The 112840-nt window shown below is 67.4% G+C and carries 109 protein-coding genes and 2 riboswitches (1 of these 111 cut by a window edge); of the genes, 48 read left to right on the top strand and 61 right to left on the bottom strand.

Features of this window, described 5'->3' with window-relative positions; genetic code table 11:
* On the bottom strand, positions 1-311 hold the 5' portion of the coding sequence (gene dtd, locus N5D20_RS09355) for a D-aminoacyl-tRNA deacylase (protein ID WP_049401012.1). 130 nt of this gene lie to the left of the window's left edge; 311 of the gene's 441 nt are visible here — the first part of the coding sequence; the start codon lies at positions 309-311; its stop codon lies beyond the left edge, outside the window.
* A gap of 61 nt (positions 312-372) precedes the next feature.
* Between dtd and N5D20_RS09350 the strand changes: the two genes are divergently transcribed.
* The 4 genes from N5D20_RS09350 (at position 373) to N5D20_RS09335 (ending at position 4626) form a co-directional block, all read left to right on the top strand.
* Entirely contained in the window at positions 373-1293 is a 921-nt protein-coding gene (locus N5D20_RS09350) for a lauroyl acyltransferase (RefSeq protein WP_053443572.1), read from the top strand.
* An 85-nt stretch (positions 1294-1378) separates the two neighbouring features.
* Positions 1379-2515 carry a GTP cyclohydrolase II RibA gene (gene ribA, locus N5D20_RS09345; protein ID WP_049436894.1) on the top strand — a complete coding sequence of 379 codons (1137 nt, stop codon included), beginning with the start codon at positions 1379-1381 and terminating at the stop codon, positions 2513-2515.
* Between the two features lie 75 nt (positions 2516-2590).
* The gene (locus N5D20_RS09340) at positions 2591-3091 is read left to right on the top strand and encodes a PH domain-containing protein (protein ID WP_043397520.1); all 501 of its coding nucleotides are present in this window, start codon (positions 2591-2593) and stop codon (positions 3089-3091) included.
* Positions 3088-4626: a PH domain-containing protein gene (locus N5D20_RS09335; protein WP_049436893.1), complete on the top strand. Its 1539-nt coding sequence runs from the start codon at positions 3088-3090 to the stop codon at positions 4624-4626. The genes N5D20_RS09340 and N5D20_RS09335 overlap by 4 nt, the downstream gene beginning before the upstream one ends.
* 116 nt (positions 4627-4742) lie before the next feature.
* Here the strand turns inward: N5D20_RS09335 and N5D20_RS09330 are convergent, their stop codons facing one another.
* Entirely contained in the window at positions 4743-5801 is a 1059-nt protein-coding gene (locus N5D20_RS09330; protein ID WP_054172581.1) for a CDP-glycerol glycerophosphotransferase family protein, read from the bottom strand.
* Here N5D20_RS09330 and N5D20_RS09325 point away from each other — a divergent pair.
* Complete coding sequence (locus tag N5D20_RS09325; protein WP_197578597.1) at positions 5800-6618, top strand: glycosyltransferase family 2 protein; 819 nt, start codon at positions 5800-5802, stop codon at positions 6616-6618. The genes N5D20_RS09330 and N5D20_RS09325 overlap by 2 nt on opposite strands.
* Positions 6619-6661: 43 nt before the next feature.
* Positions 6662-7783 (top strand): glycosyltransferase family 4 protein, encoded by a 1122-nt coding sequence (locus tag N5D20_RS09320; RefSeq protein WP_197578598.1) that lies wholly within the window; start codon positions 6662-6664, stop codon positions 7781-7783.
* An 18-nt stretch (positions 7784-7801) separates the two neighbouring features.
* On the opposite strand, the gene N5D20_RS09315 is transcribed toward N5D20_RS09320, so the two are convergent.
* The 4 genes from N5D20_RS09315 to def form a co-directional block, all read right to left on the bottom strand.
* Positions 7802-9523 carry a glycosyltransferase family 39 protein gene (locus N5D20_RS09315; RefSeq protein ID WP_197578599.1) on the bottom strand — a complete coding sequence of 574 codons (1722 nt, stop codon included), beginning with the start codon at positions 9521-9523 and terminating at the stop codon, positions 7802-7804.
* 23 nt (positions 9524-9546) lie between these two features.
* A complete protein-coding gene (gene rsmB, locus N5D20_RS09310) occupies positions 9547-10878 on the bottom strand; it encodes a 16S rRNA (cytosine(967)-C(5))-methyltransferase RsmB (protein ID WP_010481181.1) in 1332 nt (443 codons plus the stop codon).
* Positions 10879-10881: 3 nt separating this feature from the next.
* Complete coding sequence (fmt, locus tag N5D20_RS09305; RefSeq protein ID WP_010481179.1) at positions 10882-11805, bottom strand: methionyl-tRNA formyltransferase; 924 nt, start codon at positions 11803-11805, stop codon at positions 10882-10884.
* Positions 11806-11925: 120 nt separating this feature from the next.
* Positions 11926-12438, bottom strand: a complete 513-nt coding sequence (gene def, locus N5D20_RS09300; protein WP_010481177.1) for a peptide deformylase — start codon at positions 12436-12438, stop codon at positions 11926-11928.
* Between the two features lie 126 nt (positions 12439-12564).
* On the opposite strand from def, the gene N5D20_RS09295 reads away from it, so the two are divergent.
* The 9 genes from N5D20_RS09295 (at position 12565) to N5D20_RS09255 (ending at position 22124) form a co-directional block, all read left to right on the top strand.
* Positions 12565-13698: a LysM peptidoglycan-binding domain-containing protein gene (locus N5D20_RS09295; protein ID WP_054172585.1), complete on the top strand. Its 1134-nt coding sequence runs from the start codon at positions 12565-12567 to the stop codon at positions 13696-13698.
* Positions 13699-13828: 130 nt separating this feature from the next.
* The gene (dprA, locus tag N5D20_RS09290; protein WP_197578600.1) at positions 13829-14956 is read left to right on the top strand and encodes a DNA-processing protein DprA; all 1128 of its coding nucleotides are present in this window, start codon (positions 13829-13831) and stop codon (positions 14954-14956) included.
* A 43-nt stretch (positions 14957-14999) separates the two neighbouring features.
* On the top strand, positions 15000-15473 hold the full coding sequence (locus N5D20_RS09285) for a DUF494 family protein (RefSeq protein WP_005411195.1): 474 nt from the start codon (positions 15000-15002) through the stop codon (positions 15471-15473).
* A 39-nt stretch (positions 15474-15512) separates the two neighbouring features.
* Positions 15513-16271 carry a pilin gene (locus tag N5D20_RS09280; RefSeq protein WP_197578601.1) on the top strand — a complete coding sequence of 253 codons (759 nt, stop codon included), beginning with the start codon at positions 15513-15515 and terminating at the stop codon, positions 16269-16271.
* 49 nt (positions 16272-16320) lie between these two features.
* Positions 16321-17253 (top strand): RDD family protein, encoded by a 933-nt coding sequence (locus N5D20_RS09275; protein WP_019338923.1) that lies wholly within the window; start codon positions 16321-16323, stop codon positions 17251-17253.
* A gap of 193 nt (positions 17254-17446) precedes the next feature.
* Complete coding sequence (locus N5D20_RS09270) at positions 17447-19933, top strand: DNA topoisomerase I (RefSeq protein ID WP_197578602.1); 2487 nt, start codon at positions 17447-17449, stop codon at positions 19931-19933.
* A 97-nt stretch (positions 19934-20030) separates the two neighbouring features.
* Positions 20031-20621, top strand: a complete 591-nt coding sequence (locus N5D20_RS09265; protein ID WP_080354943.1) for a Sua5/YciO/YrdC/YwlC family protein — start codon at positions 20031-20033, stop codon at positions 20619-20621.
* Positions 20622-20664: 43 nt separating this feature from the next.
* Positions 20665-21342: a DUF4124 domain-containing protein gene (locus N5D20_RS09260; RefSeq protein ID WP_054172587.1), complete on the top strand. Its 678-nt coding sequence runs from the start codon at positions 20665-20667 to the stop codon at positions 21340-21342.
* A gap of 35 nt (positions 21343-21377) precedes the next feature.
* Positions 21378-22124, top strand: coding sequence for a hypothetical protein (locus N5D20_RS09255; protein WP_197578603.1), 747 nt, complete (start codon positions 21378-21380; stop codon positions 22122-22124).
* Positions 22125-22239: 115 nt separating this feature from the next.
* Here N5D20_RS09255 and N5D20_RS09250 read toward each other — a convergent pair whose 3' ends face one another.
* The gene (locus tag N5D20_RS09250; protein ID WP_010481164.1) at positions 22240-23016 is read right to left on the bottom strand and encodes an SDR family oxidoreductase; all 777 of its coding nucleotides are present in this window, start codon (positions 23014-23016) and stop codon (positions 22240-22242) included.
* Between the two features lie 111 nt (positions 23017-23127).
* Between N5D20_RS09250 and N5D20_RS09245 the strand changes: the two genes are divergently transcribed.
* Complete coding sequence (locus N5D20_RS09245; RefSeq protein WP_010481162.1) at positions 23128-23340, top strand: hypothetical protein; 213 nt, start codon at positions 23128-23130, stop codon at positions 23338-23340.
* Between the two features lie 73 nt (positions 23341-23413).
* Here the strand turns inward: N5D20_RS09245 and sppA are convergent, their stop codons facing one another.
* The 4 genes from sppA to N5D20_RS09225 all read right to left on the bottom strand — a co-directional run bounded on the left by sppA (position 23414) and on the right by N5D20_RS09225 (position 28635).
* Positions 23414-25336 carry a signal peptide peptidase SppA gene (sppA, locus tag N5D20_RS09240; RefSeq protein ID WP_054172589.1) on the bottom strand — a complete coding sequence of 641 codons (1923 nt, stop codon included), beginning with the start codon at positions 25334-25336 and terminating at the stop codon, positions 23414-23416.
* Between the two features lie 116 nt (positions 25337-25452).
* Positions 25453-26817, bottom strand: coding sequence for an MATE family efflux transporter (locus N5D20_RS09235; RefSeq protein WP_197578604.1), 1365 nt, complete (start codon positions 26815-26817; stop codon positions 25453-25455).
* 236 nt (positions 26818-27053) lie between these two features.
* Positions 27054-27638, bottom strand: coding sequence for a DUF3106 domain-containing protein (locus tag N5D20_RS09230; RefSeq protein ID WP_197578605.1), 585 nt, complete (start codon positions 27636-27638; stop codon positions 27054-27056).
* Positions 27631-28635: a hypothetical protein gene (locus N5D20_RS09225; protein WP_197578606.1), complete on the bottom strand. Its 1005-nt coding sequence runs from the start codon at positions 28633-28635 to the stop codon at positions 27631-27633. The genes N5D20_RS09230 and N5D20_RS09225 overlap by 8 nt, the downstream gene beginning before the upstream one ends.
* 412 nt (positions 28636-29047) lie before the next feature.
* On the opposite strand from N5D20_RS09225, the gene N5D20_RS09220 reads away from it, so the two are divergent.
* Positions 29048-31225: a primosomal protein N' gene (locus tag N5D20_RS09220; RefSeq protein ID WP_197578607.1), complete on the top strand. Its 2178-nt coding sequence runs from the start codon at positions 29048-29050 to the stop codon at positions 31223-31225.
* 91 nt (positions 31226-31316) lie between these two features.
* Here N5D20_RS09220 and N5D20_RS09215 read toward each other — a convergent pair whose 3' ends face one another.
* Both N5D20_RS09215 and N5D20_RS09210 read right to left on the bottom strand, forming a co-directional pair.
* Positions 31317-31937, bottom strand: coding sequence for a glutathione S-transferase (locus N5D20_RS09215; protein WP_010481150.1), 621 nt, complete (start codon positions 31935-31937; stop codon positions 31317-31319).
* Positions 31938-32051: 114 nt separating this feature from the next.
* Complete coding sequence (locus N5D20_RS09210; RefSeq protein ID WP_005411210.1) at positions 32052-32831, bottom strand: NYN domain-containing protein; 780 nt, start codon at positions 32829-32831, stop codon at positions 32052-32054.
* Between the two features lie 123 nt (positions 32832-32954).
* On the opposite strand from N5D20_RS09210, the gene N5D20_RS09205 reads away from it, so the two are divergent.
* Positions 32955-34235: an NAD(P)/FAD-dependent oxidoreductase gene (locus N5D20_RS09205; protein ID WP_197578608.1), complete on the top strand. Its 1281-nt coding sequence runs from the start codon at positions 32955-32957 to the stop codon at positions 34233-34235.
* An 82-nt stretch (positions 34236-34317) separates the two neighbouring features.
* On the opposite strand, the gene N5D20_RS09200 is transcribed toward N5D20_RS09205, so the two are convergent.
* Positions 34318-34749: a nuclear transport factor 2 family protein gene (locus N5D20_RS09200; RefSeq protein WP_197578609.1), complete on the bottom strand. Its 432-nt coding sequence runs from the start codon at positions 34747-34749 to the stop codon at positions 34318-34320.
* Positions 34750-34890: 141 nt separating this feature from the next.
* Complete coding sequence (locus N5D20_RS09195) at positions 34891-35166, bottom strand: GIY-YIG nuclease family protein (protein WP_057504203.1); 276 nt, start codon at positions 35164-35166, stop codon at positions 34891-34893.
* A 40-nt stretch (positions 35167-35206) separates the two neighbouring features.
* Positions 35207-35296, top strand: a riboswitch (glycine riboswitch).
* A gap of 13 nt (positions 35297-35309) precedes the next feature.
* Positions 35310-35413: riboswitch (glycine riboswitch) on the top strand.
* An 84-nt stretch (positions 35414-35497) separates the two neighbouring features.
* Here N5D20_RS09195 and N5D20_RS09190 point away from each other — a divergent pair.
* Positions 35498-36115, top strand: coding sequence for a trimeric intracellular cation channel family protein (locus N5D20_RS09190; RefSeq protein ID WP_005411215.1), 618 nt, complete (start codon positions 35498-35500; stop codon positions 36113-36115).
* A gap of 66 nt (positions 36116-36181) precedes the next feature.
* On the opposite strand, the gene N5D20_RS09185 is transcribed toward N5D20_RS09190, so the two are convergent.
* From N5D20_RS09185 to N5D20_RS09150, 8 genes are all read right to left on the bottom strand, one after another.
* A complete protein-coding gene (locus tag N5D20_RS09185) occupies positions 36182-37030 on the bottom strand; it encodes a hypothetical protein (RefSeq protein ID WP_197578610.1) in 849 nt (282 codons plus the stop codon).
* Between the two features lie 274 nt (positions 37031-37304).
* Complete coding sequence (locus tag N5D20_RS09180; protein ID WP_049436870.1) at positions 37305-38378, bottom strand: 3-deoxy-7-phosphoheptulonate synthase; 1074 nt, start codon at positions 38376-38378, stop codon at positions 37305-37307.
* Between the two features lie 295 nt (positions 38379-38673).
* Positions 38674-38931 (bottom strand): hypothetical protein, encoded by a 258-nt coding sequence (locus N5D20_RS09175; protein WP_197578611.1) that lies wholly within the window; start codon positions 38929-38931, stop codon positions 38674-38676.
* A gap of 112 nt (positions 38932-39043) precedes the next feature.
* Positions 39044-39382 (bottom strand): DUF6616 family protein, encoded by a 339-nt coding sequence (locus N5D20_RS09170; RefSeq protein WP_010481139.1) that lies wholly within the window; start codon positions 39380-39382, stop codon positions 39044-39046.
* A 55-nt stretch (positions 39383-39437) separates the two neighbouring features.
* Entirely contained in the window at positions 39438-40178 is a 741-nt protein-coding gene (locus N5D20_RS09165; RefSeq protein WP_049413050.1) for a DNA alkylation repair protein, read from the bottom strand.
* Positions 40175-40675, bottom strand: coding sequence for a MarR family transcriptional regulator (locus tag N5D20_RS09160; protein ID WP_049413049.1), 501 nt, complete (start codon positions 40673-40675; stop codon positions 40175-40177). Before N5D20_RS09160 ends, N5D20_RS09165 begins: the two co-directional genes overlap by 4 nt.
* Positions 40676-40748: 73 nt before the next feature.
* On the bottom strand, positions 40749-42047 hold the full coding sequence (locus tag N5D20_RS09155; RefSeq protein ID WP_049413048.1) for an ATP-binding protein: 1299 nt from the start codon (positions 42045-42047) through the stop codon (positions 40749-40751).
* A gap of 32 nt (positions 42048-42079) precedes the next feature.
* Positions 42080-42787, bottom strand: coding sequence for a response regulator transcription factor (locus tag N5D20_RS09150; RefSeq protein WP_049413046.1), 708 nt, complete (start codon positions 42785-42787; stop codon positions 42080-42082).
* 105 nt (positions 42788-42892) lie between these two features.
* Here N5D20_RS09150 and N5D20_RS09145 point away from each other — a divergent pair, with 105 nt between their 5' ends.
* The 3 genes from N5D20_RS09145 to N5D20_RS09135 all read left to right on the top strand — a co-directional run bounded on the left by N5D20_RS09145 (position 42893) and on the right by N5D20_RS09135 (position 45394).
* A complete protein-coding gene (locus tag N5D20_RS09145) occupies positions 42893-43822 on the top strand; it encodes an aspartyl protease family protein (protein ID WP_049413044.1) in 930 nt (309 codons plus the stop codon).
* A gap of 68 nt (positions 43823-43890) precedes the next feature.
* Positions 43891-45054, top strand: coding sequence for a serine hydrolase domain-containing protein (locus tag N5D20_RS09140; RefSeq protein ID WP_049413043.1), 1164 nt, complete (start codon positions 43891-43893; stop codon positions 45052-45054).
* Between the two features lie 73 nt (positions 45055-45127).
* A complete protein-coding gene (locus N5D20_RS09135; protein WP_279914305.1) occupies positions 45128-45394 on the top strand; it encodes a hypothetical protein in 267 nt (88 codons plus the stop codon).
* A 116-nt stretch (positions 45395-45510) separates the two neighbouring features.
* Here the strand turns inward: N5D20_RS09135 and groL are convergent, their stop codons facing one another.
* Positions 45511-47160: a chaperonin GroEL gene (groL, locus tag N5D20_RS09130; RefSeq protein WP_005411226.1), complete on the bottom strand. Its 1650-nt coding sequence runs from the start codon at positions 47158-47160 to the stop codon at positions 45511-45513.
* An 81-nt stretch (positions 47161-47241) separates the two neighbouring features.
* Positions 47242-47529 carry a co-chaperone GroES gene (locus N5D20_RS09125; RefSeq protein WP_019338944.1) on the bottom strand — a complete coding sequence of 96 codons (288 nt, stop codon included), beginning with the start codon at positions 47527-47529 and terminating at the stop codon, positions 47242-47244.
* 351 nt (positions 47530-47880) lie between these two features.
* On the opposite strand from N5D20_RS09125, the gene N5D20_RS09120 reads away from it, so the two are divergent.
* The 5 genes from N5D20_RS09120 to N5D20_RS09100 all read left to right on the top strand — a co-directional run bounded on the left by N5D20_RS09120 (position 47881) and on the right by N5D20_RS09100 (position 56244).
* A complete protein-coding gene (locus N5D20_RS09120) occupies positions 47881-49671 on the top strand; it encodes an endonuclease (protein WP_010481121.1) in 1791 nt (596 codons plus the stop codon).
* A 68-nt stretch (positions 49672-49739) separates the two neighbouring features.
* Complete coding sequence (gene cutA / locus N5D20_RS09115) at positions 49740-50078, top strand: divalent-cation tolerance protein CutA (protein ID WP_010481118.1); 339 nt, start codon at positions 49740-49742, stop codon at positions 50076-50078.
* Positions 50075-52456 (top strand): protein-disulfide reductase DsbD domain-containing protein, encoded by a 2382-nt coding sequence (locus N5D20_RS09110; protein ID WP_197579641.1) that lies wholly within the window; start codon positions 50075-50077, stop codon positions 52454-52456. Before cutA ends, N5D20_RS09110 begins: the two co-directional genes overlap by 4 nt.
* A complete protein-coding gene (locus tag N5D20_RS09105; protein WP_197579643.1) occupies positions 52453-53013 on the top strand; it encodes a TlpA disulfide reductase family protein in 561 nt (186 codons plus the stop codon). Before N5D20_RS09110 ends, N5D20_RS09105 begins: the two co-directional genes overlap by 4 nt.
* A gap of 708 nt (positions 53014-53721) precedes the next feature.
* Complete coding sequence (locus N5D20_RS09100; protein WP_197579645.1) at positions 53722-56244, top strand: sulfite reductase flavoprotein subunit alpha; 2523 nt, start codon at positions 53722-53724, stop codon at positions 56242-56244.
* Positions 56245-56365: 121 nt separating this feature from the next.
* Here N5D20_RS09100 and N5D20_RS09095 read toward each other — a convergent pair whose 3' ends face one another.
* Complete coding sequence (locus tag N5D20_RS09095; protein WP_197579647.1) at positions 56366-58906, bottom strand: methyl-accepting chemotaxis protein; 2541 nt, start codon at positions 58904-58906, stop codon at positions 56366-56368.
* A 203-nt stretch (positions 58907-59109) separates the two neighbouring features.
* Between N5D20_RS09095 and N5D20_RS09090 the strand changes: the two genes are divergently transcribed.
* A complete protein-coding gene (locus N5D20_RS09090; protein ID WP_049436860.1) occupies positions 59110-59949 on the top strand; it encodes an arylamine N-acetyltransferase in 840 nt (279 codons plus the stop codon).
* Positions 59950-60014: 65 nt separating this feature from the next.
* Here N5D20_RS09090 and N5D20_RS09085 read toward each other — a convergent pair whose 3' ends face one another.
* The 3 genes from N5D20_RS09085 to N5D20_RS09075 are packed head-to-tail and all read right to left on the bottom strand — an operon-like array spanning position 60015 to position 62144.
* A complete protein-coding gene (locus N5D20_RS09085; RefSeq protein WP_197579649.1) occupies positions 60015-60386 on the bottom strand; it encodes a VOC family protein in 372 nt (123 codons plus the stop codon).
* Between the two features lie 22 nt (positions 60387-60408).
* Entirely contained in the window at positions 60409-61047 is a 639-nt protein-coding gene (locus N5D20_RS09080) for a response regulator transcription factor (RefSeq protein ID WP_197579651.1), read from the bottom strand.
* Positions 61044-62144, bottom strand: coding sequence for a histidine kinase (locus tag N5D20_RS09075; RefSeq protein WP_279914303.1), 1101 nt, complete (start codon positions 62142-62144; stop codon positions 61044-61046). The genes N5D20_RS09080 and N5D20_RS09075 overlap by 4 nt, the downstream gene beginning before the upstream one ends.
* Before the next feature lie 156 nt (positions 62145-62300).
* Between N5D20_RS09075 and N5D20_RS09070 the strand changes: the two genes are divergently transcribed.
* The 3 genes from N5D20_RS09070 to N5D20_RS09060 all read left to right on the top strand — a co-directional run bounded on the left by N5D20_RS09070 (position 62301) and on the right by N5D20_RS09060 (position 65051).
* Entirely contained in the window at positions 62301-62723 is a 423-nt protein-coding gene (locus tag N5D20_RS09070) for a DUF2141 domain-containing protein (RefSeq protein ID WP_197579655.1), read from the top strand.
* Positions 62724-62748: 25 nt separating this feature from the next.
* The gene (locus tag N5D20_RS09065) at positions 62749-64272 is read left to right on the top strand and encodes a carotenoid oxygenase family protein (RefSeq protein WP_197579657.1); all 1524 of its coding nucleotides are present in this window, start codon (positions 62749-62751) and stop codon (positions 64270-64272) included.
* A gap of 62 nt (positions 64273-64334) precedes the next feature.
* The gene (locus tag N5D20_RS09060) at positions 64335-65051 is read left to right on the top strand and encodes an ABC transporter substrate-binding protein (protein ID WP_197579659.1); all 717 of its coding nucleotides are present in this window, start codon (positions 64335-64337) and stop codon (positions 65049-65051) included.
* Positions 65052-65082: 31 nt separating this feature from the next.
* Here the strand turns inward: N5D20_RS09060 and N5D20_RS09055 are convergent, their stop codons facing one another.
* On the bottom strand, positions 65083-65982 hold the full coding sequence (locus tag N5D20_RS09055; RefSeq protein WP_043397447.1) for a LysR substrate-binding domain-containing protein: 900 nt from the start codon (positions 65980-65982) through the stop codon (positions 65083-65085).
* Positions 65983-66080: 98 nt separating this feature from the next.
* Here N5D20_RS09055 and N5D20_RS09050 point away from each other — a divergent pair, with 98 nt between their 5' ends.
* Positions 66081-66224 (top strand): hypothetical protein, encoded by a 144-nt coding sequence (locus tag N5D20_RS09050; protein ID WP_197579661.1) that lies wholly within the window; start codon positions 66081-66083, stop codon positions 66222-66224.
* Positions 66225-66231: 7 nt separating this feature from the next.
* Here the strand turns inward: N5D20_RS09050 and N5D20_RS09045 are convergent, their stop codons facing one another.
* Together N5D20_RS09045 and N5D20_RS09040 are read right to left on the bottom strand one after the other, a co-directional pair.
* Positions 66232-66798 carry a GIY-YIG nuclease family protein gene (locus N5D20_RS09045; protein WP_126560184.1) on the bottom strand — a complete coding sequence of 189 codons (567 nt, stop codon included), beginning with the start codon at positions 66796-66798 and terminating at the stop codon, positions 66232-66234.
* A 42-nt stretch (positions 66799-66840) separates the two neighbouring features.
* The gene (locus N5D20_RS09040; RefSeq protein ID WP_197579663.1) at positions 66841-68394 is read right to left on the bottom strand and encodes an alkaline phosphatase; all 1554 of its coding nucleotides are present in this window, start codon (positions 68392-68394) and stop codon (positions 66841-66843) included.
* Positions 68395-68515: 121 nt separating this feature from the next.
* On the opposite strand from N5D20_RS09040, the gene N5D20_RS09035 reads away from it, so the two are divergent.
* Positions 68516-69310 carry a D-alanyl-D-alanine carboxypeptidase family protein gene (locus N5D20_RS09035; RefSeq protein ID WP_197579665.1) on the top strand — a complete coding sequence of 265 codons (795 nt, stop codon included), beginning with the start codon at positions 68516-68518 and terminating at the stop codon, positions 69308-69310.
* Positions 69311-69323: 13 nt separating this feature from the next.
* Here N5D20_RS09035 and N5D20_RS09030 read toward each other — a convergent pair whose 3' ends face one another.
* A complete protein-coding gene (locus N5D20_RS09030) occupies positions 69324-69917 on the bottom strand; it encodes a TetR/AcrR family transcriptional regulator (protein ID WP_029379726.1) in 594 nt (197 codons plus the stop codon).
* A gap of 16 nt (positions 69918-69933) precedes the next feature.
* Positions 69934-70527: an NAD(P)H-dependent oxidoreductase gene (locus tag N5D20_RS09025; protein WP_197579667.1), complete on the bottom strand. Its 594-nt coding sequence runs from the start codon at positions 70525-70527 to the stop codon at positions 69934-69936.
* A 127-nt stretch (positions 70528-70654) separates the two neighbouring features.
* Here N5D20_RS09025 and N5D20_RS09020 point away from each other — a divergent pair, with 127 nt between their 5' ends.
* Positions 70655-71188, top strand: coding sequence for a hypothetical protein (locus N5D20_RS09020; protein WP_197579669.1), 534 nt, complete (start codon positions 70655-70657; stop codon positions 71186-71188).
* Positions 71189-71257: 69 nt separating this feature from the next.
* Here N5D20_RS09020 and N5D20_RS09015 read toward each other — a convergent pair whose 3' ends face one another.
* Positions 71258-72085: an isocitrate lyase/phosphoenolpyruvate mutase family protein gene (locus N5D20_RS09015; RefSeq protein ID WP_197579671.1), complete on the bottom strand. Its 828-nt coding sequence runs from the start codon at positions 72083-72085 to the stop codon at positions 71258-71260.
* 165 nt (positions 72086-72250) lie between these two features.
* On the opposite strand from N5D20_RS09015, the gene N5D20_RS09010 reads away from it, so the two are divergent.
* From N5D20_RS09010 to accC, 5 genes are all read left to right on the top strand, one after another.
* The gene (locus N5D20_RS09010; RefSeq protein WP_197579673.1) at positions 72251-72979 is read left to right on the top strand and encodes a DOPA 4,5-dioxygenase family protein; all 729 of its coding nucleotides are present in this window, start codon (positions 72251-72253) and stop codon (positions 72977-72979) included.
* A gap of 318 nt (positions 72980-73297) precedes the next feature.
* A complete protein-coding gene (gene aroQ / locus N5D20_RS09005; RefSeq protein WP_197579675.1) occupies positions 73298-73747 on the top strand; it encodes a type II 3-dehydroquinate dehydratase in 450 nt (149 codons plus the stop codon).
* On the top strand, positions 73744-74169 hold the full coding sequence (locus N5D20_RS09000; RefSeq protein WP_197579677.1) for a lysozyme inhibitor LprI family protein: 426 nt from the start codon (positions 73744-73746) through the stop codon (positions 74167-74169). The genes aroQ and N5D20_RS09000 overlap by 4 nt, the downstream gene beginning before the upstream one ends.
* Positions 74170-74222: 53 nt before the next feature.
* On the top strand, positions 74223-74702 hold the full coding sequence (accB, locus tag N5D20_RS08995; RefSeq protein WP_005411252.1) for an acetyl-CoA carboxylase biotin carboxyl carrier protein: 480 nt from the start codon (positions 74223-74225) through the stop codon (positions 74700-74702).
* A 10-nt stretch (positions 74703-74712) separates the two neighbouring features.
* Positions 74713-76080, top strand: coding sequence for an acetyl-CoA carboxylase biotin carboxylase subunit (accC, locus tag N5D20_RS08990; RefSeq protein WP_032129559.1), 1368 nt, complete (start codon positions 74713-74715; stop codon positions 76078-76080).
* A 128-nt stretch (positions 76081-76208) separates the two neighbouring features.
* Here the strand turns inward: accC and N5D20_RS08985 are convergent, their stop codons facing one another.
* On the bottom strand, positions 76209-76583 hold the full coding sequence (locus tag N5D20_RS08985; RefSeq protein ID WP_010481078.1) for a hypothetical protein: 375 nt from the start codon (positions 76581-76583) through the stop codon (positions 76209-76211).
* Positions 76580-77545 carry a hypothetical protein gene (locus N5D20_RS08980; protein ID WP_010481077.1) on the bottom strand — a complete coding sequence of 322 codons (966 nt, stop codon included), beginning with the start codon at positions 77543-77545 and terminating at the stop codon, positions 76580-76582. Before N5D20_RS08980 ends, N5D20_RS08985 begins: the two co-directional genes overlap by 4 nt.
* Positions 77546-77708: 163 nt before the next feature.
* On the opposite strand from N5D20_RS08980, the gene prmA reads away from it, so the two are divergent.
* The 3 genes from prmA to fis all read left to right on the top strand — a co-directional run bounded on the left by prmA (position 77709) and on the right by fis (position 79832).
* Positions 77709-78629 carry a 50S ribosomal protein L11 methyltransferase gene (gene prmA / locus N5D20_RS08975; protein WP_049452982.1) on the top strand — a complete coding sequence of 307 codons (921 nt, stop codon included), beginning with the start codon at positions 77709-77711 and terminating at the stop codon, positions 78627-78629.
* Between the two features lie 42 nt (positions 78630-78671).
* Positions 78672-79442 carry a DUF3426 domain-containing protein gene (locus N5D20_RS08970; protein WP_197579486.1) on the top strand — a complete coding sequence of 257 codons (771 nt, stop codon included), beginning with the start codon at positions 78672-78674 and terminating at the stop codon, positions 79440-79442.
* Positions 79443-79556: 114 nt separating this feature from the next.
* Positions 79557-79832 carry a DNA-binding transcriptional regulator Fis gene (fis, locus tag N5D20_RS08965; protein WP_005419706.1) on the top strand — a complete coding sequence of 92 codons (276 nt, stop codon included), beginning with the start codon at positions 79557-79559 and terminating at the stop codon, positions 79830-79832.
* Between the two features lie 93 nt (positions 79833-79925).
* Here fis and N5D20_RS08960 read toward each other — a convergent pair whose 3' ends face one another.
* From N5D20_RS08960 to N5D20_RS08935, 6 genes are read right to left on the bottom strand one after another with little or no spacing between them, the layout of a single operon-like run.
* The gene (locus tag N5D20_RS08960; protein WP_049480684.1) at positions 79926-80921 is read right to left on the bottom strand and encodes a phosphatidate cytidylyltransferase; all 996 of its coding nucleotides are present in this window, start codon (positions 80919-80921) and stop codon (positions 79926-79928) included.
* Entirely contained in the window at positions 80918-81547 is a 630-nt protein-coding gene (locus tag N5D20_RS08955) for a lysophospholipid acyltransferase family protein (protein ID WP_005411260.1), read from the bottom strand. The genes N5D20_RS08960 and N5D20_RS08955 overlap by 4 nt, the downstream gene beginning before the upstream one ends.
* Before the next feature lie 13 nt (positions 81548-81560).
* Positions 81561-81998, bottom strand: a complete 438-nt coding sequence (locus N5D20_RS08950; protein WP_054172621.1) for a hypothetical protein — start codon at positions 81996-81998, stop codon at positions 81561-81563.
* A complete protein-coding gene (locus tag N5D20_RS08945; protein ID WP_197579498.1) occupies positions 81995-83299 on the bottom strand; it encodes a dual specificity protein phosphatase family protein in 1305 nt (434 codons plus the stop codon). Before N5D20_RS08945 ends, N5D20_RS08950 begins: the two co-directional genes overlap by 4 nt.
* A 23-nt stretch (positions 83300-83322) precedes the next feature.
* Positions 83323-85074: a bifunctional alpha/beta hydrolase/class I SAM-dependent methyltransferase gene (locus N5D20_RS08940; RefSeq protein WP_197579487.1), complete on the bottom strand. Its 1752-nt coding sequence runs from the start codon at positions 85072-85074 to the stop codon at positions 83323-83325.
* 34 nt (positions 85075-85108) lie between these two features.
* Positions 85109-85726, bottom strand: coding sequence for a CDP-alcohol phosphatidyltransferase family protein (locus N5D20_RS08935; protein WP_191863410.1), 618 nt, complete (start codon positions 85724-85726; stop codon positions 85109-85111).
* A 223-nt stretch (positions 85727-85949) separates the two neighbouring features.
* On the opposite strand from N5D20_RS08935, the gene purH reads away from it, so the two are divergent.
* From purH to purD, 3 genes are read left to right on the top strand one after another with little or no spacing between them, the layout of a single operon-like run.
* Positions 85950-87533 (top strand): bifunctional phosphoribosylaminoimidazolecarboxamide formyltransferase/IMP cyclohydrolase, encoded by a 1584-nt coding sequence (gene purH / locus N5D20_RS08930; protein WP_197579488.1) that lies wholly within the window; start codon positions 85950-85952, stop codon positions 87531-87533.
* 17 nt (positions 87534-87550) lie between these two features.
* Complete coding sequence (locus tag N5D20_RS08925) at positions 87551-87790, top strand: hypothetical protein (RefSeq protein ID WP_197579489.1); 240 nt, start codon at positions 87551-87553, stop codon at positions 87788-87790.
* Entirely contained in the window at positions 87787-89070 is a 1284-nt protein-coding gene (purD, locus tag N5D20_RS08920) for a phosphoribosylamine--glycine ligase (RefSeq protein WP_197579490.1), read from the top strand. Before N5D20_RS08925 ends, purD begins: the two co-directional genes overlap by 4 nt.
* Before the next feature lie 149 nt (positions 89071-89219).
* Here the strand turns inward: purD and N5D20_RS08915 are convergent, their stop codons facing one another.
* From N5D20_RS08915 to rhlB, 8 genes are all read right to left on the bottom strand, one after another.
* On the bottom strand, positions 89220-89651 hold the full coding sequence (locus N5D20_RS08915; RefSeq protein WP_158003716.1) for a DUF2247 family protein: 432 nt from the start codon (positions 89649-89651) through the stop codon (positions 89220-89222).
* 59 nt (positions 89652-89710) lie between these two features.
* Positions 89711-90682, bottom strand: a complete 972-nt coding sequence (locus tag N5D20_RS08910) for an RHS repeat-associated core domain-containing protein (RefSeq protein ID WP_239519187.1) — start codon at positions 90680-90682, stop codon at positions 89711-89713.
* Between the two features lie 348 nt (positions 90683-91030).
* Positions 91031-91906, bottom strand: a complete 876-nt coding sequence (rpoH, locus tag N5D20_RS08905) for an RNA polymerase sigma factor RpoH (RefSeq protein WP_049428989.1) — start codon at positions 91904-91906, stop codon at positions 91031-91033.
* A 278-nt stretch (positions 91907-92184) separates the two neighbouring features.
* The gene (gene ung / locus N5D20_RS08900; RefSeq protein WP_197579491.1) at positions 92185-92898 is read right to left on the bottom strand and encodes a uracil-DNA glycosylase; all 714 of its coding nucleotides are present in this window, start codon (positions 92896-92898) and stop codon (positions 92185-92187) included.
* Positions 92895-93737: a response regulator gene (locus N5D20_RS08895; protein WP_197579492.1), complete on the bottom strand. Its 843-nt coding sequence runs from the start codon at positions 93735-93737 to the stop codon at positions 92895-92897. The genes ung and N5D20_RS08895 overlap by 4 nt, the downstream gene beginning before the upstream one ends.
* Before the next feature lie 7 nt (positions 93738-93744).
* Positions 93745-94692, bottom strand: coding sequence for a permease-like cell division protein FtsX (gene ftsX / locus N5D20_RS08890; protein ID WP_049436839.1), 948 nt, complete (start codon positions 94690-94692; stop codon positions 93745-93747).
* 3 nt (positions 94693-94695) lie between these two features.
* Complete coding sequence (gene ftsE, locus N5D20_RS08885) at positions 94696-95382, bottom strand: cell division ATP-binding protein FtsE (RefSeq protein ID WP_005419728.1); 687 nt, start codon at positions 95380-95382, stop codon at positions 94696-94698.
* Between the two features lie 147 nt (positions 95383-95529).
* Positions 95530-97251 carry an ATP-dependent RNA helicase RhlB gene (gene rhlB, locus N5D20_RS08880; protein ID WP_197579493.1) on the bottom strand — a complete coding sequence of 574 codons (1722 nt, stop codon included), beginning with the start codon at positions 97249-97251 and terminating at the stop codon, positions 95530-95532.
* Positions 97252-97761: 510 nt separating this feature from the next.
* Between rhlB and trxA the strand changes: the two genes are divergently transcribed.
* From trxA to N5D20_RS08865, 3 genes are all read left to right on the top strand, one after another.
* The gene (gene trxA, locus N5D20_RS08875) at positions 97762-98091 is read left to right on the top strand and encodes a thioredoxin (protein WP_005411275.1); all 330 of its coding nucleotides are present in this window, start codon (positions 97762-97764) and stop codon (positions 98089-98091) included.
* Between the two features lie 228 nt (positions 98092-98319).
* Entirely contained in the window at positions 98320-100071 is a 1752-nt protein-coding gene (gene rho, locus N5D20_RS08870; protein WP_049436838.1) for a transcription termination factor Rho, read from the top strand.
* A 207-nt stretch (positions 100072-100278) separates the two neighbouring features.
* Positions 100279-101853, top strand: a complete 1575-nt coding sequence (locus tag N5D20_RS08865) for a sensor domain-containing diguanylate cyclase (protein ID WP_197579494.1) — start codon at positions 100279-100281, stop codon at positions 101851-101853.
* Positions 101854-101887: 34 nt separating this feature from the next.
* On the opposite strand, the gene N5D20_RS08860 is transcribed toward N5D20_RS08865, so the two are convergent.
* The 10 genes from N5D20_RS08860 to queF form a co-directional block, all read right to left on the bottom strand.
* The gene (locus N5D20_RS08860) at positions 101888-102778 is read right to left on the bottom strand and encodes an energy transducer TonB (RefSeq protein WP_197576936.1); all 891 of its coding nucleotides are present in this window, start codon (positions 102776-102778) and stop codon (positions 101888-101890) included.
* A gap of 61 nt (positions 102779-102839) precedes the next feature.
* A complete protein-coding gene (aceK, locus tag N5D20_RS08855; RefSeq protein ID WP_197579495.1) occupies positions 102840-104570 on the bottom strand; it encodes a bifunctional isocitrate dehydrogenase kinase/phosphatase in 1731 nt (576 codons plus the stop codon).
* A 164-nt stretch (positions 104571-104734) separates the two neighbouring features.
* Positions 104735-105094 carry a hypothetical protein gene (locus N5D20_RS08850; protein ID WP_005419760.1) on the bottom strand — a complete coding sequence of 120 codons (360 nt, stop codon included), beginning with the start codon at positions 105092-105094 and terminating at the stop codon, positions 104735-104737.
* A 53-nt stretch (positions 105095-105147) separates the two neighbouring features.
* The gene (locus tag N5D20_RS08845; RefSeq protein WP_019336717.1) at positions 105148-105564 is read right to left on the bottom strand and encodes a roadblock/LC7 domain-containing protein; all 417 of its coding nucleotides are present in this window, start codon (positions 105562-105564) and stop codon (positions 105148-105150) included.
* Positions 105557-106105, bottom strand: a complete 549-nt coding sequence (locus N5D20_RS08840) for an ATP/GTP-binding protein (protein ID WP_054172630.1) — start codon at positions 106103-106105, stop codon at positions 105557-105559. The genes N5D20_RS08845 and N5D20_RS08840 overlap by 8 nt, the downstream gene beginning before the upstream one ends.
* Positions 106098-107063 (bottom strand): hypothetical protein, encoded by a 966-nt coding sequence (locus N5D20_RS08835; RefSeq protein ID WP_197579496.1) that lies wholly within the window; start codon positions 107061-107063, stop codon positions 106098-106100. Before N5D20_RS08835 ends, N5D20_RS08840 begins: the two co-directional genes overlap by 8 nt.
* A 278-nt stretch (positions 107064-107341) precedes the next feature.
* A complete protein-coding gene (locus N5D20_RS08830; RefSeq protein WP_197579497.1) occupies positions 107342-109564 on the bottom strand; it encodes an NADP-dependent isocitrate dehydrogenase in 2223 nt (740 codons plus the stop codon).
* Positions 109565-110480: 916 nt separating this feature from the next.
* Positions 110481-110993, bottom strand: coding sequence for a hypothetical protein (locus tag N5D20_RS08825; protein ID WP_049436828.1), 513 nt, complete (start codon positions 110991-110993; stop codon positions 110481-110483).
* A 45-nt stretch (positions 110994-111038) separates the two neighbouring features.
* Positions 111039-111332: a LysM peptidoglycan-binding domain-containing protein gene (locus N5D20_RS08820; protein ID WP_005419771.1), complete on the bottom strand. Its 294-nt coding sequence runs from the start codon at positions 111330-111332 to the stop codon at positions 111039-111041.
* Positions 111333-111544: 212 nt separating this feature from the next.
* Positions 111545-112363, bottom strand: a complete 819-nt coding sequence (gene queF / locus N5D20_RS08815; RefSeq protein WP_054172636.1) for an NADPH-dependent 7-cyano-7-deazaguanine reductase QueF — start codon at positions 112361-112363, stop codon at positions 111545-111547.
* Positions 112364-112840 lie beyond the last annotated feature (477 nt).

Genomic DNA, 112840 nt, shown 5'->3' with positions numbered 1-112840 from the left:
CGTTCAGCCTCGTCCGGCGGCGCGGCGCTGGTGAAGCTGGGCCGCATGCCCGATCGGGTGTCGGCCGCCAGGGTGAACTGGCTGACCAGCAGCAGGCCGCCGCCGGTGTCGCGCAGCGACCGGTTCATCTTCCCGGCCTCGTCGGCGAACACCCGGTAGCCCAGCAGGCGCTCGGCCATGCGCCGCAGCTGGGCCTCGGTGTCGCCCGGTTCCATGCCCACCAGCGCCAGCAGGCCCGGGCCGATCTGGCCGACCGCTTCATCATCGACGTGGACGGCAGCCTGGCTGACACGCTGGATCAGGACGAGCATCGTGGGCTCCTAATGAACACGGCCGGCCACGATAGCAGCGCCCTTGGCTAAACTGGCGCCGATGAATCCGCAACGCAAAGCCCGGCTGGTCTACCGCGCCACCACCCTGTTCGCCCGCCTGCCCTGGCCACTGCTGCGGGGAATCGCCCGTGCCCTGTCCTGGACCTGGATCAGTCTCAACGCCCGTGAGAGCCGCGTCACCCGGCGCAACCTGGAGCTGGCCTACCCGGACCTGGAGGGCGCCGCGCGCGACCGCCTGCACCGGGAGCTGCTGCGCTCCACCGCCCTGCAGGCCATCGAAACCCTGCGCCTGTGGAGCCAGGCGCCGGCCGACAACCTGCGCCTGCACCTGAAGCAGCGCCACGGCGAGGCCCTGTACGACGCGGCGTTGGCCAGCGGCAAGGGCGTGATCGTGGCGGCGCCGCACTTCGGCAACTGGGAGCTGCTGAACCAGTGGCTGGCCTCGCGCGGGCAGATCGCCATCGTCTACAAGCCACCGGAGGACGAGGCCAGCGATGCCTTCCTGCAGCTGGTGCGGGGCGGCCAGAACGTACAGCAGGTGCGTGCCGAAGGCCCGGCCGTGCGCCAGCTGTTCAAGGTGCTCAAGGACGGCGGTGCCACCGGCATCCTGCCCGACCAGCAGCCCAAGGCCGGCGATGGGGTGTTCGTGCCGTTCTTCGGCGTGCAGGCGCTGACCATGACCCTGGTCAACCGGCTGGCCGAGCGTACCGGCGCCACCGTGCTGTATGGCTGGTGCGAGCGCATCGGGCCGGACATGGAGTTCGCCCTGCACATCGAACCGACCGACCCCGCCGTGGCCGACCCGGACCCGCAGGTGGCCGCCACCGCGCTCAATGCAGGCATCGAGCGCATCGCCCGCCGCGACCCTGCGCAGTACCAGTGGACCTACAAGCGCTATACGCTGCGGCCATCGGGCAGTGGCGAGGAAGACCCCTACGCGACCGAGGAACACCCGCATTGACGGCCGCTCCACTCAGGCCACCGGCCCCTGCGACCGGCGGCCGCACCACGTTGAATACGACGCCGGCGCCCCCATAGAGACTGCGATGTCCGCCTCCCCCGGTCCTGCCATGCCTGCTGCTTCTTCCCTGTTCGGCGATCCGGCCGCGATCCGCTGCGAGCGCGCGGTTTCCGAACTGCGTGCCGGTCGCCCGGTGCTGCTCCACGATGGCCAGGGCCAGCGCCTGGCGGTGATCGCGCTGGACAGCGCCACGGCCAGCAGCTTCGCTGCCTTCGCCAATGCCGCCCACGAGCGGCATTACCTGTTCCTGACCGCCACCCGCGCCCGCGTGCTTGGCGTGGAGGCCCCGCAGGGTGCGCGCCTGCCGCTGGCCGGTGTTGCCTTCGACGCCCTGCCCTCGCTGGGCTATCTGCGCGAACCGGGCCCGATGCCGGACGGCTGGAGTGCCGGTGACGCCTTCGACGCAGGCGCCGTGGAACTGGCCCGCCTTGGCCTGTTGCTGCCGGCCATGGTGGCGGTGCGCCTGGACGCCGAAGACCGCACCTTCGATGGCGCGGCCGAGGTGGCCCTGTGCGACCTCGCCGAAGGCGCAGCACATGCCGCGCATGATTACGAACTGGTGGCGCGTTCACCGGTGCCGTTGCGCGATGTCGGCATGACCACCTTCGCGGTGTTCCGTGGCGGCGTCGCCCAGCGTGACCAGGTCGCGATCATCGTCGGCGAACCGGACCTGTCGGCGGTGGTACCGGTGCGCGTGCACTCCTCGTGCCTGACCGGTGACCTGTTCGGCTCGCTCAAGTGCGACTGCGGCGACCAGCTGCGGCGCGGCCTGCGCAAGCTGAAGGAACTGGGCGGCGGCGTGCTGCTGTACCTGGACCAGGAAGGCCGCGGCACCGGCATCGCCGCCAAGATGCGCGCCTACGGCTACCAGCACGACGGCCTGGACACCATCGACGCCGACGCACAGCTCGGCTTCGGTGCCGACGAGCGCCGCTACGGCAGCGCGGTGGCCATGCTGCGTGGCCTGGGCATTTCGCGCGTGGCCCTGCTCAGCAACAACCCGACCAAGGCGCAGCGCCTGCGCAATGCCGGCATCGAAGTGCTGGACTGCATTCCGGTCACCGGCGAGATCACCGCCGAGAACGAACACTACCTGCGCACCAAGGCCGATCGTGCCGGCCACCTGCTGGATGTGGACGCGCTGATCCAGGCTGCCCAGTAACGCAGCCGACCTGCTACCGTCTGCGCGGTGCGGCCACGGCCGCCACCGCCCGCCCTGCCACCTGACGGAGCCCGCGTGACCGACGTTCCCCTTACTGCTCCGCCCACCGATGCCTGGCAGTCGCTGCCGCGCCGCGCCTCGCGGCTGGCCGCACTGGAAGGTGCCTTCGGTGGCCTGTTTGTGCCGGGCCTCCCACTGGCCGCTGCATGGTGGTTCTTCGATCTGCCCGGTGGCGTGTGGGTCGCAGCCCTTGGGCTGCTGGTGGGGGCTGCATGTGGTGCGTGGCTCGGCCACCGCCGCCTGGTCCGCACCCGTTGGCGGCTGGACGCACAGGGCCTGGGCCTGCGGCGAGACCTGATGTGGCAGCTGGAAACGCGCATTCCCCTGTCGCGCGTGCAGCACCTGGACCTGCGCCGCGGGCCACTGGAACGCCGCGCCGGGCTGGCCACGTTGATCGTGCACACGGCCGGCACCCGCATGAGCGCGGTGACCGTCAGCGGCCTGGACGAGGCGGATGCCGAGCGCCTGCGCGACACCCTGTCCCATCAGCTCGACCAGGACGCCGACGCCCTGTGAGCCTGCCACCACCTCTGCCTGCAGCGCTGCCCACCGGTGGCGAGGACCACCGCCTGCATCCGTGGTCATGGTTGTTCGTACTGTTGATGCAGCTGCGCCATTACTTCCTGCCGCTGGTCGCGCTGCTGGTGTTCGGCCAGCGGGGTGACCGCGACCCGATGTGGGCGCAGCTGATTCCGCTGACGGCAATTGCCGCACTGGTACTGGTGTCTGTGCTGCAGTACCTCAGCTACCGCTACCGTATTGGCAGTGATGCAATTACCGTGCGCAGCGGTCTGCTGGCGCGCAACCGCCGCGAGATCCCGTTCGCCCGCATCCACAACGTGGAAGTGCGGCAGAATCCGTTGCACCGGCTGTTCGGCGTGGCCGAGCTGCGCCTGGAATCGGCCGGCGGCGTGCGTCCGGAAGCCGAAATGCGGGTACTGAAGCTGGACCAGGCGCTGGCACTGGAACGACTGGTGCGCCAGCGTGGGCAGGCACCGCAGGCCGCCGACGTTGTCGCCGCCCCCTCGATCACCGAGGCCGACACCGAACAGGTACTGCTGCGCCTGTCGAGCTGGGACGTGGTGCGCATGGGCCTGCTCTCCAACCGTGGCTGGGCGCTGGCGATCGCCGCGTTCGGTGTTCTGTTCCAGACCGTGCCGCGGCCGGTGATGGACGATGCCCTCCAGCGCGGTGGCCGCGAGGCCTTCGGCTACGCCAGCCACCTGCACCCCGGCGTGGCCGGCGCGTTCCTGCTGCTGGCTGCGGCTCTGTTGCTGGGCTGGCTGGCGCTGCGCGTGTTGTCGGTGGTGCTGACGCTGCTGCGCTACCACGGCTTCACCCTCAGCGAGCAGGATCGCCGCCTGACCGTTTCGGCTGGCCTGCTCAGCCGCACCCGCAGCAGCGTGGCGCGCCGGCGCATCCAGGCCTGGACGCTGCGCGAAGGTACGGTGCAGCGCTGGTTCGGGCTGCGCCAGCTGCGCATCGACAGCGCCGCCGGTGGCCCTGCGCGCGATGAGGACCGCGCCCTGCGCGAACTTGCACCGCTGGCGTCAAGTACGCGTTGCGAGCAGCTGGTGCAGCACCTGCTGCCACAGTTGCAGTGGCCACCGGCGCAGTGGCAGTCCATTCCGCAGCGCGGCTGGTGGCGGCTGTGCCTGGGCGCGCTGCTGCTGGTGCCGCTGCTGGCTGCGGCCGCGTACTGGCGCTGGGGCCCATGGGGCCTGCTGGTGCTGGCGTGGCTGCCGGTGGCGCTGCTGGTCGCGCACCGGCAGATGGCGCGCATGGGCTGGTACCTGGACGAGCACTATGTGGCGGTGCGCGGCGGCTGGTGGAAGCGCTGGTGGCGCTGGGCCGAGCTGGACAAGGTGCAGGGCCTGCGCCTGCAGCGCTCGCCGCTGGACAGGCTGCTGGGCACCAGCAGCCTGCAGCTGGATACCGCCGGCGCGCATGGCGATGTGGCGCTGACCCTGCACCATCTGCCGCAGGCACAGGCGCAGCAGGTGATGGAGCAGCTGGCCGCAGCACTCGCGCGGCGCAAGCTGCGCTGGTGACGGCGGGGCCGGATCCCGGCCGCGCATCCACGCATGGCGTGGATCTACTGTAGAGCCGAGCCCACGCTCGGCTTGCCGCAGCCGAGCATGGGCCCGGCGCTACATCACCCCCCCGGTTACCGCTGCGAGGGGCCCCAATAGCCCAGGTCCTTGCGGATCTGCAGGTCGCGCATCCAGCTGCCGAACGGCTTGCGCCGCAGCGCGCCCATTTCGCCGGACAGGAAATCCTCGGTGGCCGCGATCACGCGCTCGCTGGACAGGCCATCGCGGTACGGGTGGATGGCATCGGCGTAGCGCACGATTTCCGCCTGCAGCGCCGCGTCCGGGTGCAGCGCGCGCTGCAGCATCGCCTGCAGCTGCGCAGGATCATCGAAGTCGATCATGTGCGGCTTGGGCACGCGGTTGCGGAAAGTCACCACTGGCTTGTGCTGGACAATGAACTCCGAAACGATCGACGAGGTATCCGATACCAGCACATCGGCGGCGCGCTGCGCGGCCATCACCTGCTCGGGCTCGATGAAGCGGGCATTGGCACCGGCCAGCGCGCGGTAGCGTTCGAACAGTTCCGGCGGGCACTTCGGGTGCAGGGTCAGCAGCCAGTAGTGATCACCAGCAGCGATATCGGCGGCGATCTGCGCGTGCAGGTGCGGGGCCGCGCTCAACCGTTCAGTGAAGGTCGAGCCGAACAGGATCACCGGGCGCTCGCCGGCCGGAGCACGCAACGCGGCGCTCTCGCCACCGTCATCGCGGAACAGCGGGTCCAGCTTCGGCCAGCCGGTCTCTGCCACCGCGAAATGGCCCTGCAGGGCAGCGATCTCGCGGAACGGCGCAGTGGTGGCCGGCCCCTGTGTGCAGTACAGGTCGAACATGCCGCGCACCCTGAAGTGGCCGCGGGCACTGTCACGCTTCTCCACGTTGAAGCCATGAAACAGCTGCACCTTGGCCCCGGAAAGGAAGGTCGGCACCCAGTTGGCGGCGCTGAACACCGCACGCGGGCGCATCGCCAGGGCCTGCTTCAGGCCCACGTTGGGCACCCCCGGCAGGCTGCTGCCGGCCGCTCCGCCCTCGAACCAGGCGGCCACCTCCTGCCCGGACGCGTGCAAGGCCTGCGCCAACGGGGCGAGAATAGGCAGCGCATAGCGCTCCGTCGCAAACAACAGGTACCCGGCCATCATGTCCTCCACGACCGCTCCCATCGAACGGCCTCGCATCTCGGCGTGCATTATCGCGTTCAACGAGGCCGGGCGCATCGGCGACTGCCTGGCCTCGCTGGCCTTCTGCGATGAGATCGTGGTGGTCGACTCGCAGTCCACCGATGCCACCGTGGCCATCGCCGAGGCTGCCGGTGCCCGCGTGCTGCAGCGCCGGTTCGAGGGTTTCCGCAGCCAGAAGGCGTTCTGCGTCGAGCAGGCCAGCCACGACTGGGTGCTGTGCCTGGACGCCGACGAACGCATCAGCCCCGAGTTGCGTACGGCCATCGAGCAGGCCCGCGACGGCGGTTTCAGCGGCCACGCCGGCTACCGTTTCGCCCGCCTCTCGGAATATTTCGGGAAGTTCCTGCGCCACGGCAATGCCTACCCGGACCGGGTGATGCGGCTGTTCGACCGCCGCCAGGGCGGCTGGCGCGGCAAGCGCGAGATCCATGAGGCGGCCAGCGTCGACGGCAGCGTCGGTACGCTGCGCGGCGACCTGATCCACTACCCGTACCGGTCATTGCAGCAACAGCTGGCCAAGACCGAGAAGTACGCACGGATGATGGCCGAGCACGAGTTCGCACGCGGCAAGCGGGCCACCCTGGGCAAGCTGGTACTGGCGCCGGCCTGGCGGTTCTGGCGCGGCTTCCTGTTCCGTGGCGGCTTCCGCGATGGCTGGCATGGCCTGGTGTATGCCTACGTACGCGCCAACTACGTGCGGCAGAAGACCATCATGCTGTGGATGCTGGGCAATGGACAGGCGGTGGCCGACCCGGCGCCTTCCGCGGACCGGCCGTGACCACGCTGTGTCACACTGCGCGGGCGTTGCCTGAAGACCCCCCATGAAAATCCTGTACACCAACTTCCACTACGGCGACGGTGGCGGCCACACCACGTACATCGTCTCGTTGGCGCGTGCGTTGCACGGCCAGCACACGCTCCATGTCGCCGCGCCGGCCGACAGCCGCCTGCTGCGGACCATGGCCGATGAGGGCATTGCCCGCACACTGCCGATTGCGTTCGGCAGCGGCCTGCCAACGCTGCCCCGGCAGCTGGCCGAACAGCGTGCGCTGCGCAGGCTGGTGCGCGATGAAGGCATCGACCTGATCCACGTCAACGGTGCGCGCGACCACCGCTTCGTGATGCAGGGGCTGCTTGGCATGCGCCGCCCGCCGATCGTGCTGACCAAGCACAACAGCAAACCCACCGACACCTTCGGCAATGCGCTGCGCGCACGCTGGGCCACCGATCGGCTGATCGCGGTCTCGGCCGACACCAAGCGCCTGCTGGAACAGGGCCCATACCGTCGCTGCCCGATCGACGTGGTCCGCAACGGCGTGGACCTGGAGCGCTACTCGCCACAGCCGGCCGGCACCGGCAGCGCGCTGCGCCAGCAATGGACGCGGGATCCACAGGCGCTGGTGCTGGTCAGCAATGCCGGCACCGACGATTACAAGGGCTGGATCGACCTGGCCCAGGCCATCGCGCGGCTGCCCGATGCGGTACGCCCGCACGTGCACATGGCCGTGGCCGGCCACCTGCCCACCGCGCAGCAGCGCGAACAGGTGCAGGCGCTGGGCGAGGTGGCCGCGCAGGTGCACTTCACCGGCCTGCTGGCCGATACCCGCGTACTGATCGCGGCCGGCGATGCTGGCTTCGTGCTGTCCCATGACGTCGAGACGATCTCCTTCGCCTGCCGCGAGATGATGGCCAGCGCCAAGCCGATGCTGGTCAGCGATTACGCGGGCCTGCCGGAAAACATCGAACAAGGTGTCGATGGCTGGGTCGTTGCCACCCGCGACATCGACGCCATCGCCGCACAGGTGCAGGCGCTGTACGCACAGCGCGATGCGCTGCCGGAACATGGCCGGGCAGCACGCCGCCATGCACAGCGGGAGTTCGGCCTGCAGACATTCGCCGACGCCACGCTGGCCAGCTACCACGCCGCCCTGGCCAGCCCCTGAGCCAGGTTGCCCGAACGCTCAATCGGTGATGCCGGGCCCCTGCAGGCGGCGCTCGTGCTCGAGTTCCGCCGCCGACGGCCGGCAGGTGCCGGCGACCGCGTCGGCAGGCACCAGCCACCAGCGGCGACGATTGGAAATGCCCGCCATTTCGGCCTGCGCACGATCAATGCAGGCCTGCATCGCATCTTCGTTCACCAGCAGCCAGCGGTGCTGCGGAACCAGCCGCTGCCAGCGCACGGCTGCCTGCAGCTGTTGATGCCAACGCGCTTCGAATCCAAAGGTGGCCGCAGGACGATCGGCCATCAGCAGGTTCTGCTCTTTCCATGCCACCAGTCCCAGCTCGGCCTGCGGGCCGATGCGTGCGCTGACCTCGCGCATCAGGCCACGGGCCGAGCTGGAATCGTTCAACACCGGATAACCGACCAGGCTGTACAGCACCCAGACCCCGGCCAGAGTAGCGACCAGGGCAACGTGCCGACGCCGGCGCCCGCACACCCACAGGCTCAAGGCCGACCAGACCGCCATCGCCAGCGCCGTCCAGGCCAGCGCATCGGTGGCACCGGGAAGCAACCCGCGGCCATGGGTAAGACGCACTTCGAAATCCGGATCACCCAGCAGCGCCAGCGCACCGACCAGGCCCAGCGCCAGTGCCAGCAACGCGGTGAATGCGCCCAGCACACGCTGCACATCGCACCGCCTCAGCAGCCCCGGCAGCAACGGCGCCAACGCCAGGCAGAACATCGGCAATGCCGGCAGGATGTAGACGTCGCGCTTGCCGTGCGGGATAGAGAAGAACAGCACGACCAGCAGCCACCAGGCCAACGGCAGCAGGTAGCGCGCATCGCGCCGGCGCAGCCGCCGGAACCAGGCCGGAAGCGCCCACGGCAGCAGCAGGAACGCGGGGATCCACATCGACGGCATGATCGCCAGGAAGTACCACCACGGCTGGTGATGGTCCCAGGACTGCGTATAGCGCCGTGCGGTCTGCCGGAACAGGATGTCGTCCATGTAGGCGCGGTACGGCTCCGAGCCGGTGGCCAGGCCGGCCAGCAGCATCGGCGCCAGCCACAACGACACCGCCAGCAGGAAGGCCAGCGGTGCCAGCCAGAAGCGCAGGTCACGCACGTGCAGGCTCACCCGCGGCCAATGCAGCATGGATGCGACTGCGGCCGGCACGATCATCATCAGCGCCAGCACGCCTACGCCCTTGGTGATCACCCCGATGCCGGCGAAGAACCAGCCCATCCACCACCATCGCCAGGCCGGGCCCAGCAGCAGATGGCGCAGCAGGCCGTAGTTGGCCAGGGTGATGAACAGCACCACCAGCGGATCGATCTGCGCCTTCTTCGCCTGGAAGGTGAAGTGCAGCGCGAACAGCAGTGCCCAACCCGCGTACAGCCCCACCTGCCGCGTCCACAGGCGGCGGCCGAGATCGACCACGCACCACAGCGTGCCCAGCGCGGCCAGCAGCGAGGGCAGCAGGAACGCCACCCGCCAGTGGCCGACCAGGCTGTACAGCGCGGCCTGCCACCACATCAGCATCGGCGGCTTGTCCGAATACAGTTCGGGGCCGCGATGCGGGAACAACCAGTAACCGCTGTCGACCATCTGCTTGGCCACCAGCGCGAAACGTGGCTCATCCGATGGCCACGGATCACGCAGGCCCAGGCCGGCCCCCAGCACCAGCAGGGCCATCACCACCAACAACCACGTCTGGCGCGACGCGTGGGTTTTCAGCATGGGACTCGAAACGGCAGCGGGGGTCAGGCTGCTTTTAACAGACGCGCGTAGAAGAAACCGTCAGCATCGTTTTCACCCGGCAGCCGCTGGCGTGCCACCCCTTCGCAATCGACGCCGAACGCGTCGCCCAATGGCTGCGCCACGGCATCCGGATGCCACTTCAGGAACGCGCGCACCTGATCGATGTTCTCGGCGCGCAGGATCGAACAGGTGGCATACAGCAGCACGCCGCCCGGGCGCAGCATCGACCAGCAGGCTTCCAGCAGGCGCGCCTGCACGCCGACCAGTGCATCGATGTCTTCAGCGCGACGGTGGAACATCACATCCGGCTGGCGGCGGATCACGCCAGTCGCCGAGCACGGCGCATCCAGCAGGATCGCGTCGAACGGCACGCCATCCCACCAGGCACCGGGATCACTGGCATCGGCAGCCAGGGTCTGCGCATGTTCGCCCACGCCGGTGCGGGTGTAGGTATCGCGTGCGCGGGCCAGACGGCGCGCGTCGATATCCAGCGCCAGCAGGCGCAGGCTGGGGTCGCGTTCCAGCAGGTGCGCCGACTTGCCGCCGGGTGCCGCGCAGGCGTCCAGCACGCGGGCACCGGCCACCGGGGCCAGCGCATCGGCCGCACACTGCGCCGACAGGTCCTGCACCGAGATCGCGCCCTCGGCGAAGCCGGGCAGCTGATTCACGGCAACCGGAGAGGCCAGCCGCAACGCGTCGGCGCTGAGCGGACTGGCTTCCGCGGCGATGCCGGCTTCGGCCAGCGCTGCCAGTGCCTTGTCACGGCCGCCCTGCTGGCGGTTGGCGCGCAACCACAGTGGCGCCGGTTGCAGGCTGGCGCTGAAGATCGCGTCGGCCTGCGCCGGCCAATCGCGTTCCACCGCATCGGCCAGCCATTCCGGGAAGGCATCGCGCGCGGGCTGTTCCGGGAAACCTTCGCGCTGCGCGCGGCGCAGGATCGCATTGACCAGGCCTGCCTGGCGCTCACGGCCCAGTGCACGCGCGGCATCGACCGTGGCCGACAGCGCCGCGTGCGCCGGCAGCTCGAGCACGTCCAGCTGGGCGAACCCGACCATCAGCAGCGTGCGCAGGTCGGCATCACGCGCCGACAGCGGCTTCTGCATCCAAGACTGCAGCGCCGCGTCATAGGTGCTGCGACGACGCAGGACGGCAAAACACAGGGCTTCCAGCAGCGCGCGGTCGCGGCTGTCGGCCAGCTTCGGCAGCGCCCAGGCCAGCTCGGCCTTCAGCGAACGGCCACGGGTGAACACCTGTGCCAGCACACGTGCGGCCAGCATGCGCGTGGCCGCGCCCGGCGCCGCCTTGGCGACGGAGAAATCGTTCTGCTTCGACACCGCTTATGCCCCCACGCGCAGATCGCGGCGGGCGTTGAGGTAGTCGGCCGCAGTAATCGCCTTGCCACCTTCCCGCTGCAGCACTCGCAGGCGCAGCGCGCCCTGGCCACAGGCGATGTCGATGCCATCGCGGCTGGCGGCCAGTACGGTGCCCGGTGCCTGGCCGTGGTCCGCCTCCAACGCCACCGCACCATGGATGCGCACGCGTTCACCGGCCAGCGTCGCCTCGGCGATCGGCCACGGATTGAACGCGCGCACGGTACGCGCCAGCGCGCCGGCGTCCTGCGCCCAATCCAGCTTCGCTTCGGCCTTGTCCAGCTTGTGCGCGTAGGTCACGCCCTGCTCCGGCTGCGGCCGCGCGATCGGCTTGATGCCGGCACGCAGCAGGCCCAGGCCATCGGACAGCACCTGTGCGCCCAGCTCGGCCAGCTTGTCATGCAGCTGGCCACCGGTATCGGTGGCCGCGATCGGCAGTTCCTGGTGCAGCAGCACCGGGCCGGTGTCCAGGCCGGCCTCCATCTGCATCAGGCAGACGCCGGTCTTGGCGTCGCCGGCCTGGATCGCGCGCTGGATCGGCGCGGCACCGCGCCAGCGCGGCAGCAGCGAGGCATGCACGTTCCAGCAGCCGTGGGTCGGAATGGCCAGCACCGCCTTGGGCAGGATCAGGCCATAGGCCACTACCACCATCAGATCCGGCTGCAGGTCGCGCAGCTGCTGCTGGGCGGCCGCGTCCTTCAGCGACTCCGGCTGGTAGACCGGAATGCCACGGGCCACGGCTTCCAGCTTGACCGGAGACGGCGCCAGGCCACGGCCACGGCCGGCCGGACGATCAGGCTGGGTGTAGACGGCCACGACCTCATGATGGCGCGCAGCCGCGCGCAGCGATGACACCGCGAATTCCGGCGTACCGGCAAAGACAATCCTCATGGCTACCCCACTTGCAGGATGGATTCGTGCAGGAAAGAAAACGGCGCCGTCGGCCGGCGCCGTACAGCCCGCGCGTGCCGCGCAGGCGCGGGCCACCCGAAGGGTGGCCCGGATTGGCGATCACGCCACGTGCTTGCGCTGCTTGGCCAGCTTCTTGCGCACCATCTCGCGCTTGAGCGGCGACAGATAGTCGATGAACAGCTTGCCGTCCAGGTGATCCATCTCATGCTGGATGCAGGTGGCCAGCACTTCGCCGGCTTCCATCTGCTGTTCCTGGCCGTTGCGGTCCAGGTACTTCACGGTGATGGTATCGGCACGGGTGACGTCAGCGAAGATGCCCGGAACCGACAGGCAGCCTTCCTGGTACACCCGGCCCCCGTCCTTGGCGACGATTTCCGGGTTGATGAACACATGCGGTTCATTCTTTTCTTCGCTGACGTCGATGACCATGAAGCGCTTGTGCACGTCCACCTGGGTGGCGGCCAGGCCGATGCCCGGGGCGTCGTACATGGTCAGGAACATGTTGTCGATCAGTTCCTGGAAGGCCGGCGTGGTGACTTCGGCGGCTTCGATCAACGCAGCCTTGGTACGCAGGCGCGGATCGGGGAACTCGAGAATGGGGAGAAGGGCCATGGCTGTTTCCGGATAGGGGGCCGGCACGCCGGCATACGTCGCAGATTCTAGCTCCAACGCTTGCCTTGCGCCCCGGTTTCTGGACTATAGTGCGCGAACCTGTTGGGGAATCAGGGCTTCACACCTATGTTGCTTCGTTTTCGTACGGTCGTCGCCGCGGCGATGCTGACCGTGGCTGCCTATGCTACCGCCGTGGAAGTGAATGGCGGGCACCCGGACACCTATGTGGTCCGAAAAGGGGATACGTTGTGGGATATCGCCGCACGTTTCCTGCAGAAGCCGTGGCTGTGGCCGGAGATCTGGCAGGCCAATCCGCAGATCGCCAATCCGCACCTGATCTATCCCGGTGACGTGCTCAGCCTGGCCTATCTGGACCGGGTGACCGTCGCTGCCAAGCCCGGCCCGCGCCAGGAAGCCCCGATCGATGCCATTCCGCTGGCCCAGGTCGAGCCGTTCCTGAAGCAGCTGAGCGTGGTCGACAGCATCGAGCAGCTACCCTACGTGGCCGGCCTGGAGGAAGAACGCCTGCGCGTCACCAGCGGCAGCGCGGTGTACGTGCGCCTGGCCGACGCCCAGCTGGGGCAGCGCTGGGCCGTGGTCCGCCCGACCGTGCGCTACGCCCAGCCCAAGCCGACCGAGGACCTGACCGCCAACGGCGACGTCACCCCGGGCAGCGGCAACCTGTGGCGGGCCTACAGCGCCCCCAACCACCGCCGCGGCGTGCTCGGCTATGAGCTGGCCCAGGTCGCCACCGGCACCATCACCCATGTCGCCGGCGGCAAGGTCGAGGCGTCCACCCTGGTGCTGGACAAGAACGAGGGCGGCCGCGAGGTGCGTGCCGGCGACCGCCTGGTCCCGGTCGAGGCCAAGCCGTACGACCTGCAGTTCATCCCCCATGTCCCGGCCGCCGGTGTGGAAGGCGTCGACGTGCGCGTGCTGGCCGTCACCGACATGTTCACCGCCGCCGGCCCGCGCGATGTGATCGCGATCTCGGCAGGCCGCGCGCAGGGCGTGGACAACGGCACCGTGTTCTCGCTGTGGCGCCCAGGCCGCCACGTGGCGCACCGCATGAAGTACCCGACATCGTCGCGCATGGACGATTCGCTCAGCACCGGCGCAGGCCGGGTCTCGCTGCCGGACGAATACGCCGCGCACGCCATGGTGTTCCGTACCTTCGACAACGTCAGCTACGCGCTGGTGATGCAGGGCGTGAAGCCGGTACGCGTGGGGTTCAACGCACTGCACCCGGACGCGAAGTAACCATCGCCAGGCGGCCCGGCCACTGCGTGTAGTGCCGGCCTCTGGCGGGCAGGCACCTCCGGCAAAGTCTGACAGCCACATGCGAAGGCGCCCTAGGGCGCCTTTGTTGTATGCGCTCGATAGTGGGGGGATGACCAACCCAACTGACGAGGCGCTGCTGCGCCTGTTGATGGCAGGCGGCGCGCTGGCACCACGGCGGGCCCTGCTGGAGGCCGCAGGCAATGCGGAAATCGCGATCGCGCAGGGCGCCGCGAACTGGCGCGCGCACGGCTGCACGCCAGAGCAGTGCGCCACACTGGAACGCCCGGACGCCCGGGCCTCGGCCGTGGCACGGCGCTGGCTGGAAGACGACAACCAGCACCTGCTGGCCTTCACCGATCCAGCATTCCCCCCGGCCCTGCTGGATGTCCCCAACCCACCCCTAGCGCTGTTCATCGCCGGTGACCCCAGCCTGGCCTGGCGCCCGTCGGTGGCGCTGGTCGGCAGCCGCTCGCCAACGCCGGGCGGACGCGCGCTGGCAGCCCGCTTTGCCGGCTGTTTCGTCGAAGCCGGACTGACGGTGACCAGCGGCCTGGCGGCGGGCATCGACGCCGCCGCCCACCAGGCGACACTCGACGCCGGTGGTTGCACCGTGGCGGTCATCGGCACCGGCCCGGACCGGGCCTACCCGGACAGCCACGCCCGCCTGCAGGCCCGGATCGCTACCGAAGGCGCGGTGCTCAGCGAGTACCTGCCGGGCACGCCGGCACGCCCCGGCCACTTTCCCGCCCGCAACCGGCTGGTGGCCGGGCTGGCACTGGCGACGGTGGTGGTCGAGGCCGCCCAGCGCTCCGGCGCCCTGATCACCGCACGCCTGGCTGCCGAGGCCGGCCGCGAGGTCTGCGCCCTGCCCGGCTCGGTGCTCAATCCACGCGCGGCGGGCTGCCATCGGCTGATCCGTGAGGGTGCTGCACTGGTCGAGTGCCCGGAGGAGGTCCTGGAACTGCTGGCCCCCGCCCTCCGCCAGCAGCTGCCGGGCTTGCAATCACGGTTGGCCACCCCCACTGAACAGGCACCGCCGGTACTCCTGCCGGCGCGCTGGGCCGACGACCCTGACTACCAGTGCTTGTGGCGGGCCCTGGACCACAACCCAAGCGGTATGGATTCACTGATCACGCGCTGTGGATTGACGGCGCCCCAGGTGTCCTCCATGCTGCTGGCCATGGAACTGGCGGGAATCGTGGTGTGCGTACACGGCCGCTACTGTCGAACTCCCTAGTTTCTTCACCTCCACAGCGTCGCGCGACGCAGGCCGAGGGGCAATGAAAGAGAGCATCCTGGACGTACTGCTGTACCTGTTTGAACACTATTTCAGCGAAGATGCGGACCTGATCCGTGACCGCGATTCGCTCCAGAACGGCCTGATCCAGGCCGGTTTCAGCCCAACCGAGATCAACAAGGCATTCGACTGGCTCGATGCCCTGGCCGCGCAGCGGCCGAGCGTGGCCCAGGCGCGGGTCGATGGCCCCGTGCGCGTCTACCACGGCCCCGAGCTGGACAAGCTGGACGTGGAATGCCGTGGTTTCCTGCTGTACCTGGAACAGCACGGCATCCTCGACGCCGACCAGCGCGAGCTGGTGCTGGACCGGGCGATGGCCCTGGACCAGGACGAACTGGACCTGGACGACCTGAAATGGGTCGTACTGATGGTGCTGTTCAACCAGCCCGGCTCCGAGGCGGCGTATGCCTGGATGGAGACGCAGATGTTCATGGACGAGCCAGAACCCCTGCACTGACCGTACACTTGGGGGCATAGCGCATTCAGGAGCGTCCCCGTGAGCGAGTGGTTCCATGCAGAAGGCAACCGGCAGCAGGGTCCGCTGCCGGCGGAACAGTTGGTCGAGTTGTTCCGCAACAACCAGATCTCCCTGGACACCCTGGTCTGGCGCGACGGCCTGCCGCAATGGCAGCCGTTGCGCACCGTGGTCGACGAACTCGGCCTGATCGTGCCGGCGCTGGACGCTGCCACGCCACCCGTGGAACCCGAGCCCGAACCGGAACCGGTGGCACCGCCTCCGCCGCAGCCGCCGGTACTGCCGCCGTCCACCCCCTACGCCACCAGTGCATCGGCCACCGCCCTGCCGGCGCCGAAGAAGAAGCTCTCCGGTTGCGCCCTGACCGCCATCATCGGCGGCGGCCTGCTGCTGGTGCTGGTACCGATCGTGGCCATCCTGGCCGCCATCGCGCTGCCTGCCTACAACGACTACACCGTGCGCGCCAAGGTCGCCGGCGCAGTGACCGCACTGCAGCCGTTGAAGGACAAGGTGCAGCATTTCGCCGATGACGAAGGCCGTTGCCCCGGTGCCAACGACGCCGGCTTCCCGGCCCCGGGTGACTTCGCCCATGCAGGGCTGTCGGCGGTGAACATCGGTCGCTTCAACAATGGCCACTGTGGCATCGAAGCCACCCTGGCGCTGCCCGGCAAGAGCCTCGATGGCGACCTGCTGTGGCTGGAATACGATCGCGACAGCGGCCGCTGGGAATGCAGTGGCGAAAGCAACGACAAGTACCTGCCGCCGTCGTGCCGCGGCTGAGCCACGCGCACGCCAGCACCTCCAAGGATGATTCAACAGGGAACATGCAATGACTGAGTGGTACTACGCCGAAGGACAGCAACGCCAGGGCCCGCTGCCGGTCCAGGAGATCCGCCAGCGCTTCCAGCGTGGCCAGCTCAACCTGGACACCCTGGTCTGGCGCGAGGGCATGGCCCAGTGGGCTGCACTGCGCCAGGTGGTCGACGAGCTCGGCCTGCAGACGCTGGCCGATGCCAGCACGGCCACCAGCAGCGGCGGCTTCGACCTGCGTGGTGACTATGCCGCCATCGACAACGGCAGCGCCCCGCTGCCCGGCACCGGCGCACTCAGCAGCTCGCCATACAGCGCTCCAGCCGCCGCCGGCGGCGGTGGCCACGCACAGCCGGTGGTTGGCGGTGAAGTGGTCTACGCGGGCTTCTGGAAGCGCGTGGCGGCCTACATGATCGACTACTTCGTGCTGGTCATCCCCGGCAGCATCATCGGTGCCATCCTCGGTGCGATCCTCGGCGCCAGCATGGGCGCGGTGGGCAGTGGCGAATCGGCCATCGAGATCGTGGCGCAGCTGGCCAGTGCCCTGATCAACCTCTGCATCGGCATGGCCTACTACACCTGGTTCCACGCCTCGCAGGGCGGCGCCACGCTGGGCAAGATGGCGGTCGGCATCAAGGTCGTGCGCGGCAACGGCGAGCGCCTGACCAAAGCGCGCGCATTTGGCCGCTACTGGGCCATGCTGCTGAGCAGCTTCACCCTCGGCATCGGTTTCCTGATGGCGGCCTTCACCGAGCGCAAGCAGGGCCTGCACGACATGATCTGCGACACCCTGGTGGTCGACCGCTGGGCCTACACCGACCAGCCGCAGCTGCAGCGCCGCGAGCTGGGCACGGTGACCGTGCTGGTGCTCGTGCTGACCGGCCTGCTGTCGCTGGCGGGCCTGGTCCTGCTGGTGTTCGCGGTCGGCTTCATCGCCAAGATGGCCTCATGAACGGCCATCCTCACGCCTGGCTGCTTGACATGGGCTGGCCGGGCGTGATTCCTCTAATAAGGTGAAACCTGAACGCCCGGCACATTACCGGGCGTTCAGTTTATGGATTTGCCCGTGGCCGCTTCACTAATGCGGCCGTTTGCTCCACCCTAGCGGCCCCTCTCCCCCGGTCCGCCCACAGACCTTTCCTGACATGCCCAAGCACCTGCTCATCGTCGAATCGCCGGCCAAGGCCAAGACGATCAACAAATACCTCGGCAAGGACTACACGGTCCTGGCCTCGTATGGGCACGTGCGCGACCTGATCCCGAAGGAAGGCGCGGTCGACCCGGACAATGGGTTCGCCATGCACTACGACGTGATCGACAAGAACGAAAAGCATGTCGATGCGATTGCCAAGGCCGCCAAGAGCGCCGACGACATCCTGCTGGCGACCGACCCGGATCGCGAGGGTGAGGCGATCAGCTGGCACATCGCCGAGATCCTGAAGGAACGCGGGCTGGTCAAGGACAAGCCGATGCAGCGCGTGGTGTTCACCGAGATCACCCCGCGCGCCATCAAGGAAGCGATCAGCCAGCCGCGCGCGATCGCCAGCGACCTGGTCGATGCCCAGCAGGCGCGCCGCGCGCTGGACTACCTGGTCGGCTTCAACCTGTCGCCGGTGCTGTGGCGCAAGGTCCAGCGCGGCCTGTCCGCCGGCCGCGTGCAGAGCCCGGCGCTGCGCATGATCGTCGAGCGCGAGGAAGAGATCGAAGCCTTCATCGCCCGCGAATACTGGTCGATCGCCGCCGAGTGCGCACACCCGTCGCAACACTTCAACGCCAAGCTGATCAAGCTGGACGGGCAGAAGTTCGAGCAGTTCACCATCACCGACGGCGACACCGCTGAAGCGGCGCGCATGCGCATCCAGCAGGCCGCGCAGGGCTCGCTGCATGTCACCGATGTGGCCAGCAAGGAGCGCAAGCGCCGCCCGGCGCCGCCGTTCACCACCTCCACCCTGCAGCAGGAAGCCTCGCGCAAGCTTGGTTTCACCACCCGCAAGACCATGCAGGTGGCGCAGAAGCTGTATGAAGGCGTGGCGATTGGCGACGAAGGCACCGTCGGCCTGATTTCTTACATGCGTACCGACTCGGTGAACCTGTCGCAGGACGCGCTGGCCGAAATCCGCGACGTGATCGCCCGCGACTACGGCATCGCCTCGCTGCCGGACCAGCCGAACACCTACCAGACCAAGTCCAAGAACGCCCAGGAGGCGCACGAAGCGGTGCGCCCGACCTCGGCCCTGCGCACTCCGTCCCAGGTGGCGCGCTTCCTGACCGACGACGAGCGCCGCCTGTACGAGCTGATCTGGAAGCGTGCGGTGGCCTGCCAGATGATCCCGGCCACGCTCAACACCGTCAGCGTCGACCTCTCTGCCGGCAGCGAGCACGTGTTCCGTGCCAGCGGCACCACCGTGGTGGTGCCCGGCTTCCTGGCCGTGTACGAAGAAGGCAAGGACAACAAGAGCGCCGAGGACGAGGACGAAGGCCGCAAGCTGCCGGCGATGAAGCCCGGCGACCGCGTGCCGCTGGAACGCATCCAGGCCGAACAGCATTTCACCCAGCCGCCGCCGCGCTACACCGAAGCGGCGCTGGTGAAGGCGCTGGAAGAGTACGGCATCGGCCGTCCCTCGACCTACGCTTCGATCATCCAGACCCTGCTGTTCCGCAAGTACGTGGAAATGGAAGGCCGCAGCTTCCGCCCGTCCGACGTCGGCCGTGCAGTGTCCAAGTTCCTGTCCAGCCACTTCACCCGGTACGTGGACTACGACTTCACCGCCAAGCTCGAAGATGAGCTCGATGCCGTCTCGCGTGGCGAAGAAGAGTGGATCCCGCTGATGGCCCGTTTCTGGGAGCCGTTCAAGGAGCTGGTGGAAGACAAGAAGGAATCGGTCGACCGTGCCGAGGCCAGTGGCGCGCGCGAGCTCGGCACCGACCCGAAGACCGGCAAGCCGGTCAGCGTGCGCCTGGGTCGCTTCGGGCCGTACGCCGCCATCGGCAGCACCGCCGAGGATGCCGAGGAGAAGCCCAAATTCGCCTCGCTGCGCCCCGGCCAGTCGATGCACACCATCTCCCTGGAAGACGCGCTGGAACTGTTCCTGATGCCGCGCGCGCTGGGTGAGGACAAGGGCGAGCCGGTCAGCGTCGGCATCGGCCGCTTCGGCCCGTTTGCCAAGCGCGGCAGCACCTATGCCTCGCTGAAGAAGGAAGACGACCCGTACACCATCGACCTGGCCCGCGCCGTGTTCCTGATCGAAGAGAAGGAAGAGATCGCGCGCAACCGGATCATCAAGGAATTCGAAGGCAGCGACATCCAGGTGCTGAACGGCCGCTTCGGCCCGTACATCAGCGACGGCAAGATGAACGGCAAGATCCCCAAGGACCGCGAGCCGGCATCGCTGACCCTGGCCGAAGTGCAGCAGCTGATGGAAGAAACCGGCAAGCCGGTGCGCAAGGGCTTTGGCGCCAAGAAGGCCACCGCGAAGAAGGCCCCGGCCAAGAAAGCAGCGGTGAAGAAGGAAGCCGCGCCGAAGAAGGCCGCTGCAAAGAAAGCGCCTGCCAAGAAGGCCCCGGCCAAGAAAGCAGTAAAGAAGGCCGCCGCCAAGAAGGCCCCGGCGAAGAAGGCCGCTGCAAAGAAGTAGATCCACGCCATGCGTGGATGAGGGCCAAGGTGTGCGGACCAACGGTCCGCACCTACCGTCCGCGCCGACCACCCCTTCTGCACGCAGCAGGGGGATAATGGAGGCCCACGCCGGGCCGGTCGCCGCCATGAAAGAACTCACCCTGGACTCTGCTGTCGCCACGCTCCGCGCGGGCGGCGTGATCGCCTACCCGACCGAAGCGGTCTGGGGCCTGGGCTGTGATCCCTCGCACGAAGCTGCGGTGCACATGGTGCTGCGGCTGAAGCAGCGCCCGATCGAGAAAGGCATGATCCTGGTCGCGGCCGAGCTGGCGCAGCTGGAAGGCTGGGTGCGCCTGCAGGCGCTGCCCGACGCCCGCCAGCGCGCGGTACTGGCCAGCTGGCCCGGCGCCAACACCTGGATCCTGCCCGCCGGCCCGCGCGCGCAGCCCTGGGTCACCGGCGAGCACAGCGGCATCGCGGTGCGCATCAGCGCGCACCCGCTGGTGGCCGAACTCTGCCGCGCCTGGGGCGGCCCGCTGGTCTCCACCAGCGCCAACCTGGCCGGCGAACCGCCGGCCCGCAGCCGCGAAGAACTGGACCCACGCCTGCTGCGCCTGCTCGACGGCATCCTCGATGGACAGACCGGCGGCCTGGCCCAGCCCACCCCGATCCGCGACGCGCTCAGCGGCAACGTACTGCGTTCCTGAGCCGGCGATTGCGCTGCTGCGGACAATCACGCACCCTGCCGCCATGACCCTGCTGCGCGCCACCCTCAGCCTGTGCCTGCTGCTGCCGTGGACGGCGCCCGCCGCCGACGACGTGCGGGTGTACCGCTGCGTTGCCAGCAACGGCGCCGTTGCCCTGCAGGACACGCCCTGCAACAGCGGCCGCCAGCAGGTTCGCGACCTGCAGCGCCCGCGCGATCCCGCTCCACGGGTGGTGCGCAGTGATGCCACGCCTCCGCCGCCCAGCGAAACCCCGGTCATCCGCGAGCGCGAAGTCCGCCACGTCTACATCCAGCCGCCGCAGCCGATGTACGAATGCGTGAGCGAGGATGGCCGCCGCTATACCAGCGACAACAACGAAGGCAATCCGCGCTGGGTGCCGCTGTGGACCAGTGTCTGGCTGCCACACGGGCATCGGGGCCCGGCCTACCCGGGTCCGCGCCCCGCCATCGGCACGCCGATCGGCGAAGGCGCGGGTTATCGCCCTCCCTCGATCGGCATGGGCGTGCAGGTTCCGGCCGGCAGCGTGCTGGTCCGCGACAGCTGCCATGCGTTGCCGCCGCAGGAAGTCTGCGCGCGACTGAGTGACCGCCGCTGGGAGCTGGATCGCCGTTACAACAGCGCGCTGCAGAGTGAACGCACCGCCATCAGCAACGAACAGCGCGGCATCGATGCGCGCCTGTCGCGCGATTGCGAACGCTGAGCGCAGCACGCCGTCGCAGCCTGTACGCTGTGCGCATGAACCGAGTGATCTGGCTGCTTCTGGTGCTGCTACCCGGAAGCGCGTTGGCCGAAGAGGGCGTGATCTACCGCTGTACCTCCAGCAGTAGTGACGTCCCTACCCTCCAGCGCACGCCGTGCCCCACCGGCAGCAAGCAGCAGGTGCTGCGCATACCCGACCCGGCCAACTCGCAGCCGGCCGCCGCTGCACCTGTGGCGGCCGAACCTGCACCCGCCCCCGTCGAAATTCCCGCGCCGGTGCCGGCCGGAGCGGCCGTTGCCCCTGCGGCCCCAGCGAAACCACGACGCGCGGATGAAGGACGCACGATCATGGAAGCAGGCATGGTCGAACACGAAGGAGACGACCAGATCCTCGACAGCGCGACGCTGCGCCGCGATGCCGAGGCCCGCGCCGCCGCAGGTGACGGTCCACCGAAGCCGCCGCTTCCTCCGATCTTCCGGTGCACCGACAGCCAGGGCGGCGGCTACCTGTACGAGTACGAGGCCGCGCCCGGCCGCTGCGAGCTGATGACGGTACAGGGCCTTGGCGGAGTGACGCCGGTGAATGCCGCCAGCTGTGAAGTGGTACGCGACCACTGCGAAGCGCTTCCCGAAGCGCAGCGCTGCGGTGGTTGGCAGCAGCGCTTCCGCGATGCCCGCGGCCGTGAGCGCTTCGCCGCGCCGGAGAACCGCGATACCGCGCGCGGAGAACGCGAGCGGCTGCAGGGCGTGCTGGAAGCCAGCAACTGCCCGGTACCGGGGTGACAGCGGCGGCATGGCCGCACCAGCCCAAGGGGTGGATCTGTTGTAGAGCCGAGCCATGCTCGGCTGCCGTTGGCGGAATGCAACCGAGCATGGGCTCGGCTCTACAGCAGAGCGATCAGAACCCGTAGCGCAGGAACCCACCATCCACCGCAATGCACTCGCCGGTGACATAGCTGGCCGCCGGCAGGCACAGGAAGCCCACGGCTGCAGCCACTTCCTCCGGCTCGCCGATGCGGCGCATGGGCGTGCGGTTGATCACTTCCTCGTAGTAGTCCGGGTCCGCCAACGGCCCTGACGTGCGCCGTGTGCGGATGTACCACGGTGCCACCGCGTTGACCCGGATGCCATCCTCGGCCCACTCGACGGCCAGGTTGCGGGTCATCTGGTGCATCGCCGCCTTGGTCATGCCGTAGACCACGCCGCTGCGCACATGGGTCAGGCCGGACACGCTGCCGACGTTGACGATGGACGACGACGCGTGGCGGGCCAGCAACGGATGCGCGTAGCGCGACAGCTCGAATGCCGAGAACAGGTTGGTCTCGAAGATCTTCCGCCATTCATCCTCGGAATACTCCGTGGCCGCCTTGGTGACGTTGCCGCCGGCGTTGTTGACCAGGATGTGCAGGCCATCGCTGTGGTCCTCCACCCAGTCCAGGATCTGGCGGCGGTCCTCGTCGTCGGAGACATCGGCAGCCAGTGCATGCACCTGCATCTGCGGATACACGTCCAGCAGTTCGTCGCGCGCGGTCTCCAGCATGTCGATATCACGGCCGACGATCATCAGATCGGCGCCGAAGCCGGCCAGTTCATGCGCGATGGCAAGGCCGATGCCGGCGCTGGCGCCGGTGATCAAGGCGGTCTGGCCGTCCAGGCGCCACCGTTGCTGGGTCATGTGCTCTCCGGGGCCGCGCCCGCTGTGTTTCGATGCGGCAAGGATACGCGCTCACGGCCGCCCCCTGCCGAGGATGCGACACTGCCCGCACGCCCATCACGGAGTGCCGCCATGCGCATCCTGATCCTGTCCACGTCCCTGCTGGCCACCGTGCTGCTGTCCGCCTGCCAGCGCCCGCCCACGCCGAATCCGGAGAAGCCGCCGGAACCGCAGGCCATGGCCCGTGCGATCCAGCAGCCACTGGACCGCGCCAAGCGCGTGCAGAAAACCGTCGATGACGCCGCTGCGAGCGAGCGCAAGGCCGAGGCTGACGCCACGCAGTAACCCCGCAAACGAAAACGCCCGGCCAAGGCCGGGCGTTTCCAGTAGATCCACGCCATGCGTGGATGGCTTCCGGTCAGAACCCGCAGAAGCAGTACGCCAGCGCCTTCACCGGCGTGCCGTTGCCCTTCTCGCGGGCCGCGTTCTCGACAAAGCGCAGCTGCGTATCCACTTCCGGCATCGTGCGCGCCAGCACCATCCGCGCCATGCCCGAGTCGGACAGCATCCAGGCACCGGCACGGCTGCCGGCGAAACCGCTGACGAACTGCGCGAACGGCGTTGCCGCCTTCTCGATGTAGCGCACGCGATAGGCATCGGCCTTGCCCAGCTTGGCGCGGCTGGCGGCATCGGCCACGGCATCCTTCAGGCCACCGAAGGCATCGACCAGACCACGTTCCTTTGCCTGCGCACCGCTCCACACGCGGCCACGCGCCACTTCGTCGACGGCCTCGACCGGCTTCTTGCGGGCGTCGGCGACGCGACCGGTGAAGTCGGCGTAACCCTTGTTGATCACCGACTGGATGACCTGGCCCACAGCCGGATCCATCGGGCGGGTGACATCGAACGCACCGGCGAAACGGGTGGTGCCGACACCATCGGTGTGCACGCCGATCTTGTCCAGCGCGCGGCTGAAGTTCGGCACCATGCCGAAGATGCCGATCGAACCGGTGATGGTCGACGGATCGGCATAGATGCGATCGGCGTTCATGCTGATCCAGTAGCCACCGGAGGCGGCCAGGTCGCCCATCGACACCACCACCGGCTTGCCGGCGGCCTGCAGGGCCACCACTTCACGGCGGATCTGCTCGGAGGCGAACACTTCACCACCCGGCGAATTGACACGCAGCACCACGGACTTCACGTTCTCATCGTCACGCGCGGCACGCAGCAGCGCCGAGGTCGATTCGCCACCGATGCGGCCGGCCGGGAGATCGCCGCCGCTGATTTCACCGGCGGCCACCACCACCGCCACCTGCGGACGGTTGTCGACCGGGTTGCGGCGCGCATCGAGCTGGCCCAGGTAGGTGCCGAAGTCGACGTTGCGGAAACCACCGTCGGCATCTTCGTCGGCCACGCCACGCTCGATCATCAGATCCTCGAATTCCTCGCGGGTCTTCAGTGAGGTCACCAGCTTCTGCTGCAGGGCGAACTTGGCCAGGTCACCACCGGCAGCGGCGATGCCTTCCGGCAGCGTGTCGATGCCGGCGGCCAGCTGTGCCGGGTCCAGGCGACGCGCCTTGGCGATGTCGCCCAGGTAGCGCTGCCACACGTCGTTCATCCAGAACAGGTCGGCTTCCTTGGAGGCCGGCGAGGCGGCGTCGAGCACGTACGGCTCGGCCGCGGACTTGTACTCGCCCACCTTGAACAGGTGCACGTCCACACCCAGCTTGTCCTGCAGGCCGGTGCGGAAATACTGGCGGTAGCGGCCCAGGCCCTCGAGCACCACCGACCCCATCGGGTCCAGGTAGACCTCGTCGGCCTGTGCGGCCAGCAGGTACTGCGACTGGCCCATGCTTTCGCTGTAAGCCACCAGCTGCTTACCGGAGGCGCGCAGGTCCTGCAGTGCGGCGGCGACTTCACGCAGCGAGGCGAAGCCCGACGGCTGCAGCTTGTCCAGCTCCAGCACCACGCGTTCGATCTTCTTGTCTTCCTTGGCCGACTCGATCACCCGCAGCAGGTCGCGCAGCTGGATCTCTTCGGCACCGTTGTCGCCCACCGCCTTGGCCAGCGCACGGCTGACCGGATCAGCGCTGAACTGCTCGACCAGGCGGCCTTCCGGCGCGATCACCAGGGTGGTGCGGTCCTGCAGCGATTTGCTGGCACCGGCGCCCATGCCGGCAGCGATGACGAACATCACCAGCAGCAGGAACAGCAGGCCGAAGAACACCAGGTTGAGGATCAACCGGCGGGTGAAGTTCATGACGTCCCACAGCCCGATGAAGAAACTGGCGACGGGGTTGCGACGCGCCGGGGGCAGCGGGGGCACGGGTTGATTCATGGAACGCTCCGGATGGCTTCTTGCCGTGGTGCCAGCATAGCCAGTGCCGCGTGATGCGGCATCGGACACAAGTCAGGGGATCGCCCGCCACGGGTCATCGCGGCGGGCGGGGCGGATCAGGACAGTACGGACTGGCCGATGCGCAGGCTGCTGCGGCGCAGGCGCCAGCCCATCAGGATGGCGGCGGCGGTCAGGCCGACGATCAGGCCGATCCACATGCCCTGCGGGCCCATGCCCAGCCCCAGGCCGAGCCCGGCGCCGAGCGGCATGCCCAGGCCCCAGTACGCGAACATGGCGATGAACATAGGCACGCGGGTGTCCTTCAGGCCGCGCAGCGCGCCAGCCGACAGTACCTGGATGCCATCCGGGAACTGGAAAGTGGCCGCGTACAGCAGCAGCGTCGAGGCCAGGCCGGCCACCGCCAGGTCGTTGGTGTAGACACCGACGATGGCATCGTGGCCGAACAGCAGCACCGCCGCCGACAGCGTCTGCGTGCCCATGATGATCGCGTAGCCGGCCCACGCCGCACGGCGCACGCCGAAACCATCGCCCCGGCCGACCGCATGGCCGACCCGCACGGTGGTGGCCTCGGCCACGCCCATCGGGATCATGAAGCACAGCTGGGCGACGTTGATCGCGATCTGGTGCGCGGCCGCTTCATTGGCACCGAGGCGGCCGATCAGCAGCGCGGTGACGATGAACAGGCCGCCTTCCATCAGCACGGTGATGCCGATCGGCAGGCCGGTGCGCAGCAGCTCCCAGATCGCCTTCCAGCGCGGCCCCTCGAAATGCGAGAACAGCTGCAGGTGGGCGAAGCGCTTGGTGAACCACAGGTAGGTGGCGAAGGCGATCGCCTGCAGCCACATCATCACCGCCGAGGCGATGCCCAGGCCCTCGGCCCCCATTTCCGGGAAGCCCAGCTTGCCGTTGGCCAGCACGTAGCCCATCGGCGCCAGCACCAGCAGGCCGCCGAAGCCGAGCAGCATGGTCGGCAACGTCCAGTGCATGCCCTCGCTCAGATAGCGCATGCAGAAATACAGGGTCAGCGCCGGGCCACCCCAGCGCACCGCATGCAGGAACGCGGTCGCCCCCGGCACGATGTCCGGTGCGATGCCGAAGGCCGGCAGCAGCGGCGGCACCACGGTGAGGAAGGTGAACATGATCAGGCCCAGGCCCAGCGCCAGCCACAATGCCTGGCGGAACAGCGGGCCGATCTCCCGCTCGCGGCCAGCGCCATGCAGCTGCGACACCGAGGCGGTGAGCGAGATCAGGGTGCCGATCGGGATCAGCATCGGCAGCCACAACAGCGCCGTGCCGATGGTCACCGCGGCCAGGGTCGCGGTGGCGTGGTGGCCGGCAATGACGTTGTCGACGAAGGAGATCAGACCGGTGGACACATGCCCGAGCACAAGCGGCAGGGCGAGCAGACCGGTGGCGCCGACTTCCTTGCTGAAGCGCGGCGTGGAGGTTGCAGTAGACATAAGGTGCTTGACGCGAACTACGGTTGCGCGCGAAGGGCACAGGCACCGGGTTGCGGCCGGTCATCTTACGCGCGCCGCGCGCGCATTCCCATGACATGGCGTGAATGCTGGGTTCCGGCAGGCCCCGGCATCGCGCGTTGCGATCGCGTTACGAACAGAAAAAGGGGACGGAGGGGATTAAGTCGTTTCAAGCCCGACTGTGCCGAATACGACTTAATCCCCTCCGTCCCCTTTGTTTACTGACCCGCCTGGCGCTTGAGCCAGGTGTCGCGCTCGGCGGCCGGCACCGCGAGGAACGCGCTGCGAACCGTGTCGCGCTCCTGCGGCGGCGTGCGCTGCGCGACCAGGGTGAGCTGGGCCAGCTGCGCCGGGCTGAGCTGGCGCAGCACGGCCAGCGCGGCCTCGCGCTGTTGCGGCGGCACAAACCCGAACAGGCCGTGCAGCTTGGGGAACTCCAGCCCCAGCTGCGGGCCCAACCGCCAGCCTTCGCGGAACGCCTGGTCCTGCGCCTGGAACTGCTGGCGCAGGCGCTGCTGCTGGTCGGCTGGCAGTGCATTGAATCGCGCAGCGGCCTGACGGATCCGCTCGCGCTCGCCCTCCGGCAGGGCGCGCCAGGCCGCGTAATCGGCGCGACGCTGGCGCTGCTGCGGGGCGTCAAGCTGGGCGAACGCGGCGGGTGTCGTGCTTGTGGTGGCCGGGGCCGTAGCCGCCGGTGAACTGCCCGGCACTGGCGGCGGCAGCGGCACGTTCAAGGTCTGCGGCGCGGCGGACAGCGACAACGGCAGGGCCAGCAGCAGGCTGGCGAGCAGGATCTTATTCATCGGCGGCAGCGGTTTCCAGCGTGGCACTGGCCGGCTCGGGCCGGCTCGGCTTGGATTGTGATTCGTCCACCGGCAGCGGGCCGCCAGCAGCGGTCCACGCATACAGATCAGCATCGGCCACCAGCGGATAGTCGCGGTCGGCCAGCATGGTGGCGTCGTCCGTAGCCTGCGCAGGGGTCGCCTCCGGCGTGGCGTTGACCTTGCTTGGCGGCAGTGCTTCCACCGTGACGGGGCCCGCCTCACCGACCACGCCTTCCGGCAGCGGTGCGTCGCTGCCAGACGAATGGCCCTGCCAATAGCGCCAGCCCAGCGCGGCTGCCAACAGCACAACCACGGTCACCAGCAGGATCAATGGACCGCGCCAGCGCGGCTTTGCGTTCGAACGGCGGCGCTTGCCATTGGCAGCCGTGCGATCTTCACGCTGCGGCGCACGCCAGCCGGAGGTCGGGGCTTCATTGTTGGCCGCCGGCGCGGCCGGCTGCTGCAGCTGCTGCAGGCGTTTGGCGGGCAGGTCGCGGATGCGCAACTGCACCTGTTCGGCCAGCTGGCGCCAGGCCGAGGCATCGGGCTGGCCGTGCGCGTCACGCGGGCAGGCCTCGGCCAGCAGGTGCTGGTAGCCGGCTTCATCCTGGTCAAGCACGCGCATGGCGATACCTTCATCCAGGCTGCCGCCCACCCGCAGCAACAGCGCCAGGCGCGGCAACGGTCCCATCTCGCCCAGCGCGGCCAGCGGCGGTTCCCACTGGCCGCCCACCGGCTCGCGCAGCGCCTGGCGCTGGCCCAGCAGGGTCCAGAAGCGGGTCGGCCACTGTGCCATCGGCAGGTCACTGGCGACAGCGGCAAAGGCGCGCATCACCGCCACCAGGGTCTGCTCGGCACGCGCGGCATCGCCGCACTGCAGCTCAGCCACCACCAGGGCGCGGCGCTCGACGCCACGCAGGAACGCCGACAGCGCGCCGGCCGCGGTCGAGGAAACAGGGGCGGGCACAGCCGTCATCGGTCACTCCAAAGGTCTGGGGGAATGATAGCGGCAGGCAATCGACGCCCGTAGGACTTGCGCCCACGGATACTTCGTGCTGCAGGTTGTGCACAGCACCACGCTCCCGGCGCGGGAAACTGTGCCATCCAGCTGAATTCACTCTGTTTCAGCATTGTTTCACACTTAAACCATTGATTTTTATTGGTTTTAAAGTATGGCGATTTTTTGACCAACCCGAGCGTGAGGCCGTCGCCATCGGCCTCCTGCGCGCCCGCCGACCGGTAACGCACAACGTTATCCACAGAACATGTGGATAAGACTGAATCTCCAATGGACACCGATATTTAGGTGACATTTATGATTCAAGGGGCGCCGCTCCGCCGCCTCCCACCCCGCCATTCGCGCGCGCATGGCCCGGTACACTGGCCCGATGCTTTCACCGATTCCGACCCTGCAGGTCGCCCTGCCCGTCCCCCTGCCCCGCCTGTTCGACTACCTGTCGCCGGAGGGCGATGGCCCCACGGTTGCGGTCGGCTGCCGCCTGAAGGTGCCGTTCGGCAACCGCGAGCTGGTCGGGGTGGTGGTGGGGCACGGCCAGACCGACGACGGCCAGGGACTGCGCCAGGCGTTGGCCTGGTGCGACCCGCAGCCGCTGCTGCAGGGGGAGCTGTGGCAGAGCCTGCAATGGCTGGCGCGCTACACCCATGCACCACTGGGCGAGGTGCTGAGCACCGCCCTGCCCGGCCCGCTGCGCCATGGCGACGCCCTGCCTGACACCCATCACTGGGGCTGGCAGCTGACCCCCGAAGGCCATGCCCAGCGCGGGAAGCTGCGCGCCGGCAGCCGCCCGCGACAGTTGGCTGAACTGCTGGCCGAGGCCGTGGTGGATGAGGATGTACTGGGCGAACGCATGGAGGACTGGCGGACCGCCGCGCGCAGCCTGGCCAAGCGTGCGCTGGCCGAGCGCGTGGCGATGACGGTGGCACCGCAGCATGCGCAGCCGCTGCCCGGCCCCACCCTCAACCCGGACCAGGCCGAAGCCGTGGCCGCGATCAACGCCGCCGAAGGCTTCCAGCCCTTCCTGCTGGATGGCGTGACCGGCAGCGGCAAGACCGAGGTTTACCTGCAGGCCATCATCCACTGCCTGGCGCAAGGCAGGCAGGCGCTGGTGCTGGTGCCGGAAATCGGCCTGACCCCGCAGACCCTGGCACGCTTCCGCGGCCGCCTCGGCATCGCCGTGCATGCACTGCATTCGGGGTTGAACGACAACGAGCGCGCGCGCGTCTGGGCTGCGGCTTCGCGTGGCGAGGCACGGGTCATCGTCGGCACCCGCTCGGCGGTGTTCACGCCATTGCCGCAGGCCGGGCTGCTGATCATCGACGAGGAACACGACGGCAGCTACAAGCAGCAGGACGGCATCCGCTATCACGCGCGCGATTTCGCTCTGGTGCGCGCCAAGGCACTGGGCATTCCGGTGCTGCTCGGCAGTGCCACCCCTTCGCTGGAAACCCTGCACAACGCCTATGCCGGGCGCTACACCCACCTGCGCCTGAAGCAGCGTGCCGGTGATGCGCGGCCACCGCGCGTGCGCATCCTCGATGTGCGCAAGCGGCCGCTGCACGATGGCCTCTCGGCTGATGTGCTGGCCGGCATCGGCGAGCACCTGCAGCGCGGCCAGCAGGTGCTGGTGTTCAAGAACCGCCGTGGCTACGCGCCGGTGCTGCTGTGCCACGACTGCGGCTGGACCGCACCGTGCAACCGCTGCGATGCGCCGATGACCGTGCATGGCGGCGGCCGTCGCCTGCAGTGCCATCACTGTGGCGCGCGGCAACCGGCACCGCTGGCATGCCCCGCGTGCGGCAGCCTGGCGCTGCAACCGCAGGGCATCGGTACCGAACGCCTGGAAGAGCATCTCACCGCGGCCTTCGCCGACGTCCCTGTGGTGCGCATCGACCGCGGCACCACCTCACGCCGCGATGCCCTGGAACAACAGCTGGCGAAACTGGGCGACCAGCCCGGCATCCTGGTCGGCACGCAGATCCTGGCCAAGGGCCACGACCTGCCCAAGCTGACCCTGGTGGTGGTGGTCGGCATCGACGAGGGCCTGTTCTCGGCCGATTTCCGCGCCAGCGAGAAGCTGGCGCAGCAGCTGATCCAGGTAGCCGGCCGCGCCGGACGTGCACGTGACCCCGGCGAAGTCTGGCTGCAGACCCATCACCCCGGGCACCCGTTGCTGGAAACCCTGGTGAGTGGTGGCTACCACCCGTTCGCGCAGGCCGAGTTGAACCAGCGACAGGCCGCCGGATTCCCGCCGTTCGCGCATCTGGCGCTGATGCGCGCCGAGGCGCAGCAGGTGGAGCATGCCAATGCATTCCTGCTGGCAGCGCGTCAGCTGCTGGGCGAGCAGAACGTGGTGGAGGCGTATGGGCCGATGCCGGCGCCGATGCCGCGGCGGGCCGGTTACCAGCGCACGCAACTGCTGCTGTCTGCCGTGCAGCGGCCGCCATTGCACGGTGTGCTCGGGCAACTGGTTCCGCAGCTGTATGCGCTGCCGGAAGCACGCAAAGTGCGCTGGTCGCTGGATGTGGATCCGACGGACCTGTATTGATCCGGTAGGTGCTGCCGGGCACGGCTCGGCACTACGGTAGAGCCGAGCCATGCTCGGCTGCTTCTCTTTCCAGGAAAAGACCCGGCCCCGCTTACGTCAGCGGCGACATCACGCCGCGCTGGTAGGCCGGCCGCTCGCGCAGGCGGGCATACCAGTCGGCCAGGTGCGGCAGTTCCGGGCGCTGGATCGGCAGTTCGAACCAGGCATAGATCAGCGAGCCCAGCGGGATGTCACCCATCGCGAATTTCTCACCCGACAGCCACGGCTGTTTGGCCAGCGTGGCATCGGCCATCGCCAGGTAGTCACCGGCACGCACGATGGCGGCATTGATGCGCGATTCGTCACGGTCGGCCGGGGCGGTGCGCATGATGCCCCAGATCAGATCGGTGTACAGCGGCGCCATCCGCGAGGTGCTCCAGTCCATCCACTTCTCGGCCTGGGCACGCTCCATCGGGTCTTCGGCGTACAGGGTGCCCAGCGCGTAGCGGGCGCTCAGGTAGCGCACGATGGCGTTCGATTCCCACAGCGGCAGGCCGTGGTCTTCGATCACCGGCACCAGGCTGTTGGGATTCATCGCCTGGTACTCCGGCGTCTGCGTGCCGCCGTGGCTGCCACCGACTTCGATGGATTCATACGGCAGGCCGATCTCCTCGGCGCACCACAGCACCTTGCGGACGTTACTGGAATTGCGGCGGCCCCAGATCTTCAACATGCGGGTTTTTTCCTTGCTGGCAATGCGAGCGGCAACGATACGCCTGATCGGGTGGGGTGTGTGCGCGCCGCATGCCGGATCTGGCATCCGGGCGTTGCCGGCCAGCGGCCGGCACTACCTGTTCTTCTTCGGCAACGCGCGCACGTAGGACGACTTGCCGTCCTTCTTCAGCTCGAACAACCCGATCGCTGCCAGCAGATCACTGAGCTTGCCGTAACCGTAGTTGCGCGGATCGAACGAAGCCTGGTTGCCGATCTGGCTGCCAACCGGGCCCAGGTGCGACCAGCCGTCCTCACCTTCGGCCGCCGAAACCGCGCGACGCAGCATCTTCACCAGCCGCGTATCGCTGCGCATTTCCGCACCGCTCTTGCGCGGGCGGGCATCGTCGTTGGCCACCGGCTCGTTCGAGGCCTGTTCGCTGGAGGCCTGTTCGGTATCCGGCACGCTGGCATGGGTCTGGCCCAGCGCTTCCAGATAGGTGAACTTCGAGCACGCGTTGACGAATGGCTCGGGCGTCTTCTTCTCGCCGAAGCCATACACCTTCACGCCGTCGGTCAGCAGGCGCATCACCATCGGAGTGAAATCGGCATCACTGGAGACGATGGCGAAACCATCCAGATTGCGCGCGTACAGCAGATCCATGGCGTCGATCACCATCGCCATGTCCGAGGCATTCTTGCCCTTGCTGTAGGCGAACTGCTGGATCGGACGGATCGCGTACTCGTGCAGCACCGCCTCCCAGCCCTTCAACCGCGGACTCTTCCAGTTGCCATAGGCGCGGCGTACGTTGGCCACACCGTAGCGGGCGACTTCGGCCAGGACCTCGTCGATCTTCGAGGCCGGCGCGTTGTCGGCGTCGATCAACAGGGCGATGCGCTTTTCCGGTTCGCTCATGGGCTCCTCACGGGCCGTTGCCTGAACCCGAGTATCGCCGATCCACGCGGGCGCTGACGTGACAGGGGGCCATCATGCGAAGATGCCAGGCGCTTCCCCCAATGCCCCCACTGGAGTGAGTCGATGAGTCGCGAGCGCGTTCCCCACCTGGTTGTTGTCGGCGGCGGTTTTGCCGGTCTCTGGGCCACCCGTGCCCTGGCCCGCGAGCGCATACGCATCACCCTGGTCGACCGCCGCAACCATCACCTCTTCCAGCCGCTGCTGTACCAAGTGGCAACCGCCGGCCTGTCCGCCCCGGATATCGCCGCACCGCTGCGCCACATCCTCGGACACCAGCGCAATGTGGAAGTCCGCCTCGGCGAAGTGGTGGCCATCGACAAGCAGGCCCGGCAGATCCGCATGGCCGATGGCAGCACGCTGGACTACGACAACCTGCTGCTGGCCACCGGCGCCACCCACGCCTACTTCGGCAACGACCAATGGGCCGATGATGCGCCCGGCCTGAAGACGCTGGACGATGCCATCGCGCTGCGCCGCAAGCTGCTGCTGGCCTTCGAGCGCGCCGAGGCAGAACCGGACCCGGCGAAGAAGGCCGCATGGTTGAGCTTCGCCGTGGTTGGCGGTGGACCTACCGGCGTCGAACTGGCCGGCACCCTGGCCGAGATCGCGCGCCATACCCTGCGCAACGAGTTCCGCCACATCGACCCGGCCAGCGCCAAGGTGCGGCTGGTCGAGGCCGGGCCGCGCGTACTGTCCTCGTTCCCGGAAGTGCTTTCGCTGAAGGCGCGCCGGCAGCTGGAAAAGCTGGGCGTGGAAGTGCTGACCGGCACCACGGTGAGCGACATCGACAGCCAGGGCTTCAAGCTCGGCGATCAGTTCGTGCCCGCGCGCACCGTGGTATGGGCCGCCGGTGTGGCCGCTTCACCACTGGCGCGCACGCTGGAGGTGCCGCTGGACCGCGCCGGGCGCGTGCAGGTGCAACCCGACCTCACCCTGCCTGGCCACCCGGAACTGTTCGTGGCTGGCGATCTGGCCGCATTGAACCAGGCCAACGGCAAGCCGGTGCCTGGCGTGGCGCCCGCCGCCAAGCAGATGGGCAAGTACGTGGCCGAGGTGATCCGCGAACGCCTGCACGGCAAGCCCGAACCCGGCCCGTTCAAGTACGCCGACTTCGGCAACCTGGCCACCATCGGCCGCATGGCCGCGATCGTGCACCTGGGCCGACTGCAGCTGTCGGGCATCCTGGCCTGGTGGTTCTGGCTGGCCGCGCACGTGTTCTTCCTGATCGGCTTCCGCAACCGCATCGTGGTGCTGCTGAACTGGGCCGTGGCGTACTGGAGCTACCAGCGCAGCGCGCGCATCATCTTCGGTGATGACCAGGACGACCGGCGACCGAAGCGCTAGGGCCGCACGCATGCTCCTGTAGCGCCGAGCCATGCTCGGCTGCACTTCGCGCGGATTGCAGAAGCCGAGCATGGGCTCGGCTCTACGGCGCCTTCGGCTTCGGGTACCACAGCGCATTGACGATGACCCAGCGCTGGTCGAAGCGGCCCATGTGGAAGTAGTCGACGAACCACGGCGTTTCCAGCCGTACCGAGGCCGCGTTGCCGATCACGTCCAGCACCGTGCAGCGGCGGTCCCACTGATCCTTCGGCGTTTTCAGCGCGCCCTGCTTCGTCAGCGCGACCAGTTCTTCCTTCGACATCCGGCGCAGGCCCAGCCGTTCGTCGGGTGTATCGCCGAGTACCGCGCGCTTGGCCAGGTCCGGGTGCAGGGAGCGGGCGACGCGCTGCGGGTCGGCCTCCAGCTGGCCATCGACGTAATCGTGGCAGGTGGCTTCGATGGCCGCGAGGGTGGCCGGATCGGCGGCGGGGCTCGTTGCTGCGGAGAGAGCGAACAGCAGGGCGATCGTGGACATCCGGGTCTCCAGCGCTGAGGGCTGGGCGATCATGGCATGTGCAAGCCGCATCCACGCATGGCGTGGATCTACTGTAGAGCCGGGCCCATGCTCGGCTTCACCATCAGGCAGCAGTAACAACAGCCGAGCGTGGGCTCGGCTCTACAGAAGCGCAGGATCCGGTGCCTGCAGCCAGGCCAGCTTGCGTTCGCGCGGCTGCTGCTTGAGCTGCCATTCGGCCCGTGACGCGGCGGCCCGGTCCGGGTACTTGCGCACGGCCAGCACGCGCAGCGGTGGCCGCGCCCGGGTGTAGCGCGCGCCCTTGCCGGCCTGGTGGGCGGCGAAACGCGCGTCAACGTCGGTGCTGATACCTGCGTAATAGCTGCCATCCCGGCATTCGAGCAGGTACAGGAACCACGGGCGGAGGGACGGGGCCATGCCTGGATTATGCCGTGCTGCACTGCAGCGGATATACTGGCGGCCGAATGCAGGAGAGAGGCGCCGCGCTGGCGCCCGCCGAAGGCGCAGGCTCCCATGATCGCTCAGGCCGGTGGGCTGGAATCCCACCAACCATGCATTCGACTCGCCGAGCTGGAGAGAGGTCACCGGGCACGCCCGGGACGATCCGCCGAAGGGGCACGCGGCCCATGCCGCTGAACTCTCAGGCAAAAGGACAGCGGGAGCGGCACCGGTCATCGTCATCCCGTCATTGCGCAGGCAGTGGCGGTATAGGCGCATGGCCGGCCCCACCGCGCCCGGAGCCTGTCCCATGCTGCTGTCCATCATCTACCTGATCGCCATTTCCGCCGAAGCCATGACCGGCGCGCTGTCCGCCGGCCGCCGCCGCATGGACCTGTTCGGCGTGGTCATGATCGCCTGCGTCACCGCACTCGGTGGCGGTTCGCTGCGCGACATCCTGCTCGGCCACTACCCGCTGGGCTGGGTGAAGCATCCCGAGTACCTGGGCTTCACCGTATGCGCGGCGCTGATCGCCACCTGGGTGGCGCGCTGGATGCACCACTTCCGTCGCACCTTCCTGGTACTCGATGGTCTGGGCCTGATCGCCTTCACCCTGATCGGCTGCTCGATCGCGCGCGAAGCCGGCCATGCGATGCCGATCGTGCTGATCGCCGGCATGCTGACCGGCGCGTTCGGCGGCGTGCTGCGCGACATCCTCTGCAACGAGGTGCCGCTGATCTTCCAGAAGGAGCTGTACGCGATCATCGCGCTGCTGACCGGCGCGGCCTACCTGTTGCTGCTGCACTGGGGCGTGGCCGACGCCACCGCGATCCTGTGCTGCCTCGGCGGCGGCTTCGCGCTGCGCCTGCTGGCGATCCACTACCGCTGGGAAATGCCGAAATTCGTCTATCACGACGAAGTGCATTGAACGATGGCGTGTTCGCCGGGCATGGCCCGGCGCTACAGAAGAGCGGTATCCACGCATGGCGTAGATCTAGAGCACGAACTTCATGGGGCTGCCCCCCGCGCGTATCCGCTCTGGATAGTCAGCCGACGGATACCGTTGGCGTCCGCATCCCCAATCGCCGTCGGAATCGTCGGCTTCCAGCAACACAGGATCGATCCATTCGCACAAGTAGTCGCTATCAGACCGTCTTTCGAAGCCTGGACAGTTCACTTTGCCCTCCACGTCAATGGAGTTGTGGGTGCTGCCGAGGTAGCTAGCGGTCAGGTGCCCCGCCACTTGTGTGTAGGTGCCGGTCTCGAGGAAGGTCTGAACAGTGATGTTGCCACCTACGGACAGAATCCCATCATTGAGTGAGCACGCGTACAGATGATCGCATTCCAGCTCATCACGCACGAACACCCAACCACCACAGTCGAGATTCCGGGCCCTGAGGCTCCCCAGTACGATCACGCAGAGCGTCTCGCTCAGATCGTTCAGTATCAGCGTGCCGTCTGCGATCAGATCACCATCGACAATCACGCAGTCGGTCTCGCAGTCGGATTTCCAGTCGCCACCTAGCGTTGTCGCAGGCACTACTTTGAATGAAGGCTCGTAGTCATCGGGCGCGGGCTCGGGAGATGCCGCGATCACCGCCCGGGCCTTCAGCGCAGGCCGCAGCAGCCCCTGGTCCCCTTCGCTGCTGTGGATCCTGATTCTTTCATCAAGATCCGCCAGTAGGCGCGCCTTCTCGAGGGACGGCTCAAACCAGTCTTCGATGACAGATACGGCATCTTCAGCGATTCGCCCGCCTTTCAAGCTCACGAGCGCCTTGGCAGCTTCACCGGAAATCGACCGACAAGCTGAATCCAGAAAGTTGTCATCCGGGAAAACACGCATCGGCGGGGTCCAGTCAGGCGAGGAACCCCATCTTCGGCCGAAATCGCAGGAGGACTCCATACAACTCTTCCGAAATCCTGCCGTGTGGCTCGCTGATATCCACGCATGGCGTGGATCTACGTCTCACACCACCCCGGCGATGTACCTGGCGCTGTCGCTCATGCGCAGCGCCAGGCGCATCGCCGGTGCAGATGGGCCGGTCTCCAACTCCGACCGGCCCTGATCGCGGCCGCACCCCCGCAGGCGCTGGCCACCATCCACACACGTGCCGCACTCAAGCGGCTTCGGACACCTTTACGTCGCGACGGGCACGCACGGCCGCGGCCAGTCGCTCCAGCACCGTCACGGTGGTGTCCCAGTCGATGCAGCCATCGGTGATGCTCTGCCCGTAGACCAGCGGCTGGCCTTCCACCAGTTCCTGGCGGCCACCGACCAGATGGCTCTCGATCATCACGCCAACGATGCGCTGTTCGCCGTCTTCCAGCTGAACGGCGATGTCGTCGATCACCTTCGGCTGGTTCTCCGGGTTCTTCAGGCTGTTGGCATGGCTGGCGTCGATCATCAGGCGCGCCGGCAGCTTGGCCTTGGCCAACACCTGGCAGGCCTCGGCAACACTGCCTGCGTCGTAGTTCGGCTGCTTGCCGCCGCGCAGGATCACATGGCAATCCGGGTTGCCGGTGGTCGACACGATGGCGGTGCCGCCCTGCTTGGTGACCGACAGGAAGTGATGCGGATTGGACGCCGCACCCACCGCGTCAGCGGCGATCTTCACGTTGCCATCGGTGCCGTTCTTGAAACCGACCGGGCACGACAGCCCCGAGGCCAGCTCGCGATGCACCTGGCTTTCAGTGGTGCGTGCGCCGATCGCGCCCCATGCCACCAGGTCGGCGATGTACTGCGGCGAAATCACGTCGAGGAACTCGACACCGGCCGGCAGGCCCAGCTTGTTGATGTCGCGCAGCAGGCCGCGTGCGATGCGCAGGCCCTTGTCGATCTTGAAGCTGCCATCCAGGTCCGGATCGTTGATCAGGCCTTTCCAGCCCACCGTGGTGCGCGGCTTCTCGAAGTACACGCGCATGACGATTTCCAGTTCGCCGGCCAGCGCGTCACGCAGCGGCTTCAGGCGCTGGGCGTATTCGATGGCGGCCTTCGGGTCGTGGATCGAGCACGGGCCGACCACCACTGCCAGGCGGTCGTCGCGGCCATGCAGGATCTGGTGCAGGGCCGCGCGCGAGGCGCTGACGGTGTCGGAGGCTTCATCGTCACAGGGCAGCATCGCCAGCAGCTGGGCAGGCGGTGTCAGCGGTTCGATGGTGCGGATACGCAGGTCGTCGGTGTGCGGGGGCATTGCGGGAGATCTCCGGAACGTTGGGGGTCCCCAGCGTGGCGGCATGAAAAAAGCCGCCAGGTTCGCTGGCGGCTTTCGGGAATGCGTCTGAAGCTTTCTTCAGGGTGAGCGCAGTCCTTCCTCCGCCAGTGGCTTCGGAAAGTAATACCAGTAAAAGCTGGTGGGGGCTGCGTTCATGGGATCTATTGATAGCACAGCTTTTGCGCAGTGCAAAATGTTTCATCCGCAACTGGGGACGCGGTTCAGCGAGGTGCGCGCCGGCCCGGCCTACGCGGCGGCAACCACGCAAAGTTGCTCATTTGCCATGCACTTCCACGTCCAGCAGCAGGCCTTCATGGATGTCGGCCCAGCGTTCCAGCACGCGATCCAGTTCCTGCCGGGCCTCGTCCAGCTGCTCGGGGTTGAGCAGGGAACGCGCGGCGTAGAGGTCGGAAACCAACCGCCGCAGGGCCGATTCCTGGATGGCCACCGACGGCCCCTCCAGCCCCGGCAACTGCAACGCCGGGCTGTCGCCAAGAGGGCCGAACAGCGTGACCTGGAGCGTGCTCTGCATGATCGACTTCCCTGCGGATGGACATGGGCAATGTCCTGTTTACCGCGTCCGGGTGACAGGCGCATGTGCCACCCATGCCGAGGGCCGGGATCTGCCGGCGTCTGCCGCCCCGCTACAAGGCGGCCAGGTCGGCCAGGTGCTGGGCCATGCTGTCCATCGCGCCTACCGCATGGGTGGTGGTGAAGTACTCATGCCAGCCGGTAGCGGCAATGCCAGCCACCAGCGCATCGACCTCCTCGCGGCTCGCGCAGCGCCAGACCGCATAGAACTGTTCATCGCTGCTGTGCGGTACGTCCCTGGCAATGCGGCCCATCGCCAGCGGCGTGATGCGGGCTGGATCGAACTGCTGCATGCCGGCGCCAATACGGGCGAAGAAGGCATTCCGCTGCTCGGGCGGCAGTGTGGTCCAGGCCGGCGTGGCGGTATAGAGCTCGATGAAGGTGTGCGACATGGTGGTTCTTCCTTGAGGTTGACGGGGTTGCGGGTTTGTCGGCCAGCATCCGGCACTACCGGAGCGAGCGCAGTGCGCGTTTGCGGATGTAGGCGTTGGCGTCGCTGTGGCGCTCGTGCTGCCAACGCGTGCACAGCACGCGCAGCCACTTCGGCTGAGTCTTGCCGGCATCATTGAGCCAGTTGCCGACCGAATCCTGCACGTAGCGTTCCGGGTCGTCAGCCAGTGCTTCCAGCATCGGCAATGCATGTTCAGGGTGCTGCTTGAACAGCGCGATATGTGTGGCCCAGACACCGCGCGGACGCAGTGCTTCGCAGGCGAAGCGGCGCAGGTACGGCGAAGTTTCCTGTGTCCACGGTTGCAGGTACTCAAGCGCCTGCATCGGCGCGGCAACGATGTCCGTGCGTAGCGCCAGCCACGCCCATTCGCGCACACCGAAGTGTGGATCGTCGGCCAGCGTGCGCATCTGCTGCAGCTTCTCTGCCAACGTCCCGCGGGCATCGCTGCCGATCAGGTAGCAGGCCCAGCCGCGCACGGTGTCGGACGCATGGTCCTGCCATTGCACGGGATCGCCCTGCCCCGCCTCACGCAGCAGTTGCGCAGCCAAGGCCATGCGCAGTGTGATGCCCTTGCCTGAGGCATCCTGCATGCGTTGCAGCGCTTCCGGTGCAAGCGCAGGCGCCACCACCTGCAGCAGCGCGGCGAAATCCACCGCCAGGCATTCGGCCAGATGGGTGGTGGGGGCATGGCCGGTGTTGAGTGCATGCAGCCGTTGCGCCGCGATCGCCGGGCTCATGCTGCACGTTCTCGTCCAGCATCGGTGTGCTGCCAGACCTTGTGCAGCAACTGCGACAGCTGTTGCTGTTCATCCGTATCCAACCCATTGAACAGGCCACCGATCCATTGCGTGTGCTGCTCGAACAACGTCCCAGCCAGGCGCGTTCCCTGCGCAGTCAACACGATCTGGAGGCGACGGCCATCTTCGGCATCGCTGCGCCGCTGCAGCAGGCCTTCGCGTTGCAGGCCATCGAGCAGGCCGCTGATGGTGGCGCGGGTCACGCCGGCGCGCTCGGCCAGTTCGTGCGGGGGCAACGTGCCGCCGGCGCCATGCAGCAGGAACAGCACGATGAAGCGGGCTTCACTGAGCCCGTGCGGTGCGAGACGGGTGGCGCAGTCGCGGTCGATGGCGGTGGACAGGGAAAGCAGCTGGAAGCACAGTCGCAGCTGCGCGATGTTGGCTTGCCCGCGTCGCTGCGCCTCATCCATCAGGGCATGGTGCTTGGGTTCGATCATCCTATGAAAGACGCATGATTAGTCGCCTAATCATAAATCGGGACATCTGATCCAGGCAAGCCGGGAAGGCGTTTCAGCAAGCGCTTCCCAGCAGCAGGCGCGCGATCAGTCCACCACCCTCCCGGTGCAGCAGCTGCAGTTCGCCCGCATGCCGCCGCGCCACGTTGGCGGCGACCGCCAGGCCCAGCCCGGCCCCACCCGTGGCGCGGCTGCGTGAGCTCTCGCTGCGCTGGAAGGGCTGCAGCAGGCGGGTGCGGTCGGCCTCATCGATGCCTGGACCGCGATCCATCACGTCAAGGTGCGCCACGTTGCCGCACACGGCTGCCCGCAGTTGTACCGCCCCCGCGTAGCGATCGGCGTTGTCGATGAGATTGTCGATCGCCCGTCGCAGCAGTAGCGCATCCCCCTGCCACCGCAACGTATCCGGCCCGTCGAAGGAGATGTCGATGCCCCGCAGCAGTGCGCTCTGCACGCACTCCTCCAGCAACACGGCCAGATCCAGCGGATGCATCTGCAAGGGCTGCAGCTCACCACGCGCGTAGTCGAGAACCTGCTCGATCATCGCGTCCATGCGCTCGATGTCGGCCACCATCCGCGCCGCCTGTTGCGGTGGCGCGAACTCCGCACGCAGGCGCAGGCCGGTCAACGGTGTGCGCAGATCATGCGCGACGGCGGCCAGCATGCGGGTCATCTCCTGCGCCTGTTCGTGCAGCCGCTCGCGCCCGGCACTGATCGCGCGGGCCAGAACCTGCACCTCGCACGGACCATCGTCCGGAAGCGGTGTACTGGCCTGCAGGTCCACGTTGGCGCTGGCCTCGGCCAGCCGCCGCAGGGGCCGGCCGAGGCGGATTGACGCCCATGCCGCCAGTGGTGCCAGCAGCACGGTTCCTGCCACCAGCGCCAGCACGACCTGCCGGCGCCATGCCGCCAGATCGCTGTGGTCGCTGCCCACCACCTGCCACCGACCATCTGCCTGGCGCACTGCCAGTTCGAACGGCGTCCACTGCATTGCGGTCAGCACCGCGACCTGTGCCTGCAACGCGTCCGCGCGCGCTTTGGCGTCAAGCACGGCCCCGCCTTCGATGACCTGCACCTCCGGCGCCTTGCTCCGCCTGCCCCAGACCAGCTTCACATGCTCCAGCGGCTGGCGCAGCTGCGCGGCAACCAGGTGGGTGAGCCAGTCATTGCTGGTGCCCTCCGGCGCAGACGCGCGGGTTTCGAGATGCAGGCCCAGCGCCGCGGCCGACCGTTCACCGCGCAATACCTGAATGGCTTGGTCCAGGCGCATCGGCGGCGGTGGCGGCCGCGGCATCCAGCCGACCACCGCCACACTGACCAAGGTGGCCAGCACCAGGCTTGCCAGCGCCAGCATCGCGATCCAGCGCGCGGTGGACCAGCGCGCCCTCACAGCACCTGCACCTCAGCGTCGAAGCGATAGCCTTCGCCGCGCAGCGTCTGTACCAGTGCCTCGGCACCCGGTGCGGCGTGGCCCAGCTTGCGTCGAAGGCGACTGATCGCCAGATCAACGGCGCGGTCGACGCTCTCGCTGTCCTCACCGCGGGTCAGGGACATCAGCTGCTCGCGCCCCAACACGCGCCCGGCGCGCTCGGCCAGCGCCAGCAGCAGAGCGAACTCGCCGCGGCTGAGCGCCAGTTCGCTGCCATCGGGTGCAAGCAGGCGGCGCTGATCGGGCAGCAATCGCCAGCCGGAAAAGCGCAGCTCGCTGGCCACCTGGGTACGCAGCTTGTCCTGGCGGCGTAGCAGGGCGCGGACCCGCGCCAGCAGTTCGCGTGGGTCGAAGGGCTTGGCCAGATAGTCATCGGCTCCCATTTCCAGACCGATCACCCGGTCCGGTGCTGTTCCCATCGCCGACAGCATCAGGATGGGGATGGCCCGCGCCTGTAGCCGGCGGCACACCGACAGGCCGTCCTCGCCGGGCATCATCCAGTCGAGCACGATCAGGTCCGGACGTTCGACTTGCAGCAGCACATCCAGCGCCGCCGCGTCGGCAGCCACTCGCACGTGGTAGCCATGCAGCAGCAGGCAGTCGGCAATGGCATCACGGATGCTGGCATCGTCATCGACAACGATGACCCGGGCGGGAGTGTTCATGCGGCCAGTATCGTGCAGGCGTGTATCAGGACGGTATCAACACCGATGTTCCGGTGATACGCCGCTGCGCGCCAATGGACCTCCGCATTCACTCTGGAGTTTCCTGTGCGCCTCACCTTGCTGCCCCTGTTTGCTGCCGCCTTCCCCACGCTGGCCGCCGACACCCCCGAACATGTGCTGCCGATGTGGATGCAGGGCGGCCACCCGACGGTAGCGCTCTCGCTGGATGGTCAAGCCGAGCCGCTGCGCTTCGTGGTCGACAGTGCAGCCGGGGCCACGCTCATCGATGGGCGTGTGGCACGCCGCTACGGCCTGGTCGATGGAAAGGCCGACGTTTCCACTGCCCAAGGCGCCAGTGCCTCGGGGGCACAGCTGAGGCGCACGCGCACTACCACCTGGCAGCTGGGTAGCTGGCAGCTGCGGGCCAGCGCACTGCAGGCTGATCTGGGGTCACTGTCCGGGGGCGACGACCCTGCCATCGACGGCCTCGTCGGCAACGACCTGACCGCGCGCTGGGACACCCGCTGGGACTTCGCTCGAGGTGAGCTATCGCTGTCGAGGACCGGCACTCTCCGCTTCGACGATGACAGCTGCCAGGCCAACGCGCTGCAGGACCGCACTGAAGGCCTGCGCGATTTTGGATTCATCACCCTCACCTTGGACGGAACGAACGTCGCCGCTGTTGCCGTGGTCGATACCGGCGCGGCGCAGACCGTACTCAACAATGCCGCCGCGCACGCGCTCGGGTTGCGTACTGATGGAAGCGATCCCCGCCTGCGCAAGCGAAGCAAGGGCACCGAAGGCCTCGGCGGCAAGCCGCACCCGACCTGGCTGTACACCCTGCCCGGCATGCGCAGCACCGCCTGGCAGCACCCGGCCATGGAGGTCAGGATCAGCGAGCTGCCCGTGTTCAAGGCCATTGGCCTGGACACCCGCCCGGCTCTGATCCTTGGCGCCGATGCCATGCGTGGCGGCCAGGTCGACATCAGCACAGGTGCCGCGCGGATCTGCCTGCGCCGCCAAGCGGCCACGTGACCCTGGGGCCATGACGTGTGCGGCGGGCCGGCGTAGCATCGCGCCACGTCCCACCAGGAGGTTCACGCATGCGCCGTGCTGCCCTGTTGTTGCTGACGCTGTTCCCGCTGGCCGTGCTGGCCGCGCCGCCCCCGTTACCCACCCCGGCCCACATCGACGCCGAAGCCCAGCGCTTGATGCATGCCGCCCACGCGCGCGGCATGGCGCTGGCGGTGATAGATGGCGGCAGGGTGGTGCATGTGGCCGCCTACGGCGAGCGAAATGCCGCAGGCGAACCGCTGCGCACCGATACCGTGATGTACGCCGCGTCGCTGACCAAGATGGCGTTCGGCCATCTGGTCGCACAGTTGGCGCAGGACCGGAGGATCGAGCTGGATGCCAGCATTGCTGCGGCGCTGGACACGCCCCTGCCGGACTATCCACCGGAACCGAAGAAGTACGCCGACTACAGCGTGCTGGCCGGCGATGCCCGCTGGCGCCAGCTCACCCCACGCCTGCTGCTCAACCATTCCAGTGGCTTTGCCAACTTCGGCTTCCTGGAGCCCGATGGGCGCCTGAAGTTCCACTTTGATCCGGGTAGTCGATATGGGTATTCCGGAGAGGGACTGATCCTGCTGCAGTTCGTGATCGAACGCGGGCGGCTGGGCGAGGATGTGGGCGCGTTGATGCAGCAGCGGGTGTTCGACCGCTTCGGCATGACCCGCACCAGCATGATGTGGCGCGAGGATTTCGCCGCCAACCTGGCCGATGGCTGGACGGCGGAAGGTGTGGCCGAACCGCATGATGAGCGCAGCCGCGTACGTGCGGCAGGGTCCATGGATACCACCATTGCCGACATGGCCCGCTTCGCCGCCGGTTACGTGCGTGGCGACGGGCTATCCGCACCGATGCGCAGGGAGCTGGTGCGGCCGCAGCTGCCCATCACCACGGCCAGCCAGTTCCCCACCCTGCAACCGGAGTTGCCGAAGGCGCAGCAACGCAAGGACCTGGCGGCAGGTCTGGGCGTGGTGACGTTTCTCGGCCCGCAGGGCGCAGGCTTCTACAAGGGCGGCCACGACGATGCAGTGGGCAACACGCTGGTATGCGTGGAGCAGCACCAGCGCTGCGTGGTGATTCTGGGCAACGATGTGCGGGCAGAGGCGGCCTTCCCGGCCCTGGTAGCGTTTGTGCTGGGCGACACCGGCGTGCCGTGGCAGTGGGAGTACGGCGCGGCGAAGGCGTTCGTCAGATGATCGAAGCGTTGCCGTTGCACACAGGTCCCGCAGTCGTGCAGCATGCAGACACGGACGCAATGCAGGAGACAGGATGAATCGCCCAGAGATCGATGCCATTGCCGAAGCGGTGTTGCAGCCGGATGCACGGCGCCTGCGCATCGCCGCACGCCATCGCCAGGCTGAACATCGGCAGCGGCGGCAGCGGGTGGGCGCCGGCGCCAGCCTGATCGGCATGGCGGCGGGCCTGCTGCTTGCGCCGATCACGGAGCTGCCGTGGGTACAGGGCATGATCGCGGGTGGCGCGCTGGCCCTGCTGGCGGCCCACCTGTGGCTGCAGCGGCGCGAGGGCCGCGCGTAGATACCCGCCTGGGAGCGGTATCCACGCATGGCGTGGATCTGATTCGATTCCGACCGGCCCCAAAAAAAAACCCCGCCTTCCGGCGGGGTTTTTCATTGCATCGGTAACGCGGGGACTTAGAAGTCCATGCCGCCCATGCCACCCATGCCGCCCATGCCACCGGCGCCGCCCATGGCCGGCTCGTCCTTCTTCGGAGCTTCGGCAACCATGGCTTCGGTCGTGATCATCAGGCCAGCGATCGAGGCTGCGTTCTGCAGCGCCGAACGGGTCACCTTGGTCGGGTCCAGGATGCCGAACTGCAGCATGTCGCCGAACTCGCCGGTGGCGGCGTTGTAGCCGAAGCTGCCGGTGCCTTCCTTGACCTTGTTGATGATGACCGACGGCTCGTCACCGGCGTTGGCAACGATCTCGCGCAGCGGGGCTTCCATCGCACGCAGGGCGATCTGGATGCCGTGGTTCTGGTCTTCGTTGGCGCCCTTCAGGCCGGCCAGCGCGGTGATCGCGCGGACCAGCGCAACGCCGCCGCCCGGAACCACGCCTTCTTCAACGGCCGCACGGGTAGCGTGCAGGGCGTCGTCGACGCGATCCTTCTTTTCCTTCATTTCGATTTCGGTCGAGGCGCCGACCTTGATCACGGCAACACCGCCGGCCAGCTTGGCCACGCGTTCCTGCAGCTTCTCGCGGTCGTAATCCGAGGAGGTGTCCTGGATCTGGGTCTTGATCTGCGCCACGCGTGCATCAACGTTGGCCTTGTCGCCGACGCCGTCGATGATGGTGGTGTTCTCCTTGGAGACCTGCACCTTCTTGGCGCGGCCCAGGTCCTTGATGGTGGCCTTCTCGAGCGACAGGCCGACTTCTTCGGAGATCACGGTGCCGCCGGTCAGCACGGCCATGTCTTCCAGCATCGCCTTGCGACGGTCGCCGAAGCCCGGCGCCTTGACGGCCACGACCTTGACGATGCCACGGATGGTGTTGACGACCAGGGTGGCCAGCGCTTCGCCTTCAACTTCCTCGGCCACGATCAGCAGCGGCTTGCCGGCCTTGGCGACGCCTTCCAGCACCGGCAGCAGGTCGCGGACGTTGGAGATCTTCTTGTCGTGCAGCAGGATGAACGGGTCATCCAGGTCAGCGGTCTGCGACTGCTGGTTGTTGATGAAGTAAGGCGACAGGTAGCCGCGGTCGAACTGCATGCCCTTGACCACGTCCAGCTCGTTGTCCAGGCCCGAGCCTTCTTCAACGGTGATGACGCCTTCCTTGCCGACTTCCTTCATCGCGTCAGCGATGATCTGGCCGATCGACTCGTCCGAGTTGGCCGAGATGGTACCGACCTGGGCGATCGCCTTGTCGTCGGCGGTCGGCTTGGAGATGTTCTTCAGCTCGGCCACGGCGGCCGAAACGGCCTTGTCGATACCGCGCTTGAGGTCCATCGGGTTCATGCCGGCGGCCACAGCCTTGGCGCCTTCGCGGATCAGGGCCTGGGCCAGCACGGTGGCGGTGGTGGTGCCGTCGCCCGCGTCGTCGTTGGTGCGGGAAGCAACTTCCTTCACCATCTGCGCGCCCATGTTCTCGAACTTGTCAGCCAGTTCGATTTCCTTGGCGACGGAGACGCCGTCCTTGGTGATGGTCGGCGCGCCGAAGCTCTTTTCCAGCACGACGTTGCGGCCCTTCGGGCCCAGGGTGGCCTTGACGGCATTGGCGAGAACGTTGACGCCGCGCACCATGCGCGAACGGGCGTCTTCACCGAAACGAATATCCTTGGCAGCCATTGCGATTACCTCGATGTTTGCGCCGGGCCGGGCCCGGCGACGAAAAGGGATGTCTTACAGAAAAGCAGGTCGCGCCGAGGCTCAGCCGATGATGGCGAGCACGTCGTCTTCGCGCAGGACCTTGTACTCGACGCCTTCGCTCTTGTACGAGCTGCCGGCATACTGGCCGTAGATGACCTTGTCGCCAACCTTCAGCGACGGCGCGCGCACGTTGCCGTTGTCCAGCGGCTTGCCCGGGCCGACGGCCACAACTTCACCCTTGGTGGACTTTTCCTTGGCCGAGTCGGGGATGACGATGCCACCGGCGGAGATTTCGTCGGCTTCGATCGGCTTGACCACAACGCGGTCGTGCAGCGGCTTGATGCTCATGAGAGACCTCTTAAGTTATTGATTGGTCTGAAAAAGTCCGGCGATGTTAGCAGTCACACCAGGCGAGTGCCAGCAACGCGCGTGAAAAAGCCCGACAAGTCGGGAGCACGACAGAGATGGAGACCTCCACAGGCCTTTCAAGGGCCGATCCCGAAATTTTTCTCGGGACCGGGAAACCTGCCTCCCTGCGTGGACGCCTGTATAGGGATGCAGTGCGGCAAGCCAAGGGGGCAAGGGGTGCTATTTAGTGATAGATGTCCCACTGTCAGATATCTGACGTTCATTTACGACAAAGTGTCACTGGATCGGCCTTAGGCTCGGCCGCGCATTCCCAATCACAAGGAGTAGTCGATGCGATTGCTGTCCCCGCTTGCCGCCGCCTGCCTGCTGGCGCTGGCCGCCGCGCCGGCCCAGGCCGAGGTCTTCATCAACGAACTGCATTACGACGACAGCACCGCCGCCGGTGACGTCGGCGAAGCCATCGAAGTGGTCGCTACCGCGGGCGAGGACCTGTCCGGCTACCGCCTCTACCTCTACAACGGCAGCAATCCTTCGGCGGCCACGGTCTACGCCAACAACCCGGTCCCGGCCGGCACCGCCGCTGGCTGCGGCAGCGCCAGAATCGCCGTGGTCAACTACCCGACCAACGGCCTCCAGAACGGCCCGAACGACGGCATCGCCCTGGTCGATGCCAGCGGCAAGGTGGTCCAGTTCCTCAGCTACGAGGGCGCCATCACCGCCTCCGGTGGCCCTGCCGCCGGCATGACCAGCCAGAACATTCCGGTGGCCGAGACCAACAGCACCGCGCCGGGCACCTCGCTGCAGCTGACCGGCAGCGGCAGCCAATACGCCCACTTCACCTGGGCCGAATCGGCCGGGCAGACGTTTGGCAGCTGCAACAACGGCCAGACCTTCAGCGGCGGCGGCACCCCGGGCCCGAACACGCCGCCGTCGGTGTCCACCACCACCCCGGCACAGGGCAGCAGCACCTTCCCGGCCGCGGCCGATCTCGAAGTGGTGTTCAGCGAAACCGTGAACCTGGCCAGTGGCGCATTCGCGCTGAGCTGCGGCACCTCCGGCAGCGTGCCGCTGACCTTCCCGGCCAGCGGCCGCAGCGTGAAACTGTCCACCAACACCGCGCTGGTGGCCGGTGAAGCCTGCCGCTTCGATATCCGCGCCGCGCGCATCACCGACCTGCAGGGCGCGCATCCGGCGGCCGACAGCCGCATCGCGTTCACCGTGGCCAGCACCGGCGGCAACCCCGACCCGGGCAATCCGGGTGTACCGGCCGGCTATTACTCAAAGGTCAACACCAGCAGCCCCAGCCAGCTGCGCTGCTCGCTGCACGCCACCATAAAGGGCCATACCGCCTATCCGTACAGCGGCTCGGGCACCAGCACCTGGACCATCCTGGAAATCGCCGACGAGGATCCGAACAATTCCGGCAGGATCCTGGATGCGTATCGCAACCGCAGCTACGCCAAGGTGACCGACCGCGCCGGCAGCGGCAGTGGCCTGAAGTACAACCGCGAGCACACCTGGCCGAACTCGCTGGGCTTTGCCAGCACCACCGGTGACAAGGGCCTGCCGTACGCGCCGTATACCGACACCCACATGCTGTACCTGACCGACGCGCAGTGGAACGCCGACCGTGGCAACAAGCCGTTCGGCAAGTGCGACGCCAACTGCGGCGAGCGGGCCACCGAGGCCAACAACGGCCAGGGCGGCGGCAGCGGCGGTTACCCGGGCAACTCCAACTGGGTACGCACGCCGGACGGCAACACCGGCACCTTCGAGGTGTGGGGCAAGCGCAAGGGCGACATGGCGCGTGCGGTGCTGTACATGGCCATCCGCTACGAGGGCGGCAAGGATGCGGCGACCGGCCAGTCCGAGCCGGACCTGGAGCTGACCGACGACCGCAGCAAGATCGTCAAGACCAGCAGTTCGCCGGCCTACATGGGCCTGCTGTCCACGCTGATCGACTGGCACCTGTCCGATCCGCCGGATGATGCCGAACGTGCGCGCAATGACGTGATCTACAGCTTCCAGGGCAACCGCAATCCGTTCATCGACCACCCCGAGTGGGCGACCCCGGGCCTGTTCACCTCGGCCAAGCCGGCTACCTGCCAGCTGGCCAACTGACCGCGCAACGCAGCGGTCCACTGCCGCCGCCGGGCCCTGACCCGGCGGCGGCCCTATACTCGACGGTCATGTCGACCGTCGATCCCGTCCTGCTGCTGTTGACCACCTGCCCGGACCGGGCCAGTGCCGAGCGCATCGCGCACGCGCTGGTCGGCGAGCGCCTGGCCGCGTGCGTGACCCGCCTCGATGGCGCTCAGTCGACCTACCGCTGGCAGGGCGAGGTGACCACCGACGCCGAGCTGCAACTGCTGGTGAAGACCACCGCAAGCCGCGTCGATGACGCGATTGCCCGGATCGTCGAACTGCATCCGTATGAACTCCCGGAGTGCATCGCGGTCGAAACCCGGGCCGGCCTGCCGGCGTATCTGGACTGGATCCGGGCACAGACCCGAGAGGACACTGATTGAAGACTCTGTTTGCGCGTGGCGCCGCCTTGTGCGCCCTGATGTGGCTCTCGCTGCCCGCCTTCGCCCTGGATGAGAAGGACCTGCTGCCGGTGGACCAGGCGTTCGCGCTGACCGCCACCGCCCCCGAACGCGGCCAGGTGCAACTGCAGTTCAAGATCGCACCCGGCTACTACCTGTATCGCCACCGCACCAGCGTCAAGGCTGATCCGGCGTTCAACGCCGGCGCGCTGCAGATGCCCAAGGGCGACAAGCACCACGACGATTTCTTCGGCGAAGTCGAAACCTATCGCGAACGCCTGCAGGCCACCCTGCCCGGCACGCCGACCGACGCCGCCGGCACCATCAGCCTGGAAGTGCGTTACCAGGGCTGCGCCGATGCCGGTGTCTGCTACCCGCCGCAGAAGCGCGTGGTGCAGGTCACCCTGCCCGGTAGCGGCGCACAGGCCGCGGCGCCGGCCACGCGTGCCGGCGCCACCAGCCCGTTCAACAACCCGCTGGCCGGTGCCGGCAACAGCGGTGGGCTGCGCCTGCCGGGTGCCGCCAGCAACAGCCAGGCGCTGCCGCTTCCTTCGGAGCAGGCCTTCGGCTTCGATGCCATCGCCAGTGACGGCAACACCCTGCTGCTGCGCTTCAGCCCGGCGCCGGGCTACTACCTGTATCGCGACCGCACTTCGGTGAAGCTGGACGGCAGCACCGGCGTGCTGGCCGACAAGCTGCGCTGGCCGGCCGCACAGTCGCATCGCGACGAGCATTTCGGCGATGTCTCGGTCTACTTCAACCAGGTGGAAGTGCCGCTGCCGCTGCGCCGCGCCGTCGCCGATGCGGTCGACAGCACCCTGGTGGTGACGTTCCAGGGCTGCCAGACCGATGGCATCTGCTACCCGCCGATGACCCGCCGGGTGAAGCTGTCGATCCCGGCCGGCAAGATCAACGCCAGCACCGATCAGTCGCCGCCGCGCAACGAGGTGATCAGTCCGCTGCCTACCGCCAGCGGCGCACCACGCGAAGCCGCCAACGGCGCCCCGTTGCGCCTGCTGCCGACGGTGCCCAATACGGATGCCAGCACCCCGGCCGTTGCAGGCGCCGAAAACGGCGATGAGTTCGCTGCCGATGCGCGCGGTGACAACGCCCTGCGCACGCGCCCACCGGCGACCACGCCGAATCCGGACCGTTCGTTCGTATGGGTGCTGCTGCTGGCCCTGGCCGGTGGCCTGGTACTGAACCTGATGCCGTGCGTGCTGCCGATCCTCTCGCTGAAGGTCCTGAGCCTGGCGCAGAGTGGCGAAAGCCCGCAGCGCGCGCGCAGCCACGCCCTCTGGTACACGTTGGGCGTACTGGTCGCGTTCGCGGTGATCGGTGCGCTGATGGTCGGCCTGCGCGCGATCGGCAACGCCGTCGGCATCGGCTTCCAGCTGCAGCATCCGGGCGTGGTCGCGGTGCTGGCCTACATCATGTTCGCGGTGGGCCTGAGCCTGTCCGGCGTGTTCACCCTGGGCGGCGGCATCGGCAACCTGGGCCAGTCGCTGGCCAGCCGCAGCGGCCCGGCCGGTGACTTCTTCACCGGCGCGCTGGCCTGCGTGGTCGGCAGTGCCTGCGTCGGCCCGTTCATGGGCGGCGCGATCGCCTACGCGTTCATTGCCCCGCCGCTGAAGGCGATGACCGTGTTCCTGTTCCTCGGCCTGGGCCTGGCGCTGCCGTTCCTGCTGATCGGCTTCGTGCCGGCGCTGGCGCGCCGCCTGCCCAAGCCGGGCCCATGGATGGAAACCCTCAAGCACGTGCTGGCCTTCCCGATGTATGCCACCGTGCTGTGGCTGCTGTGGGTGCTCGGCAAGCAGCGTGGCGTGGACGGCATGGCGCTGGTGCTGGGTGGCCTGCTGCTGCTGGCCTTCGGCCTGTGGCTGTTTGAACGCAACCGCTGGACCGGCTCGCGTGCAGTGACCCTGCTCGGCGTGCTGCTGGCGATCGGTGCATTGATACCGGCCTGGGGCGTGACCCAGCTGGCACCGCCGGCACGCGCCGCACAGGCCGCCAGCGACAACGTGGTCGAGTACTCGCCGCAGTTGCTCGACCGTCTGCGCGCCGACAACCGCGTGGTGTTCGTCAACATGACCGCCGACTGGTGCGTGAGCTGCAAGGCCAACGAACGCGCCGTGCTGTCGCGGCCAGAGTTCAAGGAACTGCTCAAGCGCACCAACGCGGTGTACATGCGCGGGGACTACACCAACGTCGATCCACAGATCACCACGTTCCTGGAAGAGCACAAGGCCGTGGGCGTGCCGCTGTACGTGGTGTACGGTCCGGGCGCACCGCCGACCGTGCTGCCGACCCTGCTGACCCAGGCGGTGGTCGAGGAAGCGCTGCTGCGCACCGCACGATGAAGTGGCAACGGCCAGCGCTGCTGTGGACAGCGGTGCTGGCCGCCGGCCTTGGACTGTGGGCCGGGCATCGATTGGCACCGGCGCCGGTGACGCCTGAGGCCGTGCCGGCGGAGCCTGCCGTTGCGGCCGCGGCGCCGGTCCTGCAGGTTGGCGACAGCCTGCCCGCATTGTCACTGCCCGATCTTGAAGGCCGGCCGCTGGACCTGCGCCAGCACGCTGCCGGTCGCCCGCTGCTGGTCAATGTCTGGGCCAGCTGGTGCGCGCCCTGCGTGGAAGAAATGCCCGAGCTGGCGCGCTTCGCCCATGCGCAGGGCGACAGCGGTGTGCAGGTGCTGGGCCTGGCACTGGATACCCCGGAAGACGTGCGCGGTTTCCTGCAGCGTGTCCCGGTGGATTATCCGATCGTGATCGAGACCCCGGGGCCACGCGATGCCAGCGTGCAGCTGGGCAATAGGGGCCTGCTGCCCTACAGCGTGCTGTTCGATGCGCAGGGGCGGATGGTGAAAGCGAAGCTGGGGCCGTTCGAGCACGGCGAGATCGACAGCTGGGTGAAGTGAGGGTGTTTTTTGCAGGGCTTGCAGCCCTGCACCCTGCTCAATGCAACGGCAACAGCCAAAGCCAAAGCGGGCATTCCGTGGGATGGAGGGGCACTGTGGGTGGTCAGGACACGCCGTAAACCCCCCTCCGGGGTCCGGCCCAGCCGCTGGCGGCTGTGCGTTCGGGCGCTTGCGAAGCAGTGCTTCGCAAGCAAAGCGCCCTCACCCATGGGGGCTCGATGGCGCCATCCATGGCGCCAACGGTCCTGACCACCCACACCGCCCCACCTCAGACAGATCTTCGCGGCTGTTGGTAGGTGTCGACCTTGGTCGACACATCTGTCAGATATCGATATTCAGAACGGAATCAGACCCCGTGCCGACCAACGGTCGGCACCCACCAAAGCAGAACGCCGTTCCGACAGATCGCGGAAAACTGTCGAAGGCGGGGTGGGTCCGGTTGAGGGGGCGTGAGCCGCATGGATGCGGCGACCGAGCTTACATGGACGTACTTGCAGCGTCCCCCTCAACCGGACCCACCCCGCCAACCCACGGAAAGCCAGCTTTTGACGTTGACGTTGCTCCGGCTTGTAGCGGGTGCAGGGCTGCAAAGCCCTGCAACAAAACCCTCCTTGACCGTAGCCCGTCCGCCACGGAGAATTCCGCGACTAATTCTCATTTGCTGTTGCGCAGGATGCGGGCGGCAGCCTTCCGGGCCCTCCTCCTTCGATGTTCAAGAACGTCCTGTTCCAACTGCACTGGCTGCTGGGCATCACCGCCGGTGCCGTACTGGCCGTAATGGGCCTCAGCGGCGCCGTACTGTCCTTCGAGGACGAGCTGTTGCGCGCCGCCAATCCCGGCTTCGCCGAGATTGCCGAGCACCATGCCGATGGCCAGCTTCCACTTGCACTGAGCGAACTGGTGCCGCTGCTGCAGGCCGGCAGTGAACGCCCGCTGCAGCGCCTGCGCGTGGATGCCACCGGGCAACGGCCCTCGGTGGCACGCTTCGTCGGCGGCAAGGAACACTGGGTCTACTTCGATCCGTACAGCGGCGAACGATTCAGCGCCCTGCGCGGGCAGGCGTTCTTCGATTTCGTCGAGGACCTGCATCGCCACCTCGCCGCCGGCGAGCGTGGCAAATGGATCACCGGCAGCTGCGCCATCGCGCTGCTGTTCTTCACCTTGTCCGGGCTCTATCTGCGCTGGCCGCGACGCTGGTGGCACTGGCGCAGCTGGCTGGCGGTGGAATGGAAACGCAGCGGCCGTGGCTTCCTGTGGAGCCTGCACTCGGTGGTCGGCACGTGGGTGCTGCTGATCTACCTGATGAGTGCGCTGACCGGCTTGTGGTGGTCCTTCGACTGGTATCGCAGTGCCGCCAACACCCTGTTGGGCGTCGCACCGGCCATCAAGCACAAGGTGGCCACCGGCGCCGCCCTGAACCTGGAGCGCATCGAAGCCACGCTGTATGCACTGCCCGGCGTGCGCACCGGCTACATCGACCTGCGCCTGCCGGAAAAGCCCGGGCAGGCACTGAATGTACGCGTGATGGCCGGTGATCCGTCGCAGCGCGGTGGCCAGCATGACCGCGCGCATGATCTGCTGCAGCTCGACCCGGGCACGGGTGCCACACTCGATGCCCGCCCCTATGCACGCCAGGGTGTCGGCGCGCAGCTGGCCACCAGCGTGTTCGCGCTGCACTCGGGCAGCTACTTCGGCGTGCCCGGGCGTGTCGTGGTGATGCTCAGCAGTTTGGGCATGAGCCTGTTCTTCATCACCGGCTGGATGCTCTACCTGGACCGCCGACGCAGCCAGCGCGCCGCGCGTGGCCTGCGCCAGTCGCTGCCGGCTGCCGCCGCCGATGATGGCCGCGCGCCTTGGCTGGTGGTGCATGCCAGCCAGAGCGGACTGGGCGAACAACTCGCATGGCGCGCAGCCGCGCAGCTGCAGGCGTCCGGTCATGCGGTGCAGGTGCTGCCGCTGGCCCGCATTGATGCCGTGCAGCTGGCCCGCACCGCGCAGGCGCTGTTGGTACTGAGCACCTTCGGCGATGGCGAACCACCGGATGCGGCGCGAGGTGCTGCACGACGGCTGATGGCACAGACACTCGACCTGTCAGGCCTGCAGTTTGGACTGCTGGCGCTGGGTGATCGACAGTACCCGCACTACTGCGGCTTCGGCCGCCAGGTTGATGGCTGGCTGCTCGGCAACGGCGCGCGCCCGTTGTTCGACCGCATCGAAGTCGATGCCGCCTCGGTCGCGGCCCTGCGCCAATGGCAGCTGCAGCTGGGCGCGCTGACCGGCATCGCCACCGATGACAGCGTGCTGCCGGCCGCCACGCAGATGCATGACTGGCGCCTGCTCGGCCGCGACCGCCTCAATCCAGGCAGCATCGGCGGTGCGATCTGGCGCATCCGTCTTGCGGCCCCGGCCGAGGTGCAGTGGCAGGCGGGCGACATCCTGCATATCGCGCCCCGTCACAACGCGCGGCATGCCGGCGCGGTGCTGAAGGCACAGGGGCTGGATCCCCTGCAGCCACTGCTGATCGAAGGCCAGCCGCGCACGCTGTTGGCGCTGGCCAGCGAACGCGAACTACCGGATGCCGATGCTGCGCTGGCGGTACAGGATCCGTGCCTGTGGCTGGCAGGGCTGCCGATGCTGCCCGGACGCGAATATTCCATCGCCTCGTGCACCGAGGATGGCGCGGTGGAACTGGTGGTACGACTGGTGCACGACGACACGGGCCGCGCCGGGCTCGGCTCGGGCTGGCTGTCGCTGCATGCACCGATCGGTGCCAGTCTCGTCGCCCGCGTGCACCGCAATCCCGGGTTCCACCGCGTCGCCGGTGCACCGATGGTGCTGATCGGCAATGGCACCGGCATCGCGGGCCTGCGCAGTCTGTTGCGCGAAGCCGCGCATGCAGGTGAGCACGGGCACTGGCTGCTGTTCGGCGAACGCCAGCGCGCGCATGACTTCCTGTTCGCCGATGAGATCGAAGCGTGGCAGGCCGATGGCCATCTCGCGCGGGTGGACCTGGCGTTCTCGCGCGATGGCGAAGGTGGTTACGTGCAGGATCACCTGCGTGCGGCGGCCGATGCCCTGCGCGACTGGATGCAGCGTGGTGCAGTCATCCACGTGTGCGGTTCGCTGCAGGGCATGGCCGAAGGCGTGGACCAGGTGCTGCGCGCTGCGCTGGGCGATGATGTTGTGGAAACGCTGCTGGAAACCGGGCGCTACCGTCGCGACGTGTATTGATTCCTGCCTCCGAACGCTGGCGTGAGCCGAGCATGGGCTCGGCTCTACAGTGTTCCTGCAGCTGATGTAGAGCCGAGCCTACGCTCGGCTGATTCCCCGCCAGCCGACAAGGAACCGCAGGCTAGGCCGCCGCAGCGCGCGCCTGTGGCATCGACTGCAGCCGGAACGCGCCAACGGCTTCCGCCAGCGCATGCACCTGCGCCTGCATCTGCGCCGTCGAGGCACCGGCCTCTTCCACCAGGCTGGCATTGCGCTGGGTACTGGCTTCCATCTGCACGATGGTCTGGTTCACCTGGGCGATGCCGGCATGCTGGTCCTGCGACGCGCTGCGGATACCGGCCAGCAGATCCGCCAGTTGCTGCACGCTGCCGACAATCTCGCCCATCGTGGTGCCGGCCTGTTCGGCCTGCTGGTTGCCCTGGCCCACACGCGCCACCGAATCCTCGATCAGACCCTTGATCTGCTTGGCCGCCTCCGCGCTGCGTTGTGCCAGCAGGCGCACTTCTGCGGCCACCACGGCAAAGCTGCGGCCCTGCTCGCCCGCGCGCGCGGCTTCCACCGCAGCATTCAGCGCGAGAATGTTGGTCTGGAAAGCGATGCCGTCGATCAGCTGGGTGATGTCGCCGATCCGTCGCGAGGCCTCGCTGATGCCCTGCATGGTCGCGACCACCTGGCCAACGGCCTCGCCACCGCGCTGGGCCACTGCCGCCGCGCCCTTGACCAGCACGTCGGCACGCCCCGCGGCATCGGCATTGCGGCCAACGGTGTCGGTCAGCTCGTGCATCGACGCTGCCGTCTCTTCCAGGTTGGCCGCCTGCTGTTCGGTGCGCTGCGACAGGTCATGGTGACCGGCGACGATTTCGCCAACGCCGGTATCGAGGCTGGACGTGGCCTGCTGGATGCGGGTAATCATACGGCCCAGTTGCGCGACGGTAGCGTTGGCATCATCGCGCATGCGTGCGAACACGCCTTGCAGCTCACCTTCCATGCGCACGCTGAGGTCGCCGCGGGCCAGCGCAGCCAGAAGCGCCTGCAGATCGCCGAGGTTGGTCTCGAAGGTGGCCAGCAAGCGGTTGATGCTGGTCGACAGTGTGCGCACGAAGCCCTGTTTTCCCTCCAGCGCGATGCGCCCATGCAGATCACCGTGCGCGGCGGCATCGACCAGTGCCGCAACCTCGGTTTCCAGCAGGGTTTCCAGCTCGCGACTGCGCCACTCCACTGCCACGCCGAGAAAGTGCCCTTCATCGACGATGGGATTGGCGATCAGCTGATAGCGCACACCGCCATGGCCGATTTCGCGCTCTTCGCGCTGTCGCACACCGGCCAGGGCGGCCAGGGCCGGATGCAGGCGCACCGCATCGCTGCCCACCAGGTCTTCAGCCCGCAGTTCCAGCTGCAGCAGCAGGGCTGGGTTGGCATACGCAACCAGACCTTCGGCATCGATCACCATCAGGCCAGTCTGCGCGCTGTCCAGGGCCTGGCGCACGCGGGTATTGCCGCGTGCCACGGCACGCTCGGTCTCGATGCGCGCGCGCAGGCGCTGCTGCATGTCGACCAGGCGCTGGGCCAGCTGGCCGATCTCATCATTGGCGTTGTAGACGCGCAGGGTGGTGTCGAGGCGGTCGTCAGCGATATCGCTGGCGAAACGCAGGGTGTCCTGGATCGGCTGGCGCACCGCACGCAGCACCAGCACCAGGCTGGTGATCAGCACGCCGGCCACCAGCAGCAGGGTCAGTGCGAACAGCACGCTCATCGTGCGCGCGCCGGCGTGCTGGCGCGCCTGCGCCCTGGCCAGCGCCGCCACCTGCGCCTGCTGGAAGGCGGCCAACGCCGGTGCTACGCCCGCGGCGGTATCCAGCAGCGACTGCGCCTCCACGTCCAGGCCGACGCGGGCGGCGGTGTAACCCAGCAGGGCGCCCTGATAGCCCTCCATCCCGCCGCGCAGGGCATCCTGCACATCGGTAGGCAGGCCGGCCAGCGCGAGATCGAACGGCAGCTTCTCCTCGCTGGCACGGTCGGCGTGGGTGGAATCACCGTCGAGCAGCAGCAGTGCCTCCTGCCTTCGCATCTTCTGCAGGGACAGCGCCAGCGGCGGCCGCTGCAGCGCGTCCACCTGTACCTGCAGGGTATCGGCGGCCTGCTGCAGCTGCGCGGCGAGGCCGGCATCACCGCGACCCATCTCGTCGACACGTTCGAACAGGGCAGCCACACCCTGCGAGAACGCGTCGGCGGCTTCGGTCAGCGCCTGCAGGGCCTTGCGCCGGCCAGCATCCATCGGCGTCGAGCGCAGCGCCTGCAGATCGGCCTGCAATGCCTTCTGCGTGGCCAACAGCTGCGCGCGGTCGGCATCATCGAAACTGCGTGCATACTGGGTCTGCAGGCGACGCGCTTCGGCCACCCGCGTGGACAGGCTGGCGGCCAGATCGCTGCCGCGCTGGTAGCTGGCCTGGCTGCGCGCAGCCAGTGCGTTGGCATGGCCAGTCCAGGCGTAGACAGCGGCGATCGCCACCAGGCCCAGGCCACAGACCCACAGGGTCGCCTTGAGCTTGTTGGCCACGCTGAGCCGATGCGGCTGCAGCCAGCGCAGCAGGCCGGGGGACGCCGAGTGCAACGCGGCAAGGCGCGTGCGCAGGGACCGGAGGTGGGGGACAACGGCCGACATGACAGACTCCAGGCGGAAAGACGCACCTGTATCGGCCGGATTCAGGGCAACTTTAGCGCCTTCTTCGTCCGGGTCCCCCCGTCGCGGGTGGACGCGGCCTTTGTACAGGGTGCAAGCGACGGGGGCATGACACGGGCGCCGCGCTTGACCTCAACCCCGGTTGGGGGAGCACAGTGGACGTCCCTCCCCCGCCCGGTGCCTCCATGACGACGCTCGATGTCCCCCGCTACCTGCAACGCCTGCAGCTGGATGCGCCGCCACCGCGGACGCTGGCCGGCCTGACCCTGCTGCAGCAGCGCCACAACGCACTGCTGCCCTTCGAGACCCTCAGCTGCCTGCTGCGCGACGCGGTGCCGATCGACCTGGACAGCGTGCAACGCAAGCTGCTTGACGACCGCCGCGGTGGTTACTGCTTCGAACTCAATGGCGGCCTGCTGGCGCTGCTGCAGGCATTGGGCTTTGATGCGCAGCCGCTGAGTGCGCGCGTGCTGCTGGCAGCCCAGGACGGCGAGCTGACCGCGCGTACCCATCTGCTGCTGCGCGTGCATGTGGATGGGGACGACTGGCTGGTGGATGCCGGATTCGGCAGCCTGACCCCGACCGTACCGCTGCGCCTGCATGATCCGCAGCCGCAGGCCACGCCACATGAACGCTATCTGCTGCAACGCCTGCCCGACGAGGGTGATTTCGTGCTGTCGGCCGAGTCCAACGATGGCTGGCGGGCGATGTATCGGTTCGACCTGCAGGCGCCGGCACCGATCGACAACGTGGTGGGCAACTGGTACGTGTGCACCCATCCCGATTCCAGTTTTCCCGGACAGCTGCGTGCATCACTGACCGGACCGGACTGGCGCCGTACCATCGGCAGCGGCAACTACACCGAGTACCGCCCCGGGCAGGCGCCGGACAAGCGCCCGCTGCATGATGTGGGTGATGTGCGTGACGTGCTGCAGCAGCGCTTCGGCATGCAGCTGCCGGACGACCCGCGACTGGACCCGGCCATCAATGATTGGCTGCAACGCTCGCGCGCCGCGCTCTTGTAGAGCCGAGCCCATGCTCGGCTGAGCTGGAGCGGCTGGGCCAACAGCAGCCGAGCATGGGCTCGGCTCTACAGAATCGCGCGCGCCTGCACCGCGATCCGGTTGCCTTCACTGTCGCGGATCTCGGCCACACGCCAGCCACCCGCATCAGCCGGGCCGAAGCGCAGCTCGGCCCCGGCCTGCAGCGCACGGTCGAGGCTCGCATCCAGGTCATCGACGCCGATGTAGATGCGCGCGCCCTGCTCGGAGGGCCGGTAGTCCGCGCCGTGCACCAGCGCAATGCTGGCACCGGCGGCCTCATCGGAAAACGGCAGATAGGCCATCCGGCAGTCGTGCAGCACGATAGGTTCGTCCACCGCAACCTGCAGCCACCGCTGGTAGAACGTGATGGCACGGTCCAGGTCACTGGCCGGGATTTCCACATGCAGGATCGGGTTCACTGGCACTCCTTGCTCGGTCCACTCAGATGATGCGCAGGGTAATCGCCTTCAGTACTGCACGGGTGCGATCGCGGGTACCCAGCTTGTCGAGTATGGCCGACACGTAGTTCTTCACCGTGCCTTCGGCCAGGAACAGGCTGCGCGCGATCTCCTTGTTGCTGTATCCCCCGGCCAGCAGGCGCAGGATCGCCACTTCGCGTTCCCCGAAGGTATCAGTGGGCGGTGCTTCGTCGTGGAAGCGGTAACGGGCGCGCACCGGCTCGGTGCTGACCGGCAGCAGCAGGGTTTCACCAGCGGCGACGCGCTCGATCGCTTCGCGCAGGTCTGCAGGTGCGGCGTCCTTGAGCAGGAAGCCCTGTGCGCCGGCCTCGCTGGCACGCAGCAGCAGATCACTTTCATCGAAGGTCGTCAGCAGCAGCCACGGCGTGGCATCACCGCGCGCGCGCAGCTGGCGCAATGCCTCGATGCCGTCCATCCCTGGCATGCGGATGTCACTGAGCACCACATCCACGCGCTGGGCGGCCAACGCGTCCAGCAGCGTCTGGCCCTCCTCGGCCTCCAGCACCACGTCCACGCCCAGGCCCTGCAACAGCGCGCGCAGGCCGGCGCGGACCAGCGCCTGGTCATCAGCCAGCGCCACCCGGATCATGGCGGCACTCATGCCGGCAACCATGCGGTCAGGTGCATGCCGCCCTGTGCGGTTCGCGCCAGCTCCAAACGCCCCTGTACGGCCGCCAGGCGCTCGCGCATGCCGGCGATGCCATTGCCCTCGCGGATGCGTTCGGCGCGCTGGCCGTCATCGCGGATATCGATACGCAACTGGGAATCCTCTGCACTGATCGTCAGCCAGACGGTGTCTGCATTGCCGTGGCGGGCGGCGTTGGTCAGGGCTTCCTGCACCAGCCGCAGCACGGTCTCGGCCATCAACGGGTCAGCCACGCGCACCCCGTCGCCGATCTGCAGCTGCAGCTTTGGTCGTGGGAAGGGTGCGGCCAGCGCATGCAGTGCGGTGGCCAGATCGAGGCCGCGATCATCGCGCATCGATTGCACCACCTGGCGGATGTCGGCCAGCAACTCGCCGGACAACCGTTCCACCAGCACCAGTCCCTCGCGGCCGGCCAGTGCTGGGTCAGCGGCCAGGGCGCGCAGGTTGAGCCGCATCGCGGTGAGCTTGTGCCCAGCCACATCGTGCAGTTCACGCGCCAGGCGCAGGCGCTCGGCATCGCGTGCGCTGTCGGCCAGCAGCGCGCGGGTAGCCAGCAGGTCGGCGTTGACCCGGGCCAGGTCATCGCGGGCCAGCGCCGTGCTGCGGGCATAGTGGGCGGTCAGTGCGGCGAAGGCCTGGAAGCCGCCATAGAGCAGCACCACCAGCAGCGGCTGGCTGAAGCCGCTGTGGCGCAGCGCGGCATACACCGCCAGGTTGGCCAGCAGCGCAACGCCCAGCACGAAGCGCGGCGGCCAGTGCTCGGCCAGCTGTGCGACCAGCACCACCAGCAGCACCGGAGCAGTACCAGTACGCGGCTGCAGCGCAACCAGCGCAACCGCCAGCAGCGCCTGCAACACCGCAGCGACGGCGCGCACGCGGGATGGCATCGACGCCCAGCCGTGCACCACGAACAGCAACAGGAACACGGCAAGCAGCAGCAGGCTCAGCCCGGCACCGTTGCGCTGTACAGCGAACGACAGGCCCACCGCCAGCACGGTAACCAGGCCGGCAAGGCTGAGAGGACGCAAGAGATGGCGGAACAGGCTGGGCATGGCCAGATGCTGACCGCCGCACACGCCGGCGGCAATGGGTCCGGCGCAGAAAGTGACTTCTGGCACGTCGAATCGATGACCACTGGCCCTGAACCCCGTGCACCGCCCCACGCAGACTGGCGCCACATCGCCACACACACTTCCGGAGCCACTGCCATGATCCGCACCGCCCTGCTCAGCACCGCCCTGACTGCACTGGCCCTGGCCGGCAGTGCCCACGCCGCCGACCTGGCCGTGACCGTGCACGACGTCCGCGTGCAGACCGGCACCCTGCGCGTTGCGCTGGTCGACAGCGCTGCCGCCTGGGACGGCAAGGCCAAGCCCGTGCAGGCCCAGCAGGCGGCGCCCAGCGGCGACAGCGCCCACTTCACGTTCAAGGGTATACCGGCCGGCAACTACGCCGTGCTGCTCACCCACGACGAGAACGACAACGGCAAGCTCGACACCAACCTGGTCGGCATGCCGGTGGAAGGCTACGGCTTCAGCAACAACCCGCAGGTGATGCGCAAGCCGACCTTCGACGAGGCGCGCGTCGACGTGCCGGCCGCTGGCACCGCCATCGACATCACCCTGCGCTGATTCCGCATCCAGACCCGAGGCCACCATGGACCGTCGCCGCTTCCTTCGTACCCTGCTCAGCAGCAGTGCCTGCCTGGCCCTGGGCGCCACTGCGCTGCGCAGCGCTCCCGCCTTCGCCGGCGACCCGGCGCGGTTCGCGCAGGGTATGCAGGAACACCCCTGGCTGCTCGGCTGGCGCAGCGTCGGCAGTGAAAGCCTCGGCCCGGCCACCGTGCAGCTGCACGGAAAGCTGCCGTCAAGCCTGGCCGGTACGTTGTACCGCAACGGCCCGGCGTGGACCGAGCGCGATGGCTTCCGCTACGACCACTGGTTCGACGGCGACGGCATGGTGCATGGCTGGCGCTTCAATGGTGATGGCAGCCTGACCCATCACGGGCGCATGGTCGCCACGCCGAAATTCACCCGTGAACAGAAGGTCGGCCGCTTCCAGTATCCGGCTGCCGGCACCAGCGTTCCCGGTGCGCTGACGGTACGCAACAACGATGATGCCAACGTGGCCAACACCTCGGTGACGTTGATCAATGGCCGCCTGTTCGCGCTGTGCGAATCCGGTTCTGCGTTCGAAGTGGACCCCGATTCGCTGCAGACACTTGGTCCTGTCACCTGGCGTCCGGACCTCGCCGCACTACCATTCTCGGCGCACCCGCTGACCGACCGCGACGGCAGCCTCTGGAACTTCGGCTCGATCAGCCTGATGGGGGGCCATGGCCTGCTGGTCTGGCACATCGGTGCGGACGGCCAGCTGCGCAGCGCCAATGTGATCGAAACACCCGAGCATGGCTACCTGCATGCCTTCGCAATGACCGACCAGCACCTGGTGTTCGTGATGATGCCGTTCGATTTCACCGGCGCAGGTGGCAGCTTCTTCGAGCGCATGCAGTTCGCACCGCAGCGTCCTGTGCGTATCGCGGTGGTCGCCAAGGATGCACCGGACAAGGCGCAATGGTTCGAGGCGCCGTTCGCGGCGATCTATCACTTCGGCGACGCGTTCACCCGCGATGGCGGCATCGTGCTGCGCGCAGTACGCCATGACGACATCAACGAGGCGCGCTCGCCGATGAAGGAAGCGATGGCCGGTGACGGTGCACACGCGGCCAACAGTGGCGCCAGCCTGGTCGAGCTGCATCTGGACCTGCGTCGTGGACAGACCCGCTGGGAGACGTTGGGCATCAGCGCGGTGGAGTTCCCATTGTTCGACCCGCGCTCGACGAACACACGTGGCGCGCGGCTGTATGCGCCGACCATCGACGGCCCGGCCAGCGCACCGTACTTCAACGCCGTGGCCGCGTTCGACATCGATCGCGGGCGCCGCCAGTTGTGGAACTACGGGCCGGATATCATGGCCGAAGAGCATGTGTTCGTACCGCGTCCGGGCAGCCGCGACGCTGACGATGGCTGGCTGATCGGCACCCTGCTCGATCCGGTGAACAAGCGCAGCGGCCTGGCGGTGCTGGATGCGCGCCATGTGGATGACGGCCCGCTGGCACAGGCCTGGCTGCCGTATGCGGTGCCACTGGGCTTCCACGGCACCTTCGCCGCGCACGGCTGAGTCCACGCCACGCGGACACCGTTGTTGGCATGCTGGTTCTCCCCTGCCCCGTGGAGTCCTGCATGTCCTTGGCCGACCATCGAAGTACGCTGGCACCGCACGGTTTCCTGCGCGTGGCGATCAACCTGGGCAACCCGGTGCTGGCACAGGGCGATGCGCGCTCACCGCGCGGCCCCTCGCTGGAACTGGCTACCGCATTGGCGCAACGGATGGGGGTGCAGGCACGCTTCACCTGCCACGATGCCGCAGCCTCCGTGGTCGCCGCAGCGGGCGAAGACGGCTGGGACCTGGCTTTCCTGGCCATCGATCCGGCACGCACCGACCGCATCGCCTTCAGTGCCCCGTACGTGGAGATCGAAGGCACCTATCTGGTTCGCGAGGACAGCCCTGCGCAGCAGGTGGCCGACCTCGACCGCGAAGGGATGCGCATCACGGTGGGGCGTGGCGCGGCCTATGACCTGTTCCTGAGCCGTGAACTGCGCAACGCCACGATCGAGCGGGCGGAGACCTCGGCGGCGGCCATCACCCTGTTCGATCAGCAGCGTCTGGATGCCGCCGCCGGCGTGCGCCAGCCGCTGGTGGCCTGGGCACAGGCGCATCCCGGCCATCGCGTGCTGGCCGACCGTTTCACCGCGATCCAGCAGGCGGTGGCGGCGCCGGCCTCACGCCCGGCCGGCGCGCTGCAGGCGTTGCTCGAGGCAGTGGAGGCGATCAAGGCAGGCCCGTTGCTGGAGGAAGCGTTCGCCCGTGCCGGGCAGGCGGTCACGCTGGTGCGGTGACTGTAGACGCGAGATCGAGCACCGCGCGACGCTACAGATGCGCGTCTGCCATGTGCCGCACGTGCTCGGCGGCCTGCGCATGCAGCCAGTCGCGGAAGGCGAGGAAGCCACGATGGCTAGCCGAGCGCTGCGGGTACACCAGCCAATGCGGCCAGTCGGTCTTCAGGCGCTGGCTGGACAGCGCGACCAACTGGCCCGAATCCAGCAGCAGCCGCGCCCGCGTCACCCGCCCGAGGGCCACGCCCACGCCATCCAGAGCGGCGCGATGGTGCGCCTCCGAATCATCCAGCACCGCCACGAAGCGCGACGGTGGCCTCTGCCCGCTCAACGCGAACCAGGCGCCCCATGCCCCGTCCGGATCACCCAGCAGCGGCCACTGGGTCAACGGCACGCGGTCGACGCCTCCCATGCGTTCGATCAGCGCCGGGCTGGCCATTGGCAGCAGCCACTCGTCGAACAGCGGCTCCACCACCAGGCCCGGCCACTGCCCGCTGCCCAGCCGCAGCGCGGCGTCGAACTGGCGCTGCCGCTCGAAATCAATCAGGCGTTCACTCGACTGCAGGTTGATCTCGATCTGCGGGTGCGCGGCGACGAAATGCCCCAACCGCGGCACTAACCAGGCCGAAGCCATCGACGGCACCGCGCTGATCGTCAGCACGTGCTCGGCGCGCGCGGCATAGGGTTGGAAGGCTTCGTTGATCGCATCCAGATGCGGACCCACCTGATCGAGCAGGCGCTGGCCCTCAAGGGTGAGGGTGACGCCACGCGGTTGGCGGATCAGCAACGGCTGCCCGAGCCGTTCTTCCAGCTGCCGCATCTGGTGGCTGAGCGCGCTGACGGTCAGGTTCATCGACGCCGCCGCGCGCGACAGGTTGCCGAGCCGGGCGGCGGCCACGAAGCCTTGCAGGGCATGGAGCGGTGGGCGGGACATCAGGCTTGAATTCCTCTCAAGACACGCTTGCGGAAATGTCGCTTTTTGCCCGTCCATGCTGCCCGTATCGTGCAATCTACTCAAGTGGAGGCACGCTCATGAACATCTTCGGCGGCTTGTTGTTCCTGCAGGGCCACGTGGCCAGCACCGAGCTGGCACGCCAGCTGGCCAGCCCTTCCACACCTGCCCCGCAGTGCGGGCAGCAACCGGCTGCGCCAGTTCAGCCGCCGAGAACCCGTTGAACGCTCCTCACCCTGCATACCAGCGTTGGACGTGTTCAGGCAGCCACGGGATCGGATCGATATCCAATGCCCGACAACCGTCGAGGGTGTCACGCAGCGCACGCTCGCCGGGGCCACTGGGCAGCCGCAGGCCTTCCTCCTCCGGAAGTTGCACCGCAGCCCAGTCGTGCAGCTGGTCCATGCGCAGGCACAGGGCGGCCCGCAGCCACGCCTTCAGTGGATAGCAGCGATAGCCTTGTTCGCCCAACGCGATAATTGCACGCGACAAGGCCTGGTTGGCACCACGTACCCATTCGGTGCGACCTCCAGCCTTGTCCTGGACCGTCATCGGCGCCGGCGCGCGGTGCGCCTTGAACGGCGAACGCAGCTGCAGCTCCAGATCTCGCGCATCGCGCTCGCTTTCCGCTTCCACCAGTGCACCGGCGTCGAGGTCGAAGAACTCGAACCAACGCCGGTGCAATGCGCTGATGCGTCCGAGCGGATCACGTGAGAAACCGATCTTCGCGTAGTCTTCCCACGCACAGGGGAAGACGTAGGCGAAGACACGACCGTCGATGCGGATATCCGACTGCATGTGCGCAGGCTGCCTCGACAACAGCCCGGGTGCAACCGGGCGTTACCGTGGACGCTGCAGCGCCTCCTGCACCGCCGCAGCCACGTCGGTGTTGTCGATGTAACTGCCGTCGTTCCAGTGCACGTGCTGACGGTAGCCGGCATCAACACCGCGCACGCGCTGGCCCAGCAGCTCCGACCCCGCACCCTTGGCCCACAACGGCACCAGTGCATTGGAATGGTTGCCGGTGGGACGGAAACTGATCCCGGGCATGCGGCCGCGGCCGTTGTTGCGCACCGGCGCGAAGGCAACGTTCTGCGCATCCGGGCCCATCGGCATGCTGTTGTCGTGGTCGGTGGTGACGATCAACAGGTTGCGCTTCCAGCCACCGTTACGCTCGATCCAGTCGACCACCGCCGTCACCGCGTCATTGAACTCCACGGTCTCTTCGATCAACCGGCCATACTGCGGCTGATCGCTGCACTGGCCGTAATGCCATTCGGTGCCGCAGGCGCTGGTATGCGCGGCCCAGTCGGTGGCGCCGCCTTCCACCATCAGGAACAGCCCCTTGGACGAGCGCTGCTGCAGGAACTGCAGCGCGCCGCGGGTCATGGTCGCAAGATCCGGCACGGTGTCGATCTTCCTCACACCGGAAGCCGTGGCCGCATCCTTGCCCAGCACCTGCAGTTGGCGCGCCTGCTGCAGTGTGTTGGCCACGCGCGGTACACCGATCAGCGGTCTGTCGGCCGGCAACCGTCCCTGCGCCAGTGCGGCGAACGCTTCCTTGCTGCGGATCAGGCGCCACGGTCCCGCCGGATTGCCGGCAATGGTGCTGCCCGCTTCCAGCTGCTGCCAATCCTGCTGCGACACCCACTCCCATGGATTCGCGCAGCCCTCTGCCTTTGCGGCGTCCGTGCCTTCGTTGCAGGCGCGGCCGTCGACGCTGTAGCCCGGGCCTCCGGTGCCCATGACCAGGTCCAGGTGGCCCTGCGCCAGCATCTGGTGCGCAATGGCGTGATAGCTGTTGCGCGATTCGTTCTGCGCCGCGAATGCTGCGGGTGTGGCGTGCGCGAACGGTACCGAAGTCACTACACCGGTCGCCATGCCCAGGCGCTTGGCGCGCAGCGTATTGAACTCGACCGGCTGGCCATCGTTGTTGTAGTTGATGGCGTTGTTGTAGGTCTTGATGCCCGAGGACAACGCGGTGCCCGCCGCCGCACTGTCGGTAGCCACCGCGGCCAGGTACTGGTAGCCGGCAAACGGCAGGTCCTGCGCAGGAACCGGCGTGTCATCCCAGGCCTTGCCCGGGTCGTAGCCAAGCGTCTGTGCGTTGTCGCGGGTCGGCTGGCTGCTGGCATTCAACGGGAAGGTGGTTACCGCCAGGCGCAGCGGGAAATCCGCATAGGGTGCGCCTTCGCGGCGGCCATACTGCCAGTAGGCCGCCGCGTCCCAGGTACCCCAGCCGGCACCGTCGTTGATCATCACGATCACATTGAGCGGACCGGCTTCGGCGGAGGAAACAGCCTCGGTGCGCAGATTGGACTGGCAGCCGCCAAGTGCGGCCAGCGCGAGCAGCAACGAAGAATGAAGCCAGCGGCGTGGAATGCGTGCAGTCATCGGATGTCCCGTCGGGCCATCGGCGGCCCACATTGACGATACGTTATATCGTTGCAATATTTCAGCTTCGTGCAGCCGCCGCACACTATCCTCCAGAGTCCCCACTGCCATCGTCGTTTCCATGCCGTCTCCTGCTCCTGCGCGTGCACCGCTGTCGTCCATCACCCTCGATGCGGCAACCTTCGCAGTGATTCACCAGCACAACGCGGACATCGCCAGGCAACCGGCCTCGCTGACCAAGCTGATGACCGCCTACGCGGCTTACGAATGTGTCGAGGAGCGCGGGCGCTCGTGGGGCGACGAAGTCACCATCGCCGCCGACGACGTGCATGCGGTCGCCGACGATGAAACGCGCATGGGCCTGGTACCCGGCGAAACGGTCACCCTCGCGCGCCTGCTGGAAGGCTTGATGATCGTCTCCGGCAATGACGCGGCGCTGGCGGTCGCGCGCCACCTGGACGGATCGCAGCCTGCGTTCCTGGAGCGCATGAACCGGCACGCACGCCAGCTCGGCCTGCGCAGCACCTGGTTCGCCAGCGTCTCCGGCATCACCACGCCGCACCATGCGTCCAGCGCGCGCGACATGGCGGTGCTGGCCGCGTGCCTGTTGAACGATCATCCGCAGATCCTGGCGGTCACCGCGCAGCGCGCGTTCGCGCACGGCAGCTTCAGCCGCAACAACCAGAACGCCCTGCTTGGCGATGACGGCGTGGATGGCTTGAAGACCGGCTACACCCAGGCCGCAGGCTTCTGCCTGGCCGCCACCGCATGCCGGGTGGTACACGGGCGGGACGAGCCGATACGCCTGATCACCGTGGTATTGGGTTCTGAGAACCGCGACGCGCGCGACGCATGGGTGCGCGATCAGCTGGCGGCAGGATTCGCCACGCTGGCCGGCAGTACCGCCGGGGCCTGACCTTCGAAGCGGCTCAGCGACGCTTGACCGTCGCCACGATCAGCCGCTGCAGCTCGGCCTCGGCGTCGGTCTTGTCCAGCGCGCCCGCGGCCACACCCTCGGACAGGGTTTCAGCCGCACCCAGGATCGCCCAGCGTCCCGCCAGCGGCACCGAGCCGTCGCTGGCGAACGGGCCCAGCCAGGCGTCGCAGTTGTCGATGAAGTCCTGCTGGTAACGCCGCCGCACCTCGTGCAGTTCCGGCGCACCCACCAGCGCGGCGAGGATGCCCTGCACTTCACTGCCCTGGCTGAGGATGCAGTCGATGTAGCCGGAGGCGATGGCTGCCGCACGGTCGGCCAGCTGCGCCCGGGCGCGGCCGATACGCTCGTGGAAGACCACCGTCTGCCGCCCGTCATAGTCATCGTAGAGCGCGGCCAGCAGGCCGTTGCGGGTCACGAAGTGATCGTAGGCCACCGGCTTGGTCACGCCCGCCGCCTCGGCCAGCCGTCCCAGCGTCAACGCGTCGGTGCCTTCTTCGCCAACCAGCGCCCAGGCCACATCCAGCAACTGGCGGGCGCGTTGCTCGCGGGTCAATCGGCGGCGCGTGGGAGCGGCGTTGGCAGGCATCGGCGGAACAGGGTGATCAACTCATCGGAGTACCGATTTTACGGCCGATTTCCACGGCGGTCTGCAGATGCGCCTGCGCGGCACCGCTGTCGGCGTCGAGCAGCAGTTCGGACGACAGCACGCGCGCGCCACAGTAGTCGAAGATGCCCATGTCGATCTGGGTCTTCATCGCCGTGCCATAGCCGCGCCGTTCAATCATTTCCGCGCCCGCACCGCCAACGCCGACCAGATGCACGCGCAGGCGCTGCAGCTTCTTCTGCACCTTGCCATCGGCGCCGTCCTGGTACGCCCAGCCCTGGGTGAACACGCGATCGATCCATCCCTTCAGCAAGGCAGGGAACGACCACCAGTACAGCGGGTAGACCAGCACCAGCGTATCGATGGCATCCAGCCGCGCATGCTCGGCCGCCACATCGGACGGAACCGGGCCGGTCCCGCGGAACAGGGCCTGGTCCTCGCGGTTGAAGCGCGGATCGAAGCCTTCGGCGACGAGGTCTGCGTGGGTTACGGTGTTGCCGGCGGTGGCCCTGATGGCGTCGCCGATGCGCTGGGCGATGGCATGGGTGAGCGATCCGGTTTCCGGGTGGGTGGTGACGATGAGACTGTGCATGGGTGAATCTCCAGGAATCATTAACTACCAATGGTAAGTAATGATTCCCGGATCACCAGCGCCACCGATGGGACGCTGTTTTTGCGTTCACCGTATAGTGCGCCGCATCCCGTGGAGGTCCCCGACGATGCACCGACGCCTGCTTGCTCCCCTGCTGTTCCTGCTGCTGGCCACGATGGCGCCGACGGCCGTGGCCGGCGAGCTCACCCCATCCGAATCGGCCGCCCTGCGCCAGGACGTGCAGGGGATGCTGGCCGCGTTCGCGCGCGGCGATGCCGAGCTGATCATCGCCCGCACGCATCCCAGCCTGAAACGCCTGGCCGGCGGTGATGAGGTCTACGCCCGATCGACCCGCGACACGGTCAAGGCGTTGCACGAGGCCGGCGTCACCATCATCAGCGACGAAGCTGGGGTACCGACCCGTACCTATGCCGCCGGCGACGAGGAGGTCTGCTTCGTCCCGCGCTACTCGTTGCTGCGCGTACGTGAATCCCCGATCCGCAGCACCTCGTTCATGGTCGCCGTGCGCCGCGTCGGCGGCGCGCAATGGAGCTATCTGGATGGCGCCGGGTTGCTCGACAACCCTGAGCTGCTCTGGCAGCTGCTGCCAGCGCTGGAGCCTGGCGTGACGCTGCCCAAGGGTGGAGTGGAAACGCTGTAGCGCGATTGCTGGGCGTCGGTACGCTCCGGCGCATCCATCTACGCATGGCATGGATCTACCGGCTGTCCGTTAGCGGAACAACGCGTTCAACGCGGCCCCGGAAGCCGCCTGCTGCAGCCCATCGAAACGCCCCTCCTGCACGATCGGCTGTGTGGCCTGTATCAGCCCACCCCATGCCGCACGCGCAAGCGCACCGCCCAGGCTGACCCGGCGAACACCAAGTGCTGCGATGTCCTGCAGGTTCAGCGGTGTCGGTCCACCAACCAGCAGGTTCACCGGTTTTGACCCTGCAGCGGCAACCACCGCGCTGATCTGCTCGCGCGTGCTGATGCCAGGCGCATACAGCACATCGGCACCGGCCTCGGCATAGGCCCGCAGGCGCTGCAGGGTGTCCTGCAGATCCGGCACGCCGACGAAGAAGTTCTCCGCACGCCCGACCAGCAGCACGTCACCGCCTGCGCGGTCGATGGCTGCACGGGCAGCGCGCAGGCGCTCGACCGCCTGGTCGATGGGTCTCAGCGGTGCGTCGGCCACGCCGCTGGCGTCCTCGATCGACAACGCCGCGATGCCCGTGTCGAGCGCCGCGGCCACCGCCTCCTCCACCGCCTGCGGCGTAGCGCCGAAGCCATCACCGAAGTCGGCATTCAGCGGTAACGGGGTCGCCGCCGCCATCAGGCGCAGATGCTCCAGCGTGGCCGGCAACGAAACCGCGCCATCCGGCCGCCCTTCGCTCCAGGCACAGCCGGCACTGGTCGTGGCCAGGGCCTGGAAGCCCTGCCGCTGCAGGTAGCGGGCACTGCCCACGTCCCACGGATTGGGCAACACGAAGCAACCCTGCGCATGTAGCTGGCGGAAGGCCGCGCGCTTGCGCGGGGTGTCTGCATCGAACGAAGTCATGGCGGGTTCCAGGGCGACAGATCTGCACCCTAGCCCGCCGTCCGGTCGCGCTCAAGGCGACGAAGGCGCCCCTGCATGAGGTGATGCCCCCTGCTTATTGGACGCCACCGGCATCCCTGTCCGAGCGTGCTTGCCTGCCCACTCAATGCCGCCACGGAGCCCCTCATGCACCCGGACCCGCAGCCCCTCACCGACACCGGCGACGATGACGCCCACTGGGCCGACCTGCTTTCGCCGGCACGGCGCCGCCTGATCGCTTCGGCGGGTCTGGCCGCCGGCGGCCTGGCCAGTGCGTCGACCGGCACCGCAGCACCGCGCGGCAACGACGCGGTGAACACCACCGAGCCTGGCCGCCCCGGCTTCCGCGCCATCGTGCCGCCAGCGCCGGAAGGGCGCAGCCCCTGGGGCCAGGCCACGGCCAGCGAACCGACCCCGCGCCCGGCCAGCGTGCGTCCCGGCGAGGCCACGCTACCCGCGACCCCACGCGCCTACACCGACATCAAGAGCTATCACGCGCATATCTACTTCGACGAGGACAGCTTCGAGAAGGCTGCGCTGCTGCGGCGTTGGGCGGCCGAGCGCTTCCCGGTGGAGCTGGGCAACTGGAACCTGGAGCCACGCGGACCACACGTCACCCCGTCGTTCTATTTCGGCTTCACCAACGACCTGCTGCCGGTACTGGTGCCCTGGCTGCAGCTCAACAGCCTGGGCCTGACCATCCTGATCCACCCCAATACCGGTGATGGCCGCGCCGACCACCTGTATTACGCGTTGTGGGTGAACCGCGCGCAGCCGGTGAACGCCTACAACTGGCCGGCGCCGAAGCCGGGGGAACGGGAGCCGCTGGAGGAGGTGTTCCCGAACGTGGTGCCGACGGTGCCGCTGGAGACCTGACCCGCCTTTCCGGTGGGTGCGTAGCTTGCTGTGCACCTTGAGCCCCCTCCGGTGGGTGCGTAGCTTGCTGCGCACCGAACTTCCTTCTTCCACGCGTGGCGCGGCTCCCCCGACAAGGCTCTTGCCGCCATCGTCGCCCTACGTGCACGCATCCCGCGCCCGCACGGCGTTCAGCGCGCCTTGATCCGCCGCCCCGCATAGGGCCGCAAGCGCTTCGGCAGATTTCAAACAATCGATTGAAACGCAGCAAACTTCGCCGAACTGGACAGCATCCGCCGGTTCCGCCAGACTGCCGCCCTTTCCCGTCTTCCGGATCCCATGGCGAAGCTGCTGGTCCTGCACGGCCCCAACCTCAACCTGCTCGGCACCCGCGAGCCGGAGGTCTACGGCCACACCACGCTGGCCGACATCGACCAGGCGCTGGCGGCCCAGGCCTCGGCCGCCGGGCACGCGGTGGAGAGCCTGCAGTCCAATGCCGAGCACGTACTGGTGGACCGCGTGCAGGCCGCGCGCGACGACGGAACCGCTTTCATCCTGATCAACCCCGCCGCCTTCACCCACACCTCGGTGGCCCTGCGCGATGCGCTGGCGGCGGTGGCGGTGCCGTTCATCGAGATCCACCTGTCCAATCCGCATACCCGCGAACCGTTCCGCCAGCACAGCTACTTCAGTGACAAGGCCGTGGGCGTGGTCTGCGGCTTCGGCGCCGACAGCTACCGCTACGCGATGGACGCAGCGCTGCTGCGCGTGCAGGCGGACCGCGCGTGAACGTGCTGCCGCGCGTGCTTGCCGGCGTTCTGGCGTGGGCTGGCCTCTGCGGCGTGGCCACGGCATTCGACCGCAAAGACGAAGGCATCGACTGCGCGCATCCGACCACCACGATGGAGAGCGACCTGTCCGCCTCGGACGTGGCCGCAGCCGCTGATGTCGAACTCAATGCGGTGTATGCACAAGCCCGGCGCCAGCTGCGCACACCCGCCAACGGCGGCGGCTGCAGCTATTGCGGCGATGCCGAGCAGCAGCTGGTCCTGGCGCAGCGTGCCTGGATGCAGCTGCGCGACCACGACTGCAACGCCGTCTATGCCCTCAATTCCGATGGCACGGCGCGCAACGGCGCACAGATGCGCTGCCTGATCACCCTCGCGCGCGACCGCACACGGCAGCTGCGCGAGTTCTACGAACTGCTTTGACCCGAGCGCGATGCGCTTCCCACCACACTGACATCAAGAGCAAAGAGGCCACCATGGATCTCCGCAAAATCAAGAAGCTGATCGACCTGCTGGAAGAGTCGAACCTGGCTGAAATCGAAATCAAGGAAGGCGAAGAGTCGGTGCGCCTGTCGCGCGCCCCGGTGGCCGGCTATGCCGCCCCGGTCGCCGCCCCGGTGTATGCCGCTCCGGCCGCCCCGGCGCCGCAGGCGATGCCGATGCAGTCGCCGACCGAAGCCTCCACCGGCGGCACCGCCAAGCCAGGCCCGGCACTGCCGGAAGGCCACGTGCTGCGCTCGCCGATGGTCGGCACCTTCTACGCCTCGTCCGCCCCGGACAAGCCGGCCTTCGTCACCGTGGGCCAGCAGGTCAAGGAAGGCGAGACTCTGGCCATCATCGAAGCGATGAAGATGTTCAACCCGATCGAAGCCGACACGTCCGGCACCATCGTCGCCATCCTCGGCGAGAACGGCCAGCCGGTGGAATTCGACCAGCCGCTGTTCGTGATCGGCTGAGGGGCACGCCATGCTCGACAAAGTCGTCATCGCCAACCGAGGGGAAATCGCGCTGCGCATCCTGCGCGCGTGCCACACCCTCGGCATCCGCACGGTGGCCGTGCACTCCACGGTCGACCGCAACCTCAAGCACGTGGCCATGGCCGACGAGTCGGTCTGCATCGGCCCGGCGCCGTCGCCGCAGAGCTACCTCAACATCCCGGCACTGATCGCCGCGGCGGAAGTCACCGACGCCCAGGCCATCCACCCAGGCTACGGCTTCCTGTCGGAGAACGCCGACTTCGCCGAGCGCGTGGAAGAGTCCGGCTTCATCTTCATCGGCCCCAAGGCCGACACCATCCGCATGATGGGTGACAAGGTCGAAGCCATCCGCGCGATGAAGTCCGCCGGCGTGCCGTGCGTACCCGGCTCGGGCGGCCCGCTGGGCGAGGACATCGTCGCCAACACCAAGATCGCCCGTGAGATCGGCTACCCGGTCATCATCAAGGCAGCCGGTGGCGGCGGTGGCCGCGGCATGCGCGTGGTGCACGCCGAAGCCTCGCTGAAGACCTCCATCGAAACCACCAAGAGCGAGGCCAAGGCCGCGTTCGGCAATGGCGAGGTCTACATGGAGAAGTTCCTGGAGAATCCGCGCCACGTGGAGATCCAGGTGCTGGCCGACGGCCAGGGCAACGCCATCCACCTGGGTGAGCGCGACTGCTCGATGCAGCGCCGCCACCAGAAGGTGGTGGAAGAAGCGCCGGCACCGGGCATCACCGCCGAGCAGCGCGAGCAGATCGGCAAGGTGTGCACCGAAGCCTGCGTGCGTATCGGCTACCGTGGCGCCGGCACGTTCGAGTTCCTGTACGAGGACGGCCGCTTCTACTTCATCGAAATGAACACCCGCATCCAGGTGGAGCATCCGGTCACCGAAATGGTCACCGGCATCGACCTGGTGGCCGAGCAGCTGAAGATCGCCGCCGGCCAGAAGCTGTCGATCAAGCAGAGTGACGTGGTGCTGACCGGCCATGCCATCGAATGCCGCATCAACGCCGAAGATGCAGAAACCTTCGTGCCGAGCCCGGGCACCATCACCGGCTTCCATCCGCCGGGCGGCCCCGGCGTGCGCGTGGACACCCACATCTACAGTGGCTACCGCGTGCCGTCGAACTACGACTCGATGATCGGCAAGCTGATCGTGCACGGCCCGGACCGCGAAACCGCCATTGCCCGCATGCGCGTGGCACTGAGCGAAATGGTGGTCGATGGCATCAAGACCAACGTCGCCCTGCAGCAGCGGATCATGCGCGACAAGGGGTTCCAGGCCGGTGGCCAGAACATCCACTACCTGGAAAAGCGATTGGCCGAACGCAAGAACAAGCCGATCGCGCTGACCTGATCGGCGCCCAGTGCTGGACATGAAAAGGGCGGGGATATCCCCGCCCTTTTCTGTTGCTGTAGAGCCGAGCCCACGCTCGGCTTGCTGGAAAAGCAGCCGAGCGTGGGCTCGGCTCTACAGCAGGCGCATCAGCGCTTGTCGGCTGCTTCGGCCGGAATCTGCGAGTTCGCCAGCGGACGCACGCCATTGGGCGAGGTCGGGTCGACGATCACCATGGTCTCGGTCGAACCATCCGGCCACACCACCTGGAAGGTGCTGCCCGCCGGCAGCGACGCGAACGGCATGCCGCTCTGCGCGCGATAGACCGCGGCCACCTGGCTGGCACCGGCACGGCGCACGTCTTCCTGCGCCTTTACCGTGGTCAGTTCCACCTTCGACAGATGCCGGTAGCGATCTTCATAGGTATCGATCATCAACAGGCCAACCGCGCCGGCCGAGTAGGCCACGAACAGGGCCACCCAGAACCAGAACTTGGCCCCGTGCAGGAATCGGCGGTAGTTCATTGCTCGTTCCTCTTTCCAACCAATCGCTTGATCCATTCCTTCATCTTCCCAGCGCCCTGCCGCGATACCGCAGCGTCATACACGAAATCCCGGAAATCCTGCGTACCATCCTGCGAACAGATCCCTCCGTTCGCACAAAAACTGTTGACCAGCACACTGTCTGCCCCACACGGTAGACCGAGTTCGCAGGCCGCAAGCCGCCATGCGAGTTCACTGAGCTGCTCGCCCGCCACCAGCCCGTTGAGCGCACGGTCACCCGAGGCGCGCACGCCCATGCCCGGTGCGATCGCCATGAAGGCCTCCGGGTCGCGCGAGGTGCGCACCCGTTCAACCAGGTCACGGCGGTACTCGGGGCTGTCCTGCAGCGGCTCTCCCTCGGCGAACAACGCAGCCTCTGCAGCCAGATTGCCTTGTGCGGCCGCCTTGCGACGTTCGGACAGCACCAGGGCCGTGCCCAGCTTGTCGCCCGGCACGAAACCACCACAACGCTGCGCGACTCGTTCGCGCGCCTGCACCATCGCCGGCGCGGCGGTCAGGCCCAGCCCGGCCAGCACGTTGTTGTCCAGGCGGTAGCCACCCGGATCGACCGCGTACTGCGCGCAATAGTCATAGACACGGCTGAGCATCCAGCGCGCCTCGTGGTTGCCTTCGTCCGCCTGCACACGCAACCGCTGTGCATAGGCATACAGGTCGGTGGCGTCTTCGATATCGGCGCGGAGATCCAGGGGCAGCCCGGACGGCAATGCATTGCCACGCTCGAAGGGTGCCAGGCGGCGCGCGAGCGCCTCCGGCATCACCGGCAGCGGCGCCGCACTGTCAGTGGCTGCCACCCCACCTGCCAGATCCGCCGACGCCAGCGAAGAGGTCGCGGCATGGCCGCTGGCCCGATAACCGGCCACGCCCAGCACGGCCACGGCCGGCAGTACGAGCAACCAGGTTTTCAGGGTCGGAGCGAAGGCCATCGGCGGCGGTGAGCGATGCGGCGGACAGGAAAGCACGAAGTTTAGCAAGGCCCGACGGGCCTGTCTGAACGGGCTTCGTTCATCTCGGAGCGGCATCTCAGGCGATACGGAGACGCCCCGATGGTCTAGCATGGCCCCCTTTCCCGCGATTGCCCCCACCGCCATGCCGTTTCTGGAACTGACCCTGCGTTGCACCGAAGCTACCCAGCCCCGCTATGAGAATGCGCTGGAGGACGTCGGCGCACTGGCCGTCACGCTGCTTGATGCCGAGGCCGATACCAGCAACGAACAGGCCATCCTCGAGCCGGGCGTGGGCGAGACCCCGCTGTGGGACACGCTGGTGCTGAGCGCGCTGTTCCCCGCCGACAGCAACGCGCTGTTGCTGCTGGCCGCACTGGAATCCTTCGATCCGGAACTGGACTGGAGCAGCGGCAGCTTCCGCGCGGTCGAGGATGAAGACTGGGAACGCGCCTGGATCGACCAGTTCCAGCCGATGGACTTCGGCAGCCGTACCTGGATCGTGCCGTGGAACCATGAACTGCCCGATGCCGCGCAGGCCGCCGATGCCGCCGTGGTGCGGCTGGACCCGGGCCTGGCGTTCGGTTCGGGCACCCACCCGACCACCGCACTGTGCCTGCGCTGGCTGGACCAGTTGGCAGGCGATGGCCTGCTGCAGGGCCAGCGCGTGCTCGACTTCGGTTGCGGCTCGGGCATCCTCGCACTGGCCGCGCTGAAGCTGGGCGCCGCTGAAGCCATCGGCGTGGACAACGATCCGCAGGCCCTGGTCGCCACCGCCGACAATGCCGAACGCAACGGCGAACAGGCCCGCATGCACGTGTACCTGCCGCAGGACGAACCGGTCGCGACCTATCCGATCGTGGTCGCCAACATCCTCGCCTCGGCGCTGGATGCGCTGGCCGAACTGCTGGCCGCGCGCGTCGCTGCCGGTGGCCGCATCGCCCTGTCCGGCATCCTGCATGGCCAGGAAGGTGAACTGCTGCAGCGCTATGCGGCCTGGTTCGACGATCTGCAGGCCACCCAGGATGGCGACTGGATGCGCATCACCGGCGTGCGCCGCGCCTGATCGTGGTTGAATGACCGCTGGATCCGAGCCCGCGCCCTGAGCATGTCCGAGCCGAACCCACCGCGCCGTCCCCTGGCCACCTTCCTGCGCACCGCGCCGGAAGGTGAGCCCGCGCCTGCGACCGATGCGCGCACGCACGACGAAGCCGGGCACACAGCACCTGTGGAGCAGATGCCCGTCGAGCCCATCGACCTGGCACCCCCCTCGGCGACAGGGATGCGACACGACGATGACGTTGTCATCGTTGATGAAGCAGCGGCCATCGAACCGGCGCCGCTCGCGGTGCAGGCAGCAGCGGCCGCCAGTGATGCCCCCAGCTTCCTGGGCAGCACGCGCGCACGCACGCTGCCAGCACCCCGTTGGCACTGGCTGCTGGTCGGAGGGCTGGCATTGCTGCTGCTACTGCAGAGCGTGCTGGCCGACCGCGCGCGGCTGGCCGCCGACGCCGGCAACCGCGCGTGGCTGGGCACGCTGTGCGGCGTACTGCACTGCAGCCTGCCGGCCTGGCACGAACCCACCGCCTTCACCATGACCAGCCGCGAGATCCGGCCGCTGCCCGGGCAGGCCGGCGTGCTGCAGGTGCAGGCCAGCATCCGTAACGACGCACGTTGGGCACAGGCGTGGCCAGACCTGCGCCTGTCACTGTCCGATGCCGATGGCCGGGTGATCGGCAGCGGCGTGTTCACGCCCACGCAGTACCTGGGTGAGAACCCCGGCACAGCCCTGCTGGAACCGGGCCAGAGCGCGCGCGTCGCGTTCCGGGTACAGGAGCCTGCTGCATCCACCGTCGCATTCACCTTCGACTTCCTCTGACCGGGGTGAGGCGACCAGCCGTGGCAGGCCGGGCACGCTCGCGCTAGACTGGCCGCCACCACCTCGTCCGGCCGCGCGCTCCGCGCGCACGGGCCAACCGAATCGGGAACCCCCTTGAACGCTGTCCTTTCTCGTCCTGACAACAGTCGTGGCGCTCCCCGGCCACCGCTGCGTGAACACGTCGCCCAGTCCGTGCGCCGCTACCTGCGTGACCTTGATGGCTGCGATGCGGACGATGTCTACGAGATCGTGCTGCGCGAGATGGAGATCCCGCTGTTCGTGGAAGTGCTCAACCACTGCGAAGGCAACCAGAGCCGCGCCGCGGCGATGCTGGGCATCCACCGTGCCACCCTGCGCAAGAAGCTGAAGGAATACGGCATCAGCGCGTAAGCGCAGCCCGCCGGGCATGGCCCGGCGCTACCGATGCCCGAACCACCCGGCTCCAGTAGATCCACGCCATGCGTGGATGGAGACCCGGCGGGATCAGCCGCCCCCGCCTGCCTTCCAGTAGTACCGCACCACATGGAAGAACACCGGCGCGGCGAAACACACCGAATCCAGCCGGTCGAGCATGCCGCCATGGCCCTCGATCATGTGGCCCCAATCCTTGATGCCACGGTCACGCTTGATCGCCGACATCACCAGGCCGCCCCAGAACCCCATCAGGTTGATCAGCAGCGACAGGCCGAACGCCTGCAGCGGCGTGAACGGGGTGATCCACCACAGCGCCGCACCCAGCGCGCTGGCACTCAGCACGCCGCCCACGAAGCCCTCCACTGTCTTCGACGGCGACAGCTTCGGTGCAATCAGATGCCTGCCCAGCAGCTTGCCCCAGATGTACTGCAGCACGTCCGAGGACTGCACCACGATCACCAGGAAGGCGAACAGCAGCACGTTGCGCGACGGATCATGGCCGGGCACGTGCAGGTTCAGCAGCAGCGGCACATGCGAGATGCAGAACACGCAGATCATCAGCCCCCATTGCACCTTCGCGGTCCGCTCCAGGTAGTGCGTGGTATCGCCACCGATGGTCGACAGGATCGGCAGGAACAGGAACGCATAGACCGGAATCAGCAGCGTGTACATGCCGTACCAGTCGATCCACACCAGGTAGTACTGCCACGGCAGGACGACGTAGAACGCGGCCAGCAGCGCGTAGTAGTCGCCCGAGCGGGTCGGCGCCAGGGTGATGAACTCGCGCAGCGCGAACAGCGAGATGATCGCGAACAGCACGATCACCCCGGCACGGCCGAAGAACAACGCCAGCCCGACCACGATGGCCATCACCCACCAGGCGCGGATGCGCGAGACCAGGTTGGCGATGACCGCACTGGGCTGTCCGCGCTGGCGCCAGCGCAGGGTCTCGGCCACCAGCGTGGCCAGCACCAGCACCGCGCCGACACCGGCGAACAGCAGGCCGGTCTGCTGGCCGACACTCTGCGTTGCCAGATCGCCAGATACATCCAACACGAAACTCATGCACGACCTCCATTCGGCGCCAAGTCCAGCAGCGCCTGCCGGCTGCGGGCCAGGAAGGCGGCCTTGTCCTCGTCGGCCTGCAGTCGCAGCGGCGTACCGAAGGTAGCCGTGCACAACAAGGGCAGCGGCAGGAACCGGCCCTTCGGCATCACCCGCTTCAGGTTGTCGATCCACACCGGCACGAATTCCAGCTCCGGCCGTTGCCGGGCCAGATGGTAGATGCCGCTCTTGAACGGCAGCAACGGCTCATCGCCCACGTTGCGCGTGCCTTCCGGAAACAGGATCAGCGAGCAGTCTTCGTCCACCGCGTCACGCAGGGCCTGCAGCGGATCCTGCTGGCGATGACCGGCCTCGCGCTCGACCAGCACGCCGTTGAACACCGCATCGATCAGGTAGCGACGCAGCCCATCGCGCTGCCAGTACTCGGCAGCAGCAACCGGGCGCACCTGCCGCCGCAATGCCGGTGGCATCGACGACCAGATCAGCACGAAGTCACCATGGCTGGCATGGTTGCCGTAATACACGCGTCGCTCGCTGGACGGCGCGCAACCGATCCACAGCGCGCGGGCGCCAGTCACCACATGGATCGCACCACTGCAGGCGCGGGCAATCAGTTCGGCGAACATTGGTCCCTCCCGTTCACGTCTGCGGCCACAACACGGCCAGCACCAGCAGTGCGAACTGCACCGCGGTCAGCAGGTACTGGCGCAACAGCAGGCGGCGCATGCCGGCCCAGCGCGCGTCCCAGCCGCGCAGGGGCGCATCGGGCGACGCGCGGCGCAGGCCGCTGTCCTGCAGCACCTGATCGGTGCGGCGCGCGGCGGCATCGCCGTCCAGGCCCTCATCGCGCAGCAGCTGCAGCAGGCTGGCGTCCAGCGCCACCCGCCACGCGTGGTACGTCTGAGCCACCCCCGCAAACATGCTGGCCAGCAGCAACCCTGCAGCGATCATCGCCAGGCCCGGCTCGGTGCCGAGCAGCAGCAATGCCACCAGCAGCAGCCCCAGCGACAGGCCTGCCGGCCAACGCCCCTGCCGCAACAGCAGCTGCATGGTCGCAATGTCAGGCGTCGTGCTCATGCAGGGTTTCCGGCGGCAACGGTGATCGCGCGCAGGTGCGCCTTGCCCAGCACGATGCTCGGACGCGTGGCACGCACGATCGCCACCGCCGCATCGGCATCCGCCGCACGACCGCTGCGCAGCAGCCAGGTCGCCACGCTGGCGGAACTGCGCGAATAGCCCAGTGCACAGCACACCAGCAACGGCCCCTGCGCACGCAGGCGCGCGATGGCCTCAGCTGCCTCGCGCAGCTGCTCCGGTTCCGGCACCACCAGGTCCAGCATCGGCACACCGGCGTACGCCGCACCCGGCGCGCGGCAGGACAGCTCGGCGCAGGCATCGACCACGCCCACCAAAGGTGTCGGCAATGCCGTGCAGGGAATCCGGCCCAGCCACACGCCGTCCAGCACCGGCACTGGCTGCGGCACACGCCGCGTCCACAGCCGCGAGTTGATCCAGGCGGCGCCCAGGTACGGCGCCAGCAGCCAGCGCGCCGCCATGGTCAGGCGACCATCGGCGCGCTTCTGGAACACCGCCGTACCCAGCCCGGCATACGCCAGCGCCACCAGCAGCAGCGACACCACCGGCCACAGCAGCCACAACGACGCGCCACGCAGCATTACCACCGGCACCAACAACAGCACTGCCCCCAGCAGGTACAACGCCGCCAATCGCCACCGTTTGGCATCACGCGCGGTGCGCCAGGCACGCAAGGGGGGCGTGCCCTGCTCCGGCCACAGCCACACGCACAGCCAGCCGGCCAGCAGCCCGGTCGGGATGTCGATGAAATGGTGCTGGAACGTGGTCAGCACCGAGACACCGATCAGCAGTGCCCACACATGCAGCACCCAACGCCACATGCCGTGCAGGTACTGCGCGAACTTCACCCACAGCACGATCAGCAGCACGATGTGCAGCGATGGCGCCTGGTTGAACGGCTTGTCGAAGCCCAGCAGCACATCGAACAGCCAACCGAACACGCCGCCGATCTCCGGCCGTTCGAAGCTGAAGCGCAGCGGCCACAGCAGAAAGCAGGTCACCGCGATCAGCTGTGCACTGAGCAGGCGCAGCGCATGCCGGTCCAGTTCGAGGCGCTGTCGGCACAGAAAGAACGAGACCGCATAGAACAGGTCGATCGACCAGTACGGCACGATCGTCCACGGCACGAACGGAATGTGCGCCTCCCACGCGAACGCCATCACCGGCAACGCGGCGTGGCGACCGGCCATCCAGTTGGCGAAGCCATAGCTGGCGAAGAAGAACGGGCCCAGCAGGGCCAGCCACAGCAGGGCGCGCCGCCAGGGGCGCCCTTCCGCGGCCAGCGGGGTGGCGGCGAGCGTCGCCATCACGCGGTCCGGCGCGCCAGCGACACGGTGAAGATGCCGAAGTCATCGATACGCTGCGCCACCTTCTCGAACCCAGCCAGGCGCACCAGCTCATCCATCTCCTGCTGGGTACGGCGGCGCATCACCCACGCGGCGCCGCCGCGGTGGCTGGTCAGCGCGCGGGCGATGAATTCCAGCTGCGGGTGCCAGGGCTGGCCGGTGTAGGCCAGATAGCCGCCCACCGGCACCGTTGCGGCAATACCCTTCAGCGAGCGCATCACGGCATCGTTGTCGGGGAACAGTTCGTACAGGCCCGATACCACCGCCAGCGTCGGCGCCGGGTCCACCGCCGCCAGCTGCGCCGGATCGAACGCATCGCCCTGCTCGAAGCGTGCGATGTCGGCCGCACCGAGGCGCTCGATCAAGGCCTGGCCCTGGATCACGTTCAGATCGCTGAAATCACGCAGCACGATGCGGTCGGCGCGCTGTTCGCCCTGGCCCAGCGCTTCCAGCACATAGCGGCCATGCCCGGCGGCCACGTCCAGCACGCGCACCGGTGTGCCCTGCCCGCGCAGGCGCTGGGCAGCATCGCGCAGCAGTTCCTGCAGGTGCTGGCCACGGATGCGGATTCCGCGCCAGCCGATTGCGTCCAGGTAATTGCGGTCGACCATGCGCCCCAGCGGGCCGTTGCCGCGCGCTTGGTCGCGATAGATGTAGTCCAGCGTGCTGCCGGAATCGAAACCGGTCTGCAGGCCCAGTGCGATGCCTTCGGACAACGTGCCGCCGAAACGCAGGCCGCCACGCACCACGCGCCAGCGCAGGTCGGCCAGGCTGTTACGTTCCGGTGGCCACGCCAGGATCTCCGATTCCTCGAAGGTCGGCCCATGCCGGTGTGCGTCACGACGCGACAACTCGCGCAGCGGTTCGGCGAAGCGCGCCTGGATGAAACTGCGGATGCGCGCCAGTGCCGGCGCGCGATCACGTTCGCCCAGGGTGTCGTGGAAGAAGCCCGGCAGGTGCACGCGCTCCTTGATCGGGCTGGACAGGCGCTCGTAGAAGCGGTCCTGTGGGCCACGATGCACGACGAAGTCGGAGCCGGACACCAGCAGCTGCACCGGCACGCTGATCGCCTGCGCATCGGCCACGATGCGGTCGGCGGCCTCGTACAGGCCCAGCAACACGCGCACCGAGATCGGGCGGGTGATCAGCGGATCGGTGCGGTAGCTTTCCACCCGTGCCGGGTCGTGGGTCAGCCACTGCGGCTTGACGTAGCTGTTGACGAAGAAATTGCCGCGCAGCTTCTGCATCAATGCCAGGCCCGGGCGTGCGAACGGCACGTACAGCTTCACCTTGAACGCCGGCGAAGCCATCACCAGCGCACGCAGGCGCGGCGCGTAATCGTGCACCCAGGTCGCGGCAACCACCGCCCCCACGCTCTGCGCGATCACCACGATGTCTTCCACCGCGATACCGTGCTCGGCGCCGATGTGGGCAATGAAGCTGTCCAGATCACGCACCAGCGCCGGGAAGCCCGGTGCATCGCCACGTGCACCCGGCGAGCGGCCATTGCCGCGCGCATCCCAGGCGAAGAAGGCGGTGTCGGGCAGGTCCAGCTCATCGACCAGGTGGGTGACCCGGCCGGAGTGCTCGTGGCCGCGGTGCAGCAGCACGATGGCCTTGGTGGCCGGGGTTGCGGTGGTGCCCGCCCAGTACCGGTAGAACAGCGGTACCTGGTCGAAGCTGTGGAATTCCCGTTCCTGCGCCTGACGCATGCAATCTCCTGATTGTCTTTTTGTATCTGCTTGATTAATTCGGCGAAACCGCCGCTTCCCGCAGTCCGCGACGGACGCGGTTGATCATCGTCAGCACGCACAACACTGCCATGGCTGCGGCCACGCCGCTGACCGTCAGTGCACCGCCCCAGCCGAAGGCCAGCAGCAAGCCCAGCGCACCGATCACGAAGGCGCGGTCGCTCTTGCCCATCGGGCCGTCATAGCGGCGGCTGGCACCGACCATCAGCCCCAGCACGCCGGCGTACTCGCTCAGCGCCGCCGTCCAGGCCAGCAGCCACAGCGCCTCCGGGCGCACGCCGGGTACGCTGAGCAGGCTCAGGTACAGCGCCGCATCGGCGATCACATCGCACACTTCGTTCAGATAGGCGCCCAGCCGCGATTGCTGGCCGAATTCGCGCGCCAGCATGCCGTCCACGGCGTTGAGCGCCATGCGCAGCAGCATCCACAACGGCAGCAGCAGGTACAGCAGAGGCTGGGTCGGCGCGCAGCACCACACGGCCGCGGCCACCAGCAGCGAGGCCACGGCGGCGGCCACGGTCACCGTATTGGCAGTGATCCCCATGCGGAACAGACCGCGTACGGCTGGACGCAACAGGTCCTGGAAACGTCCCTTCAATGCATAGATCGACATGATCCGTACCCGCTGATCCTTGGCAGTGCGGGCACAGCCTACCCCATCGTTGGCAGATTCCGACAACCCGGCTCTGGTCCGCAGCCCAGACTCCGGATCGGGCCGGATCGGTGTGCCCGACCCGGCCTTACACCGATTGCCACGGCAAATTACCCCTTCCAGCGCCCGCCACGGGCCCCCACCGCCTACAATATCGGCCCCGCTCCGCTGCCGATTCTGTCCCATGACTGCTGATCTGTTGCCCGTCCGCCGGGCCCTCCTCTCCGTTTCCGACAAGACCGGTCTGGTCGAGCTGGCCACTGCGCTGGCGGCACGCGGCGTGGAGCTGCTGTCCACCGGCGGCACCGCCAAGGCAATCCGCGATGCGGGCCTGGCCGTGAAGGACGTGGCCGACGTCACCGGTTTCCCGGAAATGATGGACGGCCGCGTCAAGACCCTGCACCCGATGGTGCACGGCGGCCTGCTGGGCCGTTCGGGCCTGGATGATGCGGTGATGGCCGAGCACGGCATCGGCGCCATCGACCTGCTGGTGCTGAACCTGTACCCGTTCGAATCGGTCACCGCCAAGGCCGACTGCACCCTGGCCGATGCGGTCGAGAACATCGACATCGGCGGCCCGGCCATGCTGCGTTCGGCGGCCAAGAACTTCGCCCGCGTGGCAGTGGCCACCGACCCGTCGCAGTACGCCGAACTGCTGGCCTCGCTGGACGCCCACGACGGCCAGCTGTCGGCCGCCACCCGCTTTGCGTTCTCGGTGGCCGCGTTCAACCGCGTCGCCCAGTACGACGCGGCGATCAGCAACTACCTGTCGGCGGTCACCGCCACCGACGCCGCCGTGCCGGCCCGTGCCGAGTACCCGGCGCAGATGAACTCCACCTTCGTGAAGGTGATGGACCTGCGCTACGGCGAGAACCCGCACCAGAGCGGCGCCTTCTACCGCGACCTGTACCCGGTGCCGGGCACGCTGGCCACGTTCCAGCAGCTGCAGGGCAAGGAACTGAGCTTCAACAACCTGGCCGACGCCGATGCGGCGTGGGAATGCGTGCGACAGTTCGAGGCGCCGGCCTGCGTGATCGTCAAGCACGCCAACCCGTGCGGCGTGGCCGTCGGTGCCGGCAACGGCGATGCCTACGAGCTGGCCTACGCCACCGACCCGACCAGCGCCTTCGGCGGCATCATCGCCTTCAACACGCCGCTGGACGCCGCCACCGCCAAGGTGATCCTCGACCGCCAGTTCGTCGAAGTGCTGATCGCCCCGGACTACGAGCCGGCCGCGCTGGAATACGCGCAGAAGAAGGCCAACGTGCGCGTGCTGCGCATCCCGCATGGCGATGGCCTGAACAACTTCGACAGCAAGCGCGTCGGCTCGGGCCTGTTGCTGCAGTCCTCGGACAACCGCGGCATGACCCGCGACGAGCTGAAGGTGGTCAGCAAGCTGGCGCCGACCGACAAGCAGTTCACCGACCTGCTGTTTGCCTGGAAGGTGGCCAAGTTCGTGAAGTCCAACGCGATCGTCTACGCCAAGGACAACCGCACCATCGGCGTCGGCGCTGGCCAGATGAGCCGCGTGTACTCGGCGCGCATCGCCGGCATCAAGGCCGCTGATGCAAACCTGGTGGTCGAGGGTTCGGTGATGGCCTCCGATGCGTTCTTCCCGTTCCGCGACGGCATCGATGCCGCCGCTGCCGCCGGCATCAAGGCGGTCATCCAGCCGGGCGGTTCGATGCGCGATGCCGAAGTGATCGCCGCCGCCGACGAACATGGCCTGGCCATGGTGTTCACCGGCGTGCGCCACTTCCGCCACTGATTGGGAGCTTCAAAGAAATGACCGCTGAATCACCAAGCCCCGCGCAGGAACTCATTACTCTGTTTTCCCACTACGTTGATCAGAGGCGACGTCCTACTCCGAAGGCCGGCGGCCACATCTGCGTTCACATCGATGATCTAAACGCAATCCTCCAGGAACTCAGGAATCTCTCTGAAAGAAATGAGGCCTTGGAGCAGCAGAGTAGGCTCAATGAAAGCTTGATGCCCGGCGTGCCCGGCAAGAAGGTAAGACTGTGAAGATTCTTGTCATCGGCTCTGGCGGCCGCGAACACGCCCTGGCATGGAAGCTGGCCCAGTCCTCCCGTGTCACCGAAGTGATCGTGGCGCCCGGCAACGCCGGCACCGCCAGCGAAGACAAGTGCCGCAACGTGGCGGTGAAAGTGACTGACATTGACGGCCTGCTGGCGCTGGCCCAGGCCGAAGGCGTGGCGCTGACCGTGGTTGGCCCGGAAGTACCGCTGGTGGCCGGCGTGGTTGACCGCTTCCGTGCCGCCGGCCTGCGCATCTTCGGGCCGACCGCCGCCGCCGCGCAGCTGGAAGGCAGCAAGGCCTACGCCAAGGACTTCCTGGCCCGCCATAACATCCCCACCGCGTTCTATGCCGTGCACACCGATGTGGACGCCGCCCTGGCCTACATCCGCGAGAAGGGCGCACCGATCGTGGTCAAGGCCGATGGTCTGGCCGCCGGCAAGGGCGTGATCGTGGCGATGACCCTGGCCGAAGCCGAGGACGCCGTGCGTGACATGCTCTCGGGCAACGCGTTCGGCGATGCCGGAGCCCGCGTGGTGATCGAAGAGTTCCTCGATGGCGAGGAAGCCAGCTTCATTTCCATGGTGGACGGCGTGCACGCGCTGCCGATGGCCACCTCGCAGGACCACAAGCGCGTCGGCGACGGCGACACCGGCCCGAACACCGGTGGCATGGGTGCCTATTCGCCGGCCCCGGTGGTCACCCCGGAGGTGCATGCCCGCGTGATGCGCGAAGTGGTGAACCCGACCGTGCAGGGCATGATCGCCGACGGGATTCCCTTCACCGGCTTCCTCTATGCTGGCCTGATGATCGACGCCAGCGGCGCGCCGAAGGTGATCGAGTTCAACGTGCGCTTCGGTGACCCGGAAACCCAGCCGGTGATGCTGCGCCTGCAGTCGGATCTGGTCGACCTGGTGGAGGCGGCCATCGACGGTCGCCTGGATCAGGTGGAGGCGCAGTGGGACCCGCGCCCGTCGCTGGGCGTGGTGCTGGCCGCCAAGCCGTACCCGGAATCGCCGATCACCGGTGATGTGATTTCCGGTCTGGCCGATGTGCCGGCCAGCGCCAAGGTGTTCCATGCCGGCACCGCGCTGGACGCGCAGGGCCAGGTGCTCAGTGCCGGCGGCCGCGTGCTGTGCGTGGCCGCGCTGGGCGACAGCGTGCGCGACGCACAGGCCAATGCCTATACCGGCGTGGCCAAGGTGACCTGGGCCAACGAGTTCCACCGCAACGACATCGGTTGGCGCGCGATCGCACGCGAGGGGTGAGACCTGGTAGATCCACTACACAGCTTCCTGCATGGAACCAGATCACGGATTCTGGGAGTCTTCACCGTCCTCGGCATGGAAGCCGGGACGGTGCGCTTCGGGAAGAAGCGACGCACGTCAAGCGAAGGAAATTACGCTGAGTGAATCTGCTACTTCGCCGAGTCAAGATAACGCTTCCAGTTCTCGAAGAGCCGCGCAACATTCTGCTCATGTGAGTGCGCAGCCGGATCATACCCATCAGAAGCTGGCATGTACCTGACAAAGCTCTCCAGAGACTCCGGGTAATCAAAATCAGCGTAGATCCTCTCAACCTCTCCGAGCGGATCAGCAATCTCATCGCGCTTAGCGTAAGCGTCCGCGAGAAATGCAACCAGCCATCTTCTGAAAATCTCATCCTCGTTTGAGTTCTTGTCGAATGCCGCCAACTGCGCAGCTACGCTATTACGCTCATCGGGAAAAGCCCCTTCAAGTCTTTCAATCAAGGAGTTCAGATTGAACTTCTCTTCCAGTCCCTTCTGCTCCGACGCGCAGTGCTTCGCAACCTCAAAGTCAATCAGATGGCGCCCCAGTGCCCACGCCACCTCGGTCTGACTCCAGGGCCCATAGGGTTGAATACAGTCATACGTTCTCATGTAGACACTCACTTCTTGTTTGGTATTCCGTTCATGCTGCCACCTTCCACAAATCTTTGATGGGTCAAGTCGCCAGCCTTGTCGACTATGTATTCAAACCGACCAGCCTTTCCATTGAGTTCACCGGGTAGCTGAGTCAGAGTGCGAACCACGCCGTCGCCTCCTGTCAATGGAGTATGAACACCTGCTTCTGCAGCGGTCTCTCGCATAAAGGTCGCTGAATTGTGCCCAGCGTCCGCTTTGAGTGCACTTCCAACAGGCCGGGAATTCAAAAGTGCCCGACCTTCTGCACTCAGAGCTTTGGATGCCGCAACACCTGCTCCACCGGCACCTGTAACTCCTGCGATATCAGCAGCGATACTGGTAGCTGCCGATACGACACTTGGATTGGCCATCGCAACCATGCCAGCTTCGATCAGCACTGGGGCAGCCATTGCCGCTGTAACGGCGATTGCGGCCGGTCTCATCGGCTCGTATACGGCGCCATTTCCGGCAGCAATATCTCTCCGATGCTGCTCAACGAATCGCTCTGCGGCCTGCCTTCCATCCGCATCGACGAACCTGTACGGATTCCCGTTCGCGTACCGATACCGATTGAACTGCTCAACTGGCATTTGGTGAGCGGTGACTGGGTCTACCGACAGAAACACGCCCAATTGTGGATCCATGTAGCGCTGTTGCATGTAGCTCAGCCCTGTAGCCGAGTCGCTCACATGTCCGGCGTACCCAGGTCCATCCGTGACCTGACCGCCTACCACGGCCCCGTAGGGCTCGTAGTCATATCGCTTGATGACGTTGCCGTTGGCATCGCTTTCCGCCACAACCGAGCCGAGGGCATCAGTGTGAATGTATGTGATCGTTGTCTGGGCGATTGCGGATGGTGACAGGCCAAGGCCCATTAGCAGCACGCAGCACAGCCAGACGCCTATGGCACCCAGCTTGCGAGTTCGATCTTCAAATCCCCCGAGGCGGGTCGACACACCGCCTGCAGTTCCCCCGAACCTGCGCATCATTCCAATCCATGAAAGAGCCTTGAAGCAAGGCTTGGCATTCATAGCACAGGAAGGCAGTCATCGGAGTCCAACTCCAGGACTGAGGCCAGAGGGACCATTCTGAATTGGACCAGGCCCTTGGCTATAAACCTCTCGAGGGATTGAACGGCTACCGGAAGCGCATGACTGCCCGCCATGGGCTGGTACTACTGAAGCAGCCGATCAGCGGCCCGCATTACCAACAGCCATGCCGGTCAAACGAAAAGCCCCGACCAACGCCGGGGCTTTTCATCAGAACGGGGGCCGGAAACAGGAACCGAACCAAAGATCTATGCCTTACGCGGTGAACAGCGCCTTCATCTTCTTCAGCGCGTTCGCTTCCACCTGGCGGATACGCTCGGCCGACACGCCGTACTCGTCGGCCAGCTCCTGCAGCGTCACCTTGCTGTCGGCATCCAGCCAGCGGCGGCGGATGATGTCGCGCGAACGGGCATCCAGCTCGGCCAGGCCTTCGCGCAGCAGCTGCATCTGGTTGTCTTCGCTGTCGGCACGCTCATAGGCCATCGACGGATCTTCGTCGTTGGCAACCAGGAACGCGGCCGGCGACGGCGGCGCATGTTCGTTGTCCTCGTCGGTGGGCGCATCGAAACCGATATCGCGACCGGACAGGCGCGATTCCATTTCCATGACCTCACGCTCGGACACGTTCAGGTCCTTGGCCACTGCGCTGACTTCAGCCGCGTTCATCCAGCCCAGGCGCGTCTTCGACTTGCGCAGGTTGAAGAACAGCTTGCGCTGCGCCTTGGTGGTAGCGACCTTGACGATGCGCCAGTTCTTCAGGATGAACTCGTGCATCTCGGCACGGATCCAGTGCACGGCGAAGGACACCAGGCGCACGCCCATTTCGGGGTCGAAGCGCTTGACCGCCTTCATCAGGCCGATGTTGCCTTCCTGGATCAGGTCGCCCAGCGCAAGGCCGTAGCCGTTGTAGCCGCGGGCCACGTGCACCACGAAGCGCAGGTGCGAATGCACCAGCTCGCGGGCGGCGTCCAGATCGTTGCCGTCGCGGAAGCGACGGGCCAGGTCCTGTTCGTCATCGACCGACAGCACCGGGATCTGGTGCACGGCACCGATGTAGGCGTCCAGCGAACCGAGCGCACTGGGAATCGGGAGATTGTTTGCCACAAGGGCAGTAGAGGTGTTCTGGCTCATAGGCACCCATCTTAGCAGTCCGGGATTTGGACTGCTAAAGGAGGAAAAAGTTCCAGCATCCTATTGATGCAACACTGGTCCCAAACAGAGCCCTACCGTAGCGCGATTTGATGACAGTGGCGAGCGCGCTTTTCGGGATTCACAATCCCTTGGAATTCAAGCAATTACCTGCCGGAAACCGGCCGATTCCGGTCAAGCGGAGCTGAACAGGCCGTCCCGGACGCCCATTCAGGGCCGGAAACGTTGCCCGGCGTTCAGCCCCGGACCGGCACCGCCGCTCAGAGCGCCGAACGCGGTGGCAGCGACCAGTCGATCGGAGCCTGGCCGCGGCGCTGCAGGTACTCGTTGGCCATCGAGAAATGGCGGCACCCCAGGAATCCACGGTGGGCCGACAACGGCGACGGGTGCGGCGACTTCAGCACGCGATGGCGACGGGTATCGATGACCTTGCCCTTCTTCTGCGCGTACGCGCCCCAGAGCATGAACACCAGACCGTCGCGTTCGCGGTTGAGCACATCCACCACGTGGTCGGTGAAGCCTTCCCAGCCTCGCCCCTGGTGCGCGCCGGCCTGGCCCTCTTCCACCGTCAACACGGCGTTGAGCAACAGCACGCCGCGCTGCGCCCACGGAATCAGGCAGCCGTGGTCCGGACGCGGGATACCCAGATCGCTCTCGATCTCCTTGTAGATGTTCAGCAGCGACGGCGGCACCGGCACACCGGGCGCCACCGAGAAACTCAAGCCATGCGCCTGGCCGCGGCCGTGGTACGGGTCCTGGCCGAGGATCACCACCTTCACCTGCTCGAACGGCGTGGCATCGAACGCGGCGAAGATCTGCGGACCGGGCGGGAACACCGCCGCACCACTGGCCTTGCGCTGGCGCAGGAAGGCGGACAGCTCGCGCATCTGCGGCTGCATCAGGTAATCGCCGACATGCTGCTTCCAGCTCGGTTCCAGCTGGATCGTCGGGGTATCGGCTACTTCATCCATCATCGAATCAGGGGTCCATCATTCAATCGGGCCAGGCGCAGTTGGAACAGCACCTTGGTGACCAGCAACCGCTCTTCGATCGGCTTGAGCACAAGGTCGTTGGCACCGGACTGCAGCAGCCCGGTCTGGTTGTGCGGGTTGCCGTCGCCGGTCATCACCAGCACCGGCAGGCGGCGCTTGCCGTAGCCGAAGTCCACGCGCACGCGCTGCACCACGTCGCGGCCGCTCAGTTCGCCCTTCAGGGTGACATCGGTCAGCACCAGGTCGATGCGGTGGCGGCTGCGGCCCAGCGACTCGGCGGTGAGCAGGGTGAACGCCTCTTCGGCGCTGACCACGTGCAGCACGTTCAACTGCTGGCGCTCGAGCATGCGCTTGGTGGCCTCGGCCACCACGCGGCTGTCCTCGATGTAGAGGATGGTGGCGCCGGGAATGGTCTGCGGCTGCACATAGCCGCGGATGAAGGTCGCCAGTGCCTCGTGGCCCAGCGATTTGTCGAAATAGTCGGTGACGTACTCGGTGAAGCGGCGCTGCTCCAGGTGCTGCTGGGCGTCGCCGGACACCACGATCACCGGCACATAGGCCTGGCCAGCGGCTTCGCGGACCATCCGCGCCAGCGCCAGGCCGTCGCCATCACGCAGGGTCAGCGAGGTGGTCACCAGGTCCACCGGGCCCTGCGCCAGCGCCTGCTGCGCGTCCTCGATGCTGTCGCAGCCGATCACGTCCACGCCGGGCAGGTCGCGCTTCAGCACGTCGGTGATCAGCTTTCGCACCAGCTTCGAGCCATCGACCACCATCACCCGCGTCGCGGGCCCTTCAAGGTGCTTCAACACTTGCGGTTGCATGCCGGTCTCAGGTGTCGGTCGGGCGGGTCTGGCGGAGGAAGTGGCCGGTCACCAGCCATGCGCCCAGCCAGCCCAGCAGCAGCGTGCCGAGCAGGACCAGGCCGCCATGCAGCAGATCCAGGCCATGCAGCACGAACGGGCTGCCGTAGCTGCGCGAGAGTTCGGCCAGCGGCACGCGCAGGGCGGCGCCGGCCGCAGCAATCAGGGCCAGCGCCACCGCGCCGGCACCCAGGCCATACCACGCGCCCAGATACAGGAACGGGCGGCGAATGAAGCCATCACTGGCGCCGAGCAGCTGCAGCACGCCGATCTCTTCGCGACGCGCCTGGATATCCAGGCGCACGGTGTTGCCGACCACCAGCGCGGCGCCCACGCCGAGCAGTACCGACAGCACCTGCACCAGCCGTGCGCCGAATGCCAGCCAGGCATCCAGACGCTGGCGCCACAGTGCGTCGTGCTGCACCAGGTCGGCCTCGGGCAGGCTTTCCAGCGCGCGCGCCAGGCGTGCGTCGTCCTTGCCCTGGCCCGGGGTGATCACCAGCAGCGAGGGCAATGGATTGTCGTTGAGTGCGTCGATCGCCTCACCGAGGCCGGCATCGCGCAGTTCCTGCAGGCCCTGCTCGGGCGTGCGCACGTTCACTTCGGCCACGTCGTCGCGGTCGCGCAGCTGGCCGGCCAGGCGCAGTGCGCCGGGACCATCGACGTTGCCCTTCAGGAACACGTTGATGTCGCGCGACTGCTGCACGCTGCCGGCGAACTGCTTGAGGTTGTCCAGCGCGATCGACAGGCCAAGCGGCAGGGCCAGTGCCAGCGCCATGACCATCACCGTCAGCAGGGTCGCCCACGGCTTGCGGCAGGCGCGGCCAAGGCTGAACACCACGCTGTGCACGTGGTGCTGGAACCAGACGCCCACGCGCGAGGGCGCGGCGGCTTCGCTGTTTTCGTTCTTCGCCATGCGTTACTCCGCCAGGTCCTGCGGCGAGATGTCATCCACCAGCCGGCCGTGGTCGAGGATCAGCACGCGCTTGCGCATGCGACGCAGCAGCGGCAGATCGTGGCTGACCACCAGCACGCTGGTGCCGCGCGAGGGCAGCTCGGCGAACAGGGCCATGATCTCCGCGGCCAGGGTCGGGTCGAGGTTGCCGGTCGGCTCATCGGCCACCAGCAGCTTGGGTTCGCCGACGATGGCGCGGGCGATGCCGACGCGCTGCTGCTCGCCGGCCGACAGCTGCGAGGGCAGCGCTTTCTCGCGATGGCCCAGGCCCATCCGCTCCAGCACCGAGCGCACGCGCTTGTTGATGTCGCCACGGCGGGTGCCGCGCAGGATCAGCGGCAACGCCACGTTCTCGGCGATCGAGCGGTCCATCAGCAGGCGATGGTCCTGGTAGACCGCACCCACCGCGCGACGGTGGCGGGGCACGTCGCCGCCACGCACCTTCAGCAGGTTGCGCTCGTCGAACACCACCGCACCGCGGCTGGGCCGCTCGTCCAGGTGGATCAACTTGAGCAGGGTGCTTTTGCCCGCACCGGAATGGCCGGTGACGAACAGCATCTCGCCCGGCGCGACCTCGAAGCTGACATCGGTCAGTGCCTCGTGGCCACCGGCGTACTGTTTGCTGACATTGTCGAAGCGCAGGACACTCATGCCCCGATTATGCAGGACCGGCGCGACGTCGTGGAGATGGTGGGTGCCACCGGTCCGGCCTGGTGGGTGCCGACCGTTGGTCGGCACACCCTTAAATAAAGCCACCCGACCAACGGTCGGGTGCTACCCGCTGATCGGCAGTAACGATCAGTTGCCCGACAGCATCCGGCGGATCTTGCGGCCGATGCGGGTCAGGAACGAATCGCCGGTATCAGCAGCCGTGCGCACCGGCTTGGCCACCACCTGTACCGGGGTGACCGGGCTGGCGCCATTGCCGGCGGCGCTCTGCACGCCCTCGGCACCTTCGACCGGACGGCCGTGGCGACGACGACGGCGCTTGCGCGGCTTGTGCTCGCCGTCCACCGCACCTTCCGGTGCGCCTTCGGCGCGCGGCGGGCGCGGCGGACGCGGGGCCTGGGCAACGGCGCCTTCGGCACCGGCGGCCGGGGCGGCAGCGCCCTGTTCGCCTTCGACGCGCGGCTTGCGCGGGCCACGCGAACGGCGCTCGCCGCTGCGCTCACCGTCGCGACCACCACGGCCACCACCGCCTGAACGACCGCCACTACGGCCACCGCCTCGACGCTCTTCCTCGGCGGCGCGGGCTTCGCGCGCTTCGCGGAAGATCTGGCCGACGCTTTCGTTGTCCTCGCCTTCCTCGCCCGCCACCGGGGCCGGGTGTTCCGGGCGCGGCAGCGGCGTCAGCAGTTCCTTGGTGACCGGCTCGGACGGAATCTTCTGCTCGATGTAGGCCTCGATGTCCGGCAGGCCCATGGCGTAGCGTTCGCAGGCGAAGCTGATCGCATCACCCTCTTCACCCAGGCGCGCGGTACGGCCGATGCGGTGCACGTAGTCTTCGGCGTCGAACGGCAGGTCGTAGTTGTAGACGTACTTGATGCCGTCGATGTGCAGGCCGCGCGCGGCCACGTCGGTGGCCACCAGGATTTCCAGCTGGCCCTTCTGGAAGCGGTTGAGCAGGCTCTCGCGCTTCTTCTGCGGCACGTCGCCGGACAGCACGCCGACCCGGTAGCCGGCCTTTTCCAGCGAACGGGCAACGCGTTCGACGAACACCTTGGTGTTGACGAAGACCATGGTGCGCGCGCCTTCGCTGCGCGACAGCAGGCCAAGCAGCAGCGGAATCTTCTCGTCGTCGGCCGGGAAATAGATGCGCTGGCGCACGCGCGCGGCAGTGATGGTCTCGGCTTCAACCACCAGCTTCTGCGGCTCGTTCATGTGCTCGTAGGCCAGCTCCAGCACGCGATGGCTGAGGGTGGCACTGAACAGCAGGGTCTGGCGGGTGGTGCGCTCCGGCATGCGGCGCAGCAGGAAGCGGATGTCCTTGATGAAGCCCAGGTCGAACATGCGGTCGGCTTCGTCCAGCACGCAGATCTCGCAGGCGTGCAGCGACACCACCTTGTGCTGCTTGACGTAGTCGATCAGGCGGCCCGGGGTGGCGATGATCACGTCCACGCCCTGCTGCAGCAGTTCGCGCTGCTTGTCGTAATCCACGCCGCCGTAGACCAGCGCGAAACGCAGGCCCAGGTCGGAACCGAACTTCACTGCATCCTTGTGGATCTGGATGGCCAGTTCGCGGGTCGGGGCGAGGATCAGCGCGCGCGGATCTTCCGGCTTGCGGTCGGCCAGGGCCGGACGCGTCAGCAGGCGGTTCACGACGGCGACCAGGAAGGCCAGGGTCTTGCCGGTGCCGGTCTGGGCCTGGCCGGCAACGTCACCACCGGGCAGCGCGACGGGCAGGGTCAGCGCCTGGATCGGGGTGCAACGGGTGAATCCGGCTCCTTCAAGGCCGGCCTGCAGGGCCGGGTGCAACTCAAAGGAGGAGAAGGTCAAATCGGTCAGCGGTTTGTCGCTCATGAGTCCGTCTTGGTATGGCCGCCGGCCCGTGGGGCGGCTGGCACTTCAGCGTCTAGGGGCACCGTCGCAAACTGCGGCCCCTGCGGCGGGTTGGCAGGCTGGGACCACCCGGTCCGCGCGCCGCACAATGCCCCAGTTTAACGCACTCGGGCCAGCAAACCGGAATGACCTGTCTCATAAAGTCAAGAGACGGGGCCCTTCACCCAGCCACACCGGACTTGAACAGCCCTGCCAGGCCCGCTGGTGTCGCCCACTGCCAGCCCCATGTACAGGAAGACAGTGAAATCCGACACATACCAGGCATCGAAGCGATCACGATACGCTGGGTTCCAGCCGGCGCCTGTCCCCGCCCTGCGATAGGGGTACACTGCCGGCCGTGAGCGTCCAGGCATCCCGCCGAACGCACCGCGGCAGTGCGCCGCGAGGCAACGACGAGGGTCGCGCCACCGGGCATGGCCCAGTTCACCCACCTCCGGCATGGCCGGGTGCAATCCAAGACGAGAAACCAAGATGAGCGACAAGGTTGTACATGTCGGCGACGCCGACTTTGATAGCGCAGTGCTGAATTCCAAGGAACCGGTGCTGGTCGATTTCTGGGCCGAGTGGTGTGGCCCATGCAAGATGATCGCCCCGGCGCTGGACGAGCTGGCCGATGCCTACCAGGGCCGCGCCAAGATCGCCAAGGTCAACGTTGACCACAATCGTGCGCTGGCCGCCAAGTACCACGTGCGTTCGATTCCGTACCTGGTCGTGTTCAAGGACGGCGAGAAGGTTGGCGAGCAGATCGGTGCGGTGGGCAAGGCCCAGCTGGCCGGCCTGCTGGACAAGGCCCTGGCCTGATCCTGCTGTTCTCCGGCAGCCGCCGACCACGGCTGCCGGCGGGCGCCCCGCGCCCATGATGAATGCTGTTCCCGGCAGCCCTTGCACGGCGCCGCAGGCCGATGATAGTGTCGGCATATCCGGCCGCGTTCGCGTGCCGCACCCTCTGGACGCAGTTTCCTCCAGACCCATTCCCAACGTTCGCCGCCCCAGCCGGGCGCTCGCACCTTCAAGCGAGGAATAACGCTCTTGTCCGATAACACTTCCGAAACCGGCAGCGCCGATGCGCCCGCCGAAAAGCGCGTGCGCAAGCCCCGCGTGAGCAAGGCCGCCGCTCCGGCAGCCGCCGAAACCAGCGCCGCTCCGGCGCAGCCGACCCTGCCGCTGGCCGCCGCGCCCGAAGCGCCGGCACCGGCCGCAACCGCCCCCGCACCGAGCGCGCCCGCCGCCGAGGCCCCTGCCAGCAGTGGCGGTGGCGAAAGCGGTGAGGGTCGCGAATCCGGCCAGCCGCGGCAGCAGAACCACCAGGGGGGCGGCCAGAACCAGGGCCAGAACCCGTACAACCAGAACGGCCAGCAGGGCCAGGGGCAAGGCCAGGGCAACCGCCGCGACCGCTTCCGCAACCGCCGCGACCGTGACCGCAACAACCGCTTCCGCGACGATGGCCTGCCCAACGACGGCGGCGAGCAGCAGCCGTTCGTGCCGCGCCCGCACGCCAACGTGCCCGAGGGCTTCCCGGTCTACTCGCTGAGCGACCTCAAGCGCATGCCGGCACAGAAGCTGCTGGAAATCGCCGAGCAGCTGCAGATCTCCGAAGGCGTGGCCCGCGCCCGCAAGCAGGATGTGATCTTCGCCCTGCTGAAGGTGCTGACCCGACACGGTGACGGCGTCGCCGCCGACGGCGTGCTGGAAATCCTGCCGGACGGCTTCGGCTTTCTGCGCGCGGCCGAAGCCAGCTACCTGGCCGGCCCGGACGACACCTACATCTCGCCCAGCCAGATCCGCCGCTTCAACCTGCGCACCGGCGACCACATCTCCGGCCGCATCCGCTTCCCGAAGGACGGCGAGCGCTACTTCGCGCTGAACATCGTCGACACCATCAACGGTGAGCCGATCGAAGCGTCGAAGAACAAGGTGCTGTTCGAGAACCTGACCGCCCTGTTCCCGCGCCGCCGCTTCACCCTGGAGCGTGGCAACGGTTCGTCGGAAGACATCACCGGCCGTATCCTCGACCTGATGGCACCGCAGGGCAAGGGCCAGCGCTCGCTCATCGTGTCGCAGCCGAAGGCCGGCAAGACGATGATGATGCAGCAGGTGGCCACGGCCATCACCACCAACCATCCGGACGTGCACCTGATCGTGCTGCTGATTGACGAGCGCCCGGAAGAAGTGACCGAAATGCAGCGCACCGTGCGCGGCGAAGTCATCAGCTCGACCTTCGACGAGCCGGCCGCGCGCCACGTGCAGGTGGCCGAAATGGTCATCGAGCGCGCCAAACGCCTGGTCGAGCACAAGAAGGACGTGGTGATCCTGCTCGACTCGATCACCCGCCTGGCCCGCGCCTACAACAACGTGGTGCCGAGCTCGGGCAAGGTGCTGACCGGTGGTGTGGACGCCAACGCCCTGCACCGCCCGAAGCGCTTCTTCGGTGCCGCGCGCAACGTGGAAGAAGGTGGCAGCCTGACCATCATCGCTACCGCGCTGGTCGACACCGGCTCGAAGATGGACGAGGTGATCTACGAAGAGTTCAAGGGCACCGGCAACAGCGAAGTGCACCTGAGCCGCCGTATCGCTGAAAAGCGCGTGTTCCCGGCCATCGACATCAACCGTTCGGGCACCCGCCGCGAAGACCTGCTGATCGAGCCGGAACTGCTGCAGAAGATCTGGATCCTGCGCAAGCTGCTGCATCCGATGGATGAAATGGCTGCGATGGAGTTCCTGCTCGACAAGATGAAGAACACCAAGTCCAACGACGAGTTCTTCGGTTCGATGAAGCGCTGATCCACGGCGCTGCATCGGAAGAAACCTGCCGCTCGCTGCGGCAGGTTTTTTTTTGCCTGCAGGGCGACGCACTTCACTTCGCCGCCGCCCACTTTTGGCGATAATCCGCCGGCCCCTGCCCGGCCCTGACGGCCTGGCCACCGATTCCCGCTGTCGCCCCTTCCGGAGAACCGGTCGGGTCCAGCCTCCTGCCGGATCCGTCGACGCATGCGAACGCTGTCTCCCCGCCTCAACCTGGGCAAGCTGATCCTCGCCCTGGCCCTGCTCAGTGCCATCATCGCCCTGGCCAACACCCTGCTGGCCAGCTATCGGGTGCAGCGCGACCAGCTGGTCGGCAACACCCTGGAAGCCAACCGCGTCTATGCCACCAAGCTGGCCGAGACCACGCAGAACTTCCTGCTGGCCGCGCAGCAGCAGCTGGCCTATGCCGCGACCCGCCTGGGCGAGGACGACCTCGATCCGAAGCAGGCCCAGGATGAAGCCAGCCGCCTGCAGCTGCAGTCCAGCAGCTTCAACTCCTCGCTGGTGGTGGACGCCGACGGCCTGGTGATCGCCACCTCGCCGCAGACCATGCAGCTGCAGGGTGAGGTGCTGCACAGTGTCGGCAACAACGCGGCGCTGGCGGCGCGCCAGCCGATGATCAGCGATCCCTACCAGTCGGCCACGGGCAAGCTGCTGGTGTCGCTGTCGCACCCGATCTTCGACCGCCTGGGTCGCTATCGCGGCTATGTAAGCGGCACCCTCTACCTGCGCCAGCGCAGCGCACTGCACACGCTGCTGGGCAAGCACTACTACCGCGACGGTTCCTACCTGTACGTGGTGGACCGCAATGGCCGCCTGCTGTACCACGCCGATGGCAAGCGGGTGGGTGACTACGTGGTCGGCAACCCGGCGGTGAAGGCCGTGGTGCGCGGGGAGCGTGGCGCACAGCAGGTACGCAACAACCGTGGTGTGTCGATGCTGGCCGGCTATGCGCCGGTGGCGGCCACTGGCTGGGGCATCATTGCCCAGCGCCCGACCGAGGCCACCCTGCAGCCGCTGTCACGGTTGATGACCGCAGTGATCTGGAATGCGATTCCGCTCGGCCTGCTGTCGCTGCTGGTCACCTGGTGGTTCGCGCGCCGCATTTCGATGCCGCTGTGGCAGCTGGCGCGCAATGTGCAGGGCGGCGAGGACACCGGCAATGCGATCAACCATGTCAGCGGCATCCGCGCCTGGTACTTCGAGGTCGCCCAGCTCAAGCAGGCCGTGCTGCACAGCTTCAATGCCCTGCAGGATCGTATCGGCACGCTCAACCGTGCCAGCCGCACCGACCCGCTGACCGGCCTGCTCAACCGCCGCGGGCTGCAGCAGGCGCTGGACGCGCTGCAGGTGCAGGGCATTCCGTTTGCGATCCTGGCGCTGGACATCGATCGCTTCAAGTCGATCAACGACAGTTACGGGCATGACGTCGGCGACAACGCCATCGTCCACATCGCCGACCAGATGCGCCGCTACTCGCGCGACAGCGACATCCTCTGCCGCGCTGGTGGCGAGGAATTCCTGCTACTGCTGCCGGGCATCAGTACTGAATCGGCCCGTCAGGCCGGTGAACGCCTGCGCCAGCACATCGCCGACCATCCGTTCGAACCGGTCGGCACCATCACCGTATCGCTGGGCGTGGCCCACTTCCCCAGCTTCCATGTCGACGCCGAGCAGGCCTTGCGGCTGGCCGACAAGGCGCTGTACATGGCCAAGGAACAGGGCCGCAACCGGGTGGTGGTCTACCCGTACGCCGACTGACGCGGAGCCGGGCTGCCCGGCTCCGCAGCGGGTCTCAGCTCTGTTGCAGCGGGGTCAGCAGGCGCAGGCCGCGCTTGGCGGCGTCCACCATGTAGACGCCGCCTTCCGGCAGCAGATCGCTCCCGGCCTGCTCGACCGGGTCGGCCTCGTGCCACGGCACGCTCTGCCGCGGCCCCGGAATGAAGGCGCGCCAGCGGCCATAGCGTTCCGCCTCTGCATTGGGATCATGGTTCAGGGCGAAGTTCACCGGGATGCGAACCGTCCAGCTGTCCCGGGTGCTGTCCTCGCCGGTGGTCGGTGGCTTGAAGGTCCAGGTGCGGGCGGTGCTGACGCTGGCTCTGGCCAGGATGTCGCGCATCTTGGCCAGGGTCCGCTCGGACGCGACCACAGCCATGTTCACCTGCTCGGCGGCCACGTCGGCCACTGTTCCGTCACGCGCCACCTTGACCAGCAGCAGCACCTCACCTTGGCCACCGTTACGGTAGGCCGCCTCCGGGTAGCGCGGCGGTGTCATGTGCAGCGGGGTCACCGAACCAGTGGCCTTCGGATCGTACTCGCTGAAGTCGACACTGGTCATGCTGATTTCATAACCGCCGTCGGCCGCAGCCTTGCCGCGCAGGCGAACGCGCAAAGGGGCTCTCGTGGCCACCGCCTGGCCATCACGCAGCGTGGGCTCGAAGCGCCAGCCACCGATGGTGCCTTCGACGAAGGAGGCGATGCTCGGGGCGACCATGGCTTTCTGGTCCAGCACCAGCGAACTGACCGCGCCCTCCGGCGTGACCTCGATATGACCGGACAGCACCATGCTCATTTCCGCAGTCGCACGTACAGCGCGTGCGGTCTGCGCAGTGGCGTCACCTGCAAGCAGGGGGGCGCCGGCACCGACGGCCAGCGCGAGGGCGAGAAACAGTGGAGAACGCATCATTGCCGGATCCTTGGTGATGAACAGCGAGCGTACCTCAGTCCCAATACCCATGACAGCCGGCTCAGGCCAGCCGGTGTGCACCCGCATAGGGCGGCGTATCCGGATAGTCCCCTCGTGCGAAGCGTTCCTGCAGGCCCTGCCACCAGCCCGGGTCGAACAGGTGCCGGTAGTGCTCGCGCACGGCTGCCAGCTCCGCAGCCGGCAAGCCCATGAACGGACCGAAGCGCTCGGGAAACACATCGCGCGGGCCAACATGGAACCAGGGCTCGTCGGCCATGGCCTCCTCCGGCGTACGCGGCTGCGGCCACGCACGGAACACGCAGTCGCTGACCAGGCACAGCTCGTCATAGTCGTAGAACACGGCCCGGCCGTGCCGTGATACACCGAAGTTCTTCGGCAGCATGTCACCGGGGAAGATGTTGTTGCGCGCCATGTCGGTGATCGCCTGCGCGTAGTCGAGCACCGCTGCACGTACCGCCTCCCCGCCCTGCTCGCGCAGGTACAGGTTCAATGGACGGAAACGGCGCTGCACGTAGCACAGTGCGATCTCCACCTCATCGCCATCAACGCGTACGCTCTGCGCGCACTGCTGCAGCAGTTCGTCCAGCAGGGCCGGCGCGAAACGCGCGCGCGGAAAGCGCAGATGACGATAGGGCTGCGCATCGAGCAGGCGGCCGACACGATCGAGATTGAACACCAGCGCGTACTTCTCTTCCACCTGCTGCCGCGACATCGCCTTGGGCCACGCGAAACGGTCGCGGATCAGCTTGAACACCAGCGGATAGCTGGGCAGGGTGAACACCGCCATGACCATGCCCGGCGTGCCTTCGGCGTGCACCAGCCGCTCCTGCGGGTGCTCGTTGAAGTGGCGGAAGAACGTGCGGTAGCGCTCGGTCTTGCCCTGCTTGGCACGTCCCAGCACCGTGTAGATCTCATCGATGGGCTTGCCCGGCAGCAGGCTGCGCAGGAACACCACGGCATCGCCCACCGTACCCAGATCGGCCTGGAAGTAGCTGCGCGACACGCCAAACAGATGGGCAACATCACGGCGCCGGGTCAGCACCGCATCGGCACGCAGGCCGCGCTCGTCGTTGACCAGCGCGATCACGCACGGCGAGAAGCGATGCTCGCCGAACACGCGGCCGACCAGATAGGCGCGGCGCTCGCGATAGAACACGGTGTCGAGCAGCTCGATGCTGCGCACCGGCGTATCGCCCCAATGGGCAAGGTCATCCTGCAGGCGCACCGCGATCGCCGCGGCACAGCGCAGCTGGTGCGCATAGGGGATATCGAACCGGTAATCGGCCAGCACCCGCTGCAGCGCCTCCACCGGCCGCGTCGGTGAAACAGCGTAGGTATGCCGCGCGACCGGATGGGTGATGGCGTCCGAGGGCTCGACGTCGAAAGCAATGAATTCCAGCGCCGGGTCCACGCCGCGGGTAGCGAACAGGCGCCGCGACAGCGTGTTGTAGAAGGTCTTGTACAGCTCGGCGTCGATCAGGCCCTGCAGCAGCGCGCTGTACCGGGCATGCACCTGCAGCCAGAGCGCGCGTTCGCCGATCCGTTCGCCGGCAAGGCGGCGCAGCGTATCCATCTGCTCGGCGACGCACAGGTCGTACAGCGCGATGCGCTCGACTGCATCCCGACGGGCACCGGCCCAGTCACGCTGCTCGAAGCGCTGCCGCGCACGGGCGGTGATCGCCGCGAAGCGGGCGTGGTACTGCTCGAAACCATCGCGGATGACGCCGGCAATGCGCGGCGCCAGCTCGGCAGCGATGTCAGGCTTGGACATGCATGGCTCACCCGGGAGGACCGGCTTTACCATACGCTGGCGTGGGGTGGCTTGTGTAGAGTCGAGCCATGCTCGGCTGATCCAGGCAGAAGCAGCCGAGCATGGCTCGGCTCTACAGTTGCAAAGAGCAGTCGAGCAAGCTCGACTCTACAGAAGCCGGTGGCTCAGATCGCCAGTTCGGCCTCCACGTCCTGCACCTTGCGCCGGGCCAGCGCCAGGTTGGACTTGGTACGGTCCAGCACGATGTAGAAGAACAGGCCCTTCTTCTTCGCCACCGGGCGCATGATGTGGTACGCCTTGCCCAGCGAGATCAGGATGTCCTCGATGCTGTCGTTGAGGTTCAGCGACGCGGCGGTCTTCATCTTGGCGCGGATCACTTCGGTGTTGCCGGCGGCGGCCACTTCCATGTCCATGCCGGCACCGGCCTCGCCCAGCAGCATGCCGCTTTCGTAGTCGACCAGCGCCACTGCCTGCGCGCCGTCGATGCCCATCAGTGCGTTCAACGATTCATTCAATCCAGCCACGTCGCACCCCTTGTCGATGTTGGTTCGAGCCCCTCGTTCCCCTGCGGCCGGGCTCACGATCCGCCGAGTTCGGCCAGGATCGCCTGGCCACATTCCCTGCTCTGCCACAGCACCTGGCCGATCACGCTGCGCTGGTCGCAGGCCGCCATCAGCAGCAGCGGTGCACGTCCCTCGGCCTGGATCGCCAGCATCAGCACCTTGCCGCCTGCGGCCTCCAGCATCAGCGTCTGCAGATCCCCAAGCACCAGTTCGCGCCCGACCGCTGCGGCCAGCGCCAGCATCGCGCTGGTCATCGCCGCCAGCCGTTCGCCGCGCCCTTCGGCACCAGCGCTGACCAGGGCGAAGCCATCGACACTGGCCAGCACTACCGTGCGCACGCCTTCCACCCGCTGCTGCAGGTCCTGCAGCAGGGGCTGCAGGCGCTCACGCTGGCCGGCATCGGGCAGCACCGCCATCTGCCCGTCAGCCATGCGCGGCCACCAGTGCGTGCGCTTCCATTTCGCTCATCAGTACATCCATCAGCAGCAATCCCTGTTCGCGGTCGCGGGCATCCACCGCCAGCAAAGGGAGCGGTTGATCATCCAGGCTGGCGCGTGCAGCCCAGTCGTCCAGCGCAGCGTGCGGCGCCTGGTCGAGATGGGTGACCGCCACCACCAGCGCCAATGACGCTGCGAACGGCTGCAGCACCTGCAGGTAGTCCTCCAGCTCGCTGGCCAACCCGGCACGGCGCGCGTCCAGCAGCAGCACCGCGCCACGTGCTCCCTGCAGCAGGATCGGCCACAGGAAATCGAAGCGCTGCTGGCCGGGCGTTCCATAGAGACGCAGGCGCTCGCCGTTGGGCAGGTCGATGTCTGCGTAGTCCAGCGCGACGGTGGTGGAGGCCTTGTCGGCGCCGAGGCGATCACTGTTGGCCACATCGGTGTCGATCACCGCACCGGCCGCGATGCTGCGCACGAGTGTCGACTTGCCGCTGCCCATGCCACCGAGCACGACCACCTTGTGCTCACGCATTGCGCTCGCTCCCGCGCAGGTGCCGCCACAGGCGGGCAAGCAGGCCGTGGTCGGTGCCATTGCCGCGTAGCGCCGTCATCGGTGCCGCCGGGGCGCTCTGCAACTGCGCGTAACCGCAGAGATAGGCGGCATGGATGAAATCGCGCACCGCGGCAGCCGGCAACTCGAGCAGCATCGCGCATTCTTCAACCGTGCACGCGCGCTTGAGCAGCAGCGAACACAGGCGGAAGCCATCGTGGTCGTGACCCAGCACGCGGAAATCCGGCCAGCGCAGCAGCTTCACCGAGGCGCCACGCAGGCGTTCGTCCAGTGCCTGCCAGTGGCGACTGCGTTGCGCCCATTGCCATAGCAGCGGCCGCAGCGGCTGGCGCGGCCGCTCACCGGCCAGGGCCTGCAGGCGAGCCGGCGTGAGCGCATCCAGCTGCAGGCGTTCGAAGGCATCGGCCAAACGCTCCACCAGCGCGCTCGCGTGTTCCTGCAGCAGCACGGCCTGGTCATGCTCGAGGTCCATCAGCAGGACGGGATCACCCGCGTCACTCAGCAGTGCCTGCCCCTGGCGCAGGGGCAGCCGCTCGCGCAGCAGGCGGGTGATGGCGTGTGCACCATCGGCAAGACGGATCGGTGCGGGTGCGTGCATGGCCAGGGGCTCCACTGCCAACTGCATCCCGCGCAGGGCGCGGCCGATGGCACCGTCATCAAGTATGTCCTGATGGCCATCGCCGTCGCGCAGCTGGCCCCCCAGATCCTCGATCCAGCACTGCAGTCGCGGGCGTTGCTGGCGCATGCGCAGGGCTGCATTGCGCAGCGCCGGCGTATCGCGGATGACCAGCAGGTCGCAGTCGTCCAGGTCCTGGCTGCGACGAATCTGGCCGTCCGGCAGCGCCGAGGCCAGGCGCAGACGCTGCAGCAGGGCCTGTTCGCCCTGGATATCGGTTCCCACTACCAGCACGCGTGCCATCCGTGTTCCCCGTGCGGCCACCTCCCCGGTGGCCTCGCGTCGCCAAGGCTAGGACATCGCCAGCGGCAGCCGTCGTGATCGACTGCTCAGATCGGGAGCGGTTGCAGACGGTGTCCGATCGGTTCTGCGACGGACATCGCGGGCAAGTTTCATGCCTCGTTGACGGCATTCCGACAGCCGACGGGTGTCACGGTTCTGGACGCGGGTCGAATGGGGCCGCCCAAAAAGAAACCCGCGCCGAAGCGCGGGTTCCGGGGTCACGACCGAACGGCGATGGATCAGCCGCGCAGCTGCTCCAGCGCGGCGTTGAAGGTCGCGCTCGGGCGCATCGCCTCGCTGGCCTTGGCCACGTCCGGGCGGTAGTAGCCACCGATGTCCACGGCCTTGCCCTGCACCGCGATCAGCTCTTCAACAATCTTCTGCTCGTTGTCGGTCAGTGCCTTGGCCAGCGGAGCGAAGCGCGCCTTCAGGGCAGCATCTTCGTCCTGCGCGGCCAGGGCCTGGGCCCAGTACAGCGCGATGTAGAAGTGGCTGCCACGGTTGTCGATGCCACCCAGCTTGCGCGACGGCGACTTGTCGTTGTCCAGGAACTGGCCGTTGGCTTCGTCCAGCGCCTTGGCCAGCGCGCGGGCGGCGGCGTTGTCGTAGCGGTTGCCCAGGTGTTCCAGCGAGGCGGCCAAGGCCAGGAACTCACCCAGCGAATCCCAGCGCAGGTAGTCCTCTTCCACGAACTGCTGCACGTGCTTCGGGGCCGAACCACCGGCACCGGTCTCGAACAGGCCACCACCGGCCATCAGCGGCACGATCGACAGCATCTTGGCGCTGGTGCCCAGCTCCATGATCGGGAACAGATCGGTCAGGTAGTCGCGCAGCACGTTGCCGGTCACCGAGATGGTGTCCTCACCCTTGCGGATGCGGTCCAGCGAGAACGCGGTCGCTTCCACCGGCGGCAGGATGCGGATGTCCAGGCCGTTGGTGTCGTGGTTCTTCAGGTACTGCTCGACCTTGGCGATGACCTGCGCGTCGTGGGCGCGGGCGGCATCCAGCCAGAACACGGCCGGGGTGCTGCTCAGGCGGGCGCGCTCGACGGCCAGCTTGACCCAGTCCTGGATCGGCGCGTCCTTGGTCTGGCACATGCGCCAGATGTCACCGGCTTCCACAGCGTGCTCGAACACCACGGTGCCGGCATCGTCGGTGACCTTGACCACGCCATCGGCAGCGATCTGGAAGGTCTTGTCGTGCGAGCCGTATTCTTCGGCTTTCTGCGCCATCAGGCCGACGTTCGGCACCGAGCCCATGGTGGCCGGGTCGAAGGCCCCGTGCGCCTTGCAGTCGTCGATGACGGCCTGGTACACGCCGGCGTAGCAGCGGTCCGGAATGACCGCCTTGGTGTCCTGCAGCTTGCCTTCGGCATTCCACATCTTGCCGGAGTCGCGGATCATCGCCGGCATCGAGGCGTCGACGATCACGTCGCTCGGCACGTGCAGGTTGGTGATGCCCTTGTCCGAATTGACCATGGCCACGCCCGGACGCTGTGCGTACTCGGCAGCCAGGTCGGCTTCGATGGCGGCGCGGGTGGCTTCCGGCAGCGACGGCAGGCGCGCAGCCAGGTCACCGATGCCGTTGTTGGCATCGAAACCGGCCTGCTTCAGCACGTCGGCGTGCTTGGCCAGCACGTCCTTGTAGAACTCGTTGACGGCCACGCCGAACATGATCGGGTCGGAAACCTTCATCATGGTCGCCTTCAGGTGCAGCGAGAACAGCACGCCCTGGGCCTTTGCATCGGCGATCTGCTCAGCGATGAATGCGGCCAGCGCCTTGCGGCTCATCACCGCGGCATCGACGATCTCGCCCGCCTTGACCGCGGTCTTTTCCTTCAGCACGACGGTGCTGCCGTCCTTGCCGTGGAAGGTGATCTTCAGCGCATCGGCGTTGGCCAGGGTGGCCGACTTCTCGCTGCCGTAGAAATCACCGGCGGCCATGTGCGCGACGTGCGACTTCGAATCCGACGCCCAGGCGCCCATGCGGTGCGGGTGCTTTCGCGCGTAGTTCTTCACCGACAGCGGTGCGCGGCGGTCGGAGTTGCCTTCGCGCAGCACCGGATTCACCGCACTGCCCTTGACCTTGTCGTAGCGCGCCTTGTAGTCGCGCTGCTGGTCGTCGGCCGGGGTTTCCGGGTAATCCGGCAGCGGGTAACCCTGGTCCTGCAGTTCCTTGATGGCCGCCTTCAGCTGCGGCACCGAGGCGGAGATGTTCGGCAGCTTGATGATGTTGGCGTCCGGAGTGGTCGCCAGCTGGCCCAGCTCGGCCAGGTCGTCGCTGACCTTCTGCGCGTCACTGAGCAGTTCCGGGAACAGCGACAGGATGCGGCCGGACAGCGAGATGTCACGGGTTTCCACCACGATGCCTGCGGTGGCGGTGTAGGCGCCGACGATCGGCAGCAGCGACTGGGTGGCCAGGAACGGGGCTTCGTCGGTCAGCGTGTAGAGGATCTTGGACATGGGGGACTTGGACTCTGTAGCAATGCTCAGGGGAAGGCCGGCGCCAGCGCCGGGCCACGTGCAACCGTGTCGCGCGCGAGGCGGAGCCCCACGCTTTCCCCCGTCGCCGCCAGGGTGGGCGCGCGGCGGGGAAACCCCTGCATTGTCGCGTTTTCAGCCGCGCGGGGCAAAGCCACGCCATACGCGGCGGTACTGGACCGCTGTGTTTCGTCGTTGGCTCGCTTCCGGTCTGGAAGCTGAGGCTTGATGGCTAATTCGACTTCCCGCTCGTTGAGGCACGCATGACCCACTCCGACAATCGCTGCCCCCACTCGGCACGCCTTGGACAGATCAATGTCTGCGAGCGCCTGCTTTGCTGGAAGTTGCAGATTCGGAATCCCCCAACGACGGCGGCCAGGCTGGCGAGTTCATCTGCTGTCGCTGCAGAGCCTCGGATGTGCAGCGAACCGGCGCCAGATGATCCGGGTCGAACGTAGACGTCGTACCGGGTGGAAGGTCCTTCCGCCCTTGCATACCCCGACACGACATATCCGCCATCCGTGAAGCGCAGATCCGGCGTGCTTCCTGGCACAGGCTTTTCGGGGGCATCGCCCTCGTAGATCAAGGCGACTTCCCTACCATCACGCCTGATGCGGTGCAGACCAAAGTCAACAGGTGCCTCGTAGGTCACGGACATGTCTGTCGGCACCCGCACACAGGCGCCGTATAGGAAGTGGTCGCAACTGTAGCTCCAGAGATTCACGGGTCCCATTGCGAGCGTGAGCGCAATCCAGCTGAGCATCCTATCCCCTACCTGGCCGTGTTCCGTTCAGCGTATACCGGCAGCCCCCTCCCCAAGCGGGCATCGCCAATAAAAAAGGACGCAGCCTCGCGGCTGCGTCCATCGTGAGCCCTGTCGGGAGAGAGTCGGCAGGACTTACTTGACCTCGAACTCCTGCGGCGTTCCGGCCGCCTTGCCATCGACGGTGACCTCGGCGCGGTACTTGCCGGCCGGCCAGCCCTTTGCATTCTTGAAGGTGACGTTGGTGGTTTCCGCACCACTGGTATTCAGGGTGGCGTTCTGTTCGCCGGCCACCTGGCCGTCCTGGTAGGTCAGCTTCGCGCCAACGGTGACGTTGTTGGCAGCGCCGTCGGTCTTGACCGAGACGATGACGTCATCCTTCGGTGCGAACAATGCCGTCGTCGCAACCGACTTGTCGGCGGCTGCGGTCTTGCCTACGGTGACCGCCGAGACGCTGACTGCAGCGGCTTCGGCCATCGGCGGCGGTGCGCCGGTCATCGGCGCCGGTGCTGCCGGTTCGGCCGGAGCGGTCGCTGCCGGAGCGGCGTTGGTGTCGGTCGACTCTTCTTTCTTCTTGCAACCGACCAAGGCGACGCTGCCCAGCAGGGCGGCGATCAGGGCGGTCTGGAGCGGGGTGGTCTTGATCATTCGGGGTTCCTCCCAGGGATTGTCGGACGGCGTTCGATGGCCGGCTTACTTCGGCGGCAGCTTCAGGGTCTGGCCCGGGAAGATCTTGTCCGGGTCATCAAGCACATCGCGGTTGGCTTCGAAGATCTTTTTCCAGGCGTTGGCGTCGCCCAGATGCTGCTTGGCGATCTTCGACAGCGAGTCACCCTTCTGCACGGTATAGGTGCCGCCGCTGACAACGTCTGCGGTGCTGTCCACCGAGGCGCTGACGCCGGAGAAGTCCGCCTTCGGCACCTGCTCGGCGGTACTGTCGACACTGCCACTGACACCGGAGAAATCGGCTTTCTTCTCGGTACTCATCCACAACTCCCGTCTGCATGACTACGTGGTTCGCACGGTGCCATGGAGGTTGTTAAATGGGGATGGTGCAGATGTGAAGCCGCCCCCGGGGGCGGCTGAACAATCGGGAGAGAAGGTGTCCGGTCGTGCCGGCCGCTGGCCGGCTTGCCCTGGACACCGGTTCCACGTGGTTGCCGGCCAGCGGCCGGCACGACCGGTAACCGCCTGCTGGGTTACTGCCGCAGTTCGCGGTAGGTCGCAGCCGGGGCGGTGATGCCGGCGCTGGCACGCCAGGGATTGATATCCAGGCCACCACGGCGGGTATAGCGGGCCTCCACCTCCAGCCACTGCGGCTGGCAGCGCGAAGTCACCTCGCTGAAGATCCGCTCAACGCACTGCTCGTGGAACTCGGCGTGCTCGCGGTAGCTGACCAGATAGCGCAGCAGGCCGGCACGGTCGATCTTCGGCCCACGGTAACGCAGGCTGACCGTGGCCCAGTCCGGCTGGCCGGTGACCGGGCAGTTGGACTTCAGCAGCGACGAGACCAGGGTCTCTTCCACCACCTCGCCCGCATCGGCGGCAAGGAAGTCCGCCTGCGGCGGACCGTAGCAGTCGATCTCCACGTCCAGCCCGTCGATGGATTCACCGAGCGGCGTCTCACGCAGGCCCGGCAGGCCGAACTCGACCTGGACCGGCGCACCGGCGCAGGCCGACAGGTCGGCCACAAGGCGCTCGCGCAGTGCCTCGGCGCTGTCGATGCGGGTGCTGTTGAGGGAGTTGAGGTACAGCTTGAACGACTTCGATTCGATCAACCGCGGCGAAGTGCATGGCACCTGCACGGTGGCGACGGCGACCTGCGGCTTGCCACGCGGGTCGAGCCAGCTCAGCTCGAAGGCGTGCCAGCGGTCGTGGCCGACGAACGGCAGCGCGGCGTCATCGAGGCCGATCTCGGCGCGGGCGCCGCTGCGGGGGATGGGAAACAGCAGGCCGGGATCGTACTGCGACGGGTAACTGACCTCGCGACCGAGGCTGGAATCCTGTGGGGTGTTCATGGGCGTCATTGTATCGCGCGGAGGGCGGGCCTTCGGCCGGGCCGGCCAACGGCGGAGCCCCTCCGTGGTGGTTCAGGGCAGGATCTCGGGGTCGGCCGGGAGGGTGGGTTGGCTGGGGGCCGCTGCAAGTACGTCCATGTAAGCTCGGTCGCCGCTTGCTCGTGCGCGCAGTCCTGCACGCACGGCAAGGCCAGGGTTGGGCGTCCTGCCCAACCCGCCCGAGGCATGCCTCGGGCCCATGCGGCTCACGCCCCCAGCCAACCCACCCTCCCGGCCACGGACAGTTTCCTGCGCCACCACGGGAAGGATCAGAAAAATCAAAATCAAAAGCCGATCCTTCAGACGTTCATGACGTCCGCCGTGTCGACCAAGGTCGACACCCACCAAAGCAGGATGTCGTTCCGACAGCCGCGGGAAACTGTCGAAGGCGGGGTGGGTCCGGTGGCAGGGGCGTGAGCGCCATGGATGGCGCGACCG

The sequence above is a fragment of the Stenotrophomonas sp. GD03877 genome, assembly GCF_029840555.1.
Classification (GTDB): Bacteria; Pseudomonadota; Gammaproteobacteria; order Xanthomonadales; family Xanthomonadaceae; genus Stenotrophomonas; species Stenotrophomonas geniculata.
Note: the sequence above shows the minus strand (reverse complement) of the source record. Positions and strands in the feature narration are given on the sequence as shown.

Coding starts and splice junctions, on each gene's coding strand:
- N5D20_RS09350 (WP_053443572.1), top strand. CDS start 373: ATGAATCCGCAACGCAAAGCCCGGCTGGTCTACCGCGCCACCACCCTG.
- ribA (WP_049436894.1), top strand. CDS start 1,379: ATGTCCGCCTCCCCCGGTCCTGCCATGCCTGCTGCTTCTTCCCTGTTC.
- N5D20_RS09325 (WP_197578597.1), top strand. CDS start 5,800: ATGTCCTCCACGACCGCTCCCATCGAACGGCCTCGCATCTCGGCGTGC.
- N5D20_RS09330 (WP_054172581.1), bottom strand. CDS start 5,801: ATGATGGCCGGGTACCTGTTGTTTGCGACGGAGCGCTATGCGCTGCCT.
- N5D20_RS09320 (WP_197578598.1), top strand. CDS start 6,662: ATGAAAATCCTGTACACCAACTTCCACTACGGCGACGGTGGCGGCCAC.
- N5D20_RS09315 (WP_197578599.1), bottom strand. CDS start 9,523: ATGCTGAAAACCCACGCGTCGCGCCAGACGTGGTTGTTGGTGGTGATG.
- fmt (WP_010481179.1), bottom strand. CDS start 11,805: ATGAGGATTGTCTTTGCCGGTACGCCGGAATTCGCGGTGTCATCGCTG.
- def (WP_010481177.1), bottom strand. CDS start 12,438: ATGGCCCTTCTCCCCATTCTCGAGTTCCCCGATCCGCGCCTGCGTACC.
- N5D20_RS09295 (WP_054172585.1), top strand. CDS start 12,565: ATGTTGCTTCGTTTTCGTACGGTCGTCGCCGCGGCGATGCTGACCGTG.
- dprA (WP_197578600.1), top strand. CDS start 13,829: ATGACCAACCCAACTGACGAGGCGCTGCTGCGCCTGTTGATGGCAGGC.
- N5D20_RS09285 (WP_005411195.1), top strand. CDS start 15,000: ATGAAAGAGAGCATCCTGGACGTACTGCTGTACCTGTTTGAACACTAT.
- N5D20_RS09275 (WP_019338923.1), top strand. CDS start 16,321: ATGACTGAGTGGTACTACGCCGAAGGACAGCAACGCCAGGGCCCGCTG.
- N5D20_RS09270 (WP_197578602.1), top strand. CDS start 17,447: ATGCCCAAGCACCTGCTCATCGTCGAATCGCCGGCCAAGGCCAAGACG.
- N5D20_RS09265 (WP_080354943.1), top strand. CDS start 20,031: ATGGAGGCCCACGCCGGGCCGGTCGCCGCCATGAAAGAACTCACCCTG.
- N5D20_RS09260 (WP_054172587.1), top strand. CDS start 20,665: ATGACCCTGCTGCGCGCCACCCTCAGCCTGTGCCTGCTGCTGCCGTGG.
- N5D20_RS09255 (WP_197578603.1), top strand. CDS start 21,378: ATGAACCGAGTGATCTGGCTGCTTCTGGTGCTGCTACCCGGAAGCGCG.
- N5D20_RS09250 (WP_010481164.1), bottom strand. CDS start 23,016: ATGACCCAGCAACGGTGGCGCCTGGACGGCCAGACCGCCTTGATCACC.
- N5D20_RS09245 (WP_010481162.1), top strand. CDS start 23,128: ATGCGCATCCTGATCCTGTCCACGTCCCTGCTGGCCACCGTGCTGCTG.
- sppA (WP_054172589.1), bottom strand. CDS start 25,336: ATGAATCAACCCGTGCCCCCGCTGCCCCCGGCGCGTCGCAACCCCGTC.
- N5D20_RS09235 (WP_197578604.1), bottom strand. CDS start 26,817: ATGTCTACTGCAACCTCCACGCCGCGCTTCAGCAAGGAAGTCGGCGCC.
- N5D20_RS09230 (WP_197578605.1), bottom strand. CDS start 27,638: ATGAATAAGATCCTGCTCGCCAGCCTGCTGCTGGCCCTGCCGTTGTCG.
- N5D20_RS09225 (WP_197578606.1), bottom strand. CDS start 28,635: ATGACGGCTGTGCCCGCCCCTGTTTCCTCGACCGCGGCCGGCGCGCTG.
- N5D20_RS09220 (WP_197578607.1), top strand. CDS start 29,048: ATGCTTTCACCGATTCCGACCCTGCAGGTCGCCCTGCCCGTCCCCCTG.
- N5D20_RS09215 (WP_010481150.1), bottom strand. CDS start 31,937: ATGTTGAAGATCTGGGGCCGCCGCAATTCCAGTAACGTCCGCAAGGTG.
- N5D20_RS09210 (WP_005411210.1), bottom strand. CDS start 32,831: ATGAGCGAACCGGAAAAGCGCATCGCCCTGTTGATCGACGCCGACAAC.
- N5D20_RS09205 (WP_197578608.1), top strand. CDS start 32,955: ATGAGTCGCGAGCGCGTTCCCCACCTGGTTGTTGTCGGCGGCGGTTTT.
- N5D20_RS09200 (WP_197578609.1), bottom strand. CDS start 34,749: ATGTCCACGATCGCCCTGCTGTTCGCTCTCTCCGCAGCAACGAGCCCC.
- N5D20_RS09195 (WP_057504203.1), bottom strand. CDS start 35,166: ATGGCCCCGTCCCTCCGCCCGTGGTTCCTGTACCTGCTCGAATGCCGG.
- N5D20_RS09190 (WP_005411215.1), top strand. CDS start 35,498: ATGCTGCTGTCCATCATCTACCTGATCGCCATTTCCGCCGAAGCCATG.
- N5D20_RS09185 (WP_197578610.1), bottom strand. CDS start 37,030: ATGCGTGTTTTCCCGGATGACAACTTTCTGGATTCAGCTTGTCGGTCG.
- N5D20_RS09180 (WP_049436870.1), bottom strand. CDS start 38,378: ATGCCCCCGCACACCGACGACCTGCGTATCCGCACCATCGAACCGCTG.
- N5D20_RS09175 (WP_197578611.1), bottom strand. CDS start 38,931: ATGCAGAGCACGCTCCAGGTCACGCTGTTCGGCCCTCTTGGCGACAGC.
- N5D20_RS09170 (WP_010481139.1), bottom strand. CDS start 39,382: ATGTCGCACACCTTCATCGAGCTCTATACCGCCACGCCGGCCTGGACC.
- N5D20_RS09165 (WP_049413050.1), bottom strand. CDS start 40,178: ATGAGCCCGGCGATCGCGGCGCAACGGCTGCATGCACTCAACACCGGC.
- N5D20_RS09160 (WP_049413049.1), bottom strand. CDS start 40,675: ATGATCGAACCCAAGCACCATGCCCTGATGGATGAGGCGCAGCGACGC.
- N5D20_RS09155 (WP_049413048.1), bottom strand. CDS start 42,047: ATGCTGGCGCTGGCAAGCCTGGTGCTGGCCACCTTGGTCAGTGTGGCG.
- N5D20_RS09150 (WP_049413046.1), bottom strand. CDS start 42,787: ATGAACACTCCCGCCCGGGTCATCGTTGTCGATGACGATGCCAGCATC.
- N5D20_RS09140 (WP_049413043.1), top strand. CDS start 43,891: ATGCGCCGTGCTGCCCTGTTGTTGCTGACGCTGTTCCCGCTGGCCGTG.
- N5D20_RS09135 (WP_279914305.1), top strand. CDS start 45,128: ATGAATCGCCCAGAGATCGATGCCATTGCCGAAGCGGTGTTGCAGCCG.
- groL (WP_005411226.1), bottom strand. CDS start 47,160: ATGGCTGCCAAGGATATTCGTTTCGGTGAAGACGCCCGTTCGCGCATG.
- N5D20_RS09125 (WP_019338944.1), bottom strand. CDS start 47,529: ATGAGCATCAAGCCGCTGCACGACCGCGTTGTGGTCAAGCCGATCGAA.
- N5D20_RS09120 (WP_010481121.1), top strand. CDS start 47,881: ATGCGATTGCTGTCCCCGCTTGCCGCCGCCTGCCTGCTGGCGCTGGCC.
- cutA (WP_010481118.1), top strand. CDS start 49,740: ATGTCGACCGTCGATCCCGTCCTGCTGCTGTTGACCACCTGCCCGGAC.
- N5D20_RS09105 (WP_197579643.1), top strand. CDS start 52,453: ATGAAGTGGCAACGGCCAGCGCTGCTGTGGACAGCGGTGCTGGCCGCC.
- N5D20_RS09100 (WP_197579645.1), top strand. CDS start 53,722: ATGTTCAAGAACGTCCTGTTCCAACTGCACTGGCTGCTGGGCATCACC.
- N5D20_RS09095 (WP_197579647.1), bottom strand. CDS start 58,906: ATGTCGGCCGTTGTCCCCCACCTCCGGTCCCTGCGCACGCGCCTTGCC.
- N5D20_RS09090 (WP_049436860.1), top strand. CDS start 59,110: ATGACGACGCTCGATGTCCCCCGCTACCTGCAACGCCTGCAGCTGGAT.
- N5D20_RS09080 (WP_197579651.1), bottom strand. CDS start 61,047: ATGAGTGCCGCCATGATCCGGGTGGCGCTGGCTGATGACCAGGCGCTG.
- N5D20_RS09075 (WP_279914303.1), bottom strand. CDS start 62,144: ATGCCCAGCCTGTTCCGCCATCTCTTGCGTCCTCTCAGCCTTGCCGGC.
- N5D20_RS09070 (WP_197579655.1), top strand. CDS start 62,301: ATGATCCGCACCGCCCTGCTCAGCACCGCCCTGACTGCACTGGCCCTG.
- N5D20_RS09065 (WP_197579657.1), top strand. CDS start 62,749: ATGGACCGTCGCCGCTTCCTTCGTACCCTGCTCAGCAGCAGTGCCTGC.
- N5D20_RS09060 (WP_197579659.1), top strand. CDS start 64,335: ATGTCCTTGGCCGACCATCGAAGTACGCTGGCACCGCACGGTTTCCTG.
- N5D20_RS09055 (WP_043397447.1), bottom strand. CDS start 65,982: ATGTCCCGCCCACCGCTCCATGCCCTGCAAGGCTTCGTGGCCGCCGCC.
- N5D20_RS09050 (WP_197579661.1), top strand. CDS start 66,081: ATGAACATCTTCGGCGGCTTGTTGTTCCTGCAGGGCCACGTGGCCAGC.
- N5D20_RS09045 (WP_126560184.1), bottom strand. CDS start 66,798: ATGCAGTCGGATATCCGCATCGACGGTCGTGTCTTCGCCTACGTCTTC.
- N5D20_RS09040 (WP_197579663.1), bottom strand. CDS start 68,394: ATGACTGCACGCATTCCACGCCGCTGGCTTCATTCTTCGTTGCTGCTC.
- N5D20_RS09035 (WP_197579665.1), top strand. CDS start 68,516: ATGCCGTCTCCTGCTCCTGCGCGTGCACCGCTGTCGTCCATCACCCTC.
- N5D20_RS09030 (WP_029379726.1), bottom strand. CDS start 69,917: ATGCCTGCCAACGCCGCTCCCACGCGCCGCCGATTGACCCGCGAGCAA.
- N5D20_RS09025 (WP_197579667.1), bottom strand. CDS start 70,527: ATGCACAGTCTCATCGTCACCACCCACCCGGAAACCGGATCGCTCACC.
- N5D20_RS09020 (WP_197579669.1), top strand. CDS start 70,655: ATGCACCGACGCCTGCTTGCTCCCCTGCTGTTCCTGCTGCTGGCCACG.
- N5D20_RS09015 (WP_197579671.1), bottom strand. CDS start 72,085: ATGACTTCGTTCGATGCAGACACCCCGCGCAAGCGCGCGGCCTTCCGC.
- N5D20_RS09010 (WP_197579673.1), top strand. CDS start 72,251: ATGCACCCGGACCCGCAGCCCCTCACCGACACCGGCGACGATGACGCC.
- aroQ (WP_197579675.1), top strand. CDS start 73,298: ATGGCGAAGCTGCTGGTCCTGCACGGCCCCAACCTCAACCTGCTCGGC.
- accB (WP_005411252.1), top strand. CDS start 74,223: ATGGATCTCCGCAAAATCAAGAAGCTGATCGACCTGCTGGAAGAGTCG.
- accC (WP_032129559.1), top strand. CDS start 74,713: ATGCTCGACAAAGTCGTCATCGCCAACCGAGGGGAAATCGCGCTGCGC.
- N5D20_RS08985 (WP_010481078.1), bottom strand. CDS start 76,583: ATGAACTACCGCCGATTCCTGCACGGGGCCAAGTTCTGGTTCTGGGTG.
- N5D20_RS08980 (WP_010481077.1), bottom strand. CDS start 77,545: ATGGCCTTCGCTCCGACCCTGAAAACCTGGTTGCTCGTACTGCCGGCC.
- prmA (WP_049452982.1), top strand. CDS start 77,709: ATGCCGTTTCTGGAACTGACCCTGCGTTGCACCGAAGCTACCCAGCCC.
- N5D20_RS08970 (WP_197579486.1), top strand. CDS start 78,672: ATGTCCGAGCCGAACCCACCGCGCCGTCCCCTGGCCACCTTCCTGCGC.
- N5D20_RS08960 (WP_049480684.1), bottom strand. CDS start 80,921: ATGAGTTTCGTGTTGGATGTATCTGGCGATCTGGCAACGCAGAGTGTC.
- N5D20_RS08955 (WP_005411260.1), bottom strand. CDS start 81,547: ATGTTCGCCGAACTGATTGCCCGCGCCTGCAGTGGTGCGATCCATGTG.
- N5D20_RS08950 (WP_054172621.1), bottom strand. CDS start 81,998: ATGAGCACGACGCCTGACATTGCGACCATGCAGCTGCTGTTGCGGCAG.
- N5D20_RS08940 (WP_197579487.1), bottom strand. CDS start 85,074: ATGCGTCAGGCGCAGGAACGGGAATTCCACAGCTTCGACCAGGTACCG.
- N5D20_RS08935 (WP_191863410.1), bottom strand. CDS start 85,726: ATGTCGATCTATGCATTGAAGGGACGTTTCCAGGACCTGTTGCGTCCA.
- purH (WP_197579488.1), top strand. CDS start 85,950: ATGACTGCTGATCTGTTGCCCGTCCGCCGGGCCCTCCTCTCCGTTTCC.
- N5D20_RS08925 (WP_197579489.1), top strand. CDS start 87,551: ATGACCGCTGAATCACCAAGCCCCGCGCAGGAACTCATTACTCTGTTT.
- rpoH (WP_049428989.1), bottom strand. CDS start 91,906: ATGAGCCAGAACACCTCTACTGCCCTTGTGGCAAACAATCTCCCGATT.
- ung (WP_197579491.1), bottom strand. CDS start 92,898: ATGATGGATGAAGTAGCCGATACCCCGACGATCCAGCTGGAACCGAGC.
- N5D20_RS08895 (WP_197579492.1), bottom strand. CDS start 93,737: ATGCAACCGCAAGTGTTGAAGCACCTTGAAGGGCCCGCGACGCGGGTG.
- ftsX (WP_049436839.1), bottom strand. CDS start 94,692: ATGGCGAAGAACGAAAACAGCGAAGCCGCCGCGCCCTCGCGCGTGGGC.
- ftsE (WP_005419728.1), bottom strand. CDS start 95,382: ATGAGTGTCCTGCGCTTCGACAATGTCAGCAAACAGTACGCCGGTGGC.
- rhlB (WP_197579493.1), bottom strand. CDS start 97,251: ATGAGCGACAAACCGCTGACCGATTTGACCTTCTCCTCCTTTGAGTTG.
- trxA (WP_005411275.1), top strand. CDS start 97,762: ATGAGCGACAAGGTTGTACATGTCGGCGACGCCGACTTTGATAGCGCA.
- N5D20_RS08865 (WP_197579494.1), top strand. CDS start 100,279: ATGCGAACGCTGTCTCCCCGCCTCAACCTGGGCAAGCTGATCCTCGCC.
- N5D20_RS08860 (WP_197576936.1), bottom strand. CDS start 102,778: ATGATGCGTTCTCCACTGTTTCTCGCCCTCGCGCTGGCCGTCGGTGCC.
- aceK (WP_197579495.1), bottom strand. CDS start 104,570: ATGTCCAAGCCTGACATCGCTGCCGAGCTGGCGCCGCGCATTGCCGGC.
- N5D20_RS08845 (WP_019336717.1), bottom strand. CDS start 105,564: ATGGCTGACGGGCAGATGGCGGTGCTGCCCGATGCCGGCCAGCGTGAG.
- N5D20_RS08840 (WP_054172630.1), bottom strand. CDS start 106,105: ATGCGTGAGCACAAGGTGGTCGTGCTCGGTGGCATGGGCAGCGGCAAG.
- N5D20_RS08835 (WP_197579496.1), bottom strand. CDS start 107,063: ATGGCACGCGTGCTGGTAGTGGGAACCGATATCCAGGGCGAACAGGCC.
- N5D20_RS08830 (WP_197579497.1), bottom strand. CDS start 109,564: ATGTCCAAGATCCTCTACACGCTGACCGACGAAGCCCCGTTCCTGGCC.
- N5D20_RS08825 (WP_049436828.1), bottom strand. CDS start 110,993: ATGATCAAGACCACCCCGCTCCAGACCGCCCTGATCGCCGCCCTGCTG.
- N5D20_RS08820 (WP_005419771.1), bottom strand. CDS start 111,332: ATGAGTACCGAGAAGAAAGCCGATTTCTCCGGTGTCAGTGGCAGTGTC.
- queF (WP_054172636.1), bottom strand. CDS start 112,363: ATGAACACCCCACAGGATTCCAGCCTCGGTCGCGAGGTCAGTTACCCG.